This window comes from Saccharospirillum sp. ABV4_185 (assembly GCF_056159245.1).
In genome coordinates, this window is the sequence record NZ_JBSWUW010000001.1 from 574,945 (window position 1) to 690,287 (window position 115,343).

Annotated in this window: 92 protein-coding genes, 1 other RNA gene and 1 riboswitch (2 of these 94 only partly in view); of the genes, 41 read left to right on the forward strand and 52 right to left on the reverse strand. The window is 57.6% G+C overall.

The window, feature by feature from the left end:
* The 5 genes from ACXAE6_RS02520 to smpB all read right to left on the reverse strand — a co-directional run.
* A protein-coding gene (locus tag ACXAE6_RS02520; RefSeq protein ID WP_475144038.1) for a Z1 domain-containing protein crosses the window boundary here: on the reverse strand, nucleotides 1–212 show its 5' end (the start). The gene continues 1,990 nt to the left of window position 1, outside the view; only the first 212 of its 2,202 coding nucleotides appear in the window; the start codon lies at nucleotides 210–212; its stop codon lies off the left edge, out of view.
* The gene (locus tag ACXAE6_RS02525) at nucleotides 205–1,779 is read right to left on the reverse strand and encodes an ATP-binding protein (RefSeq protein WP_475144041.1); all 1,575 of its coding nucleotides are present in this window, start codon (nucleotides 1,777–1,779) and stop codon (nucleotides 205–207) included. The genes ACXAE6_RS02520 and ACXAE6_RS02525 overlap by 8 nt, the downstream gene beginning before the upstream one ends.
* On the reverse strand, nucleotides 1,776–3,077 hold the full coding sequence (locus ACXAE6_RS02530) for a DNA cytosine methyltransferase (protein ID WP_475144043.1): 1,302 nt from the start codon (nucleotides 3,075–3,077) through the stop codon (nucleotides 1,776–1,778). The genes ACXAE6_RS02525 and ACXAE6_RS02530 overlap by 4 nt, the downstream gene beginning before the upstream one ends.
* Before the next feature lie 597 nt (nucleotides 3,078–3,674).
* Nucleotides 3,675–4,060: a transfer-messenger RNA gene (gene ssrA, locus ACXAE6_RS02535) on the reverse strand.
* Nucleotides 4,061–4,254: 194 nt separating this feature from the next.
* On the reverse strand, nucleotides 4,255–4,740 hold the full coding sequence (gene smpB, locus ACXAE6_RS02540; protein ID WP_475144045.1) for an SsrA-binding protein SmpB: 486 nt from the start codon (nucleotides 4,738–4,740) through the stop codon (nucleotides 4,255–4,257).
* 135 nt (nucleotides 4,741–4,875) lie between these two features.
* Between smpB and ACXAE6_RS02545 the strand changes: the two genes are divergently transcribed.
* Nucleotides 4,876–5,217, forward strand: a complete 342-nt coding sequence (locus ACXAE6_RS02545; RefSeq protein WP_475144047.1) for a CidA/LrgA family protein — start codon at nucleotides 4,876–4,878, stop codon at nucleotides 5,215–5,217.
* Nucleotides 5,214–5,909, forward strand: coding sequence for an LrgB family protein (locus tag ACXAE6_RS02550; RefSeq protein WP_475144049.1), 696 nt, complete (start codon nucleotides 5,214–5,216; stop codon nucleotides 5,907–5,909). The genes ACXAE6_RS02545 and ACXAE6_RS02550 overlap by 4 nt, the downstream gene beginning before the upstream one ends.
* Nucleotides 5,910–5,919: 10 nt before the next feature.
* Here ACXAE6_RS02550 and astE read toward each other — a convergent pair whose 3' ends face one another.
* The 5 genes from astE to ACXAE6_RS02575 form a co-directional block, all read right to left on the reverse strand.
* On the reverse strand, nucleotides 5,920–6,924 hold the full coding sequence (gene astE / locus ACXAE6_RS02555) for a succinylglutamate desuccinylase (RefSeq protein ID WP_475144051.1): 1,005 nt from the start codon (nucleotides 6,922–6,924) through the stop codon (nucleotides 5,920–5,922).
* Between the two features lie 50 nt (nucleotides 6,925–6,974).
* Entirely contained in the window at nucleotides 6,975–7,688 is a 714-nt protein-coding gene (locus ACXAE6_RS02560; protein ID WP_475144054.1) for an ABC transporter permease, read from the reverse strand.
* A 3-nt stretch (nucleotides 7,689–7,691) separates the two neighbouring features.
* On the reverse strand, nucleotides 7,692–8,399 hold the full coding sequence (locus ACXAE6_RS02565) for an ABC transporter permease (RefSeq protein WP_475144056.1): 708 nt from the start codon (nucleotides 8,397–8,399) through the stop codon (nucleotides 7,692–7,694).
* 150 nt (nucleotides 8,400–8,549) lie between these two features.
* Nucleotides 8,550–9,308: a transporter substrate-binding domain-containing protein gene (locus ACXAE6_RS02570; protein WP_475144058.1), complete on the reverse strand. Its 759-nt coding sequence runs from the start codon at nucleotides 9,306–9,308 to the stop codon at nucleotides 8,550–8,552.
* Between the two features lie 156 nt (nucleotides 9,309–9,464).
* Entirely contained in the window at nucleotides 9,465–10,238 is a 774-nt protein-coding gene (locus tag ACXAE6_RS02575) for an ABC transporter ATP-binding protein (protein ID WP_475144060.1), read from the reverse strand.
* Nucleotides 10,239–10,814: 576 nt separating this feature from the next.
* On the opposite strand from ACXAE6_RS02575, the gene ACXAE6_RS02580 reads away from it, so the two are divergent.
* The 5 genes from ACXAE6_RS02580 to ACXAE6_RS02600 all read left to right on the forward strand — a co-directional run bounded on the left by ACXAE6_RS02580 (nucleotide 10,815) and on the right by ACXAE6_RS02600 (nucleotide 16,440).
* Nucleotides 10,815–12,446: an ABC transporter substrate-binding protein gene (locus ACXAE6_RS02580; RefSeq protein WP_475144063.1), complete on the forward strand. Its 1,632-nt coding sequence runs from the start codon at nucleotides 10,815–10,817 to the stop codon at nucleotides 12,444–12,446.
* 76 nt (nucleotides 12,447–12,522) lie between these two features.
* The gene (locus ACXAE6_RS02585; protein ID WP_475144066.1) at nucleotides 12,523–13,533 is read left to right on the forward strand and encodes an ABC transporter permease subunit; all 1,011 of its coding nucleotides are present in this window, start codon (nucleotides 12,523–12,525) and stop codon (nucleotides 13,531–13,533) included.
* Between the two features lie 10 nt (nucleotides 13,534–13,543).
* Complete coding sequence (gene dppC, locus ACXAE6_RS02590; RefSeq protein WP_392799198.1) at nucleotides 13,544–14,428, forward strand: dipeptide ABC transporter permease DppC; 885 nt, start codon at nucleotides 13,544–13,546, stop codon at nucleotides 14,426–14,428.
* 9 nt (nucleotides 14,429–14,437) lie between these two features.
* Nucleotides 14,438–15,433, forward strand: a complete 996-nt coding sequence (gene dppD / locus ACXAE6_RS02595; RefSeq protein ID WP_475144072.1) for a dipeptide ABC transporter ATP-binding protein — start codon at nucleotides 14,438–14,440, stop codon at nucleotides 15,431–15,433.
* A complete protein-coding gene (locus tag ACXAE6_RS02600; RefSeq protein ID WP_475144076.1) occupies nucleotides 15,430–16,440 on the forward strand; it encodes a peptide ABC transporter ATP-binding protein in 1,011 nt (336 codons plus the stop codon). Before dppD ends, ACXAE6_RS02600 begins: the two co-directional genes overlap by 4 nt.
* A 137-nt stretch (nucleotides 16,441–16,577) precedes the next feature.
* On the opposite strand, the gene ACXAE6_RS02605 is transcribed toward ACXAE6_RS02600, so the two are convergent.
* Both ACXAE6_RS02605 and mrcB read right to left on the reverse strand, forming a co-directional pair.
* Nucleotides 16,578–17,063 (reverse strand): tetratricopeptide repeat protein, encoded by a 486-nt coding sequence (locus ACXAE6_RS02605; RefSeq protein WP_475144079.1) that lies wholly within the window; start codon nucleotides 17,061–17,063, stop codon nucleotides 16,578–16,580.
* A complete protein-coding gene (mrcB, locus tag ACXAE6_RS02610; protein WP_475144083.1) occupies nucleotides 17,042–19,381 on the reverse strand; it encodes a penicillin-binding protein 1B in 2,340 nt (779 codons plus the stop codon). Before mrcB ends, ACXAE6_RS02605 begins: the two co-directional genes overlap by 22 nt.
* Nucleotides 19,382–19,703: 322 nt before the next feature.
* Between mrcB and ACXAE6_RS02615 the strand changes: the two genes are divergently transcribed.
* From ACXAE6_RS02615 to ACXAE6_RS02640, 6 genes are read left to right on the forward strand one after another with little or no spacing between them, the layout of a single operon-like run.
* A complete protein-coding gene (locus ACXAE6_RS02615) occupies nucleotides 19,704–20,525 on the forward strand; it encodes an ABC transporter permease (RefSeq protein WP_475144087.1) in 822 nt (273 codons plus the stop codon).
* Between the two features lie 8 nt (nucleotides 20,526–20,533).
* A complete protein-coding gene (locus ACXAE6_RS02620) occupies nucleotides 20,534–21,241 on the forward strand; it encodes an ABC transporter ATP-binding protein (protein WP_475144091.1) in 708 nt (235 codons plus the stop codon).
* Nucleotides 21,238–22,977, forward strand: a complete 1,740-nt coding sequence (locus ACXAE6_RS02625; RefSeq protein WP_475144095.1) for a glycosyltransferase — start codon at nucleotides 21,238–21,240, stop codon at nucleotides 22,975–22,977. Before ACXAE6_RS02620 ends, ACXAE6_RS02625 begins: the two co-directional genes overlap by 4 nt.
* A gap of 14 nt (nucleotides 22,978–22,991) precedes the next feature.
* Nucleotides 22,992–24,134 carry a UDP-galactopyranose mutase gene (glf, locus tag ACXAE6_RS02630; RefSeq protein WP_475144098.1) on the forward strand — a complete coding sequence of 381 codons (1,143 nt, stop codon included), beginning with the start codon at nucleotides 22,992–22,994 and terminating at the stop codon, nucleotides 24,132–24,134.
* Nucleotides 24,131–25,048, forward strand: coding sequence for a glycosyltransferase family 2 protein (locus tag ACXAE6_RS02635; protein WP_475144102.1), 918 nt, complete (start codon nucleotides 24,131–24,133; stop codon nucleotides 25,046–25,048). Before glf ends, ACXAE6_RS02635 begins: the two co-directional genes overlap by 4 nt.
* 4 nt (nucleotides 25,049–25,052) lie before the next feature.
* Complete coding sequence (locus ACXAE6_RS02640; RefSeq protein ID WP_475144106.1) at nucleotides 25,053–25,973, forward strand: glycosyltransferase; 921 nt, start codon at nucleotides 25,053–25,055, stop codon at nucleotides 25,971–25,973.
* Here ACXAE6_RS02640 and ACXAE6_RS02645 read toward each other — a convergent pair.
* A complete protein-coding gene (locus ACXAE6_RS02645) occupies nucleotides 25,970–28,291 on the reverse strand; it encodes a DNA polymerase II (protein ID WP_475144109.1) in 2,322 nt (773 codons plus the stop codon). The genes ACXAE6_RS02640 and ACXAE6_RS02645 overlap by 4 nt on opposite strands.
* Nucleotides 28,292–28,671: 380 nt before the next feature.
* Between ACXAE6_RS02645 and ACXAE6_RS02650 the strand changes: the two genes are divergently transcribed.
* Nucleotides 28,672–30,111: a protein adenylyltransferase SelO gene (locus ACXAE6_RS02650; protein WP_475144111.1), complete on the forward strand. Its 1,440-nt coding sequence runs from the start codon at nucleotides 28,672–28,674 to the stop codon at nucleotides 30,109–30,111.
* On the opposite strand, the gene ACXAE6_RS02655 is transcribed toward ACXAE6_RS02650, so the two are convergent.
* From ACXAE6_RS02655 to ACXAE6_RS02690, 8 genes are all read right to left on the reverse strand, one after another.
* Complete coding sequence (locus tag ACXAE6_RS02655) at nucleotides 30,108–31,718, reverse strand: methyl-accepting chemotaxis protein (RefSeq protein WP_475144113.1); 1,611 nt, start codon at nucleotides 31,716–31,718, stop codon at nucleotides 30,108–30,110. The two genes, ACXAE6_RS02650 and ACXAE6_RS02655, sit on opposite strands and share 4 nt — an antisense overlap.
* Before the next feature lie 262 nt (nucleotides 31,719–31,980).
* Nucleotides 31,981–33,744, reverse strand: a complete 1,764-nt coding sequence (locus ACXAE6_RS02660) for an acyl-CoA dehydrogenase C-terminal domain-containing protein (protein WP_475144115.1) — start codon at nucleotides 33,742–33,744, stop codon at nucleotides 31,981–31,983.
* 206 nt (nucleotides 33,745–33,950) lie between these two features.
* A complete protein-coding gene (locus tag ACXAE6_RS02665) occupies nucleotides 33,951–35,732 on the reverse strand; it encodes an acyl-CoA dehydrogenase C-terminal domain-containing protein (RefSeq protein WP_475144118.1) in 1,782 nt (593 codons plus the stop codon).
* A gap of 434 nt (nucleotides 35,733–36,166) precedes the next feature.
* Complete coding sequence (locus ACXAE6_RS02670; protein WP_475144121.1) at nucleotides 36,167–37,090, reverse strand: 2-hydroxyacid dehydrogenase; 924 nt, start codon at nucleotides 37,088–37,090, stop codon at nucleotides 36,167–36,169.
* Between the two features lie 52 nt (nucleotides 37,091–37,142).
* Nucleotides 37,143–37,925 (reverse strand): glucosamine-6-phosphate deaminase, encoded by a 783-nt coding sequence (nagB, locus tag ACXAE6_RS02675; RefSeq protein WP_475144123.1) that lies wholly within the window; start codon nucleotides 37,923–37,925, stop codon nucleotides 37,143–37,145.
* 29 nt (nucleotides 37,926–37,954) lie between these two features.
* On the reverse strand, nucleotides 37,955–39,094 hold the full coding sequence (gene nagA, locus ACXAE6_RS02680) for an N-acetylglucosamine-6-phosphate deacetylase (RefSeq protein ID WP_475144126.1): 1,140 nt from the start codon (nucleotides 39,092–39,094) through the stop codon (nucleotides 37,955–37,957).
* A gap of 26 nt (nucleotides 39,095–39,120) precedes the next feature.
* Complete coding sequence (locus tag ACXAE6_RS02685) at nucleotides 39,121–39,900, reverse strand: GntR family transcriptional regulator (protein ID WP_392799145.1); 780 nt, start codon at nucleotides 39,898–39,900, stop codon at nucleotides 39,121–39,123.
* Complete coding sequence (locus ACXAE6_RS02690) at nucleotides 39,900–40,808, reverse strand: glucosamine kinase nucleotide-binding domain-containing protein (protein WP_475144129.1); 909 nt, start codon at nucleotides 40,806–40,808, stop codon at nucleotides 39,900–39,902. The genes ACXAE6_RS02685 and ACXAE6_RS02690 overlap by 1 nt, the downstream gene beginning before the upstream one ends.
* A gap of 160 nt (nucleotides 40,809–40,968) precedes the next feature.
* Between ACXAE6_RS02690 and ACXAE6_RS02695 the strand changes: the two genes are divergently transcribed.
* The 5 genes from ACXAE6_RS02695 (at nucleotide 40,969) to ACXAE6_RS02715 (ending at nucleotide 49,048) form a co-directional block, all read left to right on the forward strand.
* A complete protein-coding gene (locus ACXAE6_RS02695) occupies nucleotides 40,969–42,834 on the forward strand; it encodes a beta-N-acetylhexosaminidase (RefSeq protein WP_475144131.1) in 1,866 nt (621 codons plus the stop codon).
* Between the two features lie 157 nt (nucleotides 42,835–42,991).
* Nucleotides 42,992–44,266 carry an ABC transporter substrate-binding protein gene (locus ACXAE6_RS02700; protein ID WP_475144135.1) on the forward strand — a complete coding sequence of 425 codons (1,275 nt, stop codon included), beginning with the start codon at nucleotides 42,992–42,994 and terminating at the stop codon, nucleotides 44,264–44,266.
* 101 nt (nucleotides 44,267–44,367) lie between these two features.
* Entirely contained in the window at nucleotides 44,368–45,327 is a 960-nt protein-coding gene (locus ACXAE6_RS02705) for a carbohydrate ABC transporter permease (RefSeq protein ID WP_475144137.1), read from the forward strand.
* A 9-nt stretch (nucleotides 45,328–45,336) separates the two neighbouring features.
* Nucleotides 45,337–46,179: a carbohydrate ABC transporter permease gene (locus ACXAE6_RS02710; protein WP_475144139.1), complete on the forward strand. Its 843-nt coding sequence runs from the start codon at nucleotides 45,337–45,339 to the stop codon at nucleotides 46,177–46,179.
* 322 nt (nucleotides 46,180–46,501) lie between these two features.
* Complete coding sequence (locus ACXAE6_RS02715) at nucleotides 46,502–49,048, forward strand: DUF6242 domain-containing protein (RefSeq protein ID WP_475144141.1); 2,547 nt, start codon at nucleotides 46,502–46,504, stop codon at nucleotides 49,046–49,048.
* Nucleotides 49,049–49,274: 226 nt separating this feature from the next.
* Here the strand turns inward: ACXAE6_RS02715 and ACXAE6_RS02720 are convergent, their stop codons facing one another.
* Nucleotides 49,275–49,742 (reverse strand): GNAT family N-acetyltransferase, encoded by a 468-nt coding sequence (locus ACXAE6_RS02720; RefSeq protein ID WP_475144144.1) that lies wholly within the window; start codon nucleotides 49,740–49,742, stop codon nucleotides 49,275–49,277.
* Nucleotides 49,743–49,914: 172 nt separating this feature from the next.
* Here ACXAE6_RS02720 and ACXAE6_RS02725 point away from each other — a divergent pair, with 172 nt between their 5' ends.
* Complete coding sequence (locus tag ACXAE6_RS02725) at nucleotides 49,915–51,063, forward strand: hypothetical protein (protein ID WP_475144148.1); 1,149 nt, start codon at nucleotides 49,915–49,917, stop codon at nucleotides 51,061–51,063.
* Between the two features lie 110 nt (nucleotides 51,064–51,173).
* On the forward strand, nucleotides 51,174–52,064 hold the full coding sequence (locus ACXAE6_RS02730) for a DMT family transporter (RefSeq protein ID WP_475144151.1): 891 nt from the start codon (nucleotides 51,174–51,176) through the stop codon (nucleotides 52,062–52,064).
* 25 nt (nucleotides 52,065–52,089) lie between these two features.
* Here ACXAE6_RS02730 and ACXAE6_RS02735 read toward each other — a convergent pair whose 3' ends face one another.
* From ACXAE6_RS02735 to rraA, 4 genes are all read right to left on the reverse strand, one after another.
* On the reverse strand, nucleotides 52,090–52,353 hold the full coding sequence (locus tag ACXAE6_RS02735) for a type II toxin-antitoxin system RelE family toxin (RefSeq protein WP_475144156.1): 264 nt from the start codon (nucleotides 52,351–52,353) through the stop codon (nucleotides 52,090–52,092).
* Nucleotides 52,340–52,573 carry a hypothetical protein gene (locus ACXAE6_RS02740; RefSeq protein ID WP_475144160.1) on the reverse strand — a complete coding sequence of 78 codons (234 nt, stop codon included), beginning with the start codon at nucleotides 52,571–52,573 and terminating at the stop codon, nucleotides 52,340–52,342. The genes ACXAE6_RS02735 and ACXAE6_RS02740 overlap by 14 nt, the downstream gene beginning before the upstream one ends.
* 198 nt (nucleotides 52,574–52,771) lie before the next feature.
* Complete coding sequence (locus ACXAE6_RS02745) at nucleotides 52,772–53,287, reverse strand: GNAT family N-acetyltransferase (RefSeq protein ID WP_475144164.1); 516 nt, start codon at nucleotides 53,285–53,287, stop codon at nucleotides 52,772–52,774.
* Nucleotides 53,287–53,763 (reverse strand): ribonuclease E activity regulator RraA, encoded by a 477-nt coding sequence (rraA, locus tag ACXAE6_RS02750; RefSeq protein WP_475144167.1) that lies wholly within the window; start codon nucleotides 53,761–53,763, stop codon nucleotides 53,287–53,289. The genes ACXAE6_RS02745 and rraA overlap by 1 nt, the downstream gene beginning before the upstream one ends.
* A 109-nt stretch (nucleotides 53,764–53,872) precedes the next feature.
* On the opposite strand from rraA, the gene ACXAE6_RS02755 reads away from it, so the two are divergent.
* A complete protein-coding gene (locus tag ACXAE6_RS02755) occupies nucleotides 53,873–54,406 on the forward strand; it encodes a GNAT family N-acetyltransferase (protein WP_475144171.1) in 534 nt (177 codons plus the stop codon).
* Nucleotides 54,407–54,561: 155 nt separating this feature from the next.
* Here the strand turns inward: ACXAE6_RS02755 and glpX are convergent, their stop codons facing one another.
* From glpX to ACXAE6_RS02780, 5 genes are all read right to left on the reverse strand, one after another.
* On the reverse strand, nucleotides 54,562–55,584 hold the full coding sequence (gene glpX, locus ACXAE6_RS02760; RefSeq protein WP_475144173.1) for a class II fructose-bisphosphatase: 1,023 nt from the start codon (nucleotides 55,582–55,584) through the stop codon (nucleotides 54,562–54,564).
* 262 nt (nucleotides 55,585–55,846) lie between these two features.
* Nucleotides 55,847–56,251 carry a cytidine deaminase gene (gene cdd, locus ACXAE6_RS02765; RefSeq protein WP_475144176.1) on the reverse strand — a complete coding sequence of 135 codons (405 nt, stop codon included), beginning with the start codon at nucleotides 56,249–56,251 and terminating at the stop codon, nucleotides 55,847–55,849.
* A 2-nt stretch (nucleotides 56,252–56,253) separates the two neighbouring features.
* Nucleotides 56,254–56,964: a purine-nucleoside phosphorylase gene (deoD, locus tag ACXAE6_RS02770; RefSeq protein ID WP_475144180.1), complete on the reverse strand. Its 711-nt coding sequence runs from the start codon at nucleotides 56,962–56,964 to the stop codon at nucleotides 56,254–56,256.
* A gap of 94 nt (nucleotides 56,965–57,058) precedes the next feature.
* A complete protein-coding gene (locus ACXAE6_RS02775) occupies nucleotides 57,059–58,504 on the reverse strand; it encodes an ATP-binding protein (RefSeq protein ID WP_475144183.1) in 1,446 nt (481 codons plus the stop codon).
* The gene (locus ACXAE6_RS02780; protein ID WP_392799079.1) at nucleotides 58,504–59,229 is read right to left on the reverse strand and encodes a response regulator; all 726 of its coding nucleotides are present in this window, start codon (nucleotides 59,227–59,229) and stop codon (nucleotides 58,504–58,506) included. The genes ACXAE6_RS02775 and ACXAE6_RS02780 overlap by 1 nt, the downstream gene beginning before the upstream one ends.
* Nucleotides 59,230–59,412: 183 nt before the next feature.
* Between ACXAE6_RS02780 and ACXAE6_RS02785 the strand changes: the two genes are divergently transcribed.
* Entirely contained in the window at nucleotides 59,413–62,313 is a 2,901-nt protein-coding gene (locus tag ACXAE6_RS02785; RefSeq protein ID WP_475144189.1) for a class I adenylate cyclase, read from the forward strand.
* Here ACXAE6_RS02785 and ACXAE6_RS02790 read toward each other — a convergent pair.
* From ACXAE6_RS02790 to ACXAE6_RS02815, 6 genes are all read right to left on the reverse strand, one after another.
* Nucleotides 62,290–62,766 carry a chemotaxis protein CheW gene (locus ACXAE6_RS02790; protein WP_475144193.1) on the reverse strand — a complete coding sequence of 159 codons (477 nt, stop codon included), beginning with the start codon at nucleotides 62,764–62,766 and terminating at the stop codon, nucleotides 62,290–62,292. The two genes, ACXAE6_RS02785 and ACXAE6_RS02790, sit on opposite strands and share 24 nt — an antisense overlap.
* Entirely contained in the window at nucleotides 62,756–69,226 is a 6,471-nt protein-coding gene (locus ACXAE6_RS02795; protein WP_475144195.1) for an Hpt domain-containing protein, read from the reverse strand. Before ACXAE6_RS02795 ends, ACXAE6_RS02790 begins: the two co-directional genes overlap by 11 nt.
* 254 nt (nucleotides 69,227–69,480) lie before the next feature.
* Complete coding sequence (locus ACXAE6_RS02800; protein ID WP_475151700.1) at nucleotides 69,481–71,577, reverse strand: methyl-accepting chemotaxis protein; 2,097 nt, start codon at nucleotides 71,575–71,577, stop codon at nucleotides 69,481–69,483.
* Nucleotides 71,578–71,635: 58 nt separating this feature from the next.
* Complete coding sequence (locus tag ACXAE6_RS02805) at nucleotides 71,636–72,178, reverse strand: chemotaxis protein CheW (RefSeq protein WP_475144197.1); 543 nt, start codon at nucleotides 72,176–72,178, stop codon at nucleotides 71,636–71,638.
* 10 nt (nucleotides 72,179–72,188) lie between these two features.
* Nucleotides 72,189–72,566 carry a twitching motility response regulator PilH gene (gene pilH, locus ACXAE6_RS02810; protein ID WP_392799065.1) on the reverse strand — a complete coding sequence of 126 codons (378 nt, stop codon included), beginning with the start codon at nucleotides 72,564–72,566 and terminating at the stop codon, nucleotides 72,189–72,191.
* A gap of 63 nt (nucleotides 72,567–72,629) precedes the next feature.
* Complete coding sequence (locus tag ACXAE6_RS02815) at nucleotides 72,630–73,010, reverse strand: response regulator (protein WP_392800408.1); 381 nt, start codon at nucleotides 73,008–73,010, stop codon at nucleotides 72,630–72,632.
* Between the two features lie 290 nt (nucleotides 73,011–73,300).
* On the opposite strand from ACXAE6_RS02815, the gene gshB reads away from it, so the two are divergent.
* The 5 genes from gshB to ACXAE6_RS02840 all read left to right on the forward strand — a co-directional run bounded on the left by gshB (nucleotide 73,301) and on the right by ACXAE6_RS02840 (nucleotide 79,914).
* Nucleotides 73,301–74,254: a glutathione synthase gene (gshB, locus tag ACXAE6_RS02820; protein WP_475144201.1), complete on the forward strand. Its 954-nt coding sequence runs from the start codon at nucleotides 73,301–73,303 to the stop codon at nucleotides 74,252–74,254.
* Nucleotides 74,254–75,132: an energy transducer TonB gene (locus tag ACXAE6_RS02825; protein ID WP_475144203.1), complete on the forward strand. Its 879-nt coding sequence runs from the start codon at nucleotides 74,254–74,256 to the stop codon at nucleotides 75,130–75,132. The genes gshB and ACXAE6_RS02825 overlap by 1 nt, the downstream gene beginning before the upstream one ends.
* Nucleotides 75,129–75,560: a Holliday junction resolvase RuvX gene (ruvX, locus tag ACXAE6_RS02830; RefSeq protein ID WP_475144205.1), complete on the forward strand. Its 432-nt coding sequence runs from the start codon at nucleotides 75,129–75,131 to the stop codon at nucleotides 75,558–75,560. The genes ACXAE6_RS02825 and ruvX overlap by 4 nt, the downstream gene beginning before the upstream one ends.
* Before the next feature lie 432 nt (nucleotides 75,561–75,992).
* Nucleotides 75,993–77,618, forward strand: a complete 1,626-nt coding sequence (locus ACXAE6_RS02835) for a VRR-NUC domain-containing protein (RefSeq protein ID WP_475144207.1) — start codon at nucleotides 75,993–75,995, stop codon at nucleotides 77,616–77,618.
* The gene (locus ACXAE6_RS02840; protein ID WP_475144209.1) at nucleotides 77,611–79,914 is read left to right on the forward strand and encodes an ATP-dependent DNA helicase; all 2,304 of its coding nucleotides are present in this window, start codon (nucleotides 77,611–77,613) and stop codon (nucleotides 79,912–79,914) included. Before ACXAE6_RS02835 ends, ACXAE6_RS02840 begins: the two co-directional genes overlap by 8 nt.
* Here the strand turns inward: ACXAE6_RS02840 and ACXAE6_RS02845 are convergent.
* The 8 genes from ACXAE6_RS02845 to thiC form a co-directional block, all read right to left on the reverse strand.
* On the reverse strand, nucleotides 79,901–80,857 hold the full coding sequence (locus ACXAE6_RS02845) for a sensor domain-containing diguanylate cyclase (RefSeq protein WP_475144211.1): 957 nt from the start codon (nucleotides 80,855–80,857) through the stop codon (nucleotides 79,901–79,903). The two genes, ACXAE6_RS02840 and ACXAE6_RS02845, sit on opposite strands and share 14 nt — an antisense overlap.
* A 2-nt stretch (nucleotides 80,858–80,859) precedes the next feature.
* Nucleotides 80,860–81,468, reverse strand: a complete 609-nt coding sequence (locus ACXAE6_RS02850; protein WP_475144214.1) for a histidine kinase — start codon at nucleotides 81,466–81,468, stop codon at nucleotides 80,860–80,862.
* 3 nt (nucleotides 81,469–81,471) lie between these two features.
* Nucleotides 81,472–81,843 (reverse strand): response regulator, encoded by a 372-nt coding sequence (locus ACXAE6_RS02855; protein WP_392799041.1) that lies wholly within the window; start codon nucleotides 81,841–81,843, stop codon nucleotides 81,472–81,474.
* 90 nt (nucleotides 81,844–81,933) lie between these two features.
* Nucleotides 81,934–83,046 carry a 2-iminoacetate synthase ThiH gene (thiH, locus tag ACXAE6_RS02860; RefSeq protein ID WP_475144217.1) on the reverse strand — a complete coding sequence of 371 codons (1,113 nt, stop codon included), beginning with the start codon at nucleotides 83,044–83,046 and terminating at the stop codon, nucleotides 81,934–81,936.
* The gene (locus ACXAE6_RS02865) at nucleotides 83,033–83,809 is read right to left on the reverse strand and encodes a thiazole synthase (protein ID WP_475144218.1); all 777 of its coding nucleotides are present in this window, start codon (nucleotides 83,807–83,809) and stop codon (nucleotides 83,033–83,035) included. Before ACXAE6_RS02865 ends, thiH begins: the two co-directional genes overlap by 14 nt.
* 2 nt (nucleotides 83,810–83,811) lie before the next feature.
* On the reverse strand, nucleotides 83,812–84,021 hold the full coding sequence (gene thiS / locus ACXAE6_RS02870; protein WP_475144221.1) for a sulfur carrier protein ThiS: 210 nt from the start codon (nucleotides 84,019–84,021) through the stop codon (nucleotides 83,812–83,814).
* On the reverse strand, nucleotides 84,018–85,502 hold the full coding sequence (gene thiE, locus ACXAE6_RS02875) for a thiamine phosphate synthase (protein WP_475144225.1): 1,485 nt from the start codon (nucleotides 85,500–85,502) through the stop codon (nucleotides 84,018–84,020). Before thiE ends, thiS begins: the two co-directional genes overlap by 4 nt.
* Entirely contained in the window at nucleotides 85,495–87,381 is a 1,887-nt protein-coding gene (gene thiC / locus ACXAE6_RS02880; RefSeq protein WP_475144228.1) for a phosphomethylpyrimidine synthase ThiC, read from the reverse strand. Before thiC ends, thiE begins: the two co-directional genes overlap by 8 nt.
* Nucleotides 87,382–87,548: 167 nt before the next feature.
* A riboswitch (TPP riboswitch) is annotated at nucleotides 87,549–87,656 on the reverse strand.
* Nucleotides 87,657–87,759: 103 nt separating this feature from the next.
* On the opposite strand from thiC, the gene ACXAE6_RS02885 reads away from it, so the two are divergent.
* On the forward strand, nucleotides 87,760–88,263 hold the full coding sequence (locus ACXAE6_RS02885; protein ID WP_475144230.1) for a winged helix DNA-binding protein: 504 nt from the start codon (nucleotides 87,760–87,762) through the stop codon (nucleotides 88,261–88,263).
* A 70-nt stretch (nucleotides 88,264–88,333) separates the two neighbouring features.
* Here the strand turns inward: ACXAE6_RS02885 and ACXAE6_RS02890 are convergent, their stop codons facing one another.
* On the reverse strand, nucleotides 88,334–90,166 hold the full coding sequence (locus tag ACXAE6_RS02890; RefSeq protein ID WP_475144234.1) for a hypothetical protein: 1,833 nt from the start codon (nucleotides 90,164–90,166) through the stop codon (nucleotides 88,334–88,336).
* Between the two features lie 737 nt (nucleotides 90,167–90,903).
* On the opposite strand from ACXAE6_RS02890, the gene ACXAE6_RS02895 reads away from it, so the two are divergent.
* The 5 genes from ACXAE6_RS02895 to ACXAE6_RS02915 all read left to right on the forward strand — a co-directional run bounded on the left by ACXAE6_RS02895 (nucleotide 90,904) and on the right by ACXAE6_RS02915 (nucleotide 98,260).
* Nucleotides 90,904–91,881 carry a TRAP transporter substrate-binding protein gene (locus ACXAE6_RS02895; protein WP_475144238.1) on the forward strand — a complete coding sequence of 326 codons (978 nt, stop codon included), beginning with the start codon at nucleotides 90,904–90,906 and terminating at the stop codon, nucleotides 91,879–91,881.
* Between the two features lie 107 nt (nucleotides 91,882–91,988).
* Nucleotides 91,989–92,504 carry a TRAP transporter small permease gene (locus tag ACXAE6_RS02900; protein WP_475144241.1) on the forward strand — a complete coding sequence of 172 codons (516 nt, stop codon included), beginning with the start codon at nucleotides 91,989–91,991 and terminating at the stop codon, nucleotides 92,502–92,504.
* Nucleotides 92,505–92,514: 10 nt separating this feature from the next.
* Entirely contained in the window at nucleotides 92,515–93,816 is a 1,302-nt protein-coding gene (locus ACXAE6_RS02905; protein ID WP_475144244.1) for a TRAP transporter large permease, read from the forward strand.
* Between the two features lie 34 nt (nucleotides 93,817–93,850).
* Nucleotides 93,851–97,468: a hydantoinase B/oxoprolinase family protein gene (locus tag ACXAE6_RS02910; protein WP_475144247.1), complete on the forward strand. Its 3,618-nt coding sequence runs from the start codon at nucleotides 93,851–93,853 to the stop codon at nucleotides 97,466–97,468.
* 165 nt (nucleotides 97,469–97,633) lie between these two features.
* Complete coding sequence (locus ACXAE6_RS02915) at nucleotides 97,634–98,260, forward strand: LysE family translocator (protein ID WP_475144250.1); 627 nt, start codon at nucleotides 97,634–97,636, stop codon at nucleotides 98,258–98,260.
* A gap of 7 nt (nucleotides 98,261–98,267) precedes the next feature.
* Here ACXAE6_RS02915 and ACXAE6_RS02920 read toward each other — a convergent pair whose 3' ends face one another.
* Nucleotides 98,268–99,200, reverse strand: a complete 933-nt coding sequence (locus ACXAE6_RS02920; protein ID WP_475144254.1) for a LysR substrate-binding domain-containing protein — start codon at nucleotides 99,198–99,200, stop codon at nucleotides 98,268–98,270.
* A gap of 85 nt (nucleotides 99,201–99,285) precedes the next feature.
* Here ACXAE6_RS02920 and ACXAE6_RS02925 point away from each other — a divergent pair, with 85 nt between their 5' ends.
* Nucleotides 99,286–99,933, forward strand: coding sequence for a LysE family translocator (locus ACXAE6_RS02925; protein WP_475144258.1), 648 nt, complete (start codon nucleotides 99,286–99,288; stop codon nucleotides 99,931–99,933).
* Here the strand turns inward: ACXAE6_RS02925 and ACXAE6_RS02930 are convergent.
* Both ACXAE6_RS02930 and polA read right to left on the reverse strand, forming a co-directional pair.
* Nucleotides 99,930–100,643: a ZIP family metal transporter gene (locus ACXAE6_RS02930; protein WP_475144261.1), complete on the reverse strand. Its 714-nt coding sequence runs from the start codon at nucleotides 100,641–100,643 to the stop codon at nucleotides 99,930–99,932. The two genes, ACXAE6_RS02925 and ACXAE6_RS02930, sit on opposite strands and share 4 nt — an antisense overlap.
* A gap of 77 nt (nucleotides 100,644–100,720) precedes the next feature.
* Nucleotides 100,721–103,531 carry a DNA polymerase I gene (polA, locus tag ACXAE6_RS02935; RefSeq protein WP_475144263.1) on the reverse strand — a complete coding sequence of 937 codons (2,811 nt, stop codon included), beginning with the start codon at nucleotides 103,529–103,531 and terminating at the stop codon, nucleotides 100,721–100,723.
* A gap of 148 nt (nucleotides 103,532–103,679) precedes the next feature.
* Here polA and ACXAE6_RS02940 point away from each other — a divergent pair, with 148 nt between their 5' ends.
* Genes ACXAE6_RS02940 through ACXAE6_RS02950 form a run of 3 tightly spaced genes read left to right on the forward strand, consistent with a single transcriptional unit; the run spans nucleotide 103,680 to nucleotide 107,881 of the window.
* Nucleotides 103,680–104,636, forward strand: a complete 957-nt coding sequence (locus tag ACXAE6_RS02940; protein WP_475144266.1) for a homoserine kinase — start codon at nucleotides 103,680–103,682, stop codon at nucleotides 104,634–104,636.
* Nucleotides 104,637–104,691: 55 nt separating this feature from the next.
* A complete protein-coding gene (ppnN, locus tag ACXAE6_RS02945; protein WP_475144268.1) occupies nucleotides 104,692–106,056 on the forward strand; it encodes a nucleotide 5'-monophosphate nucleosidase PpnN in 1,365 nt (454 codons plus the stop codon).
* 22 nt (nucleotides 106,057–106,078) lie between these two features.
* A complete protein-coding gene (locus ACXAE6_RS02950) occupies nucleotides 106,079–107,881 on the forward strand; it encodes a diguanylate cyclase (RefSeq protein ID WP_475144271.1) in 1,803 nt (600 codons plus the stop codon).
* A gap of 18 nt (nucleotides 107,882–107,899) precedes the next feature.
* Here ACXAE6_RS02950 and ACXAE6_RS02955 read toward each other — a convergent pair whose 3' ends face one another.
* Nucleotides 107,900–108,547 (reverse strand): dienelactone hydrolase family protein, encoded by a 648-nt coding sequence (locus tag ACXAE6_RS02955; protein WP_475144274.1) that lies wholly within the window; start codon nucleotides 108,545–108,547, stop codon nucleotides 107,900–107,902.
* 70 nt (nucleotides 108,548–108,617) lie between these two features.
* Nucleotides 108,618–109,427 carry a Rossmann-fold NAD(P)-binding domain-containing protein gene (locus tag ACXAE6_RS02960; RefSeq protein WP_475144279.1) on the reverse strand — a complete coding sequence of 270 codons (810 nt, stop codon included), beginning with the start codon at nucleotides 109,425–109,427 and terminating at the stop codon, nucleotides 108,618–108,620.
* A 146-nt stretch (nucleotides 109,428–109,573) separates the two neighbouring features.
* On the opposite strand from ACXAE6_RS02960, the gene ACXAE6_RS02965 reads away from it, so the two are divergent.
* The 3 genes from ACXAE6_RS02965 (at nucleotide 109,574) to ACXAE6_RS02975 (ending at nucleotide 114,099) form a co-directional block, all read left to right on the forward strand.
* Nucleotides 109,574–110,494: a hydrogen peroxide-inducible genes activator gene (locus tag ACXAE6_RS02965; protein ID WP_475144282.1), complete on the forward strand. Its 921-nt coding sequence runs from the start codon at nucleotides 109,574–109,576 to the stop codon at nucleotides 110,492–110,494.
* 19 nt (nucleotides 110,495–110,513) lie between these two features.
* Nucleotides 110,514–112,583, forward strand: coding sequence for an ATP-dependent DNA helicase RecG (recG, locus tag ACXAE6_RS02970; RefSeq protein WP_475144287.1), 2,070 nt, complete (start codon nucleotides 110,514–110,516; stop codon nucleotides 112,581–112,583).
* 118 nt (nucleotides 112,584–112,701) lie between these two features.
* Nucleotides 112,702–114,099, forward strand: a complete 1,398-nt coding sequence (locus tag ACXAE6_RS02975; RefSeq protein ID WP_475144290.1) for an aminoacyl-tRNA deacylase and HDOD domain-containing protein — start codon at nucleotides 112,702–112,704, stop codon at nucleotides 114,097–114,099.
* Nucleotides 114,100–114,214: 115 nt separating this feature from the next.
* Here ACXAE6_RS02975 and pepD read toward each other — a convergent pair whose 3' ends face one another.
* Nucleotides 114,215–115,343 carry the 3' portion of a beta-Ala-His dipeptidase gene (pepD, locus tag ACXAE6_RS02980; protein WP_475144292.1) on the reverse strand. The gene runs 335 nt beyond the window's last position, so only the last 1,129 of its 1,464 coding nucleotides appear in the window; its start codon lies beyond the right edge, outside the window; its stop codon occupies nucleotides 114,215–114,217.

Genomic DNA, 115,343 nt, shown 5'->3' on the forward strand with positions numbered 1-115,343 from the left:
AGGCCGGTATTAATATCACCGGTTTTCCCTGGCTCGATACATTCACTCAAAATTGAGGTTGTTTCTTCGACGAGCCGCTCTTTTTCTTCATTAGAGAGAGCACTATTAGAATTCAGCATATCGGTGAAAGCACTGCCTTGCACAGGCATCCACCGCCCTTCAACTATCGGTGCGCCTGGAGCAACCCTGATCATGCTATTCGTCTCAGCCACGCATTAACCTCTTTGACATCTGGTTTTTGAGGATTTCGTTGGTATAACGACGGACCGCGGTCGGATTTCTATCAGCAAGTTCTGCAGCTACCACTTCGGCAAGCGCCATAGCCGCAGCAATATTAAGAACAGCCGTAAAGCTATCAGAGTCCATCGTCGGGAACTGCGCCATAAAAGGGTGCAACATTGCAACTCGCACAGTAACCTGACGCGGCTCTGGATCGGTAATCGAAGGACGGTCACTAATGGTCAGCCAATCTGCTGTGTCATCGGCATAAGACAATTCTATAGAAACTAGCCATGTTTCTTTTCGAAAACGCAATTTTAACTCGGCCAGTTCTTTATCTGCGTTATCCAGTTCAGGTAGATCCTTGTCCTGTGGCGCTACACTGTCCAACTGCAATGAGGTATCAGATGTACTATCAGGAGTCCGATCCTCCCCTAGCGTCGAATCTTGGAGATTGGAAACAGTGGTATTAAGCGCGGAAGTAGCATCCTTCCTAGTTGCCTTAGCACCTGCCTTAGTGCGATGCTCACGAGCTTGTTGTAAAAGCGGAAAATCTGCTTCAGACAAGGCCTTACGTAACTTACGTAGAAACTCATCCTCGCTTTCCTCCCACTTGATGCCGTCCTTAGTGTGAGAAACAAAGAAACCTCTTAGATGAATTTCTCCGAATATTCGTTGATAAGGATAGGTGTTTGAGCTTCCGAAGATATCTTCTGGGCGATATGCCTCATCCGCACTACCCATAATAAGGCGCTTACGTCGAAACAGAGCAAGCCCAGCTAAACGCGTACTCGCTGTTTCACGAATCGCAACAAATCCAGATGCTGACTTGCCATCACCAAGGTCGAAGTCTACCGCGAGTTTCCATTCGAGAGGAGGGCCTTCTGGGTCTCGGTAGCTAGGTGCATTTAGTATCGCTGGTTCTTCATAGGTCATTTCCTGGCCATCGACAAAAATAGCAAGAGAGCCCTCTCGAATATAAACCCTGTAGATACTGGACAAGTGCTCCTTGATTTTCTGGACAGTTTTACCGCGCGGAAAACGGTGGATGTCTTCAAGACGAATCTCAGTGTAATGTTTGTCCTCTGAAACGGGCATGGATAGCACGTTAAGTTCTTCGGTGCTGTCATGGACGATCTCGTCAATATTAAATATTACTGTGCGTTCGACATTCTCACCGAGTGCGCTAGACCGTACGCTCCAGTTTGGAGCAAACCAGCATGCCGCGCTCTTCATTCCCATACCGAATTCCGATAGGCCTGAAGCATTAGGTGGAACCTCTGCGGGACGAAACGCACGCTGATAATCACCTGAAGCAATGCCAGCGGCATTGTCTTTTATGGTGATCGTTTTGGCGTGCATGTCGAAATTAATTTCGACATGCAGCTTATAAACGCTCCCGTCTAACGCATTTAACGCCTTCAGATTATCAATACTGCTCTGAATAGAATTATCAACAAATTCCGCGAGCGCAAACCAAGGCTTATAATTCAGGTGAGGAAGAACAGAAAGAACATTTACTCCGGGTCTGATATTTACAGAATTAACTTGCCGCATCATGCTGCCGCGACCGCTATAGTTTCATGTTCTTCGATGTGAGGACGATTAGTAAGTGCATCAAAAATATGAAGAACCACGTCTACATTTACTGCATTGCCAAAGGCTTTGTAGGCTCCGTTCTTGGAATCAGGCAAGTGTTCGAGTCGACCCATGCTCTGCAGCCTACTGCATTCACGTGGAGTCATGTAACGCTGCTGCCAGGCAATAATCGGCACCTGGCTCGTGGTCATAGCTATTAAAGAGGGCGCTGTATCGGCTTTTTTAACACGGATTCCGCTAGCTCTAAATTGTAGTAAATGCTGCCAAATATCTCTCTCACTACCTTTGCAGTTCCACTCTAATTTTTGAAAGCTCGCAGGGAAATTTTTAATCTTAGATAACCAAGGATCAATCATTGATTTATGTCGCGCATAGAAATCGCGATTTTTCTGAATAAAATCGATTTTCCAGTCTGGAAACGTATCAAGCTCAGTTTGGGCATACCCTGGCAGCATCTCTTTAACCACTCCCGCGCGCAACCCTTTTAGAGGCTGGCCAAATGCGCCTTTATAAGCTCCTAGTCTCTTGTATCCAAGTTTATGCGGGGTAGGCCCGTCCAGCGGATAGTCGGCTCCAAACTCCATTGCCCATATCGGAAATGATGGTAGTTCCTCATCTGCAGGGAATGCCTGAACGAATTCCTGCCAAGCCTTCAAATAGGATATGTGGTTCTTATTAAGGGTATGTGCATCAGCAGGGTCATCATCAAGGATCGAACGGATAGATATTTCTGGCAATGATTCTGGCAACTGCCAATCAAACCCATCAAGACCTTTCCTATCTCCAACAATGAACGCACGCTCGCGTTTTTGAGGAACACCAAACATATGCGGCGACAGCCGGGCAAAATCGATGGTGTAGTACTCGCTTAGTTGAGTGCATATCATCTGCCATGTCTCACCACCTTTATGCTTAATCAGGTTGGGGACGTTCTCAATAATAAAATAACGTGGTTGCTTTATTTTTAGAATTTCCACAACGTAATCAAACAAATTCCCCCATTGCGGACACTCAAGTCCTTTTTGATCACCAGCCTTTGAAAACGGCTGACAAGGGAAACCAGCACACAAAATATCGTGATCAGGGATAGAGGACAGATCAACAGCACGGATATCACCATGAGGCTTTATACCAAAGTTCTTTTCATACAAAGCCGACAGGTTGGTATTGAGCTCTGAAGCGAATACGCACTCGGCTCCACGCTGCATTAATGCCTGATGAAAACCGCCCAACCCAGCGAAAAGATCGATGAATTTCATAACTTAGACTGTCCTGAGATTATTTATAAGACTCACTATATAACGGCCTTCTTAAATAGGTGCTGGCTGGCCGCCTGATGCATTAGTATTGTGGGCCCTCAGCAACAAATGGTCTAGCAGACGCGATTATCGTGAACTATCGATTCACGCTCCCACTACTGCATGCTTTGAAACCAGCATACTAACTCCCTAAGCACGCTTACCCAGTCGGAACAAGTACACGTCAGAAAGGTTCAGGTATTGGAGTCCGCCAGTACAGGCTTAGAATGACTCTTTTCTGTGATGGAATTCAAGGCTAATGGGTGCATTTGTGTCCGCTTTTGAGTTGGAGGTTAGGCATGACGAGACTGCGGGGCTTTCTGTGGCTCAGGCCGTACAGTCCCGACTGGTTTATAGCTCCGGGGATGCTAGGAGGTTATGGGCCGGCGGCGGGCAGGATTCGGCCCATTCTGGGCCTCACCCCTTCGGGGCGCCCTTTGGGCGTCCAAATCGGCAGCTCGCCGATTTGTCGAACCCGACGCGGTGAAGCGAACGATTCCCGCGTTTCATGAACACAAAAAAAGGGCCCACCTTTTGGGGTGGGCCCTTTTTTTGTGTTGGTGGAGGCGGCGGGGATCGAACCCGCGTCCGCAAGTCCTCCATTCTCGGTCCTACATGCTTAGTCACTTCTTTAATTTACCCTTGCCGTTACCGAAGGACAGGTGCGACTCGGGGAGCCTGGGATGTTTGTTTAACAGCTCCGGCCCAGACAACCTTCACTGCGATCCTGAATTTTTGACAGTCAGTTGAGCCGTTCAGGCACAGCCCAGTGACTGCCGGACCGGTTAAGGGGTCCAGTTTTGAAGGATTAGGCTGCTAGAGCGTAACCTTCGTAGTTGTCATCGTTTGCAACTATGAGTTTGCAGCTTTGGTTTTACGAGATTCGCTACCATCTCGGCATGCACCTTGAACTTTGTAACCCGCGTCGAAGCCATGTCGCCCCCGAAAACGGTTCACCGAAAGTTCCGGTGGTGTCGGCTTAATGCTGCCGACGGTCGCGGATTTCAAGGGCTTGGTGACCCTGGAAAACGCGAGGTGGCGCAGTCTAGCACGCCACCCTCTGTTAAAACATCTTTCAAAACACCTATCTTTCAACACAACTATCAATACACAGCCAAAGCAGGCCGCGTTCGCGCAATCAGGTGTTATAGGCTTTCATCACCCGTTCTTTCTGGCGGTTCCAGTCGCGCTCTTTCATGGTGGCGCGCTTGTCGTGCAGTTTCTTGCCTTTCACCAGGGCGATATCGGCTTTCACTTTGTTGCGTTTCCAGAACAGTGACAGGCACACCACGGTGTATCCCTGCTGTTCGGACTGGCCTTTCAGCTTGTCGATTTCGCGGCGGTGCATCAGCAGTTTGCGGGTGCGCGTTGGATCCGCGATCACGTGGGTGGAGGCGGTGTTCAGCGGCGTGAAGTGTGCACCAATCAGCCAGGCTTCGTCGTCTTTGAAGATGACGTAGCTGTCGACCAATTGCGCTTTGCCTTCGCGCAGGCTTTTGACTTCCCAGCCCATCAACTGCAGGCCCGCATCGACTTTTTCAGCGATCTCGTAGTCGTGGCGTGCCTTCTTGTTCTGGGCAATGGTACTGCTGCCGGGTTGCGGCTTTTTCTTGGCTTTACTCATAACCGTCCATTATACAGGCCCTGATGCCGCCAGGGCTATACGGCGCAACACTGTCTTCGCGCATTTGCCAGGCCCAAACGCAGCGATTCAGCCACAACTTGAGGCACAATAGGCGACGACTGCGGGAGGTGCGCTATGTTGTTCGGGTTTCTCATACTGATGGTTTACTGGCTGGCCGGTGAGCTGATTACCGCAGCCATTGGCTGGCCGGTGCCGGGCAATGTGGTTGGGCTGCTGCTGCTGTGGATCAGTCTGACGATCTACCGTCGAGTGCCCGAAGGCCTGGCCGATGCCAGCCGTTCGCTGATCCGTTACCTCACCTTGCTGTTTGTGCCCGCCGGGGTCGGCCTGATTCAACATTGGGACCGGCTGATGAGCAATGGCCTGTGGATGCTTCTGATCATCACCATCAGCACGGTGGCGGCCGCCTTGGTGATGATCGGGCTGTTCAAACTGCTGAAGGCACCCGGCGCATGATTGCTTCTATTCAAACCTTGTTGGCCATCAGTATGACCGTGGGCGTCTATCTGGCGGCTGAGCAGCTGTATATCAAGGCCGGTCGCAATGCTCTGCTGCATCCGGTCATTATCAGTATTTTCAGTTTGATGGGTGCCATCACTCTGCTCGGCTGGGATTACCCCCAGTACCAGCAGGACACCCGCTTTATTCATTTTCTGCTCGGCCCGGCCACGGTTGCACTGGCAGTGCCGTTGCACGAGAACATGGCGCTGATTCGCAAGATGGCAGTGCCGTTATTGCTGGCCTGTTTCAGCGGCGCTTTGGTGGCGTCGGCCAGTGCGGTGATCTTGGCGTGGTGGATAACCGGCGATGAGATACTGGCACTGAGCATGAGCGCTAAGTCGATCACCACACCCATCGCCATCGGCATGGCCGACAGCCTGGGCGGCAGCGGTTCGCTGGCGGCGGGTCTGGTGTTGCTGGCGGGCGCCGTTGGCACCCTGATTCTGCCGGGGCTGATGCGGCTGTGCCGCCTGCACGACCATGCCTTATATGGCTTTGTGCTGGGGGTGACCGCGCACGGTTTCGGTACCGCTCAGGCGTTCGAAAAATCGATTACCTGCGGTGCCTTTGCTGGCCTGGCGATGAGTCTGACCGGGGTCATTACCGCCTTTCTGGTACCGCCGCTGGTGCCGTTCTGGCTACTGTGATTCTGCGTTATTAAGACAGCGCCCGCAGCATTAACCCAGCACGCTGGCCGACCGGTACTTTGGGGTTCGGAAAGACGATGCATTCGGGCTGTTCACCGACGCGATATTCGTGTTCGCCATCGCGCCAGATCAAAGTGCCCGGTTCATATTCGGTGAAGTTCAGCGCATCGTCGGGCACAAAAAATTCCCACTGATCGCTGGTCACTTCAATGCTGTGACACACCTCGAACTGAGTGACCGGTCGCTTGGGTTCTGCTGGCAGTGGTTCGCCGGCAATCAGTTCGCGCAGCGCGTAGTCGATGCCGCTATAACGTTTTAAATCGTTCTCACCAAAGGGCTTCACCTGGCCCAGTTCCAGCGTGAAACTTTCGGCGCTGTATTTCAGTGATGAGAACGACGAAAAGGTATTGCCCTCTTCGTTCTGCAACAACACGGTTTCAATATCCGAACGCGACAAAAATGCCTGCTGATTCGCTGGCAGGGTTCGGCCCGGCACAAATGGATAAACCGCAAAACGTTCGCGCTGGCTGCCACGAATGGCGGTGTGCAAATCGTAGTGATAACGCTGCTTTACCGTGACCGGTTCGCTGGCGTAAAAATTAGCAACAAAGGCTTCGAGTTTCGCCGCCCGTTTTACTTCTTTTAAGCCGGTATCGTACTGCTGCCAGTCACCGGCAAAAAGCCGGTTCATATTCACATCGGTAAAACGTTTGGCCGCCTGCATCGCCCAGGGGTTGCCGAGAATAAAGAGCACCCGCTGGCCGACTTTCTGTTCTTCGTCCAGCACGTCACGGACGATGTCGCGGACTATTTCAATCGGCGCGGTTTCATTGCCATGTACACCGCAGGAAATCACCAGGGAGGTATCGCAGGCGGTATTGGGTTCAACGCGCAGTACGCCGCTGTCGAGCAGTGCGACTTCGGTGCCGGCGCTGAGAATTTCGAAATTGGCATTGACCTCGGCATCGGCGGTCGCCAGGCAATGGTCCAGAAAATTTTCGTAGGAACCGAACACAATTGACCTCTATTAAAAAAGGCCGCGATGCGGCCTGTACGTCGTTACCCTTAACGCGGCCGTAAATGACCGAGCATGCGTTTTTCCAACTGCTTGAAGAAATAGAAGATGGTAAACGTCAGGCACAGATAAATCAGCGCAACAAAGATATACGCCTGGAAGGGGGCGTAAAAGCGTGCATAAATATCGCGGGCGGCACCGGTCAGATCGATGATGGTTACCGTCGAGGCGATGGCGCTGGAATGCAGCATAAACACCACCTCATTACTGTAAGCCGGAATGGCACGGCGGAACGCACTGGGCAAAACGATGCGGCGCATGCGCTTGGCCGAACTCATGCCGTAGGCCTTGGCTGCTTCAATTTCACCACGCGGTGTGGCTTCGATGGCACCGCGAAAAATTTCGGTGGTATAGGCGGCGGTGTTGAGCGTGAAGGCGATCAGGCAGGGATAAAAAGCGCGTTCGAAAATCACCCAGAATACCGACTCCTGTATGCCATCGATCAGGGTCACGCCGTAGTAAATCATATAGAGCTGAATCAACAGTGGTGTACCGCGAAACACATAGGTAAAACACCACACCGGCCAGTTGATCCACCATTTTTTCGAGGTGCGCATAATGGCCAGCGGCACCGCCAGACACAAACCAATGACCAGCGAAAGAAACACCAGTTGGACAGTATTAACCAAACCATCCCAATAATGTTCCAGGGTGGTGGGAGTGAATATTTTGAAGTACTCAAGCAAAGCATCCAGAAATTCCATCGATCAGCCCTCCACCACGCCGACGCTGTAGCGGCGTTTTAGTTGAAGGAAGACCCATTCCGATACAGAGGTCAAGGCGAGGTAGACCAGAGCAACCGGAATAAAAAAGATGAAGGGTTCGCGGACTGTTTTGGCTGCTGCGGTGGCCAGGTTCACCATATCCGCCAGGCCGATCACGCTGACCAGGGCGGTGGTTTTTAATAGCACTTGCCAGTTATTGCCCAGGCCCGGCAAAGCGTGGCGCATCATCTGCGGAAACATGATTCGACTGAACACCTGCCAACCGGTCATGCCATAGGCTTTGCCGGCTTCAATCTGACCGTTTTCCACGGCCATAAAAGCACCCCGGAAGGTCTCACTCATATAGGCACCGAAAATAAAGCCAATGGTGGCAACGCCGGCCACGAAGGGATTTACCTGGAAGAAAACATCTAATTTGCCGCCGCTGATTTCATACACCCAATCAGACAGGGCGTTAATGCCGATCTGGCCGCCGAAATAAATCAGCATCATCAACACCAGATCGGGGACACCGCGAATAACGGTGGTATAGAGCGTCGACAACCAACGCAGGGGTCGCTTTGCCGAGAGCTTTCCGCTCGCGCCCAGCAAGCCCAAAATAACGGCGATCAATAAGGATAGAAACGCCAACTCAATGGTCAGAATGGCGCCTTTGAAGATGGACGGGCCATAACCGTGTAGGTCCAGCATAGTGTGTGCTCTGTGGTCTCAGTGTCGGGCTTAATTTTTGTTATTCAGGCCCGATAAAAAACGAGTCGGCTTGCGTTTGGTATTCATCCACGCCAAACGTAAACCGGCTAAGGGTCTGGCATCCGGCCAGACCCTCTTCCAAGCTAGCGCTTAGATTTTGATGTTGGAGTCGAAGTATTTCTCCATGATGGCGTCATAGGTGCCATCGTTTTTGAACTTCTCCAGCGCTTCGCTGACGGCTTCTTCCAGCGCAGTATCACGCTTGCGGAATGCAGCACCAACACCTTCGCCGAGGATGCTGGCCGGCTCGGAGAAGTCTTCGCTGACCTGGCTGATGCCATCGGTACCTTCGATCAAACCGTGACCGGCCAGGACGTCGATGAACATGGCGTCCAGACGGCCACCTTCGAGATCGACCAAAACATCATCAGCAGTGGTATAGCGAACGATTTCAGCGTCGCCGTGCAATTCAGTCAGGAAGGTGTCCTGAATGGTGGCACGCTGTACACCGATGCGGGTGCCGGCGGTGTTTTCAGCATCGAAATCACTGCCATCAACTGCAAAGAAAGCGGACGGAGTGGTGTAGTACGGATCGGAGAACAGAACGCGCTCGGCACGCTCAGGGTTGATCGACATGGACGAGAAGATCATGTCGTATTTACGCGCCAGCAGGCCCGGAATAATACCGTCCCAGGCTTGAATAACCCATTCGCAATCCTGACCGGTGATTTCGTTGCATACGGCGTTGCCCAGTTCGATTTCGAAACCAGTCAGCTCACCGTTGGGATCGCGGTATTCGAACGGCGGATAAGGCGCGTCCACACCCACACGAATCACATCGTAGTCTTCTGCTAATACCGTTGTGCTCAGGGCCAGCATAGCGGCCACTGTCATCAGTGCTTTTTTCATTCTCGTTGACTCCAGTTGTTATCATTCGGTCAGTGATGGCTGACCTTCGTCGTTAAAACAAAACGCCTTGTGGGCGCTTGCGCTCTCTCGGTTTACAGCTGTTACACCCATCCGCACAGGACAAGCTTAGCCTTTCGATTGCTGAGTTGAAGTGGCTCAGTAACTCGGTGATATAAACTGCTTGAAGCGTTCGGATTTGGGGTTCTTGAAGACTTCCTGCGGATCGCCTTCTTCTTCAATCCGGCCCTGATGCAAAAACATCACCTTATTCGAAACATCCCGGGCGAAGGCCATTTCATGGGTCACCACCACCATGGTGCGACCCTCCTCGGCCAGACCACGCATCACCTTGAGCACTTCACCGACCAACTCAGGGTCGAGTGCCGAGGTGGGTTCATCAAACAGCATCACTTCGGGGTTCATCGCCAGCGCCCGGGCGATGGCGGCACGTTGCTGCTGACCGCCAGACATATGGGCTGGATAATAATCGCGACGGTCATAAAGACCGACCCGATTCAGATGTTCTTCGGCGCGCGCCGTGGCTTCAGCGCGGCTGACGCCGAGCACGTGAATCGGCGCTTCAACAATATTCTGCATGACGGTCATATGCGACCAGAGATTAAAACTCTGAAACACCATCGACAGCTGTGAGCGGATGCGTTCAACCTGGCGGATATCCGCCGGTTCACGCAGACCGTGACGATTGGTTTTAAAACGGACGCTGTCACCATGAACCCGCAACTCGCCGGAAGTGGGGATTTCCAGCATGTTCATACAACGTAGAAACGTACTTTTACCGGAACCGGACGAGCCGATAACAGAGATAACGTCGCCCTTGTCCGCTTCCAATGAAATGCCTTTGAGGACTTCGACATCACCAAATTGCTTATGGATGTCGGTGGCCAACAGCGGGGCGATTGCCTGACCCATCTGATTCTCCTGGTCGGTCTCTCATTTGGACTGGCAAGGATCTGCTCGCCAGAAGGTCCTTCGAGAGAGGATGGTTTATTGTTCATTTCTGGCGCAAGGATAGTGCGCAAAGCCCCAGGTCGATGCAAAACACTCTGGGGCCGCCGCTTTTCATCATAGCGACGCCATCAGTTGGCCGCCCCGTTCGCCGGTTGCCCAGGGCGGGCCAAGCAACTCTTAAGCCAGATTCGAATTTCTAGCATAATTAACAGCACCGCTCCATTACTAAGCCACAGACAAGGCGCAGCTTTTACTGACAGAATCCTGTCAGACTCCAAAAGCGCTTCATTATTGCCCTGAACGGGCCTAATAACGGCGACCACTGGCCGCAGCAGTGCGTTTGCCCTATTGTGAGGCTTGTTTTATTCTCACGCACCAATTTGAACCAGTTATAAGCTTATAACACGCTCAAACGGCCCACTCATATGGTGGCCCTGTTTTTGCTGTTGGCTTTGGTTCATGGGCGCCGTCCTCACCGGGGTCCGACTTGCTCAAAGCCCATCGTGGGCTGTTCATCCATCTAGGAGAGTCATAATAATGAAAAAAGGCATACCCATTCTTGTGGTAGTCATCGCTATTCTGGCCGCCGCTGTTTGGTGGTTCAGCAGCTCTGACGACCAACAGGTCGCCGAAGCCACCACCTTTGTTTACTGCTCTGAAGCCAGCCCTGAAGGCTTTAACCCGGCGTTCTACACCTCCGGTACCACCTTCGATGCTGCTGGTCGCACCATGTTCAACCGTCTGGTTGAGTTCGAGCGCGGTGGCACTGCTGTCGTTCCGGGCCTGGCTGAAAGCTGGGAAATTTCCGACGACGGCCTGACTTACACCTTCCATCTGCGTGAAGGCGTTAAGTTCCACACCAACCACGGTTTCGAGCCAAGCCGCGACTTCAACGCTGAAGACGTGCTGTGGAGCTTCAACCGTCAAATGGACGAAAGCCACCCGTACCACGGCGTATCCAACCAGGATTACTCCTACTTCGGTTACATGGGCATGGCGGACGCCATCGAATCGCTGACCGCTCCGGACGACATGACCGTTGTCTTCCAGCTGAGCGCACCGAACGCGCCTTTCCTGGCGAACATGGCGATGGACTTCGCCTCCATCGGTTCGGCTGAATACGCCGATGCCATGATGGAAGCCGGTACTCCAGAACAGGTTGACCAATTGCCGATCGGCACCGGTCCGTTCATGCTGACCGATTACCAGCAAGACGCCGTTATCCGTTACACCGCCAACCCGACTTACTGGGAAGGTGCTGCTGACATCGATCGTCTGGTGTTCTCCATCACTCCGGACGCCAGCGTGCGTTATGCCAAGCTGAAGTCAGGCGAGTGTCACCACATGGTATTCCCGAACCCGGCCGACATCGCTGAAATGCAGGATGACCCGAACATCAACGTCATGTCCGCTCCGGGCCTGAACGTGGGTTACCTGGCGTTCAACACCGAAAAACCGCCGTTCGACAACAAGCTGGTGCGTCAGGCGCTGAACATGGCCACCAACAAAGAGTCCATCCTGGAAGCGGTTTATCAGGGCGCTGGCGAAACCGCCAAGAACCCGATCCCGCCGACCATGTGGTCTTATAACGACGACGTTGTCGACTACGAGTACGATCCGGAGCGCGCCCGTGAGTTGCTGGCTGAAGCCGGTTACCCGAACGGCTTCTCCACCGATATCTGGGCGATGCCGGTACAGCGTCCTTACAACCCCAACGCTCGCCGTATGGCGGAGCTGATCCAGGCTGACTGGGCCGCTGTTGGCGTTGACGCTGAGATCGTTTCTTACGAATGGGGTGAATACCTCGACCGTACTTCCAATGGCGACCACCAAACCGCCATGCTGGGCTGGACTGGCGACAATGGTGATCCGGATAACTTCCTGAACACCCTGCTCGGCTGCCAGGCTGCGGCGACCGGTGGCAACATCGCTTTCTGGTGCAACGAAGAGTTCAACACTCTGGTGAACGACGCTCTGCGTGTTGCTGATCCTGAACAACGCACTGCGCTGTACGAACAAGCTCAGTTGGTGTTCAAAGAAGAAGCGCCGTGGATCACCGTTGCTCACTCTGTTGTATACGAACCGATGAGCCCCGCTGTTCAGGGCTACAAGATGAGCCCGTTTGGCGTACACCGTTTCTATGGTGTGAGCCTGGCCGAGTCTGAATAAGACCGGTCAACAATAATGACAGACCTTCACAGGGCGGCAGTTCTACTGCCGCCCTTTCTCGTTTCAGGTTAGCCACATGCTGCAATTCTTTTTCCGACGCCTGGGGATGGTGATCCCAACCTTTATCGGGGTGTCTTTGTTCGCCTTCGCCCTGATCCACCTGATCCCCGGCGATGTCGTCACCATCATGGGTGGCGAGCGCGGTGTTTCTCCCGAGAAACGCGCCGAACTGGAAGCCATGCTCGGTCTTAACAAGCCGCTCTGGCAACAGTACTTCATCTACATTGGTAACATTCTCCAGGGCGATCTGGGCACGTCCTATGTCACCGGCAAACCGGTGCTGAGTGAATTTATGGCCCGCTTTCCAGCCACATTGGAACTGACTTTCTGCGCTGGCGTCTTCGCTGTCGTCGTCGGCCTGACGCTGGGCATTCTGGCGGCCATCCGTCGCGGCGGCTGGCTCGACCATACGGTGATGACCATTTCTCTGGCCGGCTATTCGATGCCCATCTTCTGGTGGGGTCTGCTGCTGATTCTATTGTTCTCGGTCACCCTCGGCTGGACGCCGGTTTCCGGTCGTATGGACGTGATGTTCTGGGTCGAGGACGTCACCGGCTTTATGTTGATCGACACGCTGTTATCTCCGGCCAAGGGCGCCTTTACCTCGGCGCTGCAACACCTGCTGCTGCCAGCCATTGTGCTGGGTACCATTCCCATGGCGGTCATTGCGCGGATGACGCGTTCGTCCATGCTCGAAGTGCTCGGTGAAGACTACATCCGCACCGCCCGCGCCAAAGGCCTGAGCAAAGGCCGCATCGTCGCCAAACACGCCTTGCGCAATGCGCTGATTCCGGTGATCACGGTGATGGGTTTGCAGGTGGGCATGTTGCTTTCGGGAGCGATTCTGACCGAAACCATTTTCGCCTGGCCGGGCATCGGTAAATGGCTGATCGAAGCCATCAACCGACGCGATTACCCCATCGTTCAGGGCGGCCTGTTGTTGATCGCAACGCTGATCATCCTGATCAACCTGCTGGTTGATCTGATGTACGGCGTGGTCAACCCGCGCGTCCGCCACAGCAAATAAGGAGCCGGTCATGACCCAAACACTTGCTACCAAACCGGTTTCGCCGCTGGCCGAATTCTGGTCTTATTTTTCCAGCAACAGAGGCGCTCTGGCGGGCCTGGGATTTATCCTGGTCATTGTGCTGCTGGCGATCTTTGCCGACTTTGTGGCACCGCATCACCCGCACGAACAGTTCCGCGACTTTATTCTCACGCCCCCGTCCTGGACTGACGGCGGCACCAGCCAGTTTCTGCTCGGCACCGATGGCGTTGGCCGCGATATTCTGTCGCGCCTGATTCACGGCGCCCGGCTGTCGCTGCTGATCGGTCTGGTGATTGTCACCCTGTCGCTGGCCATGGGCATCTGCCTGGGTCTGGCTGCGGGTTTCTTCGGTGGCGCCATCGATAGCGCAGTGATGCGCGTGGCCGATGTGCTGCTGTCCATGCCGCCGCTGCTGTTGGCCATTGCGGTGGTTGCCATCCTTGGGCCCAGCATCGTCAACTCCGGTCTGGCGCTGTCGCTGGTGTATCTGCCGCACTATGTCCGCTTAACGCGGGCGTCGGTGCTCAGTGAAATCAATAAGGATTATGTGGTGTCATCCCGCGTCGCCGGGGCATCGTCGTTGCGACTGATGTTTATCACCATTCTGCCCAACTGCCTGGCGCCCTTGATCGTTCAGGCCACGCTGGGCTTTTCCAACGCCATTCTCGATATGGCGGCACTCGGCTTTCTTGGCCTCGGCGCTCAGCCGCCGCTGCCGGAATGGGGCTCCATGCTGGCCACCGCGCGCGAATTTATCCAGAGCGCCTGGTGGGTGGTCACCTTCCCTGGCCTGGTGATTCTGCTGACGGTACTGGCATTCAATTTGATGGGCGACGGCTTACGCGATGCCCTCGACCCCAAACTCAAACAATAGGAGACCGCAGTGACAGATCACGCTAACAACCTGCTGTCGGTCGATCAGCTCAGCGTTACCTTCGGCACCGGTAAGAAGCCTTTCACGGCGGTCGATCGCATCAGTTATCAGGTCGATGCGGGCGAAGTCGTCGGCATTGTCGGTGAATCCGGCTCGGGCAAGAGTGTGTCTTCATTGGCACTGATGGGCCTGATCGATTTCCCTGGCAAAGTCAGCGCTGAAGGCCTCAGCTTTAAAGGCACCAACCTGCTGACCCTCAGTGAAAAGCAGCGCCGCAAAATCACCGGCGCCGATATTTCGATGATCTTTCAGGACCCGATGACCTCGCTGAACCCGGCGTTCACCGTGGGCAATCAGATTATGGAAGCCATTGAAGTGCACCAGGGTGGCACGCCGGCCGAGCGCCGCGAAAAAGCCATCGACCTGCTGCGCCAAGTCGGCATACCGGCACCGGAAAGCCGCATCAACAACTTCCCGCATCAGCTCTCAGGCGGCATGAGCCAGCGCGTGATGATCGCCATGGCCATCGCCTGCGACCCCAAACTGCTGATCGCCGATGAACCGACCACCGCTTTGGATGTCACCATTCAAGCGCAGATCATCGAACTGTTGCTGAAACTGCAGCGCGAAAAACAGATGGGTCTGATCCTCATCACCCACGACCTGGCGTTGGTGGCCGAAGCCGCCGATCGCGTTGTGGTGATGTACGCCGGCCAGATTGTCGAAACCGGACCTGCCAGCGAAATATTCAAGGCGCCGCGCCATCCATACACCCAGGCGCTGATGCGCTCGCTGCCCGAATCGGCCAGTGGCGCCGACCGCCTGCAAGCGCTGCCCGGTGTGGTACCCGGCGCCAACGACCGCCCCAGCGGCTGTCTGCTGAACCCGCGCTGCCCGTACGCCACCGAGCGTTGCCGCAACGAAGAACCTGGTTATATCGGCCCCGAAGGTCGCCAGGCCAAGTGCTTCTACCCATTGGATGATAACGGGAGGCCCGCCGCATGACGGACACCCAAAACACCCGCCCCATCATGCAGGGGCTGGGTTTGAAACAGCATTACAGCGTCAGCCAGGGCATGATGAAGCCCAAGGGCACCGTCAAGGCGCTCGATGGCGTTAACTTCTCGGTTGAAGCGGGCAAGACACTGGCCGTGGTCGGTGAATCCGGCTGCGGTAAATCGACGCTGGCGCGCCTGCTGACGATGATCGAGGAGCCGACCGAAGGCGCGCTGGAATTCGACGGCCAGGATCTGCTCAAGCTCGATAAAGCCCAACGCAAGGAACTGCGTCAGCGCATCCAGATCATCTTCCAGAACCCCTATGGCTCGCTGAACCCGCGCAAGAAGGTCGGCACCATTCTGGAAGAACCGCTGGTGATCAACACCCGCCTGAGCAAAGCCGAACGCAAGGAAAAGGCCATCGCCTTGTTGCAGAAAGTCGGCCTGCGCCCGGAACATTACGACCGCTATCCGCATATGTTTTCCGGCGGTCAGCGGCAGCGCATCGCCATTGCGCGCGGCTTGATGATGAACCCGAAAGTGGTGGTCGCCGACGAACCGGTATCGGCATTGGATGTGTCGGTGCAGGCGCAGGTGCTGAACCTGATGATGGATCTGCAGGATGAACTGGGCCTGGCCTATGTGTTTATCTCCCACGATCTTTCGGTGGTTGAACACATTGCCGATGAAGTGATGGTGATGTATCTGGGCAAGGTGGTGGAATACGGTTCCACCGAGCAGATTTTCGGTAATCCGCAGCACCCTTATACCCGAGCCTTGCTGTCGTCGACGCCGCGCATCGAACCGGAAAAACGCATCGACAAGATTCGTCTGACCGGCGAATTGCCGTCGCCGCTGAACCCGCCATCGGGCTGTGCTTTCCACGGCCGCTGCCAGTTCGCCAACGAACGCTGCAGCGCAGAAACGCCGGTGCTGAAGGAGCAGAGTGACGCCTCGACGGTGGCCTGTTTTGGCGTGGATGAAGGGCGTTTACCTTATTTGGTGAATGCTTAACGGGAGACGCTTGACGGGAGAAGCTGATTAGCGGCGACGGGTTGGGCCCTTCGCTAACCGGCGTCTCCTGTCCGGGCGTCTCCCGTCTCCCAGGTGCAAAGCACCCAAGCGTCTTCCGAGGGTGCTGCAAAGCACCCTCACTCACATCTCCCAAATTCGCACGCCTGCGCCCTCGCCTGGCGTGCACCTGCCACATTACCCTGCCCTGATCGAGCCTGAGCGATGGCGTGCCACAGTCGGGCGCTGCGTTCTTCGTTACCGGAATTGACGGTTAAACCGCGCAAGGCGATCTGTTCGGCGGCGGCAAAGCGGCCCTGGCCCAAACGCACTTCGGCGATTTCGGCGTACAAATCTGCCTCGCGACTGTCCAAACGCAACGCCCGTTCGAGCAACGCAGCGGCTTTATCCCAATCCCGGTTGGCCTGGGCGGCCTGGGCTTGCAAGCGCAGGTTATCGACCGCCGAGCGTGGTTGCGGTGCTGTGGCTTGTTCATCAAGATCCGGTGTCAGTCGTCGCTCCTGCTGGATCATGCGATCACTCGGACCAGGCTGGCTGACACAGCCGGCCAACACCAGCGCCCATAACAACAACCATGAACGCATTAACTGAACAAACGTTCCCATATTGACGGCTTCTCCTCATCGCTTTCGCTCGGGTCGCTGCCGGGTACATCGGCATTGCAGCGACGCTGGGGTTCAGGCTCGGAGCCTTTAATAAAGGCCAGGGATCGGGCGCCGTCACAGCGTGCCGGTACCACGGCGCCACGCTCATTGACGTGCAGATATTCCACTCGGGCCGGCTGACCCCGCCGCTCTTGCAACGGCGCCAGTTCGGTCATCAGTTCCGCCCAGATCGGCAAGGCGCCGGACGATCCGGTCAGGGCCATCGGCGCGTTGTTATCGCGACCGACCCAGACCACCGCCTGGCGATCGCCACTGTAGCCGGCAAACCAGGCATCGCGGTTGTCGTCGGTGGTGCCGGTCTTGCCGGCCAGCCACCAGTTTTGCGGCAATCGCCATTGCAACGAACGGGCAGTGCCGGTGAGGGTGACCTGATGCAAGGCATCCTGCAACAGGAACACCTGCTCCGGATCGAAACGTTGCTCAACGCTCAAATCAAAGCGCTGCAACACACCCTGTTGCGGATGCACCACGGCGCGAATGGCGTTCAGCGGCGTATAGAAACCGTTGCCGGAAATGGTCTGATAGAACTGCGCCACCTGATAGGGCGACAAACCATGCGCGCCCAGCATCACCGACGGCACCGGCGGCGGGGTTTCATCGATGCCAAGCCGGTCGATCACATCGAACACATTCGCCAAGCCGACTTCCATACCCAATCGCGCCGTTGCCTGGTTGTAGCTGTTCGACAAGGCATCCACCAGCAAGGGGGTGCCATGACTTTCTTTATCGTAGTTACGCGGCTGCCAGAGTTTGCCGTCGGCGCCGGAAACCGTAACCTCAGCATCGCTGACCGGCGTTGCTAGCGTATAACCCTGCTCCAGCGCCGCCAGATAGACCGCTGGTTTCATCAAGGAGCCCACCGAGCGACGCGCATCCAAAGCCCGGTTAAAGCCGGCGACTTCCGGGCGGCGACCGCCGAGCATGGCGAGCACATCACCGGTGGATGGACGCGATACCAGCGCCGCCGTCTCCAGAGCTTCACCCGGACCCGCGGCCGCTTCAATGGCCGGCAAACGCCGCTCGACCGCGCGCTCCAGACCCGATTGCGCCAACGGATTTAAGGTGGTGAACACCGTCAGCCCTTCGGCCAGCAAGTCTTCTTTGCGATAGCCTTCGGCCAGTTGCCGGCGCACCAGATCCATAAAGGCCGGATAGCTGGCCTGGCCGGGCGCGGTGCTGATATCGAGCGGCTGATTGATCGCCTGCTGGTAATCGAGCTGCTCGATGATGCCGCTTTCATACCACAGTCGCAGCACCAGATTACGACGCTCTAAAGCGCGCTCCGGATTGCGTCTTGGGTTGTAATAAGACGGCCCCTTGATCAAGCCAACCAGCATCGCCTGCTGATGCAAATCCAGGGCGGGCAGTGGCGTGCCGAAGAAAAACTGCGCGCCCAGGCCAAAGCCATTGACCGAACGCTGCCCCTGCTGGCCGATATAAACCTCGTTCAAATAGGCCTCAAGGATGGTGGCTTTGTCGTAATGCCACTCCATCAGCAACGCCATCAGCGCTTCGTTGCCTTTGCGCCACAAGGTTTGCTCCGGCGACAGATAGAGATTTTTGACCAGCTGCTGGGTCAGCGTACTGCCGCCCTGTTCGATGGAACCCGAGGTCACATTGGCCCATAACGCACGCGCGATGCCGGTAATGGACACGCCGTGGTGTTCAAAGAAGTGACGATCTTCAACCACGATCAAGCCAGCCACCAAGGTTGGCGGCATCACCTGCAACGGCATCAGCAAACGATCTTCGCGATTGCCCGGATAGACCTGACCGATAAAGAGCGGATCCAATCGCGCCAGCAGGATCGGATCGTTACTGATATCGCGAATGCTCTGCAGTGAATCGCCGCTGAAATCCAGCACCAGAATGCGCGACGGCTCGACCTCATCCCAGAAATTAAACCCCCGGGTATGAACACGTAAGGTCTGGCCGCTGCGCTGATAACGCCCGGGTTGATCGATGCGACTGGAAGTGCGGTAACCCAGTTGCTCGAGCAACGCCTGCGCCTGGTCCGCACTGAGCGGCGCACCGGCGTAGAGCTCCTGAGCTTCACTGTAGACACGCGCCGGAATGGTGAAGCGCTGGCCTTCAAAGCGTTCGCGCACCACGGCGTTGAGATAAAACATCCAGGCAATCAACACCGCCAGGCCGATCAGACAGGCCTGCAATATTCGCCAGCGCCAGCGACGCCAGCGACTGTCGGGTGAAGATGACTTGGAAGATGAAGGACGACGGGGAGAGTTTCGATTCGGCATGGCGCGGCATTATAAGGCCGGCTTTATGACTTGTCTGCGACCTTCATCCAGGTGGCGTGGATCAAACAGCGCTACGGATCACAACTTACTGCGCTGCCGAGCCATCGGTGTGCCGAACCAGCGTTCTCACGGCCCGGCACCGCTCGCTGATCAAGCATCACATCGATTGTATTGGTATTTATTAATAATACCTTTTAGATATTTTTTGAGACAAAAGTCACATTAAACGCCACCAAAGCTGACATAATCGCAAAATCTGATACCTTACCAACCCTCAAAAACAGACAAGTATCTTCATAATAACCTTACCGAGTAGTAACCCTTGTTTTACCCCTATCTGAATTCTCAGGTCGCCGGAACGCTGCGCTTTCCGCTGGACGACTTTGTTAATGCACTGCGTCTGTTCCGCATCTGGATGGCGCTGGGCTGGAACGACATCCTGGCACGCTATCGACGGTCGGTACTCGGCCCGCTGTGGCTGACCATCAGCATGGCGGTGACCATTGCGGCCATGGGTCCGCTGTACGGCAGCATCTTTAACATCGAACTGAAAGATTTCCTGCCGCACCTCAGCCTGGGGTTGATCGCCTGGGGTTTTATCTCGGCGCAACTGATCGAGTTCGGTGAAATCTTCCAGCATTCGGCGCATTACCTGCGCAACATGAAGCTGCCCTTGTCCTTGTTCATCCTCAGAGTTCAATACCGTCAGCTGATCATCCTGGCGCACAACCTGGCCATAATTCCGGTGCTGTTTCTGATCCTCGGCCGGCCCGTCAACCTGAACCTCTTGCTGCTTATTCCCGGCCTGGCTCTGATCACCATCAACTGCTTTTTTTTGGGCCTGATCATCGGTTTTTTCTGTACCCGCTTTCGCGATATGCAACCGGTATTGACCAGCCTGATGAACCTCTTCTTTTTCGTCACGCCCATCGTCTGGCATCCCGATCAATTGTCCGGTCAGCGTCGACTGATCGCCGAACTCAATCCGCTGGCCATCTATGTCGATCTGATTCGCGCACCGCTGATCGGCCAGGCACCGGCGAGTCACGACTGGGGTTTTGCACTGGGTAGCGCGCTGTTGTTGATGTTGCTGGCCGTCTATCTGCTCAAGCGCAGCGGCCATCGACTGGTGTACTGGTTATGAGAAAACGCATGAACATCGCTCTGCGCCAGGCGCATATTCGCTTCCCGATTTACGAGTCCGACGACCGCTCATTCAAGCGAACGCTGCTGTCGGCGGCCGGTGGTCGCATTCTCAAAGGCGACAAACACCGCGTCGAAATTGAAGCCCTGAACAACATCAATCTGAGCATTGATCAGGGTGAAAAAGTTGCGCTGCTCGGCCACAACGGCAGCGGAAAAACCACCTTGCTGCGCGTGCTTGCCGGAGTCTACACACCGGTCTGCGGTGAGGTTGTCATCAACGGGCGGGTCACCAGCCTGCTCGATTCCATGCTCGGTATGGACGCGGAGTTGACCGGTCTGGAAAACATCCAGATGCGCCTGCTCTTTATGGGCAAAAACAAGCAACAGACTGAGGCACTGACCGACAGCATCGTCGATTTCAGTGAACTGGGCGACTTTATCTACATGCCGGTACGCACCTATTCCAGCGGTATGGTGCTGCGTTTGGCCTTCGCTATTTCCACCAGCGTACCCGCGGACATTCTGTTGATGGACGAATGGATGAGTGTGGGTGACGAACAATTTCGCGACAAAGCCGAAGCGCGGCTGAAAAGTTACGTCGATGCCGCCGGCATTCTGGTGATGGCAACACACGACGAACAACTGGCTCTGCGCTCCTGCAATCGAATCATCCGCATGGTACATGGCGCCATCGAAGAGGACCGCGCGGTATGACCCGCCTGCAACATTTTGAGTTCAACGTTGAGCACATCGACAAGCGCATACTCTTTGCCACCGAATCCTTTCGGCCGCTGATTCGTGGCCGTCGTGGTCTGAATATTCCGCCGCAACAGGACATCAGCCTGAATCAATTGGCGCACTGTTTCCCCAATCATCACTTTGCCCGCTTTACCGACATTCAGGCCATCCAATTGCGTATCTCCCGGGTGATCGGTGACGGCCATATTCAGGTCTATTTTGTCGACGCTTTGGGCACCAACACCCTGGTACTGAACTGGGCAGTCAGCCACGGCGAAAATCAAGTATCGCCGGATATTAATTTGCGTCACGAAAGTGGTTACTTTTTTGTTCATATCAGCACCGGTTTAACCCGCCTGGAAATCTGCGATCTGGCCTGGGTGGCCACACAGATTCCCGAACCCAACAGCAAACTGGTGATCGGCGTCACCACCTTTAAACGCGAACAATATTTACTGCCCAACCTGGACAAGTTGGCCGGATGTCCGGAACTGGGTCGGTTAAATCTGGACATTGTGGTGGTCGACAACGGCCGCACGCTCAGCAAAGACGACCTGCCAACGGGCGTGCATCTGATCAGCCAGGATAACCTCGGTGGCACCGGCGGTTTCATGCGCTCACTGAACTATGCCAAAAGTATCGACGCCAGCCGCATTCTGTTTATGGATGACGACGTCGAAATCTATCCGGAACTGCTGTACCGCGCTCTGGTTTTTTCCAGCCTGACTAAAGATCCGGTAGCGCTCGGCGTGATGATGATGAGCGCCAGTAAACCCTGGAGGGTCTGGGAACAAGGCGGCACGCCCGACTACAGCTGGTTCTATCGCATCTATCCGCACAACAGTGGTCTGAATGCCAAACGCCAGCGCTCACTGCAAAAGCTCAACAGCGTTCATCAAGTCGGTTTTACCGGCTGGTGGGGCACGATATTACCCGTCAAGGAAACGCCCTATCTGCCCAATATGTTTATCAAAAGCGACGACATTCTGGTCGGTCGGATGCTCGACTATCAGGGTGTGCCATCGGTGACCTTGCCGCACGCTTTTTTATGGCATGAAGACTTCGATAAAAAACCCTTCAGCTGGCAATTTATCTACGAGATTCGCAACGCCTGTTATATGCGCTTTCTGAGTCAGGAAAAAACTCAGGCGGTGCCAATGCTGCTGTCTATCGCGCGCATGTTTGTGAAATTCCTGATGCTCGGCGATCACTACCGTTCATCGATGGTTTTATGGGGCTTGCAGGAAGTCACCCGCCTGAACGATGACTACTTCCTTGACGCCGACCGCCTGGCAGCAATCCATCAACGCACCATGAGTCATTTTCCGATGCAGGATATTTCCGGTCTGCTGTCCAGCGACAAGGAAGTTATGCGCCAGCGCAATCTGCTCGACAAACTCAAAGTCGTCGTCTGCGGCTTTGGTTATCTGCCGCTGTTGCGTCGTCGCAATCTGGCCGACGGCAAACCTTATCCCGTTGCCATGACCGACTCAACGCTGGCTGGCGCCGGTCGCTTCCGCAACCTGCTGTTTTTTGATCCCAGCACTTTTAAAGGCTATCGCAGCGAACGCCGCTTTTTTGTGCTGTGCAAACAAAGTCTGGTGTTTTTTGCCTACTCAGTGCGTTTTCTCTGGCGCTTCCGCCAGCTGAATAACCTCAAGCTGAATGTCCCTGAGAATTACTGGGACTCTTATTTCAACACCGATCATTGAGTGAGGCTGGATCAATGAAACATTTTCTGATGGTAGGTGCCGGCTTTTCCAATGCGGTCATCGGACGACAACTGGCGCAGGCCGGACATCGCATCAGCATCGTTGAACGACGTGACCATCTGGCCGGTAATTGCCATACCGAACGCGACCAACAAAGCGGCATCATGGTGCATAAATACGGGCCACATATTTTCCATACCGATGATCAACGCACCTGGGATTACGTCAACCGCTTTGCGGAATTCAAACCTTATGTAAACCGCGTTAAAGCAGTCAGTAACAACCAGGTTTATTCACTGCCCATTAATCTGCATACCATCAATCAGTTTTTTGGCCAGAGTTTCAATCCGCAACAAGCCAAAGACTTTATTGCCGAGCAGAGCGATCGTCGCATTGATCAGCCTGCCAACTTTGAACAGCAGGCATTGACGTTTATCGGCCGCGATCTGTATCAGGCCTTTTTCTATGGCTACACCAAGAAACAATGGGGCTGTGAACCCAGCGAACTCCCTGCCAGTATTCTGAAACGTCTGCCGGTTCGCTTTAATTACGATGACAATTATTTCAACCATCGTTATCAGGGCATGCCGGCTGAGGGCTACACCCAACTGGTGGCCAACCTGCTTGATCACGCCAATATCAGCGTCAGCCTTAACACCGATTTCGAACCGGCTATGGCGCAGGATGTCGATCACGTCTTCTGGTCGGGGCCTCTCGACGCCTGGTTTGATCATCGCCTCGGGCGGCTGGGATATCGCACTCTGGATTTCGAAAAAATCACTGCTCAAGGTGACTATCAAGGCAACGCCGTCGTCAATTATTGCGATGCCGAATACCCCTACACCCGCATCACCGAGCACAAACATTTCAGCCCCTGGGAAAACCATGAGGACACCCTTTGCTATCGCGAATACAGCCGCGAGTGCGGGCCTGACGATGTGCCTTATTACCCCAAGCGCATGGCGACCGATAAACAAATGCTCAATGACTATCTGTTGGCGGCCAGTGCCGAAACCGGCGTGACCTTTGTCGGCCGTCTTGGCACCTATCGATACCTTGATATGGACGTAACAGTGCGCGAAGCACTGGAAGTGTCTGACCGGGTTATTGAAGCGCTGGCCAAGCACCAGCCATTGCAAACTTTTTATCACCAATGACGCTGCGTATCTGTGCTGTTGTGGTGACCTTCAACCGCAAGGATGCGTTGTTGAATTGCCTGCGTCATATTCGCCGGCAAAGCCGACCTTTAGACAGCATTGTCATCATCGACAACGCCAGCACGGACGGCACCACCGAGGCATTGCAACAGGCCGGCTGGCTGGATGAGCCAAACAGCCACTACCTTCGCCAGGCCACTAACACCGGCGGCGCCGGCGGATTTTATCGTGGCATTCAGGCCGCCCTGTCTCAGTCAGCTGATGCCATCTGGCTGATGGACGATGATGGCTACCCACCTGAAAACTGCCTTGAACAATTGCTTCGCTACTACCAAGCGTTCGATTTTTATGGCCCCTTGGTTATAGACGAAACACAGCAGCTGAGTTTTCCGATTCGTCTGGCCGGAGAACTTCAATCATTACAGCATTGGAACGAAGCCAGCCAACGCGCCAGCGATGGTGTGCTGCCCGATGTGCTGATTCCTTTTAACGGGGTGTTATTGAAACGCCAGCTGGTGCAGAAAATCGGCCTGCCACGGCGGGAATTTTTTATCTGGGGCGATGACATCGAATACCGCTTGCGCGCTCAGGCGGCCGGCGCCCGAATTGCCACTCTCAGTGAAGTGCCATTTTTTCACCCTTACCAAGGTGGCGTCGGTGAGAAAATGCTGTTCGGAAGACTGCATTTCAACGACGGTCGAAGCCAGATAAAAATCTATTGCCAAAGCCGTAACGGCTTTGCCAACGCCCGTCGTTACCACGGCTGGATGAATGCTTTTTTGTTTGTCGCCAAACAACTCTGGTTCTACAGCCTGACCCGACCCAGCCCCAGAAATCTGGCCTTGGTATTGCGCGGATTATTTGACAGCTGGCGCGGCAATTTCACCCGACATACTCACTATATTGGACGTTAATTCTATGACTGAAGTAGCTGTCGTGCTGGTCACCTTTAATCGCTTGTCGCTGTTACAGGACACGCTGGATGCATTAGCCATGCAAACGCGACACGTCGATGACGTCTATGTCGTCAATAACGCCAGCACCGATGGCACAACGGAATTTCTCGAGAGTTATCGCGGACCATTACGTCTGCATCACCTGTCGATGATCGACAACCTGGGCGGCGCCGGTGGTTTCTCCATTGGCGTTGAGGCGGCCTATCGTGACGGTGCCGATCAGCTGTGGCTGATGGACGATGATGTTGTGCCCAAGGCCGATTGTCTGGCGCAATTGCTGGCACAGAATGACCCGGTCATGGCCTGTCTGCGCGAGGACAGAAACGGCCAACTGGTCGAACGCGCCGGCCTGAATTACGACCTGGAACGTTGGTGGATCGCCAACCCGCGCCGCGACAGCATTGAAGATTTGTACCTCAACTCAGACTCGGTGCCGGAAAGTCTATCGCTCGCCTTCGCCACTTTCGAAGGTTTGTTCATTCATCGTGACGTCGTCAAAGCGGTTGGCTGGCCCGACCCAAGGTATTTTATTTTTCTCGATGACGTCGATTACAGCCTGCGCATTCGCCGTGCCGGCCATCAAATTAAGCTCGCCAATAAAGCCATCTTACGACGTCAACTGGACATGGTGGATGTCACTGAACTGAACTGGAAAAGCGGCTATATCTACCGTAATTTTTTCTATATCCATTTCATTTATGGCAACAACTGGGCGGTACGCAATAAACCCTTATTACTGGTACTGGCCGCGACGTTCGTTAAGCCTTTCACGCTCAATGGTTACCGGGAATTACCGATTATTTGGCGGGCTTTGTTCGACGCCTGCAAGATGAGCTCCCGGCCCAGACAAAGCCGTATCGAAGCGTCGTTCTGTAACGACTAAAACAGACTCAACTGTTCATCGACCAACTCAGTAAAGCTGGTGCCGACAAAGTGTAGAATGCCATCGGCAATGGGTTCCAACTGGCGTTCGATATAGTGCTGGTAATCAATCGCTGAGCGGATAAAAGGATCCGGTTCTACGCCATTGATGGTCATCAGATAACGGATTTCACGACCATGCCAGCTGGGTTGCTCGGCGCGTCGCTTCAAGGCGGCCTGAACGTGCGGTGGTTTTTGTTTTTCATAGCTGTCCAGAGAGCGCCGCAGGCGGCGCCGGTAGATCAGACGATCATCGCGCTCACCGGCCTTGAGCGCTGCGACTTCCTGACGCACAAAGCCGCGATAATCCCGACCCAGAAACACCCGCCGATAGAGTTCTTCCTGAAATTGCTTGGCCAGGGGCGTCCAATCCGAGCGCACCGCTTCCAGCCCTTTAAACACCAGTTTTTGTTCATCCTGTTGTTCGATCAAACCGGCGTAACGTTTTTTGGAACCGGTATCCAGGCCACGAATGGTCGGCATTAAAAAGCGGCGATAATGCGTTTCGAATTCCATTTCCAGATGGCATTCGAGCTGAAAATCAGTACGCAGTTGTTCGCGCCACCAGTCGTTAAGATCGCTGGCCAGTTCGCGGCCCAGAGCTTCCGGGTCGTTATGGCCGGCGGCCCAGACGAAAACCGAATCGGTATCGCCATAGATTACGCTGTAGCCGCGTGCCTCGATAAAGTCGCGGCTGCGATTCAAAATCCAGTGGCCGCGCTTGGTAATGGAGCTTGCCAGGCGCGGATCAAAAAACCGACACTGCGGACTGCCGAGCACGCCGTAAAAGGAGTTCATCAGAATCTTAATGGCTTGCGACATGGAGGCATTATTCGCAGCCTTGGCGACATCCCTGGCCGCCCACAGATGGTCGATAATACCGGGCAACAGATGATCGGTACGGTGATAGCGCGCCTCCAGAAAACCAGCCACGGTGTCGGCTTCGTCACTTTCCAGGCCGCGATGCAGTCCAAGCGGATCAATCAAGAAGGTACGAATAATACTGGGGTACAGACTTTTAAAATCGAGCACCAGAACGTCGTCATAAAGACCGGGCCGACTGTCCATCACAAAGCCACCCGGGCTGGCATCGGTGAGTGACTGTTCACCAACCGAGGGCGCCACGCGACCGGCACGATGCAGCCGAGGTAAATACACATGGCTGAAGGCGGCAGCGCTGCCACCAATTTTATCCAGGGTGAGACCCGTCAGTTCGGCGCGCTCGATTAAGAAATGCCACAGGCCGGCGGTGTCGAAAATATCGAGCACCAGTTGGGCGTCTTCACGGTTATAGGTGTAGAGGTCGATCGGCGCATCGCGATACAGCCGTTCAATTTCACCGACGCGATCGTCGCTGTCTTCAATCGCCTTGCCGCGTCCCAACAGACTTTGCGCCACGAATTCCAGCGAAAAACTTTCCAGATACCAGGCCGCCGAACGCAGCGTGCCGGGGCCATCAACCACCTGCCGGCCTTCAATTTCGATGCGCTGGCGGTTGCCTCCGGTCGAGAACCAATGCACCGGCGTCTGCGCCCGACCCAGGTTCATTTCGATACCCAGCCGATCGGCGTGTTGCTGCAAAACGCTGAGGTCGAAATCGACCACGCTCCAGCCCACCAATACATCCGGATCGTAAGCCTGCATCCAGTCGATAAAGGCACGCAGACAGTCGGCTTCGCTGGCCACCCAATGAAAATCATCGGGCCACGAATCGGTTTTGCCTTGACCGCGATCGACCACCCAGACGGCACTGGCATCGGCCGCAACCACGGCAATGCTGTACAGATCCGGACAGCGACCGGGCACAAACCAGGCGGTTTCGATATCCAACGAGACCACCGATAAATTGGGTTTAAATTCGGCCGGACGGGCACGATCGCCACGACGTTCCAGACCAGCGGTAATCAACCGCTCCATTAAAAACCGATCGGCCGGCTGGATGTCGTCTTCCCAGGCGCGCAATTGCTGATCACGACCGCGCCGCACCCAGCGGCGTTGTTCAGAAAAGGTCTTGGTATAGACAGCCAGCACCGGCTCACCGTCCAATGACTTAAGCCTGCCAGCGTCACCGAGCCGGACCTTGGCATCCAACTGGCTCCACACTCGCTGCCAGGCATCGAGCTGCGCATCGGGGATGAAACAGACCGACTCAAAACCGTCGAGTGTCCAGCATTCAATGCCCGCTTCGGTTTTGAGCCAGTAACGCAGCTGCAATCCCTGGTCGACTTCGCTCCAGTGGCGACTCAACACAAAGGCGGTGGTGGATTCGGCGACAGTCATAGAGTTCGTTCAGGTCGATAGCGAGTGCGCATTGTATCGGTTTTGCTCGGCAAACGGCGGGTTGGCAAGCATGCTTTGTAGGAGATCTCTTACAAAGGTTGTCTGTAAACACGGCTATAGCAAAACCGCCGTGCCGCCGATACTAGCGCCAGGTTTAGGACGAACCGCGAGCGCCGGACTGCGCTCTCTACAGGACGTGATACCACTTATACCCGGTTATCTGGACAACCGACGGAACACTCAGTGGGCAGCTGAGCCGGCCACGGTAGGCCACTCCTTCCTTACCCCTCTTGCTACTTTTCAGCCCTTCTTGCAACAACCATTGAGATCAGCCTCGCCGCCACCCATGTTGGGAGAACATCCTGTTCAGCGACGTCATCATGTCCCGGCCCAACTCCGAATCCGCTCCCGCCTTCGACAGCCGCTATCCACGTGAACTGCCCGGCACCTTTGAACGGGTGATTCCAACGCCGGTCTCGAACCCACATTGGGTGTGTTGGAATGCCGCTTTGGCCGAACAACTGAATCTGCCGATCGAACCGGATGCCGACGCCTTAAAGGCGTTTTCTGGTGCAGGCTTGTTCGCCGGAACCGACCCCCTGGCCGAGAAATACGGCGGTCATCAGTTTGGCGTCTGGAATCCGGATTTGGGCGATGGCCGGGGTTTATTGCTCGGCGAATGGTCCGATGCGGATGGGCGTGCCTGGGAGTTCCATCTTAAAGGCGCTGGCAAAACGCCCTTCAGTCGCTTCGGCGATGGCCGCGCCGTCTTGCGTTCATCCATCCGCGAATTGCTTGCCAGCGAAGCCATGCATGCGCTGGGCATTCCCACCACCCGAGCCCTGGCTTTGATCGGTTCGGACGAGCCCGTGCAGCGCGAGCAGCGGGAAACCGCCGCCATGCTGACCCGGGTATCACCCAGCCATATTCGTTTCGGACACTTCGAGTGGTTTGCCTACAGCAATCAGCCGGAGCAGGTTGCCAAGCTGGTCGAGCACTGCCTGACTCATCATTTCCCGCAGTGCAGTAACGCCGCTGAGTTTTTTAATGAAGTGGTTGAACGAACCGCCCGACTGATCGCTCATTGGATGGCCTACGGTTTTTGCCATGGAGTGATGAACACCGACAACATGAGCATCCTTGGCGAAACCTTCGACTACGGCCCTTACGCTTTTCTCGATGCCACCATCCCGGACTTTATCTGCAATCACACCGACGCTCAGGGCCGCTATGCGTTTCATCGTCAGCCGGAAGTCGCCTTCTGGAATCTGCAATGTCTGGCGCAGGCGTTGTCATCACAAGTCAGTTCGAACGACTTGAAAGCGGGATTGAATCGCTATGCCAATACTTACAACGACCACTTTCTAAAGTTGATGGGCGAACGACTCGGCCTCGCACAAGTGACAGACAATGACCAAAAGCTGATCAGCGATTGGATGCATATTCTGGCCAGCGAAGGTCGCGACTATCATCACAGCTTCAGAGCGCTCGCTGATTACCAACCGGATGATTGGGCACAGCTGGATAATGACTTTATCGACCGACCGGGCTTTCAGCGTTGGCGCAGCGCTTTGGCCGAACGACGGCGTCAGGAAGACAATCAGGGCATGACGCTGGCCCAGGCCCGCAATCCGGTTTCGGTGTTACGCACTCACCTGGCGCAGACGGTTATCGAAGACGCAAAAAAGGGAAGCTATGCTTCCCTGAACGACTATCTGGCGGCATTGCAATCGCCATTTGAGCGACGTGAGCAATGGACTCGCTGGAGCGAAACGCCGCCTGTGGATTATCAGGCAGCGCCGCTCAGTTGCAGCAGTTAAACCCGGAAACTGCCGACGACCGAGGTCAGTTCATCGGTATGGCCTTTGAGTTTTTCGGCCAGATCGCTCAGGCCGCGTGACTGCTCGGTACCTTCGCTGGAGAACTCCGAGATCAACTGCAGGTTCTTGTTGATCTCTTCGACGACGTGAGTCTGCTCTTCAGTCGCCGTAGCAATCTGCATCGACATATCAGTGATGCGAGTGATAGCACCCTGAATGGTCTCGAAGGATTCAGCGGCGCTGGCCACGTCACCGACGGTTGCATCCAGCATTTCAATACCGCTCTTCATTGCGTTAACCGCTTCATCGACACCGCCTTGCAAGGTTTCGATACGGCCCTGAATGTCTTCGGTCGATTGCTGAGTTTTACTCGCCAGGGCGCGCACTTCGTCGGCCACCACCGCAAAGCCACGGCCCTGTTCACCGGCACGCGCCGCTTCGATGGCCGCGTTCAATGCCAGCAGGTTGGTCTGCTCGGCGATGCCGCGAATCACATCCAGCACCGTACCAATGTTCACGGCTTCGTCGGCCAAACGACCAACGGCCTCGGACGAACGATTGAGGCGTTCAGACAATTGCGCTACGCGCTTGTTCGACTCACGCGATACCCGCACACCGGTTTCCACAGATTGGTTGGCTTCGGTGGCAGCATCGGCACCGTTGTTGGAGTTGGAGGCAATTTCACGCGCTGCGCCGTGCATTTCTTCAACAGCGGTTACCACCTGATCGACCGTTTCGTGTTGTTGATCGGCCATGCGGATGTTGTTGCCGGCCGCTTCACGCAATGATTCAGTACTTTGTTCCAGATGGAAATTTACCTGCTTCACAACCGTGATCGACTTCTGCAATTTTTCAATAACGCCGTTAAAGGCACCGGCAACCTGGCCCAGTTCATCTTTGCTTTCCACCGCCAGGCGCGCGGTTAGATCGCCTTCGCCCTGACCAATATCGCGCATGCGATCGCGCAGTACTTCGATCGGTTTAACCAGGAAGTAAGGAGCAAGAAAACCCGCAGCGGCGAAGATGACAACCAGAATCGCCAGCTGCACCAACTGGGCAATGATTTGACGGTTAACAATGGAACTGGCCAGGGTTGATGATTCGCCGGCTAATTCGTCCACCCGCGCACCGAGGTTGTCGAGCAGAGTTCGAGGGGATTCGAACAGCTCCATATTTTCAACCTGAACCTGACCGGCCACCAGTGCATTGGAATGCTGCAACCAAGCGTCCATTTTCTGCACAAAATCTTCGGCGTGGCCCGCAGCAATATTAGTGCCCATACGCTCGATCGCTTCCAAACCACGATCCAATGTCTGTTGGTGGTTTTCCAAGCGTTCCTGATTCAGCTCTTCAAGGCGTGAGGCACTTAACGTCTGACGTCGATCCAAAATTTCGCGCAGTGCAAGCAGGCTTTGATAGAGGTCCCTATCAGCGTTCAGCACCAGCGAAATGGATGGCAGATACTCAACATCAAAGTCGTGAACCTGCTCGCCAACCGATGATGTGGCCTCATAGGACGACCAGGACATCCACAATAAAAAGGCACCGACCATAACCAGGGGCACACGAATCTTATTCTTGATCGACCAATTTTTAACAAACTTCATATTCCGTTCCTCACACTGAAGTCACACATGCTGGTATCGCCATGACTTGATTCCTTTCTTTGTTTAAGTCGAAACGTCTTTCCCTTGCGGTTATGCGCTATCACGTGGTCGGCTGACCACGGAATTACATTAGCGATTGCCTATATTCAATGAAGTTTAGCCAAGCTTTGAAAAAGCGTCGGAGAAAATGCAAAAAAAACTGACACCCTGTCACAGAGTGTCGGTTTTTATTGATCAGCGATCAGTGGATGAGAATCGTTACTTAAAACAACTCAGCCGAAGGCGACATCAGCGTCTCACTGCCGGCGATGACCTTGGCATAGTAAGCATCAGTTTCGGGCAGCAGTCGCTGCATAAAAAACGCCGCCGTGGCACGCTTGGCACGGTGGAAGTCGTCGTCCTTGCCAGCTGCGGCCTGAGCCATCTTCGACCACATCAGAGCGTAAGCAGTGAGGCCAAAGAGGTTCAGATAATCGCAACTGGCAGCGCCGACGGCGTTGGCATCTTTAGCTGCAGCATCCAGTAAAAAGACAGTGGCAGCACTGAGTTTTTGCAGTGCCTTTGCCAGTGCTTCGGCCAGGCTGGCGTCATCCAAATCGTCGATCACTGTTTGGATTTCGGCGCGGAATAATTCAAACCAGTGCCCACCATTTACGGCGACTTTTCGTCCGGCTAAATCGAGCGCCTGAATGCCATTGGTACCTTCGTAAATCTGCGCGATACGCGCGTCGCGCACGAATTGCTCCATGCCCCATTCGCGAATATAACCGTGACCACCGAACACCTGCTGACCGAGAATCGTCGCGTCCAAACCGCGATCGGTGAAGTAGGCTTTGGCAACAGGCGTCAGCAAAGCGACCAGGCCTTCGGCCTTTTTACGTTCGGCTTCATCCGGATGTCCCTTGGCGATATCGAGCCACATGCCAACATAGGCCGCAAACGCACGACCGCCTTCGTTATAAGCACGTTGGGTGAGCAACATGCGACGCACATCCGGATGCACGATGATCGGATCGGCCGCTGCATCTGGCTGCACAGCACCGGCAGGCGCGCGACTTTGAATACGGTCTTTGGCGTAAGCCACGGCGGATTGATATGACACTTCACCGAGGCCGACGCCCTGCAAGCCGATCGACAGTCGCTCGTAGTTCATCATGGTGAACATGGCCGCCAGGCCTTTGTTGGCTTCGCCGACCAGCCAGCCCTGAGCGCCATCGAAATTCATCACGCAGGTGGCAGACCCTTTAATGCCCATCTTGTGCTCGATGGAACCACAGGCCAGAGCGTTACGTTCACCGACAGAGCCATCGTCATTAACCAGAAACTTGGGCACCACAAAGAGTGAAATGCCTTTGGATCCGGCTGGTGCATCGGGCAGTTTGGCAAGCACCAGGTGAATGATGTTCTCGGTCAAATCGTGCTCACCACCGGTGATAAAAATCTTGGTGCCGGTGATGTTGTAGCTGCCATCGTCGTTGGGCACGGCTTTGCTTTTCATGATGCCCAGGTCGGTGCCGCAATGCGGTTCGGTCAGGCACATGGAACCGCTCCAACGACCTTCGTACAGCGGTGGCAAATAGGTTTGTTTCAGTTCATCGCTGGCGTGGCGCAGCAGACACAGACTCGCACCAGCACTCAACACCGGGTAAAGCGCGAAGGAGGTGTTGGCGGCATAGACCATCTCTTCGAACATCACCGTTAACATCTTGGGCATGCCCTGACCGCCGAATTCCGGATCGCCACCCAGGCCCACCCAGCCACTTTCGGCGTAGGTTTGGTAGGCGTCTTTGAAACCGGTCGGCGTAGTCACTTCGCCATCGTTCCAGGTGCAGCCTTCTTCATCGCCGCTGCGGTTGATCGGGAACAGCTCGTTCTCGCACAGCCTGGCGCCTTCTTCGAGAATGGCCGACACCAGATCGGGCGTGACTTCAGCGGTATGCGGCATGCTGGCCCAAAGTTCGTCGGCCTTGAAGACATCATTCAACACGAACTGCATGTCTTGAATGGGTGCTTTGTATTCCGCCATGGTGATGAACCTTTGTTATTTGGATTTTGGTTAACAGCGCAGAGCACAACAGGAGGTCCGGGACGGCGGGTTGCCTTATCCAGGGGAGTCGGCGGCCATGGACGGCCGCCGCCTAGCGTACAGGGACGTATTCACAGCGACCCCGGATAAGGCGGCCCGCTGGCACGGACCGGCCCTTTACCACGATTTACCAGAACAGCAGACAATCAGAACGCGAAATGCGCCTCGTCCAGATCCATCATGCTATCAACACCGGCCAGCATCGCCTGCTTGTGGCTTTCGATGCGCGGCAGGATGCGCTCGAAGTAGAAGGTCGCGGTCTTGATCTTGGCGTTGTAGAAATCCACTTCGCTGCTGCCGGCATCAATTGCCTGCTGAGCTTTTTCCGCCATCAGCGCCCAGTAGTAACCGAGGGTGATATAGCCGGAATACATCAGGTAATCGACCGCTGCACCGCCGACTTCTTCGCGGTTCTTCATCGCCTTCATGCCCAGTTTCATGGTCATGTCGCCCCACTCTTTATTGGCTTCCGCCAAGCGAGCAACGATGGGTTTCAGCGCGCCTTTAGCGGAGCTTGCTTTGCAGAACTTGTGCACGATCTTGGTGAATCTCTTCAGCATCTCGCCCTGGCTCATCAACACTTTACGACCCAGCAGGTCGAGCGCCTGAATGCCGGTGGTGCCTTCATAGAGCTGGGCAATGCGGTTATCGCGCACGATCTGCTCCATGCCCCATTCCTGAATATAGCCATGACCACCGAATACCTGCACACCATGGTTGGCGGCTTCGGTGCCGACTTCGGTCAGGAAGGCTTTGGCGATTGGTGTTAAGAAGCTGAGCAAATCGTCGGCGTCTTTGCGGGCGTCTTCATCCTGGCTGCGCTTAACGGTGTCGACCAGTTGGCTGGCGTGCATCAGCATGGCACGGCCGCCTTCGGCGAAGGCTTTCTGGGTCAGCAGCATACGACGCACATCCGGATGCACGATGATTGGATCAGCCGCTTTTTCCGGCGCTTTCGGGCCAGACAGACTGCGCATCGCCAGACGATCTTTGGCGTATGCCAGTGCGCCCTGGAACGACAATTCAGCCGAAGCCACGCCCTGCATGGCGGTGCCCAGACGAGCAAAGTTCATAAAGGTGAACATGCACTTCAGGCCCTGGTTCGGCGGGCCGATCAAAAAGCCTTTGGCGGCATCGAAGTTCATCACACAGGTGGCGTTACCGTGAATGCCCATCTTGTGCTCGATGGAGCCACACTGAACTTCGTTGCGAGTACCGTCCGGCAGAACCTTAGGGACGATGAACAGCGAAATGCCTTTGGTGCCTTCCGGCGCATCGGGCAGGCGGGCCAGGACGATATGGACGATGTTATCGACCATGTCGTGCTCACCGGCGGAGATGAAAATCTTGGTACCGGAAATCGCGTAGCTGCCGTCGGCTTGGGGTTCGGCTTTGGATTTCAGCGTACCCAGGTCGGAGCCGCAATGCGGTTCGGTCAGACACATGGTGCCGGTCCATTCGCCGGACACCAGCTTGGTCAAATAGGTGTCTTTCTGCTCATCCGTGCCGTGCAGTTCCAAGGTGTTCATCGCACCGTGCGACAAACCCGGATACATGCCCCAGGCCCAGTTCGCAGTGGAGACCATCTCGGAAACCATATTGCCGATGGAATCCGGCATACCCTGACCGCCATATTCCACCGGGTTCGACAGTGACGGCCAGCCGTTTTCAGTCCACTGTTGATAGGCTTCTTTAAAGCCGGTCGGCGTAGTCACCACACCATCCTTCCAGGTGCAGCCTTCTTTATCGCCAACCTGATTCAACGGCGCCAGCACTTCTTCACAGAATTTGGCGGCTTCGCCCATGATGGCGTCGACCATATCGCGACTGGCGTCTTCAGCACCGATGGCCTCGTAATGAGCTTCACTGTCGAGCACTTCGTGCAGCACGAATTGCATATCACGCAAGGGCGCTTTGTATTCTGGCATGGTGTCACCTCTAATCGATAACAGGGCCGGTATCGGCCAGACCGACTGCGGCAGCAGCAGGTCGGAAAGGGGTTCAAACGAGCGTTTGAAACATACGTTCGGCTTAACACGGTGTCAAGCGCTGGCTCACCAGATTCACAGGTAGCCTAGACCAAGTTGGGATTGGTGCCTGGTGGGAAAGATTAGAAGGCGGAATGACGGAGTAAATGAGCAAAGTCAGCTGCTGGGGTGAAGGCCCCGTGATTCATTGGGAAAGTAATGGATGATGACATTCACGCTCAGCACGAACGGAGCCAGGGCCCAAACTGGGCTTCAAACCGGCCGTCGGTCGCCATGGAGGGCGACCGTCGAGCGTACAGGGATGTACTTGCAGCGTGCCGGTTTGAAGCCCAGTTTGGGCCCTGGCGGCACTGAAACGACCAACCTCTTCGGTGTCAGTACTCTCTAGACAAATCCACCGGAAACAACGGCGTTTCGCCGGCGCGATGCCTTTTCAGGTTCTCAGTGGCGAGCGCTATCACTTCAGAAGGCTCACTGGTCGAGGCGATATGAGGCGTGACCCGCACCAGCGGATGCGACCAGAAGTCGTGGTCGGCCGGTAAGGGTTCGGTGTTAAAGACATCAAGGATGGCACCACTGAGCTGGCCGTTATCAATCGCCGTTAGCAAGTCGGCATCGACCAGACTGCCGCCACGGCCGACGTTCATCACCACCGGTTTTTGCTGACAACGCCGAAACAGGTCGGCGTTTAAAAAGCCGCGGGTGGCTTCGGTTAAAGGCAGCAGATTAATCAGATAATCACAACGCGCCAGCCCCTCGCTTAAACCGGCGTCCCCAGTCAGCGCTTGCACACCCTCTATGGTACGGCCGGAGCGACTCCAGCCATCGACCGCATAACCCTGAGCCAATAACGCCCGAGCCACGGTCTGACCGAGTTCGCCCATACCCAGCACCAGCACGCGCTCGCCATAGGTGCCGTCGTGCCAGGCCCACTGGCGCGCATCTTCGGCGCGAAGCAGGCGCGGCATATCGAGCTGCCAGTTATTGAGTTGCGCGCCGACGTAACGCGCCATCCGGTCCTTCAGGCTCTGGCTCATAAAACGCGCCACCGGCCAGTCGGTCGGCAAACCCGCGCTGAGCAGATGATCAACGCCGGCGCCAAAGCTTTGCACCAACGGCTTATTAAAGGTCGACCAATCGAGCATGTCGGGCTTCCAGGCGACGATCATTTCCACCGCTGCCGAATCAAACGCATCGGCTGCGGTCCAGACCGGTTCATTAAACCCCTGGTCAGCGAAATCCTGGGCGATGGCATCGAGACGGCTTTCGGAGCCGCTCATCAGAACAAGAACAGACATGGACAAACCAAGGTACGAAGTGAAGCCTCACTTTATCACAGCGAAGCGGTGCTCAGCCGCCCAGCAAACGCTGGTTTTCACGTTCGATATATTCGTAGAAATCGACGTCTTTCAGGCCTTTAGCCGCAGCGCGATCGAGCACCAGCGTTGCGCGTGGATGCATCTGCAAAATGGAGGCTGGGCAGCGTGCCGCCACCGGGCCTTCGACGGCTTCGCGAATGGCATCTGCCTTGGCTTCACCGGTTGCCAGCAACAAGATATGCCGTGCTTCCATGATGGTGCCGATGCCCATGGTGATGGCGAGGTTGGGTTGGAATTCATCCGCTTTAAAAAAGCGTTTATTGGCTTCGACGGTATCCGGCGTCAGGGTTTTTACGCGAGTGCGTGAGGCCAGGCTGGAGCTGGGTTCGTTAAACCCGATATGGCCGTTACGGCCAATGCCGAGCAGTTGCAGGTCGATGCCGCCAGCGTCTTTGATCGCTTTTTCGTATGCTTCGCAGGCGGCCAGCGGATCTTTGGCAGCACCATCGGGTACCTGGGTATTGGCCGGGTCGATGTCGATCTGGCTGAACAATTCACGGTTCATAAAGTGGCGATAACTTTGCGGATGCTCGCCACTCAAACCCAGATATTCGTCGAGATTAAACGAACGCGCCTGAGCAAAACTGACCTCGCCATTCTGGTAACGGCGAATCAGTTCGCGGTACAGCGCAATCGGTGTAGAACCGGTTGCCAAGCCCAGGACGGACTGCGGTTTTTTCTGCAAACGGGCAACGAATTGATCGGCGCCATACTGGGCGACCGCTTCGGGCGTATCGAGGATAACAATCTGCATAAGAGCGTCGAATTCCGTGCGCTATTGAATCAGTACAGCCGTTTACCGGCGCGCCAAAGTCCCTGGACCTTGAGATCGTCATCGAACCAGCTGACGTCGGCGACCCGGCCTTCGCGCAAGCTGCCAAAGCGCTCATCGATGCCCAGGTATTCGGCCGGATAACGACTCGCCATGGCGACCGCTTCGTCGAGCGATAGTTTCAGGGTGCGCACGCAATAACGCACCGCATCGACCAGCGAAATGGCGCTGCCCGCCAAACGACCGGCGGCATTAACCAGACGGCCGTTTTCTTCATGAATCTGTTCGCCGTAAAGCTCGAAGGTCTTGCTTTGCGCACCGAGCGTCGCCATCGCATCGGACACCAGATAGAGCTTGCCGCGCGGTTTGGCGTGCAGAGCCAGTTGCACCGAAGTCGGGTGGACATGAATGCCATCGGCGATGATGCCGCACCAGCTGTGTTGATCCGCCAGCGCCGTGCCGACCACGCCCGGTTCGCGGCCGGTCATCGGTCGCATGGCGTTATACAGATGCGTAAAACCCGACAGCCCGGCATCGAGGGCGCGGCGCACTTCATCGTGCAGCGCATTGGTATGACCAGCGCTGACGCGCAAACCGAGCGCCACCATGCGTTGAATATCGATCGGGTCGATTTGCTCGGGCGCTACAGTGATGATGGCCGGCACCTTGGCAGCCTGTTCCAGCCAGGCCCAGTCGGCGTCATCGAGTCGGCGCAGCCAGTTGGGATGGTGCACGCCATTGCGTTCCTGGCTGAAAAAAGGGCCTTCAACGTGCACGCCGAGAATGCCCGAATGCGGATCCTTGGCGGCCTCGACCGCCGCGGCAACGCCGGCTTCAGTCACCGCCAGGCGGTCACTGATCAGCGTTGCCAGAATGCGTGCGACACCGGCACTGGCATGACCTTCCGCCATGGCTGCCAGGGCTTCGGCATCGGGCTGATTATTAAACAGCACACCGCCACCGCCATTGACCTGCAAATCGAGCAGGCCTGGCGTCACAACGCCATGGCTCAGTTCTTCACGCTGATAGTGCGAAGGAACCTCAGACACCGCCACGCGCCCGCGCACTGTCTCACCCTCAATCAGCAGCGCCGACGGGCCGTGGCGCGTGACGCCATCGAAGAGACTGGGGGCAATCAAGGCAGTGTGCATAAGGATGTCCTTCCGCCGGCTGGCGTTTAATCAGTACTGACCGACAGTTCGGTCACAAAGTCATAGATGTCGCCGCGATACCAGGACCGGGTAAATTCCACCGGCCGGTTGTTGGCATCAAAGCCCTGGCGCTCGATGTACAGCACCGCGTCACCCGGAGCGATTTTCAGATAGCGCGCCACCTCGGCGTCGGCGTTGTGCGCGGTCATGGTTTGCAGGGCGCGCACCGGCCGGGCGCGGACCCTATCGAGTGCCTGATACAGCGAATCGCCGACTTTTTCGGCGTCGCCGATGATGCTGGTCGGCACCGTTGCAATCTCATAGGCCATCGGCGTTTCGCTGGCAAAACGCACGCGGGTAAAACGACCGATGCGCGCACCGGGTGACAGATTCAACGCCATCGCCTCACGCGGTGACGACTGCAACGTCTGCCGGCTGACCCAGCGCGACGAGGGCCGCATACCACGCATGGCCATGTCTTCGGTAAAGCTGTTGAGCACCGACAGGTTCTTGTGAATCGATTGCTTACCACCGGAAGTGACCACGGTGCCGGCGCCCTGGCGCTGGCGCAGCAGACCTTCGCTGACCAATGTTTCAATTGCCTTGCGCACAGTTACGCGCGACACGCCAAGCGCTTCGGCCAGTTCGCGTTGCGGCAACAAATAATCACCGTCCTTGAGCAGACCTTCATGAATGGCCTGACTCAAGGAGCGCGCTAACTGGGTATAGAGCGAGCCGGCCTGATTCGGATCCGGAGTCAGAAAGGCGATCAGTTCCCGATCGCCACGTACCGGTATGGATGACATCAGCGAGCACTCCCTTGTCGTTGCGAAAACGGGTTCGAACGTCGAGCCAGGCGCAAAGCACCATCAAGCGCATCACCCTGGGGTTCACGCAAACGCTCGCGATGCCGCGCCGCCAGACGCGCCGATACAAAGTCAGCTAAACCACCCTGCACAACCAAAGGTTGCGGTGGCTGCTGCAAGGCATCCAGTAACTGATCGAGCACCTGGCTTTGCTCGTCGACAATGGCCTGGGCATGAGCATCGCCTTGTTCAAAGCAACGCACGACTAAGGGCGCCAACTCACCATAATCGACCGAGCGGGCTTTTTGGGCCCAGCCAATAAGACCACTGTCAGAACCCTCAAAACGCGCCCAGACGGCCTCGGTCAATGCAGAGGCTGGCGCCAGACCATCGCGCTGCGCCAAGGCCCGGCGCACCGCCTGCAAACCGAGCCAGGCGCCACTGGCGGCATCATCGAGCGGAAAACCCCAGCCCGAGACACGGCGCCAGTCACCGCCACTGTAATTAAAACCGATGATACCGGTACCGACGATCAGCAAGGTGCCATCGGCACCACCATGGGCGCCGACGCAGGCAATCTGACCATCGTTGAATAAGTCGAAGTGGGCAAAGCCATGATCACGCTGCAGAAATTGCTCGGCGGCGGAGGCGAATTCAGACCCGGCCAAACCCGCTGCGACCACAATCTGCCGGCGTGCCTCGGCGGACAGCCCGGCCTGGACAAGCACCTCGGTGGTGGCAGCATCGATCGATTGCCAACTCACCTCAGCGCTTTGAAACACATTGGCACTGCCGCTGCGGGCCTGTGCCAGAACCCGGCCGTCGGCGTCCGTCAGGCGCACCCGACAAGCGGTGCCACCACCATCAATGCCCATATAAAAAGTCGGCAACGAGGTTCCCGTGGTCATCGAATCGAAGCTTCCTGTATTCGCGTGTCATTCTTATGCCGACCCCAAAAAATGAAGTCGCTGTTGAATCGGTAGATTACAACCTTTCACTACCCACAACAATACCAATATAATACCTTTAACTTTTGCAATGCCAGCAACCGGACTGAGGACAACACTAATGACGCTCAACGCCACTGCCGACATTCGACCGGTCGCCGAGGGCTACCAAGTCACTCTGTACTGGCCGGCCCAGGCCGCCAAATTCACCGCGACGGAACTCTGTTTCAGCCTGCTGCACCCGCTCGATGCAGCCAGTATCGAAGGCGCTCAGTTGGTCGAGCGCCAGGGCGACTGGCATCGGCTGCAGTTGGACAGCGCCTGGGACGGAACCAAGCCACTGCGCATCCGTTTTGCTGGTGCCGGCAGCCTGCGCAAACTGACCGACCGACCCGATGGGGTTTATCTGCAAGCGGGCAAGCAGCGCGCTGAGGTTATCCTGCCAGGCGAAGCCGAACGCAGCACCTTCCCCGTGCAGCCAATGCCGGAAGGCAAGCTGATGCTGCTGCCACAGCCGGAACATCTCAAGCTTGAGCCAAGCCTACTGCCTTGCCCAGCCGCGTTGAATTTCGCCGGCGAGCGCTGGAACTCTGCCTGGCTGCAACGCCTGTACGGCCGACTTAAGGCAGCGTCAGTGCCGACGCTCTCAGCGACCGGCTTGACGATTGCTGAGCAGCACAAACCCGACCTGGTCAGCGACTTTCATCTGCAAATCACCGGCACCAGCATCGACCTGGCTTATCGCGACGAAACCGGTTTTCAGACCGGTCAGGCCTATCTGATGCAATATCTGCTGCAGTGGCCCCTGGCCGGCTCGCTGCCCGCTGCCGAACTCGCCGGTACGCCGCGATTCAGCTATCGAGGCGTGCATCTGGATGTGGTGCGCCACTTCTTTGAGGCCGAACCGATTCAGCAATGGTTCGATCTGTTCGCGCTGTTCCAAATCAATCACTTTCATTGGCACCTCACCGACGACGACGGCTGGCGCGTGCCCAGCACCGCCTATCCACAGATCGAGCAGATCGCCGCCTGGCGCGGGCCGGACCAGGCCCTGCCACCGCAAATGGGCACCGGCGCCCAGCCTTATGGCGGCTGCTACAGCGCCGACGAGATTCGCGCCACCGTTCAGCGCGCCAAGGAGCTGGGTATCACGGTGATCCCGGAAATGGATGTGCCGGGCCACTGCCGGGCGCTGCTCAAAGCGCTGCCCGAACTGGTTGAAGCCGAGGATCAATCGGTTTATCGCAGCGTCCAACATCATAACGACAACGTCATTAACCCAGCGCTGCAGGCCACCCAGACAGTGATTCGCACGCTGATCGACGAATGGTGCGAACTCTTCGACGGCCCGCTGTTTCACCTGGGTTCAGACGAAGTGCCAGCCGGCGCCTGGCTCGGTTCTCCGGCGGCAAAAAGCTGGGCGCAGCAGCAACAGCGCCAGCCGGAAGATCTGCACGGTGTCTTTATGGCCGAGCTGGAACAGGTGGTACAGGCGCATGGCAAAACCGCTATGGGCTGGGAGGAGATCCGCACCGGCAATGCCGTCAGCGCGAACACCTGGATTCTCTCCTGGCAGGGCGTCGAGGCGGGTCAGGCTGCGGCCGAAGCCGGTCATCCGGTGGTGATGACACCCGCGCAGCACTGCTATTTCGACCTGGCGGTCAGCGATCGGCCGGAAGACCCGGGTTATTACTGGGCTGGCACCGTCGATCTGAGCACCGTCTGGCACTACAACCCCAGCGCCGGACTGTCCGACGCCGCCACCGGGAATATCCAGGGCGTTCAGGCCTGCCTGTGGAGCGAAGTCATCACCAGCCCCGAACAAGCCGAATTTATGTGGTTCCCACGCTTGCTGGGCCTGGCGGAAGTGGCCTGGGGCTCTAACCAGAACGGTGATTTCACCGATTTCGAAGCCCGCGCCCGGCACTGGATGGCATTACTTGCCCAGTTGGGCGTTCAGGGTCGTGACACCGCCCTGGGTTGGTAAAACGACGCAAAAACGACAGAAAAACAACGAGTTAGCTGAGAACGTCGGCAAAAGAAGCCAGTATGCCTGCTTGGTATTGCCTGGTCCTATTATTGGTACTATATTGGGCTTACCATTCCGCATGGCCCATTTTGACATAACAACAAACGAGGTTCGTATGAAACTCTTTAAAAAACCTTTGCCGCTGGTCAAGCACTCCCTGGCACTGGCCACCGCTGCGGCCACCCTGGCGAGCAGCCAGCTGGCATTCGCTGAAGACACAGTGGTGGAACTCTATACCTGGCGTGTTCAGGACGAAGCCCTGTTCGACTACATCAATGAAAAAAATCTGATTCCCGGCGTACAGGTGAACCTGAACGTTTATACCGAGGACATCGAATCCAAACTGCGTATCGACATGCAGACCAATCGCCCAGACCTCTATCACGCCAAAGCCGGTTCGGCCTGGATGCAGCCCTGGATTGATGCCGGCGTTGCCGCTCCGGTGTCCGAGCTGGGTCTCGATATGAGCGCCTTCGGCGAAGCCGCTCTGGCCGGCGCCACCGGCAGTGATGGCGAAGTCTATGGCGTACCTTTCGTGATGCAGATGGAATCCATCCTCTATAACAAAGCCGTTTTCGATGGCGCGCCGACCACCCTGGACGAACTGGAAGCCGCCTTTGCTGAGCTGAAAGATCAGGGCATCGTGCCAATGCACGTTGACGGTCGCGATGGCTGGTACCTGAACCAGGTATTGCACGAAACCATTCTCGCCGGTATGACCAGCGATGACTGGGCACAGCAAGTGGTCGCCGGCGAAGCCTGCTTTACCGATGATGTCTATGTCGATGCCATGGAACGCTTCAAATCCTGGCAGGACGCAGGCTACCTGAACCCCAACCCGCTGGCCGACGACTACGGCGCCATGCGTACCGGCGTTGCGCTGGGCACGTCGGCAATGATGATCGACGGCATCTGGTCAGCCACACCGGCATCACCGATGTACCAGATCGACCCGAGTCTGGAACTGGGCTTTATGGCCATACCAGGTAACGCCAACAAGGTGTACGGCTTCACCGATGCGCACCTGGCCTACAACCCGAATTCGGACGACATCGACGCCGTCAAGAAGGTGATGGAGTTCTACACCACGCCGATGTTCGCCCAGCTGTTCGCCGATATGGTCGAAGCGGTTCCTGCCTCCAACCATCCGGTGGATGTGAACAACGAGCGCGTTCAGGCGGCTGCGGAAATGATTTCCAGCAACTCTTTGGCGGCTCAGCCATTCTTCCACGATGCGCTGATCAGCGTTGATCCGGGTTATCGTCCGCTGGTTTCCGAAGGCATGCAGCAACTGCTGGCGGGTGAAATCACTGCCCGCGAACTGGCCGAGCATATCCAGAGCGGTCTGAACAACGCCGGTTACATCGGTGCTGACCACTGCGCACTGTGATCGTTGCGCTAACCTGACCGGGCTTGCCGGTCATCGAGGCGGGTCGATTATCGACCCGCCCCCTGCTCTTCCCCGACCCTCTGCCCGTGTGACTTTCAATCATGACGCGATACTCTGACTCTGACCCAACAACGGATTTCCAATCCCGCTCCTGGCTCAGCTATACCGCCCTGGAAAAAATTCAGCGCACCCTCTTATTAACACCTGGCGTGCTGCTCTACGGCATTTTTAATTTTATTCCGCTGATGGCGCTGTTCTCACTCAGTCTGGTGAAATGGCCGGGCATTGGCCCGAAAGAATTTGTCGGCTTTGATAATTTTGCCAAGGTGCTGACGCAAGATTATTACCGCGACCAGATGCTCAATGCGCTGGTGCAAAACGTGATTTTTTTCATCGTTATTATCGGCTCGTTTCTGATCATCGGCACTGCCCTGGCGTTGCTGTTGAGCTTCAAAACCTGGGGCCGGAAAACCTATCAGGTTTTGTTCTTTTTGCCCTACCCGATGGCCGGTGCAGCCGTAGCCTATCTGCTTGATTTGTTCGTCCATCCACGCGGTCCGCTCAACGCTTTTCTGGTGCAAACCGGCCTGGTCGACAGCGCTATTCCGTTTTTAGGTGATCAGGATACTGCCCTCATTACCATGGCGATGTTCTACACCTGGCATCGTATGGGTTTTGCCATCATGTTGATTTTGTCCGGCATTCTGGCGGTACGTTCCGACCTGCTCGAAGCCTCGATGCTCGACGGCGCCAACCGCTGGCAATCGATCCGCAATGTGGTGCTGCCAGTGCTCGGTCCGGCCTTTGTGCTGATCACCGTTATCGTTATGGTCGATGTGTTTAACAACGCCGACTACGTACTGCTGATCATGGGACCCGAAGCCGGCCCGCTGCGCTCAACCGACATCATGGGCACCTTCCTGTTCCGCACCGCCTTCGGTGGCAATGCCGATACCACCGACACCAACTTCGGCATGGCAGCAGCCATCGGCCTGATGACGGCGTTGTTAATTTTACCGGCCGCCATCTTCCTGGCGCTGAAGAATCTGCGCAGCAGTTGAGGATGACGCATGGATAAGATTTTCAAACTCAATAAGCGCGAACAGTTAGTGGTTCAGTTAATCATGCTGGCCTGGGTGGTCGTGGTGCTGGTGCCGTTCGGCGCTGCGGTTTTGAATTCACTAAAACCCAACGTCGGCCAGGTATTTCGCGAACCCTTCGGCCTGCCCGATCCGGTCACCTGGAGCAACTTTGCCAAAGCCTGGGTCAATGCCAATTTCGCCCAGTATTTTTTGAACTCGGCAATCATCTCCATCAGCTCGGTGATACTGGTGACCTTCTGCGCCAGCACCACGGCCTTTGTATTGGCGCGCATGCCGTTTCGCGGCAGCACCTTTATTTTTATGCTGTTTCTGGTTGGGGTGATTATTCCGATTCGGCTGGCGTTGGCGCCGCTATTCGACATCGTGCGCGGGCTGGGTTTACTCGATACTTTGCTCGGGGTCATTCTGGTACAAAGCGCCAGCATGATGCCGGTGGCGGTGTTTATTCTGGTCAGCTTTATGAAGAATATTTCCACCGAATTGGAAGAGGCCGCGAAGATGGATGGCGCACTGCCCTTCACCATCTACCGGCGCATTATTTTTCCGCTGGTGCGCCCGGCCATCGCCACCATCGCGCTGCTGACTTTCGTGCAAGCCTGGAACGAATACTTCCTGCCGCTGATCTTTTTGCAAAGCGAAGCCAACTATCCGTTAACGCTCGGTCTGCAACGTTTTAACCAACAGTTCGCCATTCAATGGCACATGATGTTCGCCGGAATTCTGATCATGATGGGGCCGACCATCATCGCCTTTATGCTGGCATCGAAGCAGTTTATTGCCGGCCTGACTCAGGGCGGAGTCAAAGAGTAAGCCATCCTGCATGGCGTTGTTCTGGTGGTCATCGCACAGCGCAACGCCGTCTTCGTTCTTGCCCTCCTTGTGAGGGCTTTTTTATGGGTTTCACGGACTAGAGCGAAGAACCTCTCATACCCCCCACAGCACCCGCTTCACAACACCGACCGCACAACCCAAAACTCTGGCTTCGCTTTTGTGACCCACCACTCAGTTTCCCGCCAATTAATCGACTTATTTTTATAAAATAAGTGTCAATATATTGGCGAATGTCGAGCGCGCTGAATCCCGAAAAACCCACTCGGCTCGGCTGTATCACCCTGTTATGGAGAACAGTGATATGAATAACACCTTATTATGGCAACCCTTGAGACAGGCCCCGCGGGCGGCACCTGGCTTAGCCCTGCTGCTCAGCCTTGGCCTGGCCGCCTGCGATTCCGGCTCGTCTGGTTCGCGCACAACGCCAATCGATACCTTTGACGGCAACCTTGAACTCAGTGGCTGGATAGGCACTGAAGACAGCCAGTTCACCATAAGCGGCGACTTCGATGGCTCGGAAGGTTTGACGTTCTATATCGGTCGAGACCCGGATTGCGATGCGGTCGCCGATGGCGAAAGCTGCGCTCACCAATACCGCCTGACCGAACAGCCCTTTGCCATTGATGCCGACAACGCCTTCACGCTGCTTGAAAAAGATCTTGGCTTCGAATTAAACAATTACGCTTACGCCCGCTTGCGCCAGGGCAAACAGGAAGCCACGACTTTCCTGAGTACGCAGTGGCTTCCAGTCCATAGCAGAATGCGGGCCGCCTATTTTCAGGGGCGTTTTTGGTTGATCGGATACAATGAATCTAGCGAACCGAATGAGGACCTCTGGTCCTCGGCGGATGGCGTTAACTGGCGAAAAGAAACCTCGGTCGACCGCGACCATCCCGGTCAAGAACATCTGTTCCGTAACCGCGAAGGCCATCAACTGGTGGTTTTCGACCCTGCTGGCGATGAACCGGAACAACTGTGGCTGATTGGGGGAGGTTTTTTTGAATCTTACGAACCTTCCGGACCTTCCGGACTTTTAGAACCTGTCTATTCATATAAAAACGACATCTGGTCGTCGAAAGATGGCATTCACTGGAGTTTGCGCCAACCCAACGCCGATTTTTCCGCGCGCATGAACCACCAAGTCACGGTCTTTGATGCCGATGGTAACGGCGAACCCGAGCTGTGGTTGCTGGGCGGTAATGATGGCAGCGCCCAAGGCGATGTCTGGACCTCGACTGATGGTAAGCAGTGGAATCCGGTTACATTGACTAATACCGAGGCAGGCGCCGAGCTGTTTTCAGCGAGGGACAACCATCAGCTCGTGGTGTTCGACGAGGGTAAGGGCGAGGGCGAGCAGTTGTGGTTGATTGGCAGCGATGATGTCTGGTCGTCCAACAACGGCTCGAAGTGGACTCAGGTTCTCGAGGCAACGCCGTTTCCCACCTATGACACTTTCAGGGTAGCGGTGTTCGATGCGCAGGGCGATGACTCAAAAGCACAGCTTTGGTTGGTTGGAGGTGATATTTCCGGCAACGATGTCTGGTCCTCCCCCGACGGCAAGGAATGGACACCGCACACCGAACCGACCGACCCGCCGTTTCCCGGCCGCCGCGAGTTGGTTGTCGTCGACGCCGACCACGATGGCAATGATGAACTCTGGGCATTGGGCGGTTATCCAATAGATGGTAGTGCCAATGGTGCTGCAAAAACGGATGCTTGGTCGACCCTCGATGGCGACCACTGGACCCAACAGACCCCCTTAGGCGGATTCAGTGCACGATTTAATGCACAAACCGTCAGTTTTGATGCCGGCCAGGGCGAACGGCTTTGGATGGTAGCCGGGGTGAATAGCAGCAACGGCGCTACCGTGGAAAACGATGTCTGGTCCTCCGCCGACGGTCTTCATTGGCAACAGATGCAAGCGCGCAACAGCATAGAAGGTGGCCCCCTGTTTGCGCCGCGATCCCAACATCAGCTGGTGGTATTCGACGCCGAGAACGACGAAAAAGGCCCACAACTGTGGCTGATTGGTGGTAAGGATGCCGGCGAAGACGATGTCTGGTCCTCACCGGATGGTGTGCTTTGGACCCAGCACACACTTAAGTGTGGGGATGATAAAGACACGTGTTTTGGCATTCGGCAAGGCCATCAGGTGGTGGTCTACGACGACGACCCCAACGACACTGAGGGTGAAAAGCTCTGGCTGATCGGCGGCACCTCGGGTAGCGATAAAAACGACGTCTGGTCGTCGGAAGATGGTGAAAACTGGGTCGAGGAAACCGCCAGCGCCGACTTCGGACCGCGCAGGGATCACCAGGTCGTGGTGTTCGATGCCGACCCTACTGACTCAACGCCGGCGGCCTTGTGGCTGGTGGGTGGAGAGGGGTTGCCTCTCCCTGACTCAGAGACAACCGAATACCTTAACGATGTCTGGACATCCACGGATGGCAAAAAATGGGACCTCGCCGACTGCGACCCCTGCTTCAGTGGCCGCAGTAGCCATCAATTGGTCGCCTATACACCACCCAACCAAACCCAACAGCAGCTTTGGTTGATTGGTGGCGCCAACGCTACTTCTATCTTCGGCGACATCTGGACCTCCGCTAATGGCACCAAGTGGAAGGAGATCAGCAAGGAACACCCTGCGCCATTTACGGGACGTTACAGCCAGAACCTGGTGGTCTTTGGTGACAATCCTGATCAGCCCGAACAGAAGGCGCTTTTGCTGATCGGCGGTCGGTCAGTGACTACTGGCCTCAGCAACGAAGTCTGGCGCTCAACCAATGGCACAGACTGGCGCTTAGGCTTTAAATCGCCGTTGCAAACGTCGGCTCTGGCGGGTCAGTAGTAGGAAACAAACGCACCCAACGCACAAAAGGCACCCCAGGGTGCCTTTTCTTTTTTTCAATCAGTGCCCACCGCATGGTTTTCCACCTTGCCTCTGGCAAGATGGCTAGCGCCGCTGCGTTCCGGGCTGACCCATACCACAATAAAAGGTTCGTCGCGGGCTAGCGGGACAACAGAGTAACGCCGGGTGCCAAGGTTTATGCCCGGTTTGCGCCAACCCTTCTTACTCAGCCCGAAGGCGGCTGCAACGGCTCGCTATAGCCGCCGGCCAATCCCTCCGGCACTGGCACCGCGCCCACCGCTTTGCGGTAGAAATCCACCGGCCCGGCATCGCCGATAAAGCCGTACACATAGCCGCGCTGCTTTAGACGGTGCAGCGCTTCTACCAATAAGGCTTTGCCCAGACCCAAACCACGCGCTGCTTCACTGACGCCAGTCGGGCCAAAAAAGCCGGGAAAGGTGACATCGAAACAGGCAAAGCCGAGCAGTTGCGTGCCACGGCGCGCAATCAATACCCGGCTGGGATGACCGCCTAATCCATTGGCCACTTCACTGGCCCAGCCAGCGCCGAATTCACGGCGCACCCAATCGACAATCAGCTCCCGATCCCAGGCCTGGGCGGACTGTATTTGATAACCCTCCGGCAAGGCAGGAGTGGCCGGTAGTTGCTGCAGTGACACGATCAGATCAGACATTTTGAGTTCCTGGGACCAGAGCGAGGCTACTTTAACAGCAGCCTTAACGGCTTGGAAAAGCAGACCATTGGTTGCCATCGCCGCGCCAAAGATGACCACCAGCACTGTTACTCACCGATCCGCTGTTATTATGGTGCTCACCTTGAGCATCCGAACCCGAAGAGGATAGAACATGCGCCCGCTGTTGATTGCGCTTTCAGCCCTGGTTATCAGTCCATGGTTGATGGCTGAAGAAGGCCACTTTAATGCCAGTGCCACAGCGCGCGCAGCGACCGTTGCAGAGGCGTGTGAAATCGCCTTTAACCAGGCGGAAGCCGACGCACTGGCCGATTTTGAAGCGGCCTTTCTGGCCGAAAACCGGCCCCAGGCAAGACGCATCGAATTGCGCTCGCGCACCGACGAACGGCTGCCGGCCGATGCGCTGAATGCCCAACCGGGTTGCCGTGTCGAAGCTCGCTGGGCGGCCATCGCGGTGGCATCGGACGACGGTGCTGCTGAACCCGAACCACTCGATGGACGCATCGAAACCATTGACGGTGAATACAGCGCAGAATGCAGCAACGCCGATGAAGCCGCTGCCTGCAAACGTCGTATTGAAACCCAGGCCGCCAGTGATTTACGCAGCCAGTTGCAGGCTGATAATCCGCAACGACTGAACGGCTATCGGCTGAGCTTCGATGGCTTCGAAGGCGACCAGTCATTCACCTACAAAGACGACCGCGTCAGCCTGACCATGAATGGCCAGTTCTATTTCCGCCTCGATCAGAGCGATTTCGGTCCGGTCAAACCCGCGCCCGGAACCCACGGCGATTTGCGCATTGAGCGCAAAGAAAAAGACAGTCCTTACGACAACCTGGACTTCACCCTGTTCTACACCTGGGACGGCAATAACTCGGCCGACCCGGGCGATCTGGCGCTGAGCACCAACCGCTGGGGGCTGGGTTTGTGGGTCGATAACCGCATCGGCGTATCGACCTTCTGGGGCGAAGAACGCGCCGGCATTGCCAACAACAACCACTACGTCCACAACGACAACAGTCGCTACGACGTATTCGGTGTCGGCATCGGTTATCGGCTGTTCGATAACCGCGACATCACCGTCGAAACCAGCCTCTATTACGTCGATGCGCAGCCCTTTAGCACGAGGCTCGATAACGACCGGGAGTATGAAGCCAGGGATTACGCCCAGACCAATATCAACATCAAGACCAACTCCGCCTCCGGCCCCAATGTCGGTTGGATGTTCACCTGGAAACTGCGTGAAGACCTGAGCAACTACAACAGCCTGTCCGGCGGCTGGTATGTGGAATGGCAATTCTGATCGACGCACACTGACAACGTTGCAGCCAGCGAGCTTCCCGCTTAGTCTGGCTCGCCGCGTTATTATTTGTCGCTCTTGTTCGTCGCAAAGTCGTCCGCCGAGGTTATTGCATGTCGTCCGAACGCCGCGCTCTGGGTTACGCCCTGATCGCTGTCCTGCTCTGGTCCACCGTCGCCACCGCTTTTAAAGTTGCCTTGCAGCACGTCAGCGTCAGTCAATTAATGGCTGGCGCGGCGCTGTTTTCTGTTGTCGCACTGATGGCGACACTGGCGCTGCGCGGCGAGTTTCAAACAGCTTTACAACGACTCTGGTCCGACCGCTATGCCGCCTTTCGCCTGGGCTTAATCAATCCTGTCTTGTATTACGCGGTGCTGTTCGAAGCCTACGACCGATTGCCGGCACAGGTAGCGCAGCCGGTGAATTACACCTGGGCGATTACGCTCGGTTTGTTGTCGGTGCCCTTTCTCGGTCACAAACTGACGCGCTGGGATTTAATCGGCATGCTGCTCGGTTATTCCGGCGTGGTGTTTATCTCCATTGCCGGGCAAAACGTCAGCGGCTCGCTCGATTATTTCGGTCTGTTTCTGGCGTTGGCGTCGACACTGCTCTGGGCCGGTTACTGGCTGGTCAATACCGGTGATGAGCGTCCGCCGATCATTGGTTTGTTCCAGAACTTTGTTTACGCCTTGCCAATACTGGTGCTGTGGATGCTGTGGCGCGATGGCCTGCCGGCGCTGAATGAATGGCAGGTCTCGGCCAGTCTGGCTTATGTCGGAGTGTTCGAGATGGGCATCACCTTTGTGTTCTGGCAGTTGGCAATGCATCACACCAACAACGCCAGTCGCATCGGCACACTGATATTTCTGTCGCCCTTTATCAGCCTGTTTCTGATTCATTTTGTGCTTGGCGAACCACTGCAATGGCTGACCTTTGGCGGCCTGGGTTTGATCGTTGCGGGGCTGTGGATTCAGCAAAGCAAGGCGAGGCGGCAGGTCTCGTGAGCAATTGAGGCTGCCGATTATCCAATTAGTTGGGCTTATAGACAGGCCGGCCGTGGCCAACTTTCACAACCGTTACCACAAGCAGCTCGTCCGTCACTTCATAGATGATCCGGTAAACACCCTGCCGGATTCGGTAACGTTCTTGTCCTGACAGTTTTTCGCTGCTGATCGGCCGGGGGTTCTCCCTCAACCCCTCAATACATTGCAGAAGGCGGGCGACATCCTTGTTGGGAATGGACCGAAGGTCTTTGGCGACTGACTTCCTGACAACCAGCTTATAGCTTGCCATGTGCCTTCAGGTCATTCAGCAAAGCCTCGTAGCTCATGGTTGGCTCGGCGACTCGGTCCTCGAATGCCGCCAAATCTTCCTGATCCTCAGCCAGAGCCGCACGAACGGCATCGTTGACGAGGTCCGACAAGGAACGGTGCGTATGGGCGGCCTTCAACCGCAAGGCAGCGTGCAGCTGAGGGTCAAAATAAACCGTGGAACGCTTCGATATCTCGCTCATGGCGCTCTCCAGACGATGCAATGAGTTAACATCATGATGTCATAGCGTCAAAGCAAAAAAACGGCTTATGCTGGACGAGCCATTCCTGTTGTGTTCCGCCTCGGCAAAATACGGCACCGCCCTGGCCGGCCAGGTCTTGGGCTGCAAATCCTCCGGTCGATCCAAAGCCAGATACCAGACGATGACCATGCAAGCTGCCTAGGGATCCGGAAATTCTTCGGTCTTGAACAGCTTAAAACCACGCGCTTCGTAGTTGTTGCGCGCACTGGGATGATCGTCGGAACAGGTGTGCAACCAGACCCGCTCGGGGCGTCGGCCCTCGGCATCGGTCCACTCGAAGGCAACCTTCAAAGCTTCGGATAACATCGGCCCGCCCAGGCCCTGACCGATAAATGGCTTGGCCAGACCCACGGAAATAAACTCAACCTGATTACCATCCTGGCGCTCCATTTCCACGTAACCGGCGGGTGTGCCACGCACCGTTAATAGCCAGATACGATGCTCCGGCCGCTCGGTGTGTTGGCGCCACTGCTCCAGCGACCACTCCAGTTTCATAAACCAGTTCCAGTGCTGGCCAATCCACTGATACAAAAAGCGGTTGAATTCGCCCTGTTTCACTTCGACTTCCTCAAAGCGCAACGGCACATCGGCGGGCCAGAGTTTGGCGTTGATGGCCTCGGGCGAAGTCAGTTCATAGGACCACTCAGTCACCATCAGAACAGCTTCTCTTTGCTGACCAGGATGCCGGTTTCGTCGGCGTACAACCACATACCCGGCTCGATGGTAACGCCGGCAAACTCGACCGGCACATCGACATCACCCAGGCCTTTTTTCTCGGTACGTACGGGAATGCTGGCCAGCGCCCGCAGGCCAATCGGCATACGGCGCAGTTCGTGAATATCACGCGCGCAACCGTTGATTACCACGCCCTGCCAGCCATGATTCACCGCATCGAGCGCGATCTGATCGCCGATCAAAGCACGGCGCAAGGACGCGCCGCCATCGACCACCATCACCTTGCCATCGCCGTCGGTGCCGGCCAGTTCTTTGACCCGGGAATTATCTTCGTAACAATGCACCGTCACCACCTGACCAAAGAACGCCGGCTTGCCGCCAAAATCCTGGAACAAAGGTTCGAGTACCTGAACGGCATCGGGATGATCATCACAGAGGTCAGGCGTATTCCACATAGGGTAGACTCGCTTATTCGACTGGGGAGTGAGGTTCAGTGGTCATCATGGATGGCCAACCGAAGGCTGAATTCTGATCGTTGATAAGCTTCGTACAAGGAACGCTTTTATGACTGTCAAACTGCAAACGCCGCGCCTGACAGTGACCGGCCCGGCGGGGATTCGCGGTCGCGAACTGCATCGTTACTACCAACGCAACGCCGATCATTTTGCCCAAGGGGGCGGCGATTTGCCAGCCAGAGTGGGACTGACAAGAGCCCGGCTCAAGGCGCAGAAACGCCTGTGGAAACAAGGCCGCGGCTACCGGTTTTATGGTTTTAAAGACGGCGAGCTGGTGCTGGATCTGGGTCTGACCAATGTGGTGCGCGGCGCTTTTCAGGCGGCCCATCTGGGCTACCGCACCGCCCAGGCGCACCAGGGACAGGGATTGATGACCGAAGCCTTGGTCGCCGTGGTCGGTTACGCCTTCGATACCCTCAACCTGCATCGGCTGATGGCCAACTACCAACCCTGGAATGTCGCCAGCGGTCGGGTGCTGGAAAAACTCGGCTTCGAACGCGAAGGTCTGGCGAAAGATTATTTATTCATCAACGGCCAGTGGCGCGATCATGTATTGACCGCTTTGGTGAATGATCGCTGGTAACCGCACTGTAGCGGCGCGGTTAGCGGCGCCGGGGTTGCTAGCAGGGGTGGTCCGAGGCAAGGATGCCGAGGCCCAAGGCTACAGGGATGTATTTATGCCGTCCCCTGCTGGCTGCCCCGGTGCCGCTAACCCAACCACCTCTAATCAGCAAAAATCTACTTCGCCGCGATATCCACCATCGCCTGGAAGCTTTGCTTCGACGGCCGACCGAATTCGATCGACCGTTTCAAGCGGTGAATACCCTTGATAAAACGCAGCGAACCGGACTCGGCGCGAATCACAATCGAGTGGGTGGTGATACCGCCATCGCGATCGTAATGCACGCCATCCAAAAACGGACCGCCGGTAATGCCGGTGGCCGCAAAGAAAGCATCGTCGGCAGCGATCAGATCATCGAGCCGTACCACCTGGTCCAGATCGATATCCAGTTCCACCAGCTTGCGTCTTTCACTTTCCAGTTGCGGCGCCCGCACGCCTTCCATGCCGCCGTTCAGGGCTTTCACGGCAGCGGCGGAAATCACCCCTTCGGGTGTGCCTCCAATGCCCATCAGCACATCGACGCCGGTGCCAGGAATGGCTGCCATCAGCGCGCCCATCACATCACCATCGGTATGCAGTTGCACCCGCGCACCGGCAGCTCGGATTTCTTCGATCAGGCTTTTGTGGCGCGGCCGATCGAGCACGAAAACGGTGACTTCGTTGACCTTGCGCTGCAATGCTTCGGCGATGGAATACAGGTTACGAGCAACCGATTGGGTGATGTCGATGGCGTCGCGGGCGTCTTCGCCGACGACGATCTTGTTCATATAGAAGGAAGGACCCGGATCCCACATGGCGCCGCGCTCGGTGGCAGCAACCACAGCGATGGAATTGGGACGACCGGTGGCCAGCAGGCGAGTGCCTTCGACCGGATCGACAGCGATGTCGAGTTTGGGTTCGGCGCCGGTACCGACGCTTTCCCCGTTATAGAGCATAGGCGCTTCGTCTTTCTCGCCCTCGCCGATGACTACGACGCCATCCATGCTGACTGTTTGCAGTACAGCACGCATAGCGTCCACGGCAGCGCCGTCGCCGGCCTCCTTATCGCCCGCGCCCATAAAGCGCGATGCGGAAAGAGCCGCCGCCTCAGTCACCCGCACCAACTCCATGCCCAGGTTTCGATCGGGCTGTTGCTTCATGGTGTTACCTGCGGCTTCATGGTGTTACCTGAGAATTGTTAGCTGATAGGCACCGGTCGGGCGCTCCGTGGCCAGTATGCTGGCTCTTCTCAAGGGGGGAATCTGACCGACCGGTAGCAGCGACTATACCGGCGCCAAAGGGTGGTACAAGCACGGAAAACGGTTTCAGGTGGAAAAGAAATTTAATGACGAAAAAGGCCCGGCGATCGACCGGGCCTAAACGTTTAAGTTGTAGTTTTATTTCCGCTTTTTGACCGCTCGGTCAGCCCAGACCGTCGAAACTGAAACCGTCCGGAAGCAGTCCGGTGGCGGTCCATTCGCGCAGACCATCGACGTCGTTGGTCGCCCAGATTTTGCCATCGGCGGGCATAAATTCAGCGATCACCTGACGGCAGCCACCGCAGGGCGAAAACAGATTGGTGCCCGGCATATAAACCACCAGTTCGAGGATTTCGCCGGGCCGCACACCCGCCGACGCCGCCGTACCAATGGCGGTGCGTTCACCACACATGCCCAGCGGATAGGAGCGGTTTTCCACATTGCAGCCGCTGAAGATGCGGCCGTCGGCGGTGCGCAGCGCAGCACCGACCGGAAATTCGCTGTAGGGCACGTAAGCATTGGCCGCCGCCGCTTTGGCCGCCGCTTTCAGATCGCCAGGAGCTGCCATGATTACAGACTCACAGCCGCTTTGAGGGCGATCTGGATCATCTCGTTAAAGGTGGTCTGGCGCTCGTCCGAGCTGGTCGCTTCACCACGCACAATGTGGTCGCTGACGGTCATAATGCCCAGCGCTTTAGCGCCGTATTCAGCAGCCACGCCGTACAGGCCAGCCACTTCCATTTCCACCGCCAGAATGCCCATCTTGCGCAGTGTCGGGATCAGCGCTTCTTCAGGCGAATAAAACAGATCGGAAGTAAACACATTGCCGACCTGGGCTTCGACGCCGGCGTTACGCGCGCTGTTTACCGCCGCTTCAAGCAGCGGATAACTGGCGGTAGCAGCGAAGTCGTAACCGAGCAGACGAGTGCGGTTGACGCCGGTATCGGTACTGGCGCCGCTGGCGATGATGACATCGCGCAGCTTGATGTCATCACCAATACCGCCGCAGGTGCCAACGCGAATCAGGTTTTTCACGCCGTATTCGGTGATCAGTTCTTTGGCGTAGATGGAAATCGATGGCACGCCCATACCCGAACCCATCACCGACACCGGCTTGCCATCAAAGCTGCCGGTATAGCCAAACATGGAACGCACATCGGTGACGCGCTTGGCGTCCTGCAGGAAGTTTTCAGCGATGTATTGGGCGCGCAGCGGATCGCCCGGCATCAGCACGGTTTCGGCGAAATCGCCGGCCTTGGCATTGATATGGGGAGTAGGCATAGAGTCCTCGTGAATTTTCTGACCAAATGTTCAACTTGCAGCACTATAACGGCTTGCCGCGAGCGCGACCAGCCACTCAGCATCAGGCGACCATTCACCGTCTTGGCAACAACACCGCCGCTTCCAGACCCGAACTGATGCGGTTGCGCAGTTTCAACTGACCGCCGTGAGCGTGGGCAATATTGCGCGCGATGCTCAAGCCCAGACCGGCGCCGCCGGTGTTGCGGTTGCGCGAAGTTTCCAGACGCACATAGGGTTCGAACACCTTGTCGATCTCGCTTTCAGGAATCCCCGGGCCGTTATCGACCACATAGATTTTCAGCTCCTGTCGGCTGTCGACAATCTCCAGCTTTACCTGGGTGCCATAAAAAGCGGCGTTGTGGACCAGGTTCGACAGACAGCGTTTCAGCGCCAGCGGTTTGCCGTAAAACGGCCAGCGCGCCATGCCGCGAATCTCCAGCGGATAACCGAGCAAGGCCAGGTCATCCTTGAGCGTATTGACCATCTGGTTGATGTCGATCGGATGGGTATTTTCGTGCACATCGGTGCTGCGCCCCAAATCCAACGCGCCCTTGACCATGGCCTCCAGTTCTTCCAGATCCTTGATCATGCTGGGTTTGACGCTGTTTTCGTCATCCATCATTTCGGCGCGCAAGCGCAACCGGGTGATGGGGGTTTTCAGATCGTGTGAGATGGCCGAAAACAGCCGTTCGCGATCGTCGACGAAACGCAGCACGCGCTCCTGCATCAGGTTGAAGGCGCGCGCGGTCTCCTTCACTTCACGAGTGCCCTTTTCATCCAGCGGCGCCAGATGGATATCGGTCCCGAGTTGGCGCGCCGCCGTGGCCAGATCCGACAAGGGCCGGGTCATCCAGCGCACCACAAACCAGGCGATAGTCACCAGCACGACCAACAGAATGATCAGAAAAAACAACTGCCCCTGATCGAGGTATTCGTTTTCAGACAGGAAGTAGGGATCGGGCAACAAACCCGCCAGATACAGCCATTCGCCTTCTCCGACCGGCACTTGCGCCACCAGCACCGGTGGCGGATCGGGCTCCAGAATCAGGGTGTTCTGCGCCCAGCGCGGTGGCAGGTCGACCAGACGGATGTCGGCTTCATAGACGTGCAGCAACCGTGGATCGGCAAATTCGACGTTCAGGTCGGCCAGGCGCTGACCAAGTTTTTCTTCAATGGAGCGCTGAAACTGATCGAGAAACTGCTGCTTGGCCAGGCTGTCGCGAATCGGTTCGACCGGAATAAAGTTGTCGTTCACCGACACCAGAAAGCGGGAGCCGCCCATATCGCGCAACTGGTTGATGATCAGGTGCCGATAGTCGCGTGGATAGGCGCGGATAAATTCCATGGTCGAACCCACCGAAAACGCCATATCGCGCGCCATCGATTCGCCCTGCTGCTGGCGCTGACCTTCGAGAAAATACAGCCAGACGTAGTTACTGAAACTGAAGGCGCTGATCAAACCCAGCACCATCAGCGCCAGCAGGCGGCTGTATAAAGAAGTGAAGCTGAAGCGCGGCATTATTCAGGCGAGACCGGCACCGTCAGGATATAGCCGGCACCGCGCACGGTTTTGATCAACTGCGGTGACTTGCCATCATCGTGCAGGCGCGAACGCAGGCGACTGACCTGAACGTCAATGGAGCGATCGAAGGGTGACGAATCGCGGCCGCGCAGTTCGTTGCTCAAATCATCGCGACTGAGCACCTCGCCCGGCCGGCTGACAAAGAGCCGCAATAAATTGAAGTCGGCACCATTGAGCGAATGGGCGGTGCCGTCCGGGTCGGTGAGTTCGCGGTTGGTCAGATCGAGCAGCCACCGACCAAAGCGCAGCCGCTGACGGGCATCGAGCGGCGAACTGTCCGGGGTTTCGTCATAGCGCCGCAACACCGCCTTGATGCGCGCCAGCAATTCACGCGGATTAAAGGGTTTGCCGACGTAATCATCGGCGCCCAGTTCCAGACCGATAATGCGATCGGTTTCATCGGAGCCGGCGGTCAACATGATGATGGGAACGCGCGAACGTGCCCGCACTTCCTTGCACAGGGTGAAGCCATCGTCACCCGGCATCATGATATCGAGAACGATCAGATCCAGTCGTTCATGCGGCCAGTACTGGCGCATTTGCTGCCCATCGGCGGCGGTGACGACCACAAAGCCATTCTTCTCAAGATACTCCTTGAGCAGATTGCGGATATCTTCGTCGTCGTCCACCACCAGGATGCGCTTTTGTTGTTCTGCGTGCATCTTGGTCCCACTGCTTGCCGTTCACAAAGCCAGACTTGGCCCGGCGCGAAAGTCTAACGGTGCTCGCCGGCCATTTGGACCGCAAAGTATATCATTGCGACCACGAATGAGACGACGGCCTCGGTTCAAACGCAAAAAATGAATTACACTGGAGGACTGTCTGCCGCGTATTCGAGCTCAGTTGTGGTCAAAAAAGCTCAGGCCGCCCCGGCGCCCGCCCAACAATCTTTGCGCACCTATCGCGATCGCTTTCTGGCCATCAACGAGGGCCGTTTGACGCGCCTGCGCGAAAGCCTGCAGACCAAACAGAAACAATGCCTGGAACTGCTGCCGCTGCTGTTCCACACCCATTTGCGCGGTTCACCGGGCTATTTTGTCGAACCGGACGTGCCTACCGGCGTAATTCAATACCAGCCCACCCAGGGCACACTGAATCTGCTGCAGGCGATCAACTTCTCCGCCCGGCCTGGCACCGCCCGCGCCCTGAACCCGCAAATTTCCGGCCTCTATCTGATGGGCTCGTCTGGCTCAGTGGCGCAATCGACCAGTTCCGACCTGGATATCTGGCTGTGCTACCGGCCCGATTTGACGCCGCGCCAGATCGATCTGCTGGAAACCAAAGCCGAGATGATCAGCCTCTGGGCCGAAGGCTTTAATCTGGAAGTGCACTTCTTTTTGATGAACTCCCAGCAGTTTGAAGCCGGTGATCAGCGCTCGCTGACCGGCGAAAACTGCGGCTCCACCCAGCATTTTTTGTTGCTCGATGAATTCTATCGTACTGGCCAATTGCTGGCTGGCGCGCCACCGGCCTGGTGGTTTGTGCCGTCCGATCAGGAGGATCGTTACGAAACCCTGGTCCGGGAATTTCGCGGTCGTGGCGTCGCCCGGCTGGAAGAGTCGATCGATTTTGGCGCGCTGCCATCGCTGCCGGCTGGCGAATTTATCGGCGCCGGCATGTGGCAGCTGTACAAAGGCATCGATTCACCGCACAAGTCGGTGCTCAAATTGCTGTTGCTGGAAGTCTACGCGCGCGAATTTCCCCAGGTCACCAGCCTGGCGCACCAGTATAAAAGCGCCATTCATCATGGCTCCGTCGAACTCAACGAACTCGATCCCTACGTCATGCTGTACCGGCGCATCGAACGCTATTTAAGCGAGCAAAATGAAACCAGTCGGCTGGAACTGATCCGCCGTTGTTTCTATTTCAAAGCCGGCATACCGCTGTCGAAACCGGCCAAGTCGAGCACCTGGCGCCGCGCCCTGATGGCGGAGCTGACCAAGGAGTGGGGCTGGCAAAGCGATTACCTGGCTTATCTGGACGGCCACACCGGCTGGCCGATTCAGGACATCATGGCCGAACGCAAACTGCTGATTAATGAGCTGACGCGGTCCTATCGTTTCCTGACCAAATTTGCCGCCGAGCATCAAAGCAATCATATGATGAGCCAGCAGGATCTGCTGATTCTCAGCCGCAAACTGCACGCCGCTTTTGATCGCCGGCGCGGCAAAATTGACTTCATCAGCTTCGGTCACGAAGTCGACCTGAGCCACGAAAAAATCCGCATCAAGGAAGTCGGCCCGCGCAAAGGCAAGCCGTCTTACTGGGTGGCGCACAGTCAGTTACCCAACGGCCAGATCGGCAGCACCCTGAAAAAATCCAGTGGTCTGCTGGAGACCATGCTGTGGTGTCACCTGAACGGCCTGCTCGCGGCCCACCTGCACATACCGGTGTTTTCGCAATACAGTTCGGTCACCAACTTTGAAGTGCGCAAGACGCTCGCCGATCTGCGTCAATCGCTGCCGCTGGGCATGCCTCCAGTGCCGCAAGCGAGTTTTTACCGGCCGGCACAGGTGGAACGCGTCCTGCTGTTTTCCAACCTCGGTTGCGATCCGCTGCAGCATCTGACCCGGCGCGGACTGCAGAAAATTTCCGCCCGCTCCAACAGCCTCGATTTCAGTTCCTTGCGCGAAAACCTGGTCGCCAGCATCGATATGGTGGTGATCAATTCCTGGGGCGAGGTGGTGGTGGAACATTTCGATCAGGTCGATGCGCTGCCACAGTCGATTCATTTTTTGCTGTCGCTGCTGGCGCGGCAGAAATACGTGCACCGGCCGTTGCTGGAATCCTTCTGTCATAACCAGACCCGACCTTCGGCCATCGCCAAACGCATCCAGGATCTGTTCGAGGATGCGGTTTCAGCGTTGTATGACGTGGCGCGCCGACAGCCCGTGCGTTTTCTCTACAACCTGGGTGAGCAGTATCAGGCGCTGACCATCAACAAACGTCAGCTCAACAGTCTGAGTTTCGATACCGAGGATGAGTTGATCGACTGGCTCGGTCAGGAGCAACCAAGACGCAGTCGCCTGTTGCCGGACCGCCATTTCGAAACCGATAAAAACCGCCTGCGTGCGGTTATCGATCAGCAGGAAGAGGAAGGCGTTACCCTGGTTTATCAGGTGAGCAAACGCATCGCGACGGTCTATGTCATCGATGAAAACGGCTCACTGTTTTGCTTCCGCCAGGCGGTGCTCAGCAAAACCAGTCTGCTGGCCTCGCTGCTGCGTTTTCTGAAGGTGACTGAGCATCGCTTGCACGCCCACGACAGCGATTTGCCACCGGGCACCACGCCCATTCAATGCTACGAAATGACGCTCTTGCCGAGCGGTATTCCCAGCATGAAACGGATGCGCACCTCGACCCTGCTGGAAGCCAAGTACGACACCCATGTGCCGGCGGTGATGGAACTGGGAGCGGATGGCAGCCCGGAATATCTGCTGTTGTGTAACGATCAGGAATTTTCCAGCCAGGAACTGGGCGATGAATTCTTCACTCAGGTCGCCGATCAGGTGCGGCGTTCACGTGACCCCGGCGCCCCTGGCCCACTGCACATTACCGACTTGACCCTGTCCGATCGGGTTATCGCCAGTCTGCCCAATGGTCAGGCGCAGAGCATTCACTATCTGCGTTACAAGCTGCGGCTGGAACACCGCATCAATGAAGCCATGCAACAGCAGGCATCGCCTGAGCCGACAGACAACAACAGGCCGGTGCCGATCCAATCAGCGGCGCAGCGTCGCCGCTAACTCCGCCAACGCCTGCAGATCAGGAATACTGGCCTTGCCCAGCTGAGTGATCACCGCCATGCGTTGCATCGGTGCCCGATGCGCCAGGCTGTCTTCCCTCACTTCGGCATCACTCAACCGCAGCAGCCGCGGTATGCCCTGAATGCGCAGCCCGAAAAACAGCGCTTCGTTCTGTGCGGATAAAACATTGAATATCGCCAGGCGAGTGCCGGCTGAATCGGCTGCCAGGGTTTGGCCGTTGGCCATTTCATAGCTGATAACCGGTACCGACTGAGCGCGCCAATCGAGCCAGCCCAGCAACCAGTCCGGTGCCTTAGGGTCGGGCGTGAGATCGGCATTGGCGATGACTTCAGCAATGGCCACCTGCGGTACCACCAGACTTTTTTGCTGCATCGGCACCCAGAAAGTCGCCAGCCGTTCATCAGCTGGCGGTGCTGTAAATTCAGTTGTCATCGCGGGTCACCGGCGCGCAAAGGCGCGCAATACAGTCGAGCAGCACATCTTCCTGAAAGGGTTTGCCCAGGTATTCATTGACGCCAATCGACAGGGCACGCTGGCGATGTTTAGCGCCGGTGCGCGAGGTGATCATAATAATCGGCAACCGCTGCAGACGTTCATCGTGACGCACCTGTTGGGCGACTTCGAAGCCATCCATATTGGGCATTTCGATATCCAGCAGCATCACATCGACAGGCTGCTCCTGGAGTAACTGAATCGCTTCCAGACCGTCTTTGGCCAGCCAGACATGCCAGCCCTGACGCTCCAGCAACCGACTGGTGACCTTGCGCACCGTGACCGAATCGTCGACCACCAGAATGTTCAACGTCTGGCTAGCTGATGTCGGCGTGGTGTTTTTGGCGCTGCGGCGCAGCAACGGCGCCAACTGGGATGCATCGACCGGACGATGCCGCAACAGCGCCGCCGGATCGAGAATCACCACCACCGAACCATCGCCGAGAATGGTGGCGCCGGAGACGCCGGCCAGGGCGCTGAATTGCGGGCCCAGAGTTTTTACCACGATCTCGCGTGAGCCCAGCAACTGATCCACATAAAGCGCCACCGGCTGGGTCGAATCGCTGCCGGGCACCAGAATCAAGGGCACCGCTGTGTTGTCGGCGCTGAGCTCAGCGACCTGACCGGCATCGAGCAAAGCGCCGAGATAGAGCGTTTGGTAACGGGTACCGGCGTAATCGAAACCGGGCTGTTCCCCGCGCGCCATGGCATCCAGCTGTTGGGCTGGCACCCGCACGATGCCCTCGATGGTGCTCAGCGGCAGGGCGTAAAAATCGCTGTCGATACGCACCATCAGGGCGCGATTGACCGACACGGTAAAGGGCAGCCGGATGGTGAACTGACTGCCTTCGCCCGGCCGGCCAGAGATGCTCATGCTGCCGCCGAGCTGTTTGACTTCGGCGTGCACCACATCCATGCCAACGCCGCGACCGGACACCTGGGTCAGCGCTTCGGCGGTGGAAAACCCCGGTTCGAGGATCTGCTGGATAATGGCGTGATCATCCAGCGCGGTGTCTTTGTTGATCAGCCCCATTTGCTCGGCACGCTGGCGAATGCGCTCAACATCGAGACCGGCGCCATCGTCGCTCAGCCGCAGCACGATGTCGCCGCCTTCGCGCGCCAGGCTTAATTCAATCTGCCCCTGCGCTGCTTTACCGGCATCGCGGCGCTGTTGCGGTGTTTCGATGCCGTGATCGACAGCGTTGCGCAGCATGTGTTCCAGCGGCGAAATCATCCGCTCCAGCACCGTCCGGTCGACCTCGCCTTCGGCATTGGCAACGCTGAATTCGACTTCCTTCTCCAGCTCGGAAGACAGCTGCCGCACCATGCGCCGCAGCCGCGGCACCAGTCGGCTGAACGGCACCAGCCGCGTTTGCATCAGGCCTTCTTGCAGTTCCGAATGCAGCCGGCCCTGCTGCTGCAATAAGGTTTCGGTATCGCGGCTTTTATCGGCCAGGGTGTCTTTCAAATCGCTGAGGTCAGAACTGGCTTCGAGCAGCGAGCGCGACAACTGCTGAATGTGCGAATAGCGATCCATTTCCAGCGGATCGAAGTCGGCATCGCCTTTGTCGATGGCACGCTCCTGACGGAACAGCACCTGCGCCTCGGTTTCCATATCCAGATGCCGCACCTGCTCACGCAGCCGCTCCAGCGTGGCGTCCATATCGGTCAGGGTGAACTGGAAATCGCTGACTTCCTGTTCCAGCCGCGCCCGCACAATGGAGGACTCTCCAGCCAGATTCACCAGTCGTTCGAGCAGGTCGGCGTTTACCTTGATGCTGTCCTGGCTGGGTGCGCGCGTCACTGGCGCAGCGGCGACGTCGGGAGTGGTGTCCAGGTTGGGCGATGTCTCCGCTGCCTGTGGCATAACGCTGGGGCTGAAATCGTGCGGGCTGTCATCGCGACTGAGCAGGGTGCGCATGCTGTCGACGCCCTGCACCAAGCGGTCCTGGCGCGCCAGCATGGCGGCGAAAAAGGCATCATTGAGCAGGCTTGGGTCGGCTTCGGCCTGTGCCACCTCGGTCTCGAACTCATGGCACAGATCAGCCAGGCGTTTCAGCTTGGACAGGTAGGCGCCGCCTTTGAGGGTGTGCAGCACCCGCATCAGCTCCGCCGGCGGTTCGGCATCGGTGGGATCGGCCTGCCAGGCTTCGAGCAGTTGTTCGATTTCGACCAGTAACTCAGCCGCTTCATCGACGAAGATGTCGAGAATATCCAGGTCGACCTCATCGGCCGAGCCCTTTACCCCAGGCGCAACAGACACAGCGGTGTGCGCACTGACATCAGCTTCGGCCAGTGGCGCCGTCGTCGGCTTCTTCGTCGTCTTCAACGTCGGTTTCGTCCGGCTCGGCGTCGCTTTGCTGTGTTGACGAATCGTCTCCATCAAGCTCTTCGCCGACCGGCAGCTCCGGCTCGTGGTGATCTGCTGGATCATCGTCGCCAGTTGATCCTGGCTGCGTTGCATCAGTCCCAGCAATCTCTTGCTGGGCTGCAACTTTCCCTGACTAAGGCCCTCGTACATCGATTCCATCTCGTGCGCGAGCTCCGACACCGGTTCGATCTCGGCCAGGCTGGCGCCGCCTTTCAGGGTGTGCAGATCGCGCTGCAGGCCTTCCACCGCCAACGTATTGGTGGTGTCGGCTTCCCACTGTTCCAGGGCCGTCTGCATGCTGTCGACCAGATCGCGGGCTTCTTCGAGGAAGATATCCACCAGTTCGCTGTCGCCGCTGACCCGGAAGACTTCTTCGGCCTCGCTGAGGTCGGGCGTTGCTGCACTCGCATCGGCGGGCGGCTGATCGCCGGTTTCGGGAATCAGGTCGTGACGGATCATGGTGTCCATCGGCGTCAATCGCTGTGGCGGTTGATTCAGCGGATCGGCATCAGCCCGGTAGCGGCGCAGCTGGGTCACAAAATCGCTGTCAACCGAGACATCCTGACCGGCGGCCAGCTGATCCAGCTGTTCGATCAGTTTTTCCTGACCACGCTGGGCCAGCGCAAAGAAATCATCATCGGGCTCGACTTCACCGGCCAGCGCCATTTCGATCATCAAGGCCAGGCCGCGACTCATTTCCACCACCGGCGGCAGATTCAGATCGCGCCCCTGTTCCGACAGCCGGTTCAATTCATGGCCCAGCGTTTCCACCGCCTCGCCCGGCTCGCCATCCGTCTGCCATTGCTGAAAGGTGCGCGGCGCTTCGAGCAGCGTATCGACGCCCTTGGACATCAGCAGTGAATTGAGGTCGGTGGTCGGCGGCTCGGCCGGCGTTTCGGCGTCGCCGGCTGCTTCTGCGTCAAACTCTGCTTCCAGCTCGGTTGCCGGACCGCTGGCACGCACCACCCGGTCGATAAAGTCCAGATCGTCCGGTTCACCGCGACCGTCGGCCGCCGCCCGCAGTCGGCGCACGCCTTCATTGAGCAGTTCGATCATCGGTGCATTAAGCGGCTGGCGTTGTTCGTTCAGTTCGCGCACCCGCTGTTCCAGCGGCAGTACCAGATCGGCAACGGCGTCGACACTGGCCATCCGTGCCGACCCTTTGATGGTGTGCAGTGCGCGATGCAAACGCTCCGGCACCGGCTGATCGGTATCGGCTTCTTCCAGGAAGTGCTCGACAAATTCCAGGTGTTCGTCCAGTTCCTGCTGGAACACCGCCAGCAGTTCGTCATCGGATTCGGCGGTTTGAGCGTCTTCGTCAGCGTCGGGCCCGGCAGCATCGGCCTCGCTGCTGGCGTTCCAGTCGACTGGCTGACCGCGCGCCAGCAGATGTGCTTTGTCGGCCAGATCGTCAGCGCGGCGGGCATCGGGCGCCTGGCGTTGTTGATAGGCGGCCACCAGCGCCGGCAATTCGTCGATCACGCCTTCGAGCACCTGCAACAGGTCATCACTGCGCGAAATAGTGCCGTCGATCAAGCGGCTGAGCATGTTTTCCACCGCCCAGGCGGTTTCGCCGATGACTTCAGCACCGGCCAGTTCGCCACTGCTTTTCAGGGTGTAGAAGGCGCCGCGCAGTTCGCCCAGCGCTTCGCTGTCATCCGCCTGATCGCGATAACGCGGGTAATGTTCGGCCAGTGTATCGAGCACTTCGCCGACTTCTTCGATAAAGATGTCGACGATATCGGCGGCAACCAGGTCGGCATCGATGGCGCGTTCCAGCGCCAGTCCATCCAGGTCGCTGGGGTCCAGATCGGTCGGTTCCAGATCGCGGGGATCGAGGTCAGTCAGGCCGGAGTCTGGCGTATCGAGTGAGCTTAGGTCGTCATCGCTGTTGCCCAGGTTGGCCAACTCCAGGTCGGTCAGCGGCAGGTCTTCCAGCGCCAGCTCTTCGTCATCGACTTCGAAGGCGTTGTCGATGGCATCGGTTAAGTCGAGTTCCTCGTCCTCGTCGTCATCGTCCAGAGCGGCGGCGGCCAGGGCCGCTATTTCATCGAGTTCGTCGGCGCTGATGGCGTCTTCGTCGTCATCATCGTTTTCCAGCAGTGCGTCAAGATCGGCGAGGTCATCAAGGTCTTCGCCATCATCGTTCAGCAGATTGGCTACGCCGGCTTCGTCGAGTTCGTCAACGCGGTCCAGACTGCTGTCATCGTCGCTGGAATCGTCGCCGTCTTCGCTGAGCAGATTATCGAAATCGGCGGCGTCGTAGTTGCTGCCTTCTGCCTCTGTCTCAGCGGTGGCATCCACCGAGCCGCTACCCATCTGTTCCAGCGCGGCTTCGTCGGCGGCGGTTTCGTCATCGCTGTCATCGCCGTCGATATCATCCAGTTCCGGATCGGTGGCAAAGCTCGATTCCGCTTCGGCCAACCAGCTGTCGATGCCGTCGATATCCAGCGCTTCGACAGCCTCGTCGCTGTCATCCTCCGGGCTGTCTGCGTCGTCAGCCGGGCCGCGCACATCGCCGGCGTCCATTTCCAGGCTGGTGAGCGCATCGGGTTCTTCGTGCGCCGACGCCGCGTTAAAGCCGTCCAGATCATCGAGCACCGAGCTGAAATCGTCGTCCGCTTCCATGGCGCTGAACACGCCATCAAGATCCTCATCCAGATCACTGCCCGTGGCGGCCTGCAAGTCAGCCGGAAAGCCCAGGGAGGTGATGGCTTCGGCGGCGTTTTCCAGCAGACCGACATCGGCCGCGCCTTCACGCGCCAGCTGTTCCAGGTAGTACTGGACGCCGATGATGGCATCGGCCAGGGCGTCCATATCGGTGGCTTCAGGCACCTCGTCGTCGACCATCAGCTGCTGGCTGATATAGCCATCGATGCAGCGCAGCACTTCATCGGCTTCCGGCAGCGGCACTTCGTCGAGGTCAGAACGCAGCGAACCCATCTCGGCCGGAATGGTGGCCAGTGTTGCGGTATCCCAGCGGGATTCGGCAAATTCGGCCAGCGCATCCTTAACGCGTTCCAGACCAGCGCTGGCGTCCTGAATGATGGCGTCCTGGGCCGGGCTCAGCCCGGACGGGCGGTTTTCATTGGCGGCCTGAACAGCGGCCGGGGCTGTTTCGGTCGTCTCTGGGGCAGGCTCTGCTTCGGCTGACGGCTCTGCATCGGCGGACGGCGCTGCGGCCGGGGCTGATTGTTCACTGTCGGCCTGAGCCAGTTGATAGAGCAGTTCTTTGAGCAGGTCATCATCCGGCGGCAGGCTGACCACTTCCACCGGGTTTTCCAGCAGGTGTTTGAGTTCGGTGTCGAGCTGGCGTAATAACTCGACCACCGCCGCGCTGCGCGCCAATCGGCCGGACGCCAGTGCCGAGGTAAAGACATCACTGATGCGCCACAGCGCAGCAACTGGGGTTTTCTCTGTCAGCAGCGCCAACCGCGACACCGCCTTGCCGAGATAATTCAGATTGGCCTCGACATCCAGCTCACGCAGCCAGCCCAGCAGCGCCAGTTCGTACATCTGACGCAGCTTGCGCACCAGTTGCAGCACATTGTTTTGCCGGAACAGTTCGATGCCGGAGTGGTCGCTGGTGACATTGGCCGCATCCAGATCCGGATGAAACAGCGCCGCTTCGCTGAGTTCGTCTTCGCCACGTGCGGCGCGCAGCTGATTAACGGCCGGTAAGATCAATGCCCGGCTGTCGTCCTGGCCTTGCGCCAGACGATCGAGATAAACCGGCAATTGAGCGCTGGCGTCGAGCAGCCTTTGCACCGCGTCCGAGGTTGCCTCAACTTCGTCATCAAGCAAGGCCTGGTTCAGGTGTTCCAGCTCTTCAGCCAGCAGCGAGGCGCTGTGGCATTCCACCATCTGCAGCGAACCGCTGATCTGGTGCAAGGCCTGGGCGCTGCTCTGTAAGGCAGCGGGATCGGGCGTATCGAGATGGCGTTGCAGCGCGTCCGTGGCCGTTCGCAGGGTCTTGTCGATCTCCCCCCGAACCCATTCCAATGCTATGTAATCACGGCGCTCGACCATGCCGTTACCCCTTGTATTGCGTATCGATTATCCGCCCATCGACGCAGGCAGACTTAGCGGTGGTAAAGCCTGTTTCAGCCGCCTGGCGTCCATGCCAGGCGAGCGTCTTGTTCGCACTTAAGCCGGTATTCTGACTCAAGTTCAGCGCTCTGCCCAATTCAACCCGATTGGCTCGGTTCGACACTGGGTTATCGGCGCCAGTTGCGCTGGCTGTAATGCGCGATGGCGTTTTGTGAGCATCGCCGGCAATGCCATCAGCGCACCGTGCCATCATCATCCAGCGCCGGCAGGAAGGGCACCTCGGGGTATTCCTCTGCCGCTGGCAGTTTAAAGCCGGCGACCGAGGAGCGCAGATCGCGCGCCAGCTGCGCCAGATTACCAATGGAACGCGCGGTCGCGTTGGTTCCGGCCGAGGTCTGAGAGGTGATTTCCTGAATTACATTCATGGTATTGGAGATATGCCCGGCCGACGACGCCTGCTGGCGCGCGGCATTGGAGATGGTCTGAATCAGGTCAGCCAGATTGCGCGATACCGTTTCAATTTCCTCCAGTGCAACGCCGGCATCCTGTGCCAGGTTGGCGCCACGCACCACTTCGGCAACGGTCTGTTCCATGGAGATCACCGCCTCATTGGTGTCGTTCTGAATGGTGCTGACCAGCGCTTCAATCTGGCGGGTGGCCGCCGAGGAGCGTTCGGCCAGGCGCTGAACTTCATCGGCGACGATGGCAAAACCACGGCCGGAGTCACCGGCCATAGAGGCCTGAATGGCGGCGTTCAATGCCAGGATGTTGGTCTGGTCGGCGATGTCGTTGATCAGCGAGACGATATCGCCAATCTCCTGCGACGACTCGCCCAGCCGCTTGATGCGCTTGGAGGTGTCCTGTATCTGCTCGCGAATGTTGTCCATGCCGCTGATCGTCGCCTGAACGCCATCGGCACCCTTCTTGGCGATGCCCACCGAACGCTCGGCCACACCCGCCGATTCCAGCGCATTGGCCGATACCTGATCGATCGACGCCGCCATCTCGTTGACCGCCGCCGAGGCGCCGGCAATTTCATGCGCCTGATGATCGGACGCTTCCGCCAGATGCATGGCCGTGGCCTGCGTCTGCTGGGCCGCCGACGACACTTCCACGGCGGTGGAATTAATGGATGAGACCAATTGGCGCATCTGGTCGATGGCGAAGTTGATGGAATCGGCAATGGCGCCGGTAAAGTCTTCGGTCACCGACGCCTGGGTGGTCAGATCGCCATCGGCCAGATCGGTCAACTCATCGAGCAGGCGCAGGATGGCGTTCTGGTTTTGTTCGTTGGCCGCTGCGGTTTCGCGCAAGTCACGCTGGGTGTCGCGCACGATGACAAAGACCGCCAGCATCACCAACATCAGGGCCAGCACGCCCAGGCCGTAAAGCAGCCAGGTGCTGCTGAGCGGACGCTGATTGGCTTCCTGCTGAATGCGCGCCGCCAGTGCCGAGGTTTCTTCCAGCAAACGTTGGGAATCGATAAAGATAGCCGCGGCCGAAGCACGCACCGCAAACAACTCCGGCGAAGTGGCAATGATCTCATTGACCGACAGCGACACCCGATCAAACAAGCGGCCGATTTCATCGAGCGTTTCCCGCGCCGCCGGATCGTCAACCCGGACGATACGCGGCCGGTCACTGCCAACGCGCATGCCGTTCAGCACCTGCTGAAAGCGAGCGGCATCACGTTCGAAGGTATCGGCCGCAACCACCGCACCTTCGCCGCCCACCCGCACGCGGTTGATGGAGCGCATGATGCGTTCGGCCAGCCAGATCTGCCGGGTCGCCAGCGCCACCTGTTCCGGTTCGGCATCGCCGCGCAGCATGATATCGACCACTTCGTCATACTCGACCTGCATTTCCGGCACCCGCGCTGCCAGCACTTCGGCGGTGGCAAGCAGGTTCAGAATGGTCTCGCGCGATTCAATAATGCGGCTGGCGTTGTCGCTGACCGGTCCCCAGACCCGCGCCAGCTGGTCGGTATCGATGTTGGCCGCGTGCTCAATCAGCGCTGGCGTTTCGGTGCTGTCATCGCCGTCGAGCACATAGTCGTAACGCGCCTGGAAGTTATCACGGGCGCGCTGCAGCAAGGCAAAGGCATCGGCCTGGCCGGCCGAGGCTTCGGAGGCGTTCTTGGCAATCTCCTGCGACAGCACGCGCATTTCGCCGACCTGATCAAGCAGATCCTGATCAAAGCGATTGAGCCGGACGTTCTGCACCACCAAAGCCACCAAGCTCAGAATCACCACCAGCAAAGCCACCAGCAGCAGACCCAACTGACGGTTGGTGCTAAGAATGGCCAGAACGTTGCCGGAGTTATGCTTCATCATCGGGCCTCAGAATGGCTAAACGGCTGGCACGAACAGGGCAGATAGCTCATTACCTTCACGACAGCGCCACCGCCTGAAAACGGTGATCGGCATAGAGCGCTGCCAGGCTGATCAGCGCCCAGCTGCGCTGATCACGTCGGTATTGGCCGCGAACAAAAGGTTTTAAGCGCTCATCAACTTCAGGTAACGCAGCGCTGAAATCGGTGTCGTCAAAATGCTGCACGCCATCGAGCGCCTCGACCAGCAGGCCGTCGGTCTGCTCACCCTGCTCCATCACCAGCACCGGCTTGCCGATCCGGCTCGGACCTGCATCACTGAAGCCGAAAAAGCGGTTCAGATCGAGCAGCGGAATCAAGCGGCCGCGCACATTGGCGACACCTAAAACCCAGGGCTGTACATTGGGCAGGCGAGTGGTTGGCGGCGCCTGGAGGATTTCACTGACTTCGGACATGGCCACCACCAGTGACTGCTGCCCGAGGCGAAAACCGATGCCGTGCCAGGCGGCATCCATATCGGTGCCTTCGGGCAGGCCGGCGGCCTGAAGGTGACAGCGCTGCGCCATATCACGCAGCAGTTGCAGGGGCGTCTGGTCCGCCATGGTGGCGCAATCAGTCCTGGGTGTTACCAGTCAGCGCACCGGCAATAACGGCAGCCAACTGATCTTCGGTCACCGGCTTAACCAGATAACCACTGGCGCCCTGGCGTTTGCCCCAGACGCGATCGGTTTCCTGATCTTTGGTGGTGACGATGATGACGGGGATATGGGCAGTGTCGCTGCCCTTGGTAAGCTGGCGCGTGGCCTGGAAACCATTGAGGCCGGGCATGACGATGTCCATCAACACCACATCCGGCAATTCCTGGCGCGCCAGAGCAACGCCGTCGGCGCCATTATCGGCGGTCAGCACCTCATAGCCGTGCTTTTCCAACATGCCCTGGAAGGCATACGTCTCAGTTGGGGAATCGTCTACTATCAGAACACGTGCCATGAGCTTCCTATTGATTCGATCGAAGCGGGCACCGGCCCGCAAGTACAGAGGTTAGTATCTTCGTTATTGAACGTAATCGCGAATGGCCTGCAACAGATCCGCATCGGCACAGGGCTTGGTCAGGTAATGATCACAGCCAACAATCTTGCCCTGCGCCTGATCGTACAAACCGTCTTTGCTCGACAACATAATCACCGGCGTTTCGCGGAACCGGCTGTTGTTCTTGATCAGCGCACAGGTTTGATAACCATCGAGTCGCGGCATCATTACATCCAGAAAAATTATGTCCGGCTTGGAATCGGCAATTTTGGCCAGCGCATCAAAACCATCGGTAGCGGTTACCACCTGGCAGCCAGCATCCAGCAACACCCGGCTGACACTGAAGCGGATGGTTTTGGAGTCATCAATGACCATGACCGTCAGACTCTCGTAGCTGTAATCCATGGCATCATCCCAGGGCGACTGTTGCCTGACGTTGTCGATTCGGCGCATTCAAGCGGGCTCAACACCCCCTTTCTGCCGTCAAAGCGGTGGCAGAAAGTGCTGCTAAAGCGCGTCTAAAACCGTCAATTCTTGTATCACAGATCGCCCGCTTTCGCTATATGAAGGCCGCGCCAGCACGCCCTGACAGCAAAGCAGTGCAGCCTGAGAAAGGCAAAAGCACGCAGTTGTTTTTGCCATCGACGGCATCCATTACCATAGCCCCCACATTAACGCTTAAGGCAAACCTACAGATGAGTCTGAACATCGGCGTCGTCATGGACCCCATCGAAGCCGTGACCTACAAAAAGGACAGCACCCTGGCCATGCTTTGGGCCGCCCAGGACCGAGGCTGGAACATCCACTATATGACGATGACCGATCTCTACCTGGACAACGGTAAACCCATGGCGACGACACAGCCATTACAGGTGCACCGCAATCCTGAGCATTTTTACGACCTCGGTGAGTCGACCACCACAGCCCTGGCCGACCTCGACGTCATCCTGATGCGCAAAGACCCGCCGTTCGACAACGAATACATCTACGCCACCTATATGCTCGAACGCGCTGAGCAGCAAGGCGTGCTGATCGTCAACAAGCCGCAAGCGCTGCGCGACTGCAACGAGAAGTTCTACGCCACCGCCTTTACCGACTTCACCCCGCCGCACCTGATTACCCGCGATGCCGCCCGGCTGAAAGCCTTTCACCAGGAGCACGGCGACGTCATCTTCAAGCCGCTCGACGGCATGGGCGGCAGCTCCATCTTCCGTTTAAAAGCCGACGATCCCAATGTTTCGGTGATCATCGAAACGCTGACCGAGCACGGCCAGCAACAGACGATGGCGCAAAAATACCTGCCGGAAATCAAGGATGGCGACAAACGCATCCTGATGATCGACGGCGAACCCATCGACTACTGCCTGGCGCGCCTGCCCGCCAAGGGCGAAACCCGCGGCAACCTGGCCGCTGGCGGCACCGGCCGCGCCCAGCCGTTGAGCGAGCGTGATCGCGCCATTGCCGAGCACATCGGACCGGAGCTGAAAAAACGCGGGCTGATCTTCGTCGGCCTCGACGTCATCGGCGACTACGTCACCGAAATTAACGTCACCAGTCCGACCTGCATCCGCGAAATCGACAACGCCTTCGACACCGACATCGCCGGCAAGCTGATGGACGTGATCGCCGCCAAGCGAGGCCTGAACTGATGGCAGTCAGCGTCGGCGCGGTCGACCGCCTCAGTTTTACGCTCTTCTTGGCGGTCGGCCTGCATGCGCTGGTGATTTTCGGCATTGGCTTTAGCAATCCCGAACCTCGCCAACTGCCGCCGACGCTGGATGTAACGCTGGCGCAACACGCCAGCGACACCAGCACACCTTTAGATGAAGCCGACTTCCTGGCCGACGCCAATCAGCAAGGCAGCGGCACCCAGGAAGACAAAGCTCAACTGACCTCGACCGAACAGGCCGAGATCGAAGACAACCGGATTTTCCGCACCACGCCGGAAGTCCAGCAAATCAGTTTCGCAGCGCAGGATGCCCAGCGCGCCCTGGTGACTACAACGGGCGACAGCGAACGCAGCATCAACAACCAACCCAGCGAAGAAGCCATCACCGACCCTAGCCAGGCCAGCGACTCCGCCCTGCTGGTCAGCCAGGTCAGCGACATCGCCACGCTGCGCGCCATGCTCGACGAAAGCCGCCAGAACCTCGCCAAGGCACCGCGCACCCGAACGCTGACCGCCGTTTCCGCGCGCCAGTCACTCGATGCCGCTTACGTCTACAGCTGGCTCGAAGAGATTGAACGCATCGGTAACCAGAACTACCCGCAGGCGGCGCGCCAGCAACGCCTGACCGGCAACGTCCGTTTAGCGGTGACCATTCGCGCCGACGGCAGCCTGGCGAATGTCAGTGTGACCCGCAGTTCCGGCCACGCCGTGCTCGACCAGGCCGCGCAGCGCATCGTGCATTTAGCCGCACCGTTCGAGCCATTTACGCTGGAGATGCGCCAGGAATACGACCAGTTGGAAATCATCCGCACCTGGCAGTTCCGCACCGACAACCGCTTCGGCCGGCAGGACTCATGAGTAACGACGGCCGCTGGCTGGGTTTCGACTTCGGCCTCGCCTGGATCGGCGTCGCCGCCGGCCAGCATCTGACCCAAACGGCCAGCCCGCTGCCACCGCTGCGCGCCCGCGATGGCATTCCCAACTGGGACGACATCGATGCTTTGGTCAAAGAATGGAAACCGGCCGGTTTTGTCGTCGGCATTCCCTACAATATGGATGGCAGCGACAGCGAAATGGGCACCCGCGCCAACAAATTCCGCAAGCGCCTGCACGGCCGTTACGGCCTGCCAGCCGAAGCCGTCGACGAACGCTTATCCAGCCGCGAAGCCCGCGCCCAACTGGGCGAACGCGGCAAAAGTTTAAGCAAGGCACGGCAGGCACAGGTGGATAGCATTGCGGCTCAGTTGATTTTGGAAACCTTTTTGCAACGTGCCAAAGTCGACTAACGAGACCGGCACTGTCAGCAGCCATTCCTGCAGGGGGTGTCGGCAGCATGGATGCTGCCGTCTAGCGTACAGGGAGGTATTTACAGCGGCCCCCGGAAGGAATGGTCGCTGGCAGTGCCAGCACCACCGAACGTAGTGGCTGCGCCAAAACCACCAAAGGCTCCGGCTCGGGTAGACCCGGCGCTTGAGGAGGGTGTCGGCAGCATGGATGCTGCCGTCAAGCTTACAGGGATGTATTCACAGCGGCCCTCGTCAGGCGCCGGGTCTGCCCGAGCCAGCACCACCGAACGTACCGGCTTGGATGAGTACGGCGCCTACAGGGGTGTCGGCAGCATGGATGCTGCCGTCTAGCGTACAGGGATGTATTTACAGCGGCCCCGGAAGGCGTCGTACTCATAAAAGCCAAGCACCACTGAACCGAATTTCCGCCCTATGCAACAGCAAACGGTCCCACAACCCGACCTGCCCACCGGCTACTACAAGGACAACTTCGACCGTCTGCTGGCCACCGTTGTCGAGCGCTACGACGACCTGCTGTCGGATGAAGACCGTGCTTTTGTCAGCGCCTACCAAAGCCTGACGCTGCCCAGCGCCCGCTTACTGGTCCGGCTCTATACCCGCAAAGGCCCGACCTTCCGGCAAAGCAAACTCAGCTACGCGGAAATCCCCAACCTCGACCGCGCCATTGATGAACTGGCCGATAGCGTTCTGCTCGACGCCGACCCGCAACTCACTGCCGCAGAAATCGCCCAATTGCTGACCCTTGCCGAACTGCGCAAACTCGATTGGGTTCCCAACCCCAAACGCCCAAAAAACGAATTATTGGCCGAGTTAGCCGACTGGGACGAAGCTCGTTGTGCAAGCAACTGGCAGTTAGATGAACGCCTGATCCAACCCCAACACTGGCTGACACTGCGCCGCCTGCAACTGCTCTACTTCGGCAACGAATACCAAAGCCTGACCGACTTTGTGCTCTCCGATCTGGGCCTGTTTCAGTACGAGAATTATCCGCTCGGCAAAGCCAATCGCTGGTTCGAACACAGCGACGAACTGCACCACCATCTGCTGATCGGCGAACTGAAAAGCGCGGTGTTCGAGGCGCGCGAAGCGGGCGATGTCGAAGCGCTGGCCGAACTCGCCGAACCCATTCTGCAAATCGACTGGCTGGGCAGTGCCCGCGCCCGCGCCGACCGTCTTGCCAACCGGTTGGGTTTTCGACTGGAACAATGGGGCGAACCGCAACTGGCGCTGCAATTATTTCAGACCAACGATCAGCCTCCGGCACGTGAACGACGTTGCCGGATTCACTACAAAGCCGAGCGTTTTGTTGCCGCCCAGGAAGAGCTCGACGCCATTCGCAGCGATCCCAAAGACGCCACCGAAGCGCGTTTTATCACCCGCTTTGCGCCGCGACTGGCGAAAAAACTCAAGCTCAAAATCGAACCGATTCCGGCGCCGGTATTAAGCGAACAAACCCATTCATGGCCACAAGGCGAAGGCAGCGTTGAACAGCAAGTCTGTGCTCGGCTCGACGATGCCTACTGGCTGGAAAATTTATTGCCGTTGGGCGTGTTCGGATTGATTCACTGGCAATGGATTTTCCAACCAATTGCCGGCGCTTTTCACCATCCGTTCCAGCAAGCGCCAGCGGATTTATACGAGCCGGATTTTCTAACCCGGCGCGGCACCAGCACTCAACAACTTTATGGCGAATTGACCGCGGCCCAGGCCCGGCAATTGATCGCCGAAAATTGGGACGCCAAAGTCGGCCGACAGAATCCTTTCGTGCACTGGGGCGCACTCGACAAAGAATTAACACTGCGCGCCTTCGATGCCCTGCCCTGGGCCCAGTGGCTGACCATATTCAAACACCTCTGGCTCGACTTAAAACGCCATCGCGCCGGCTTCCCCGATCTGTTTCAGTTCACCGAAACTGGCGGCCGTTTTATCGAAGTCAAAGGCCCCGGAGATCGCCTGCAGGATAACCAGCGTGACTGGCTGGCGGTGTTCGAACAGGCCGGCATCGCTGCAGAAGTCTGGTATATCCGCTATGAATAAGCAGGCGATTTCCAAAGTTCGGTTTAAAGTATCGGTGCGCGCCCTGGCGGATTTTTGCCTGGCCGAAGGCGATCTGGTTTCGGGTTTCAGAGTCACACCCAGCGCGCTCGAAGGTCGGGAAATTCACGGCCTGGCGCAGAAGCGTCGGCAGCCGGATTATCGTCCCGAACAAAAGGTCGAACTGCTGTGGCAACAGCCGGAGTTTGATCTGGTGGTCGGCGGCCGCATCGACGGCGTCTGGCCCGGCGGCATCGAAGAAATAAAAAGCTGCCGCGTACCGCCGGAAGAACTGCCGGACTCAACCCGCGCCCTGAACCGTTTGCAGGCGCAACTCTATGCGGGTCTGTGGGCGTTGCAGCACACCGATCCCCAGCAGTGGACCGTCCGGCTCAGCTATATCCACAGCCAGACGCAACAGGAATGGCCGCAGGACGAAACCCACTCGCGCCACGATCTGGTGGATCAGTTAATGGCGGCGCTGGCGCGCTACGACGCCTGGCTGCAACGGCTGCTCGAACATCGCCGCGCACGCGATGCAGCGTTAAACAAACTGAGCTTTCCGTTCACCACCATGCGCCCGGTGCAGCGGCAGATGGCCGAAACCGTCTACAAAGCGCAGGCGACACATCGACAAACCTTAATCGAAGCACCCACCGGCACCGGTAAAACTTTGGCCGCCTTATTTCCGGCATTAAAAGCGCTCGGCGAAAGCCATCATCAGGGCGTCTATTACCTGACTATGAAGACCACCGGCCAGCCGCTGGTGCTGGAAACCGTCGAGCAATTAAAGATCGACGAAGGCCGGCTCAACACCGTCAATCTGCACGCCAAGGAACGCCTGTGCCTGAGCCCGGACACGCCCTGCGACGGCGCGCTCTGCCCTTTTGCCCGCGACTATTTCGGCAAACGCCAACGGCTGCGCGAACGACTGTTCGAACGCAACCGCTGGGACCCGACAACATTGAAAGAACTGGGCGAAACCGAGCAGATCTGCCCCTATTACCTCAGTCAGGACTGGGCACTCTGGGCCGATCTGGTGGTGGGCGATATCAACTATTTGTACGACACCACAGCGGTGCAGCCGTACCTGCTAAAGGAAATCGATAATCAGGTCGCCGTGCTGATCGATGAAAGCCACAACCTGATCGACCGTGGCCGCGCCATGTACAGTGCTGAACTGACTGGCGCAATCATCGAAGCGCTGCAGCAAAAAGCACCGGACGGCATCAAGAAATCGCTAAAACCAGTGCGCGATGCGTTACGGCGTTGTCAGCCAGAGGTGCCCGGCCTGTCCGATCAGGCACCGGAGGCTTTGGTGCAAAGTCTGCGCACCTGGCTGCAAGCCAGCGCGCGGCTGTTGCGCGAATCACCCTTCTGGGAACCGCCGCCGGAATGGCAACGGCTGATCTTCGACGCCGGTCGCTTTATCCGCATTCACGAACTGTCCGACCCGCGTGATTTCTGCTGGCGTTATACGCCGGGCAAACCGGCCGAGCGCGGCGTCGAAACGCTGTGCCTGAATCCGTCGCGGTTGCTCGGTGAAAAACATCGGCTGGTGAATTCGGTAGCGGCGTTCAGCGCCACGCTCGCGCCCTGGCATTACAGCCAGGCCATGACCGGTTTGGCCGAGGCAGTGCCACTGGCGCTGGCATCACCGTTCCAGCCGGAACAATTTCAGGTCACGCTGGTAACCGATGTGTCGACCCGTTTTCGCGACCGCCAAACCTTGTCGCAACAGGTCGTGCCGCTGATTCAGGCGTTCCGAAAAAGCACGCCCGGCAATGCGCTGGTGTTCTTTTCCAGCTACCGCCAACTGGCCGATTGCGAAGCGCAACTGGCGAGCGACCCGGGCGTCATCGCCCAGCGCCGCGACACCACCTTATTGGAACGCCTGGCGTTACTCGATCGATTGCGCACCGAACGCGGCTTAATGGTGTTGGCACCGCTCGGTGGCGTGCTCGGCGAAGGCGTGGATTTACCGGGCGATGCGCTGACTGGCGTCTTGGTCATCGGCCCGGGTTTGCCGCAGGTGAACGATCTGAACGATCGCATTCGCGGCGCGCTCGATGCCGACGGCCAGCCCGGTTTCGATTTCGCTTATCGCTTTCCCGGCCTGCACAAAGTCTTACAGGCGGCCGGTCGCTGCGTGCGCAATGAGAGTGATCGTGGGGATATCTGGCTGGTGGATGATCGGTTTCGGCGTTATCAGCAAAGCGGCTGGCTGCCGCCGCACTGGACGATACGTCATGCCCGCCGTGCCGACTTAGTCAGCGGCACTGCAACTACGCCAGAGTAACGCAGTTACGGCCCGCGGCTTTGGAGCGGTACAAGGCCTGATCGGCTTCAATCATCCAGTCTTTATAACGCTCATAGCGGCTGTGCCAGCCGGCCACGCCCAGACTAATAGTCACCTGCAGCGGATCCGACTGCTCATGCTTCACCACCAGCGCTTCAACCTGCTCACGCAGTCGTTCTGCTAAACGCACCGCATCATCCGGTGGTGTGTCCGGCAAGATCAGGGCGAATTCTTCGCCGCCGAAACGGCCGGGAAGATCGCTGGCGCGAATGGTTTTACGCACCACCTCGGCGACCTCCCGCAGCATAAGATCACCGGCCAGATGGCCATTAATATCGTTGAGTTGTTTGAAGTGATCGATGTCGAAAATCACCAGCGAGGTCACCTGCTCCGCCCGCTTTTGCCGCCGAAATTCCTGCTCCAGTTGCGTCTCCCAATAGCGGCGGTTGTACAGACCCGTCAGGCCATCGAGTCGAGATAATTCTTTCAACTGAGCATTGGTGCGTTGTTGCTCGATCTTGTTGACCGCCTCGTCGGTGACGTCATAAATAATGATGCATAGACTTTCGACTTCGCCGCGAATATTGGTCACCGGAATAAAGGTGCAGTTCTGATACATAAACTCGGCCGAGCCGGTTATCGGCCGATTATTTTTGAAGCGCAGCAAATAAGGCCGTTGTTCCCAGGTGGTGAAAGCGCGGTTTTTTAATTGCACCACAGTGCGCGATTTATGTTCGAACCATTCGCGCGGCAGGTCGGGGAAAACCTCGAACAAATCCTGGTCGATGGCGTCATCCGGAGAGATGCCACTGTGGTTCTCCATAAAGCTGTTCCAGGCCAGGATGCGGTTGTCGAGGCGCACCACCAGAATGCCGACGTCGATGGTCTGCAACACATCCATCAGCCAATGAAACTCGGCCAGATTTGAATCTGCGGTCGACATCCTTACTCCATCAAATAATGAATCTTATCTTCGAGCACCTTGATGCTGTCTTCGGTAAACAGCAGCAACAGGTCGCAATCGACACTGTGACCTTCGAGACGATAGGGAATTTCCACAGTCAGCGCACGCTGCCAGCCGGTCGAGGAATTGCGCACCAGATCTTCGATATTCACATGCTGACCAAGCAACACCGGCTGGCCCTGACTGAAGGTTAAATCAAGCTGCTCAGCCAGGCCTTTCAAGCAGGCGCCAATCAAAATATTGGCGATGTCCATGAGCAATTCCAGCTCGATTTCCGGCGTAACATCGCCGCTGTAACTGGTTAATTCTGCGATGTCGGAAAAGCTGGTGTCGTTGAAAATCAGCAAGGCTTCGCCGGAGATGCGCGAACCGACAAAGCCCTGGCAGACGGCGCTGACCGAAGAGACGCTGCGCAACGACGACAGCGCCATATTCAGCTCCGACCGCTCCAGCAGATTCACCACCGGAATGGGCAGCACCACATAAGTATCGAGCAGGCGCGCCAGCAGATCAGCCGCCCGGCCCATGGCGACATTGGTGACTTCGCGCAAGGCGTCGCGCAGTTCGTCATCCAACTGGTAATCGCTCATGCATCACTCCGCATAGAGTCCGAAATCGCTCAGCACCTTGGTTAACTGAGCCTGGTCCACCGGTTTTTTAATAAATTCCAAAGCGCCCATTTTTTTCACGCGGCTGACGGCTTCAGGTTGGATATCGCCGGAAATCACAATCACCACCGAAGGCAGATCTTCGGTTTTAATCACTTCCAGAACCTGGTAGCCATCCATCACCGGCATGGTCAGATCGAGAAAGACCACCTCGCCTTTGCCTTCGCGAATGGCGGCCAAACCTTCCTCACCATTGCCGGCAAATTCGACCGTCACCTCCCAGCCGGGTGGCAAAGCGCGTTGTACCTGCTTGCGGGCAAAACTGGAATCGTCACAAATCAGCACTGGGGTCGACATGCCTACTCCAAAGATCGGCCCGGTCCTAACCGGGCCAATAACGTCAGTAAAGTTGATGGTTAGACAAACAGCAAACCAGAAATCGGCGGGCTAGCCAAGCCGCCGATGCCAGTCGCTCCACACCGGTTGATAGTGCTGATTGCGCAACGACTGCACCACCTCGGCGACCGGACGCTGATCGTCGGTACTGAATTGTTCCAGCGCGGTTCCGGGCTCGACAGCATAGCCACCGGGACGGGTCGATGACGCAGCGCTGAGACTGGTCACGCCCAAGGCAACCAACCGATCGCGCAGCGCCGGTGATTCACGCGTCGACAGCGTCAGCTCCAGATCCGGTGCCAACAACCGCCAGGCGCAGAGTAATTGCACCAGTTGCCGATCACTGACCGGGGCCGGCGCCTTAAAACCACCCTCGGCCGGACGCAGGCGCGGAAAGGACAGCGAAAAACGGCTGCGCCAATGGCGTCGGCTCAGCCAGAGCAAATGGTGGGCGCACTTTAAGGTGTCGAGCCGCCAGCCGGTCAAACCGAGCAACACACCCAGTCCCAGTTTGTGCACGCCAGCTTCGCCTGCGCGGTCGAGCGCATCCAGCCGATAAGCGAAATCCTGCTTTTGGCCACGGGTGTGCAATTGCTGATAGCAGGCGGCGTCGTAGGTTTCCTGATAGACCAGCACGGCGTGCAAACCGACGTCGCGTAAGCGGCGGTAATCATCCATCGCCAGCGGCTGCACTTCCAGGCTCAGTTGGGAAAAATCCGGCTGCAATGCCTGCAAGGCGCGATGGTAATAATCGACCCCCGCCACCTTGGGCGCTTCCCCGGCGACCAGCAGCACATGCTGAAAGCCACGCTCGCGCAGCGCAGCGGCTTCAATGCGAATCTCGTCCACATTCAGCACCTTGCGACGAATCGGGTTGCTCATCGAAAAGCCGCAATAGAGACACTCATTAGCGCAGGCGTTACTCAGATAGAGCGGCGCGAATAACTGCTGCACGCGGCCAAAACGTTGCAGGGTTAATGCTCGGCTGCGTTGCGCCATGGCTTCCAGATAGGCATCGGCCGCCGGGCTAAGCAGCGCTTTGAAACGCGCCAGCGGTTCACCCGCTCCGGCCAGAGCGCGCTCAACATCCGCCGGGCTCTGGCTGTACAGCGATAAGCGTTCGGCGTTCCAGTCGATGCTGTTCAGGTACTCAGCGAAGCCCATCGTCGGTCTCCAGAAAATCGGTCAATGGACTGGACGCCGCGGCGCCAGGAATGGCCCCGGCCAACCCGGCCAGATAGGCCGCGCGCCCCGCTTCGACCGCCTGAGCAAAGGCCGCCGCCATCGCTACCGGATCGGCCGCCGTGGCAATGGCCGTGTTCACCAGCACCGCATCGGCGCCGCGCTCCATGGCTTCGGCGGCTTGCGATGGCCGGCCGATACCGGCATCGACGATCACCGGCACCTGGCTTTGTTCGATGATGATGTCGAGAAAGGCGCGGCTTTCCAGGCCACGATTGGAACCAATGGGCGCACCCAGCGGCATCACCGCCGCGCAGCCAACCTCTTCCAGGCGTTTGCACAGCACCGGGTCGGCGTGCACATAAGGCAGCACCACAAAGCCTTCGCGCACCAGTTGCTCGGCGGCGGCCAGGGTTTCCACCGGGTCGGGCATCAGCCAGCGCGGGTCGGGATGGATTTCCAGTTTCAGCCAGGGCGTGCCCAGCGCTTCGCGCGCCAGCCGCGCCGCCTGCACCGCTTCGGCGGCGCTGCGTGCGCCCGAGGTGTTGGGCAGCAGGCGATAACCGGCCTGGCTCAGCGGCTGGAAAATATGATCGCTGTGCTGCGGCTCCAGCCGGCGCAGCGCCAGCGTGACCAGTTCGGTGCCGCTGGCTTGCAGGGCCTCGATCATGGCCTGCGGATGACTGAATTTGCCGGTGCCGGTCAGCAAGCGGCTGGACAATTGAGTATCGGCGATGGTCAGCATGCTTAACCTCCGGCCACGGCGTGAAACACATCCAGGCGATCGGCCTGATTCAATTCGGTGCTGGCCCAGTCGGCACGTGGCACCACCAGTCGGTTCAGCGCCACGGCTAAGTTATCGCGTTCGCCATAACGTTCCAGCATCAAGGCGGCCAGCGTTGTGCTGCCCTCGAGTTGCACCACCTCGCCGTTCACAAAGAGAGCCATAGGTTTCATCGGCAAACCTCCTGCCAGTGTTGATTCAGTTGTTGCCAGGCCGCGACCGGATCGGCGGCTTCGGTCACGGCAGTGACCAGAGCCACGCCTTCCACGCCGGTCGCAGCAACCTCGGCAAAGTGCTGTTGTTTGATGCCGCCGATGGCGAGCGTCGGGCATTGCTCGCCCACCTGACGTCGATACATCGCCAGCCGTTTCAACCCTTGCGGTTGACTCGGCATCTGCTTGGTCTGGGTGGCAAAGACATGGCCAAGCGCCAGATAGGACGGCCGCAGCCGCTGCGCCCGCGCCAGTTCAGCGTGACCATGAGTCGATAAACCCAGACGCAGACCAGCGCGGGCGATGGCGTGCAGATTTGCCTCGGCAACGTCTTCCTGACCCAGATGCACACCAAAGGCGCCGGCGTCGATGGCCCATTGCCAGTGGTCATTAATGAACACCTGAGCGCCATAACGTTTGCCCGCGGCGACGGCGCGTTCAATGGCGGCTTTAATCGTCGCGGGCTCGCCGCTTTTGAGGCGCAACTGCACCGTGGTCACACCAGCGGCGCACAACGCTTCGAGCAGATCGATATCGGCCACCACCGGATAAACACCGATGGGTGCTTCCAAGGCGGGGAAAACGCCCAAATCCGGCGGATCATCAAACAACCGAACCTGAGCAAAATCGCTGACTTCCGGCCAACCCGGCCGCGCCAGAGTGCCGCTGCCTTTGCCGGTCGGATAAGCCTGCGCCAGCGCCCGACGCAGATAGGCGTTGGCGAGGAAAACGGCGTCTTCAAGCGGCCAGTTCTGCGCGCAGAAAGCGGCGATGGCGCTGCTCAGCGTGCAGCCGGTGCCGTGGCTGTGCGGCGTATTTTGACGCGGCTGCTCAAAACACCAACAGGCCTCAGCGTTGATCAACTGATCCAGGCTGCTATCGGCATTATCCAGATGCCCGCCCTTGGCGAGCACGCGGGTGCCGGTTGCCTGCATCAGTGCTTCGGCCGCGCGGCGGGCGCTGTCGGTTGAGCTGATGCGATGGCCGGTCAGTTGTTCCAGTTCCGGTGTGTTGGGTGTGATCAGATCAACCAATGGCAACAGTTGTTTCAGGCCATCGCGCAATTCAGCGCCGGCCAAGCTGTGGCCGCTCGATGCCATCGTCAGCGGATCGAGCACGACCGTTAAACCGGGCCAACGTGACCGCCAACCGGGCAGGCGCTGCACCAGGATTTCCAGCTGTTGCACCGAGCCCAGCAAACCAATCTTGATCGCCGCTGGCGCCAAATCAGCCTCCAGCGCTTCGAGCTGAGCCGCGAACATCTCCGGCTCAACTGACTGCACGGCTTGCACGCCGAGGCTGTTTTGCGCGGTCAGGCTGGTAACCACGGTGCACGCATGCACACCCAGATCGACCAGCGTTGCCACATCGGCCTGAATGCCCGCGCCACCGCCGCTGTCGCTGCCGGCGATGCTCCAGACGATGGGCCTGGCCTCAGCCATGATCGGCATCCTCGCCCACCGGCTGATAGAGCGCGCCGCCGCTGGCCTGGAATTCGGCGGCTTTGCGCGCCATGCCGTCGGCGGCGTCTTCGGCCAGGGGAATGCGCTCGGCACGGGCAGCGTCGCGCACTTCCTGGCTGATCTTCATCGAGCAGAATTTGGGCCCGCACATGGAACAGAAATGCGCCACCTTGTGGCCTTGCTTGGGCAGCGTCTGGTCGTGGAATTCGCGCGCCCGTTCCGGGTCGAGACCGAGGTTGAACTGGTCTTCCCAGCGGAACTCGAAGCGCGCCCGGCTCAGAGCGTTATCGCGCCGTTGCGCGCCGGGAAAACCCTTGGCGAGATCGGCGGTGTGAGCGGCGATGCGGTAAGCGATCAGCCCTTCTTTAACGTCATCCCGGTCGGGCAAGCCCAAATGCTCTTTGGGCGTGACGTAACACAGCATGGCGCAACCGTGCCAACCGATCTGGGCCGCGCCGATGGCCGACGACAGATGGTCGTAACCCGGGGAAATGTCGGTGACCAGCGGGCCCAAGGTGTAGAAAGGCGCTTCGTCGCAGCTCGCCAATTGGCGCTGCATATTTTCTTCGATCAAATGCAGCGGCACATGGCCCGGACCTTCAACCATCACCTGCACATCGTGCTGCCAGGCGATGCGGGTCAGCTCGCCCAGCGTATCGAGTTCGGCGAACTGGGCGGCGTCGTTGGCATCGGCAATGGAACCCGGGCGCAAGCCATCGCCCAGGCTGAAGGCGATGTCGTAAGCCTGCATGATGGCGCAGATGTCCTCGAAGTGGGTGTAGAGAAAACTCTCGCGGTGATGCGCCAGGCACCACTTCGCCATAATCGAGCCGCCGCGACTGACGATGCCGGTAACGCGATCGACCGTCAGCGGCACATGGTGAAGCCGCAAACCGGCGTGGATGGTGAAGTAATCGACGCCCTGCTCAGCCTGTTCGATCAGCGTATCGCGGTAGACCTCCCAACTGAGGTCTTCAGCCACACCACCCACTTTTTCCAACGCCTGGTAGAGCGGCACCGTACCAATCGGCACCGGTGAGTTGCGCAGTATCCATTCGCGGGTTTCGTGGATGTTATTGCCGGTCGATAAATCCATCACCGTATCGGCGCCCCAGCGCGTCGCCCAGACCAGCTTGTCGACTTCTTCCTCGATGCTTGAGGTCACCGCCGAATTACCGATATTGGCATTCACCTTCACGCGGAAATTACGGCCAATGATCATCGGTTCGCTTTCCGGGTGATTGATGTTGGCCGGAATAATGGCGCGGCCACGAGCGACTTCGTCGCGCACGAATTCCGGGGTAATCCAGTCGCGCAAGCTGGCACCACGAGCATTGCCCGAATGCTGATGCCCCACGTCTTCCTGCGCCGCCCGGCCTTCGTTCTCGCGCAGCGCGATGTATTCCATTTCCGGCGTGATGATGCCCTGGCGGGCGTAATGCAGTTGGGTGACGTTGTGGCCGGCTTTGGCCCGGCGCGGCGGCCGGTTCTGGGCAAAACGCAGAGGGTTTTCAGGTTGATCGCTGGCCGGTTTGACGCTCGGCGCGGTCAAGGCTTCGCTGTCGCCACGCGCTTCAATCCAGCTTAAGCGCATGGGTTCGAGGCCACGGCGCAGGTCGATATCGATGTCCGGGTCGGCGTATGGCCCGGCGCTGTCGTAGACGTAAATCGGTTCGTTGGGCTGGCGGCGGCCATCGCTGAGCAGGCTGTCGCTTAAGTCGATGGCGCGCATGCCGACGCGAATATCGTCGCGGCTGCCGTGCACATAAACCCGGCGCGAACCGGGCAAAGGTTCACGTGAGGCAGCGCTAATGGTTTGGACGCGTTGGCCCAAATCGGTTCTTTGAGAAGAGGTCATTTCGGTCGTTCCTCGCTGGTTGAGCGACGGAGCGACCGCACCGGGGCAAAACAATATGAAAGGTACGCGCCAACAAAAACGACGCAGTTTGGGCGGCGTTTTTGTCGACGCGGACCCAAACAAGCGGTTCACCTGTAGCGAACCGGAGGCGGCACAATAAAGCTGAATGACCACCTCGACTTGTTCCCTTCGCGAGCCTTAACTCGATCAGGTTCCACGGATCCCGCTGATGCGATCTCAGCCAGGTTATCAACCCGGCACTCCGACAAGACCGCGCCAGAGTAACGCCGCCCCCGCACCGGGAGCAAGTTGTACAGCCCAAAAATCGGCGGTTATGATCGCAGCTTTCCGTTTCACCACTGCCGAGTCGAACTTCTCATGCCCAAGGCGTCCATTGTTTCCTCCGCCCACCTGAGCGAACGCAGCAGCGAACTCAGCGAATTCGAATACGCGTTAATCACCGCTGAAAACACCTTTTCGCGCTGGCTGGTGCACTGCATGACCGCCGCCGGCAACGAGGAAATGAGCCCCATCGATATTCTGGTGCTGCACAACGTCTACCACCGCCAGCGGCCCAAACGCATCGCCGATGTGTGCTTCGTGCTCAATGTGGAAGACACCCATACGGTGTCTTATTCGCTGCGCAAACTCGGCAAGATGGGCTTGGTAGAGAGCAAAAAAGTCGGCAAGGAGACCTTCTACACCACCACCGCTGAAGGCGAAGCCCTGTGCCTGCGCTACCGCGATATCCGCAACGACTGCCTGCTCGACTGGCTCGAAAACCTGGGCATCGACGCCACCGAACTGAGCGACATGGCCAAGAAACTGCGCACGATTTCTACCCTCTACGATCAGGCCGCCCGCGCCGCTGCGTCGCTGTAAAAAAACCCGGCGCTGCGAGGCAGGGCCGGGTGGGTTTAGCTAGGGTAGGTTCTGGGGTTAACCACGCAGCTCAGTAGAGGTAGACCGCACCAGATAAAGGCATCGTGTTGTCGGCCAGAGGGTCAAAGCCCTCAGGCAGGTCGTCGCCGTCCAAACCACCCACGCCTTGGCCTTTGCTGTCTTCACCTTCCGCGCCCACCGCCAGGGTTTGGCCGTCACCACTGAGGGACAGGGCCTTGCCGAAATAATCCGCTCCTCCGGTATTGGACGCCTTAAGATAGCTTTCAAACTGCCAGCTTCCGTCGGGCTTGACGACGTAGCTATAGGCGGCACCGGCATAGCCAACCGTATCATCCTCGTCGTTACCATTCAGGCCGGTGGCGTTGCTGCGCTCCCCCTTCGCCCCCACGGCCAGTCGCTGGCCATCGGCGCTAAGGCTGACGGAGGTGCCGAAGCTGTCCCCCTCGCCGGTATTGCTCGCCTTGATATAAGCCTGCTGTTCCCAGGTGTTGTTGCTATCCAGGCCGAACAGATAGACCGCACCTGAATCAGGCGCGTCGCCATCGCCGGTTTCCGGTGGTGAGAGATGGACGCTTTGAGCAGAGTGATCTTCATACTGTGCCCCCACTGCCAACACCCTACCGTCGCCGTTCAGGCTGACGGAAATGCCAAACCAGTCGCCCTCGCCGGTATTGCTGGCCTTGATGTAGGCCTGCTGTGTCCAAGCGCCGTTGTCCGCGCCAAACAGATAGACCGCACCTGAATAAGGCGCATCGTTATTATTGTCGTCGTCTTTCGTTGTTGGTTGATCGTCACCGACCAATACGTCTGTAGCCGAGCTGTCTTCATACGGCGCACCCACCGCCACCAAGGTACCGGCATCGTTCAGACTCACGGAACCACCAAACAGATCATCAGGTTCAGCATTGCTCGCAGAGAGGCTGGCCTGTTGCTTCCAGTCTGTGGTGTCTTCAGGGGTTTCGTCATTGGGTACGAAAATGAAGGCGTAGCCAAGTTTAGTGGCACTTCCAGCTAGACCGTCTGCTCCCACCGCCAGCACCGTTCCGTCTTTATTCAGGCTGACGGAGATGCCGAATCGGCCATAATCGCCATCGTCATCGTCATCGACCGTGATGACGGTCTGTTCCTTCCAAACCCCCTCGCTGTCCGGGCTGAAAAGATAGACGGCACCGTTATTTTTATTTTCTCCAGACGCCCCAACCGCCAACACATCGCCCGCATCGTTCAGACTGACAGAGGCGCCGAAGTTATCGAATGTCGTCGTATCCTTTGCCCGGATAAGCTGCCGCGCTTGCCAGTTGCCCTGGGCGTCCTGGCTAAAAAGATAGACAGCGCCGGAGTACCACGCATTATTGTCAGCGCCTCTTTCATTGACCGCCCCAACCGCCAGCACCGTGCCGTCCTGGTTCAGGCTGACGGTGTTTCCAAATTTGTCTCCCTCCCCTGTATTACTCGCTTTCAGGTAGCCGATGCCTTCGACCAGATGGTTGAGCTCGGGATTGCCATCGATCATCAAAGCCCGGCCTTCGGTGCAGCCATCTTCGTTACAACTGCTCAGCAGATACTGGGCGTGGGCGCGCGCATAGAGCGGGACTTTCAGGCGGTACTCGTGGGTATCGGCGGGAAGTTCGGCCAACATCGTCCAATCTTCGGGGCCGGCTTTGCCATCCGGGTCTTCGTGGAGTTGGTAGTGGGTGGCACCTTCAACCGCCGGCCAACGGAAGTGGAAGGTTTTGATGCCGTCCAACTTAAGACTGAACTCAGTGACCGGCTCTGTTGGGTCTGTTGGATCAATAGGTCCAGTAGAGTCGGAATCGCAGCCACTCAGCACGATGGCGAGCAGCAGGGCGCTGATTATTTTGGGTGGGGTGAGATGCTTCATAACGTGCCTCAAAACAGGGTTGAATGGGCCCGGCCAGTGAGTGACCAGAGGGTTATTCAGAGGCTCTGTTATAAAGCACAGTCGTTGTATTTAGGGTTTGAATAAACGTGTTATTTTTCAGGAAAATCGGCTAAATCGTTTGAAAAATCGCAAATAGTTGGTTTTGGTTGAATCATGACGCAAACGCCGTTTGGGCGGCGGCGTTATCCGCCCAGGCTGGCTTAAAAATGGTGCGATACATAGCGTGCCTCAGAGCAGGGCTGACGTATCCCGAGCCAGGGTGTTATTCAGACCTTCTGCTATAAAGCAGAGTTGTTTTATTCCTCGGTTAGATAATCGCAACGGGTTGCCATTGGCTGGAAGACGAAGCCTCGGGCAATCTTCTCGACGCTGAAAACGACGCCCTTTGCCTCTGCGCGCCATTGAATACAATTTGTATTCAATTTTTATTGACTCTGAATTTTATGACTGTTTATAGTGACCTCACTAGAAAGAAAAACCGCAAATCACGCCTTAAATCACTAAAAAGATTCCCGACGAGGAATCACCAATAACGATAAAAAAGCGATCCGTGAGAGGCGTCAAAACCAATGACCTTGCACCAACTGCCAACCCGCCATGTCCGGCTGACCCTTACTGCGGTTAACCGTCTCAATGTCGTGGTTCGCCGCTGAACGATCGCACCTTGCACCCTTCGTTCGCTGCGGCGGACTCAATTGATGACTGAGGATTCGGACATGAAACAACTGATCAAACCCCTGGCGCTCAGCGCCATCACCGCTCTGGCTGCGGCCACCGCCCAGGCCGACATCAAGTGGGACATGCCAACGCCTTACGCCGACGGCACCCACCACACCCAAAACATTCGCCAGTTCGCTGAAGATGTGGCTGCGGCCACCGACGGCGAGATGGAAATTGTCGTGCACTCCGGTGCCTCCCTGGTAAAACACCCGGAAATTCACCGCGCCGTGCGCTCCGGCCAGGTGCCGATTGGCGAAGTCTTTATGGGCTTGCTGGGTAACGAAAACCCGCTCTACCAGGCCGACAATATTCCCTTTTTGGTCACCAGTTTCGATGGCGCCAAAGCATTATGGGATGCCACTCGCCCAGACGTTGAAGCTGCTCTGGCGGAGCAAGGTCTGCAACTGTTGTACGCTGTGCCGTGGCCACCGCAGGGTTTCTACAGCAAAGAAGAAATCACCAGCGGTGCCGACTTCGAAGGCATGAGAATGCGCGCCTACAGCGCCTCGACGTCGCGTATGGCTGAACTGCTGGGTGCAACCCCGACCACCGTACAGACGCCGGAAATTCCGCAGGCGTTCAGCACCGGCATCATCGAAGCCATGGCCACGTCGCCGACCACCGGCGTTTCCAGCCAGGCCTGGGACTACACCGATTACTACCTGGACGCCCGCGCCTGGATTCCGAAAAACATGGTGTTCGTGAACGCCCGTGCCTTCAGCCGTCTGCCGGCGGAGGTTCAGGAAGCCGTTTTGGAAGCGGCTGCCGCTGCTGAAACCCGCGGCTGGGAAATGGCCATCGCCGAAACCGATGCCAAGACGGCTGAGCTGGCCGAAAACGGCATGACCGTTTACAGCCCCAATGCCGACCTTACCGAAACGCTGGGCAATGTTGGCCAGACCATGACCAATGAATGGTTCGACGAAATGGGTTACGACAGCGATAACCCCATCGCCGATATCGTCGGTCAGTAACGCAACACGCCGGCCGGCCAGAAACCCTTTCGCTGACCGGCCGTTTTCCCTTGGGGTGTGCTCCTTTTGGAGTGTATTGCGCCCCGCTTTTTCTCGGAGCCAACGCCATGATTAATCGTTTGCTCAATGGCCTCTATGCGCTCGGTCTGGTGCTGGCCGCTTCCAGCCTGGCGGGTATCGGCCTGCTGATTCTGGCGCAAATTGTCGGGCGCTGGTTCGGCATCATCGTGCCCTCGGCTGAAGACTTCACCGGCTTTTTATTGGTCTCGGTGTTGTTCTATGGGCTGGCTTACAGCTTTCGTCACAACGCCCATATTCGAGTGGTGTTGTTGCTCGAGCGTCTCGGCAACAAGCGCCGCTTTGCCGAAATTTTCGGTCTGACCTTGCTACTCGGTCTGACGCTCTATCTGACCATCGCCTTCAGCCGTTTTGTGCTGGAAACCCACGCCTTCGGCGACGTCAGCACCGGCATGGTCGCGGTGCCGTTATGGATTCCGCAAAGCTCCATGGTGTTTGGCATGGCGCTGTTCTGCCTGGCCGTTTTCGAAGATTGGCTGCGCGCCATCAGCGGTCGAACACCCAGCTACATCCTCGCCGAAGCTAGCGGCGAGGGCACCGAATAGAGGCCGAAAAATGGACCCCATTGTTATTTCCATCATTCTGGTCGTCGTCCTGTTCACCCTGCTCAGCCTGGGTGTGTGGGTAGCCGGCTCGCTGTTTTTAATCGGCTTGCTGGCGCTGGTACTGAACGACCAATTCGCCATCGGCATGGTGGTCTCGACCTCCACCTGGGGCGGCAGCGCTTCCTGGACTTTAGCAGCCTTACCGCTGTTTATCTGGATGGGCGAGATCCTGTTTCGTACCCGTTTATCGGAAGATTTATTCAACGGCCTGGCGCCCTGGCTCGATAAAATTCCCGGCGGTTTGCTGCACGTCAATGTGCTCGGTTGCAGTCTGTTTGCGGCGGTGTCCGGATCGTCGGCGGCGACGACAGCAACCGTCGGCAAATTCAGTTTGCAGGAACTGAAAAAGCGCGACTATCACGAGTCGATGGCCATCGGCACCCTGGCCGGTTCCGGCACGCTCGGCTTTTTAATTCCGCCGTCGATTATTCTGATCGTCTACGGTGTGTCGGCCGAGGTTTCGGTATCGCGGTTATTTATGGCCGGTGCGTTGCCTGGTTTGATGTTGGCGGCTTTGTTTATTGCTTATGTGGTGCTGTGGTCTTTGTTGAACAAAGCCAAGGCCGCACCACTGGGCGAACCGATGAGTTTTATGGAAAAACTCAAGCAATCACGCCGGCTGTTATCCATCGCCACGCTGATCACTTTTGTTATCGGTTCCATCTATATGGGTTGGGCCACGGCGACTGAAGCGGCCACGCTCGGTGTGCTCGGTTCGCTGATTCTGGCAAAGCTCGGCGGCAACCTGAACTGGACGCTGTTCCGACAATCGCTGATCGGCGCCACCGGCATGTCGTGCATGATTCTGTTGATTCTCGCCGGTGCGCATCTGCTGACCACGGCCATGGGTTTTCTGCGCATCCCCGCCATGCTCGCCGAGTTTGTGGCCAGCATGGATTTGTCGGTCGCCATGTTGCTGATCGCCCTAACGATTCTCTTTGTCATTCTCGGCTGCTTTCTCGACGGCATTTCGGTGGTGGTGCTGACCACCTCGGTGATCCTGCCATTGGTGGATGCTGCCGGCATTAATCTGCTCTGGTTCGGTATTTATTTGGTGCTGGTGGTGGAGATGTCGCAGATCACCCCGCCGGTCGGTTTTAACCTCTTTGTTATTCAGTCGCTGACCGGTAAAGACATCTTCACCGTCGCCCGTTATGCACTGCCGTTTTTCCTGATACTGATTTTGGCCGTGGTGCTGATCACTGTGTTCCCGCAGATCGCCTTGTGGTTACCGACGGTGCTGAACAACTGATCGTGAACAGAATTTTTTCGGAGAATATTTCGCTATGAGTACGCCAAGCCCTGCAACAACACCCTGGTCTTTTTGGGTGGACCGTGGCGGCACCTTCACCGACATAGTGGCGCGCAAACCCGACGGTGAATTAATCAGTCATAAACTTTTGTCCGACAACCCGGCGCAGTATCGCGATGCGGTCATCCAAGGCATTCGCGACCTGATGGGATTGGCAAAAGGCGCGCGCATTCCGGTCGAACAGATCGATGCCATCAAGATGGGCACCACCGTCGCCACCAATGCGTTACTCGAGCATAAAGGCGAGCCAACCTTGCTGTTAACCACGCGCGGTTTTGCTGACGTTTTGCGCATCGGTTATCAATCGCGGCCGGATTTGTTCGCCATTAATATCGAACTGCCGCAGATGATTTATGCCCGGGTCGAAGAGCTCAACGAACGCCTCGATGCGCAAGGTCAGGTGCTGGAAACGCTCGATCTGGAACAGGCGCGCCGCGTGCTGCAAGCCGCATTCGACGACGGCCTGCGCGCCTGCGCCATTGTGCTGATGCATTCCTATCGCAACGGCAGCCACGAACAGCAGGTTGCGGCGCTGGCAAGAGAGATCGGTTTTACGCAGGTGACGGCTTCCAGCGAAGCCAGCCCGCTGATGAAAATTGTCAGCCGTGGCGATACCGCTGTGGTCGATGCTTATTTATCGCCCATTCTAAAAAGCTACGTTAATCAGGTGGCCAGCGAACTCGACGATTTCGTCGACGAACCCGGCCGCCTGATGTTTATGCAATCCAACGGTGGCCTCACCGATGCGCAGTTGTTCAACGGCAAAGACGCTATTTTAAGTGGCCCGGCTGGTGGCGTAGTCGGGATGGTAAAAACCGCTGACCAGGCCGGTTTCGATAAGCTGATCGGTTTCGATATGGGCGGCACCTCGACCGACGTTTGCCACTATCAGGGTGAATACGAACGCGCCTTTGAAACCAAGGTCGCCGGCTTCCGTTTGCAGACACCGATGATGTCGATTCACACCGTCGCCGCCGGTGGTGGTTCCATTCTCAATTTCGACGGCAGCCGCTTCCGCGTCGGCCCGGATTCCGCCGGCGCCTTTCCCGGCCCGGCCTGTTATCGCAATGGCGGCCCGCTCACCGTCACCGACTGCAACGTTATGCTCGGCAAATTACAGCCCGATTATTTTCCCAAGGTATTCGGCCCCAATGCCGACCAGCCATTGGATGTCGACGCTGTACGCCGTGGCTTCACCGAGATGGCCGCGAGCATCGAACAGCAGACCGGCCAGAGCTACACACCCGAACAAGTCGCCGAAGGTTTTCTGACCATCGCCGTCGACAATATGGCCAACGCCATCAAACACATTTCCACCCAGCGCGGTTACGACATTCAGGATTATGTGCTGTGCTGCTTCGGTGGCGCCGGTGGTCAACATGCCTGCCTGGTGGCCGAAGCGCTGGGCATGAAGAAGGTGTTTTTGCACCCCTATTCCGGCGTGCTTTCTGCCTACGGTATGGGGCTCGCCGATGTGCGTGATCTCAGTGAAGTCAGCGTCGAATTGCCGCTCGATGACGACAGCGTTGCCAAGCTGGATAGGCAGCAAATTGAACTGGCCGATAACGGCATCGCCAAGCTGGTCGATCAACGCGTTGCGCCTGATGCCATCGCAACCATCAGCCGGGTGCACGTGAAATACCAGGGTTCGGACACCACCTTGCTGGTGCCCTTCGGCAGCCGCGCCGATATTCAGGCCGCCTTCGAAGCCGAACATCGGCAGCGTTTTGGTTTTATCTCCGAACAAACGCCGCTGATTATCGAAGCGCTGCAAGTGGAAGCGCTCGGCGGTGGCACCGAACTGGGTGCCAGCGCATCGCCAAATCAGGCCGACGCCTCGGAACCGGTCTGCCACAACCTGACCACCGGTGGCGAGCAGTACCAGGCGCCGTTCTATCAACGCGATCAGTTAAAGGTTGGCGCTGCTATTAACGGGCCGGCGGTGATCATCGAAAAGACTGCGACCCTGGTGATTGAACCCGGTTGGCAGGCGGTGCTGACCGCGAACAACGACATCCTGCTCGAGCAGGTTGCCGTCACCCGCAGCACCACGCCCGACACCACTGAAGCCGACCCGATCACGCTGGAAATTTTCAACAATCTCTATATGCACATCGCCGAACAGATGGGCTTGGTACTGCAAAACACCGCCACCTCGGTGAACATCAAAGAGCGACTGGATTTCAGTTGCGCCATCTTCGATGCCGAGGGCGAACTGGTCGCCAACGCGCCGCATATGCCGGTGCATTTAGGGTCGATGAGTCATTCGATCAAAACCGTTATCGCCAAGAACTCCGGCAAGATGCGTGAGGGCGATGCCTACATGCTCAACGACCCTTACAACGGCGGCACCCACCTGCCCGACATCACCGTCATCAAGCCGGTGTTTATGGAGGGCGAAGTGGCGTTTTATGTCGCCTCGCGCGGTCACCACGCCGATGTGGGTGGCACCAGCCCCGGCTCGATGCCGTCTGACTCCAGCCACATCGACCAGGAAGGTGTGCTGCTCGATAACGTCAAGGTGGTCGACAGCGGCACCTTCCAGGAAGCCCTGGTGCGCGAGCTGTTCAGCGGCGCGCGTTATCCGGCGCGCAACATCGACGTCAATATCGCCGATCTGCGCGCCCAATTAGCGGCCTGCGAAGCCGGCATGCAAGCGCTGCATTCTGTGGTGAAACACTATGGCCTGGAGGTGGTGAGCGCTTACATGCGCCACGTTCAGTTCAACGCCGAAGAAAGCGTGCGCCGGGTCATCGACGTGCTCAGCGACGGCTCATTCGAGTATCCACTGGACGATGGTTCCGCCATCGCCGTATCGATCTCGGTCGACAAAACCAAGCGCGAAGCGACCATCGATTTCACCGGCACCAGCGGCCAGCATCCGCACAACTTCAACGCGCCTTTGGCGGTGACACACGCGGCGGTTTTGTACGTGTTCCGCTGCCTGGTCAACGACCAGATTCCGCTTAACGGCGGTTGTTTGCGGCCGCTGAACATCGTCGTGCCGGAAGGCTGTATGTTGAACCCGGTTTACCCGGCGGCCGTGGTGGCGGGCAATGTGGAAGTCTCACAAGTCGCGGTCGATGCTTTGTTCGGCGCGCTCGGTGTCGCGGCCGCGTCGCAAGGCACAATGAACAACCTGACCTGGGGCAACGACCAGTTCCAGTACTACGAAACCCTGTGCGGCGGCAGCGGCGCCACAGCCAAGGCCGATGGGGTCAGCGCGGTGCACACTCATATGACCAACTCGCGCTTAACCGACCCGGAAATTCTGGAGTGGCGTTTCCCGGTACGACTGGAAGAATTCCGCATTCGCGCAGACTCCGGCGGTAAAGGTCAACACAGCGGCGGCAACGGCGTGACCCGACGCATCCGCTTCCTGGAAAAAATGGATGTCAGTATTCTCTCGAACCGTCGTGAAGTTCCGCCTTACGGCATGGACGGCGGCGAGCCGGGACAGCAGGGTCACAATACCGTGATTCGCGCCGATGGCAGCGAAGAAACCCTGGCCGGAAAAGCCAGTACGGTTTTGGATGCGGGTGATCAGTTGCAGGTGGAAACGCCTGGGGGTGGTGGCTTCGGGAAAATTTGAATCGAAATCGCTGCTGGAGCGACGGGGTTGGGCAGCTCTGTCGGTGGGCGTTTGTCGCCATGGATGGCGACAACCGAGCTTACAGGGATGTACTTGCGGCGTCCCACCGGCAGAGCTGCCCGAGCTCGGCGCGGCCCAACAACCTCACAACAAGGAAACCAACCAATGTCACTTCACACCTGGTTCGCCTTCTTAAGCGTCGCTTTGATGGTGACATTTTCACCCGGCCCAGCGGTTGTATTGGCGCTAAGAAACGGCGCTCAGCATTCTTTCGGTTCAGCGCTGATCGCCATCACCGGCAACCTCAGCGCTATGCTGTTTTATGCGTTAATTGCCAGCGTCGGCGTGGTGGTTTTATTTGAAGTCTTTCCAACCGTCGTGCACTGGGTGCAGATATTTGGCGGGCTTTATCTGGTGTGGATCGGCATAAAACTCATTCGTGCCAGTTGGCAGCGCGTGCACCAAAAAGCGTCCTCGGTACAAGCACCCAAAAGCCGACTCAAACTCTATTTGGAAGCACTGTTGGTCGGGCTATCCAATCCCAAAGCCATCCTGTTTTATTCAGCGCTGTTTCCGCAGTTTATTGCGCGCGATGGCAATGTCGTCGGCCAGTCGATGCTGCTGGCATTTACCTTTGCAGCCTGCTCTTTTACGGCGCTCAGTTTTTACGCCTGGAGCGCGCGGACGCTAACTTCAAAATTCAGCAACGCAGGCTACAAAGCAGCCGCCAATGGCGCAACTGGCGCGGCCTTTATCGGCTTCGGCGGTGCGCTGATTTGGAAGTCGGCCTAGCGCAACATCAAAGGCGCTGGCCACTTTGATTCCACCCAGCGGATTCCATGGCGTGAATTTCCGCCATCAACCACCGGTGGAAAGCCTCAACCCGACTGTCTTGTTCAGGGCGCTCCAGACTGATCAGTACATAGTCGTATCCAGTCGGCACCATACCGAAAGGTGCAATCAGCCGACCGGCCATCAGGTCATCGTACACCAGGGGTAAAGGTCCGATCGCTGTGCCCAGACGATTCACCGCCGCCTGCAGCGCAAAGAAAAAATGATCGTAATATTGCTCGCTGGCTGCTGTAAATGAATGGCCGCTGGCGCGCTGCCAGCTATCCCAGGCGTCCGGTCGAGTGCGGCTGTGCAACAGCCGGGCATTGCTCAGATTGCGCTGTAATAGATTTTCCCAGCAATTCGGATCACAAACAGGACCCGCGACTTCCGACCACAGCGGCGTTAGCACAGCGTCATCCGGCAAACCAAAGTCGGTACGTCGAATGGCCAGATCACAGCCTTCCGCCAGTAAGTCGATCGGCCCTCCGGCCATGCGTAAATCAATGTTCAACTCGGGATGAGTGTCTCGGAACCGACCCAGTCGTGGCATCAGCCAACGCATCGCCAGGCTGGGCTCGCAGGAGATGGTTAACAGCGGCGAAGCGCTGTCGTGCAGATGCAAACCCTCGACCGCCTCGCCTAACTGATCCAGCGCGGTAGACGTGGCTCGCAACAGTCGCTCACCGGCCGGTGTCAGCCAGACGCGACGATTGCGGCGTTGAAACAGCGTCACGCCAAGCCGGTCTTCTATCTGCGCCACGGCCCGGCTGATCGCACCGTGTGTCAGGTGCAGCTCTTCAGCCGCTCGACTAAAGCTTTGGTGACGGGCCGCAGCTTCAAAAGCCGGCAAGGCCGACAGCGGAGGAAGCCGTCGCTTATTGTGAGTGTTGCTCACCATTTATCCCATTATTTTTCGTTTTAATCGCGTTAATGGGAATTTTAATATCGATTTACTCACCAATAAGCAAGGTTAATTAAACGTTATGGACATCAGTTTCTGGGAAATCACTGCCGTCGGCGTCATCACCTTATTGGCCGTTATCAGCCCCGGTCCCGACTTCGCCATGATCACCCGGTTGACGCTTGGCGGCGGCCGCCGGGCAGGACTGTTCGGCGCGCTGGGCATCGCTTGCGGCATCTCCGTTCATCTGAGTTACACCCTTATTGGGCTGGGCGTCTTGCTGGCAGAACAGCAGTGGCTGCTGACAACCTTGCGCTATCTGGGCGCGAGCTATCTGATCTGGCTGGGATTGGCCGCGTTTTGGCCGGACATTCGCGCCTGGGTGCGAGGGCAGCCCAGAGCAGCGGAACAGAACATCGACGCTGGCAGCCTGACTATGCGACCGGTAAAAGCATTCTGGCTGGGATTCGGCACCAATGCGCTGAACCCGAAAACCATGCTGTTTATTGTCGCCATCTTCAGCCAAGTGACTTCGCCGCAGACGCCGCTCTCCATCGAGCTGGCTTACGGTCTCTATATCGCCATTTGCCACCTGCTCTGGTTTGCCCTGGTCGCCACAGTACTAAGCTGGGCACCGCTGCGTCACAAAATGACCAGGATCAAAGCGCAGATCGAAAAGGGCGTTGGTCTGTGCTTAACCGCTTTTGGTATTAAATTGCTGGCCGGTTAGAGCAACACCTGATGACACAACATCCCCAATACAAACCCCAACACTGCGCCTAAAGGCGGTGTCCAATGGCGGCGTACCCGGGCTTGTGGAGCGATGTCCTGAAACACCAGATAGAGAATGCCACCGGCGGCAAACATCATAATGCTGGCGGTGATAACGGAACGTTCCTGCAGCAGAAAATAACCCAGACTGGCGGCTATCGGACCGAGAAAACTGAAGCCAAAAAAGATGATCAAAACCGGCCGGGCGCGCAGTCGGTTATGGCGTAATTCGCGATAGGCATTAAAGCCTTCCGGCAGGTTTTGAATACCGATCATCAAGGCCAACAACCAACCCAAATGCGGGTTGTAACCGAAGACAGCACCCAGACTGATGGCCTCGGGAATATAGTCCATCAACATGGCCATTAATTGCGCCATCGAACCACGCCGTTTCGACAGCCAGATGTCCATGCCACAGAACACACAGCCACCGGCGATAAACACCAACGCCAGGTGTAAGGGGCTCAGCTCTTTGATGCCCTCGGGCGTTAGCGCAAAGGCCACCGAGGCGAGCAAGATACCACCACCAAAAGCAATGATGCCGTGGATGACTTCACGCTTAATCGGGGTTTCGCGAAAACGCTCCAGACCGGCGATCATAGCGCCTACAAAGGCGCCCAGGCCCGACAACCAGGCGACCAGCAAAATATTGAACAGCGTAGCGTTCATAACGATTTTCTAGCGAACCTCTGAATCATCGACCCGCTCAACATACGCCATATCACTCATCAACATCTTGCGTTGGATCAGTGCGCCGCTTCCCAGGAATCGCCGATGCCCACATCAACGATCAAGGGCACATCCAGATGGGCACAATGCTGCATGCGGAAGCGAATGCCTGCGCACACTTCATCGAGTTCATCTTCGGGCACTTCAAACACCAGTTCATCGTGCACCTGCATCACCATTTTCGCTTTGTATTTTCCCGAGTGCAGCCAGTTGGCGACATCGACCATGGCCAATTTAATGATGTCGGCAGCGGTACCCTGCATCGGCGCGTTGATGGCGGTGCGTTCGGCGGCGCGACGCAGCATTTGTTTGCCGGCGTTGATGTCGGGCAGATACAGACGACGACCGTAAAGCGTTTCCACATAGCCAGTTTCGGCGGCCTCGGCACGGGTTTCATCCATATAGCGACGCACGCCCGGGTAACGTTCGAAGTAGGTATTCACATAGGTCTGGGCATCGGTGCGGCTGATGTTTAATTGCTTGGCCAGACCAAAGGCCGACATGCCGTAAATCAAACCGAAGTTAATCGCTTTCGCCGAGCGGCGCTGTTCGTTGCTGACCTCGTCTTCGGCGAGACCCATTACTTCGGCGGCAGTGGCGCGGTGAATATCGCGACCTTCGCGGAAGGCGTTGATTAAAGCCTCGTCCTGCGACAGGTGCGTCATGATGCGCAGTTCAATTTGCGAGTAGTCGGCGGCCACCACTTTGCAGCCTTTGGGCGCAACAAAACCACGACGAATCGAACGGCCTTCCTCGGTGCGCACCGGGATGTTTTGCAGGTTTGGATCGGTCGATGACAAACGGCCGGTTTGCGCGCCGGTCTGGTTATAAGAAGTATGCAAACGACCGGTGCCATCTTCGACCGATTCCGGCAGCGGATCGGTGTAGGTACCAACCAGTTTCGACAGATGCCGATACTGCAAAATCAGCGTCGGTAATTCATAACCCTGCTGCGACAGTTCGGTCAGCACTTCTTCGTTGGTCGAGGGCGCGCCGCTGGCGGTTTTTGAGACCACCGGCAGTTCCATTTTCTGGAACAACACCTCGCCCAACTGTTTCGGCGAACCCAGATTAAATTCAGTGCCCGCCAGTTCATGACACTGCTTTTCCAACTCGGCCAGACGCTCTTTAAAATCGTGACTGAGTTTGCGGATATAGCTGGTGTCGAGCAGGGTGCCGTTGTCTTCGACTTCGGCCAGCACTTTCGACAACGGCCGCTCGATGTGTTCATAAACGCCGGTCAAATCACGGCTGTTCAAACCCTGATCGAGCCATTCGCCCAAACGCAACGTCAGGTCAGCGCGTTCGGCAAACCAGGGACCGATTTCCGCCGGGTCGGCACTGGCGATCGGCAGCTGGCGCTTGCCGAATTTGCCGAGAAAATCTTCGATGGTTTTTGGTTCTTCGGCCAGATATTGCAGAAACAAATTATCCAGACTGAGCGGGCTGAAATGATTGCTTAAGCGGTTGTCGCGACGCACCGTGCTGTCGTAAACAAAAGCCATCAATAACGTATCGCGACCCAGATTGCTGGCCTTCAGTTTGCGCGGCGTCAGCACATGCCAGAAGGATTTAAAATCGTAGCCGGTTTTGCGCACCGAAAAACTGCCCAGGCGCGGCGCCAGTTTATCCCACAGATCGCTTTCACTGAGGGTCTCGCCCTGCTCGGCTTTTAACGGCACATAAGCACCGACACCGGCTTTAACGGCCAGCGCCAGGCCGACCAGATCGGACTGGTGATAGTGGCCAATTTCACGCACCGCCAGTACCGATAAATGACCGCTGTCATCGGCCAGTTTGAGGAATTTTTCCAAATCGTCAGCGTTGCTCAGTACGCTGTAGTTGGTCTCTTTGGGCGCTTCCAGACTGGGCCGGGTATCGGTTTTTTTCGTGCTATTGCCCGATGACGATTGTTGCGCGGCTTTGGCGGCCGCCGGGTCCTCGCTTTCGCCGGTCAGCTCGCGAATCCAGGTTTTGAATTCGAACTGACGATAGAGCGCCAGCAGCGCTTCGTTATCCGGGTCGGCCGGCGCCAGTGCATCGAGCGTGATATCGAGCTCAACGTCCAGTTTGATGGTCGCCAGATCGTAGCTGAGGTACGCCATCTCGCGGTGTTCTTCGAGCTTTTTCGCCATCGTTTTGGCACCGCGAAAATCAAGCTCAGCGATTTTGTCGAGATTGGCGTAAATATCGTCCAGGCCACCCAGGCCTTGAATCAACGCCAAGGCCGTTTTCTGACCGACGCCGGGCACGCCGGGAATGTTGTCGACCTTGTCGCCCATCAGCGCCAGATAATCGATCATCAAATCAGGCGGGAAGCCGTATTTGTTTTCCACGCCGGGAATGTCCAGCGTTTCGTTTTTCATGGTGTCGATCAGGGTGACGTGCTCGCTGACCAACTGCGCCATGTCTTTATCACCGGTGCTGACAATGCACTCCAGGCGTTTTTCGGTGGCTTCGCGCGCTAAGGTGCCGATGACATCGTCGGCCTCCACACCGCTGATCGACAACAGCGGCAAACCCAGCGCCCGCACCAGGGTATGAATGGGTTCAATCTGCTCCCTCAGCTCTTCCGGCATCGGCGGCCGGTTGGCCTTGTACTGCTCGTACATCTCGTTGCGGAAGGTGGGGCCTTTGGCGTCGAAAACGACGGCGATACAGCTGTCCGGATATTGATCGACCAGGCGCCGCAACATAGAGATCACGCCTTTGATGGCGCCAGTCTGGCGACCTTCAGAGTTGGTCAACGGTGGCAGCGCATGGAAGGCGCGGAACAAATAAGAAGAGCCATCCACCAGCACCACGGGCCCGGTTTTGTTGTCAGCCATAGCAGCAAATTCCTTGATGAGACCGGCGGGCATGTTAACACGCACGGCCGGACCTGACGCCCTCGATAAAGCAGATGACGCTTTCAAGTCTGGGCCGCACGCGCCCGGCCGTTTATACTCGCGGTCCCATTCCAGCCGACGGTACGGTATGTCCGTTTTTACCGAGCTGACACGCTCCGATGTTGAAACCCTGCTCGACCAATACACTCTGGGTCGCTACAGCGATCATCAGGGCATTTCGGCGGGCACGGAAAACACCAATTACTTTATCGATACCAACCTGTCGCGCTTCGTGCTGACCATTTTCGAGACGCTGCAGGCCGATGAACTGCCGTTTTTTCTGTCGCTCGGTGAACACCTGCACGACGATAACTGCGCCGTGCCGCAACCTTTTCGCACCGCCGAAGGCGAGTTGCTGACGCTGTTGAAAGGCAAGCCGGCGGTGATGTTCGAACGCGTCATTGGCGAGCATCATCGCGCCAGCCCGAAGCACGCTCAAACACTGGCGCGCGCTCTGGCCAATATTCACGTCAGCACGGCTAAATTCAGTGGTCAACGTATTCACAGCCACAACGCTGACTGGATTCATCACCAGGCCAGCCAGTTGGCGGCAGGCTTCGACAGCACCGACCAGGCGCTGCTGAATGACGCCTTGCGCACTATTGATCAGCTGCCGCGCAATCTGCCACGTGGCGTGATTCATGCCGATTTATTCCACGACAACGCCCTGTTCGACGGCGATGAACTGGCCGGCATTATCGATTGGTATTTCGCCGGTATCGATCATTACGCGCTCGACATCGCCGTCTGTCTGATCGACTGGTGCCTCGATGCCGATGGCCAGTTGGACTGGCAACAAAGCCTCGCCTTTGTGCAGGCTTACCATCAGCAACGACCGCTGCAGCGCGACGAAATAGCGGCCCTGCCCAGCTTGGTGGTGCAAGCCGCGACTCGCTTCTGGCTGAGTCGCGCGCTGGCCTTTGATGAGCACGCCGACCCCAGCCAGATCACCATCAAAGACCCGCACGCCATGAAAATTCTCGCCCGCCAGGCGCTGGCACAAAACGCGAAATTCGGCGAGATGCTGCTGCAGGCGCTAAACTAAAGGACCGGGCGATCAAACCTTCGCCATCCATGCAGTACGCTCACAGGAAGACTGAATGCAACGTGCCACACTAAACGCCTCTGTTACTCCCAAAGGCAGCCTGGAAGTGCTGTCGCAACGTGAAGTCCACAAGCTTAAATCGGTCGAATTCGGCCACTACGAATTGTTCCGTCGCTGTGCGCTGGCCATTTTGAATACCGGCTCAGACAGCGATAACGCCAAAACCATTCTGGAAACCTACCCGGATTTTTCCATCGAGATCGTGCAGCAGGACAGAGGCATTCGCCTGAACCTGAATAACGCACCGGCCGATGCTTTTGTCGATGGCGAAATGATCGCCTCGACCCGCGAAATGCTGTTTTCGGCGCTGCGCGATATCGTCTACACCCAGAGTGAAATCGAAAGCAAACGCCTCGATCACGACAGCGGCGAAGGCGTCACCGATTACGTCTTCCATCTGCTGCGCAACGCCCGCGTGCTGGTGCCGGCGCAAGAGCCACGCATGGTGGTGTGCTGGGGTGGTCACTCGATCGGCCATGAAGAATACGAATACACCAAGGATGTCGGTCACGAGTTGGGGCTGCGCGGCATGGACATCTGCACCGGGTGCGGACCGGGTGCGATGAAAGGCCCGATGAAAGGCGCCACCATTGCCCACGCCAAACAGCGCATTCGTCATGCCCGTTATCTCGGCCTGACCGAACCGGGCATCATTGCCGCCGAAGCGCCCAATCCCATCGTTAATGAACTGGTGATTCTGCCGGACATCGAAAAACGCCTGGAAGCCTTCGTGCGCGTCGGTCACGGCATCGTGATCTTTCCCGGCGGCGCCGGCACGGCCGAAGAACTGCTCTATCTGCTCGGTATTCTGCTGCACCCGCAAAACGCCGACTTGCCGTTTCCGCTGGTGCTCAGCGGGCCAAAATCGGCGGAACCTTATTTCCAGCAACTTAACGACTTTATTGGCCGCACCCTGGGCGATGCCGCTCAGCGGCGCTACAAGATCATCATCGGTGATCCATCTGAGGCAGCGCGTGAAATGGCGCAAGGCATTGCCCAGGTGCAGGCGTTCCGACGCTCCCACACTGACGCCTATCACTTCAACTGGCAGCTGCACATCGATCTGGAATATCAGCGTCCGTTCGAGCCGACGCACGCCAATATGGCCAAACTGGATTTGCGCAAAGACATAGCCGTGCATCTGCTGGCCGCTAATTTGCGCCGGGCCTTCAGTGGCATCGTCGCTGGCAACGTCAAAGAACAGGGCATTCGACTGATTGAAGAACAGGGCCCTTATGATTTGCACGGCGATGCCGACATTCTGGAACCCTTGGATGATTTGCTCGAAGCCTTTGTCCGCCAGCAACGCATGAAACTGCCGGGCAGCGAATACGTACCCTGCTATCGGGTGCGTCGCTAAGAGCGCAACTCTGGTGACCCCAGTGCGACCGCTTGATTGTATTGCCAACCACCGCCTGCTCTACGGTGCTGCCCTCTGTCTGGTTCTGTTAATCGACCAGACAGAGGCACACGAGCACGCCCCGCCGCTGTCGTGGCAGGGCGAGGATCGGTTATGGCTGGACGGTCATCTGGAGGTCGCGGTGCAGCCGCCGGGTCAGCTGCCTCTGGCCGGTGACTGGCTGGCGCACCAGGACCTGGAAGCGTCGCGTTTTACCGGCCAGGATGTGCGCCTGCACTTTCGCGCCCAGTTGCACAACGCCACCAGTGAGGCCACAACGCTGTGGCTGCATATCGATGAGTCGACGCTCGATACCATCAGCTTGAATATCGGTGGCAACCAGCACTGGCACACCGGTGATCACCAGTCCTTTGACTCCCGCCCCATCGCCCACACCAGTTATTTGTTTCCTCTCCTGTTGCAGGCGGGCGAAACCAAGACCCTGAGCGGTTGGATTGAAAGCCGGCAGATTCGTTTGCCGGTCTCGGTCTGGCGCCCCGATGCCTATTTGCACTGGGCGGAAAAACGCACCATTCGCAATGGTTTGTTTTTCGCCACCGTCATCGTCCTGGCCAGCCTGTGTCTGGTGACCTACGGCGCCACCCGGCTGCCCGCTTATCTGGCCTTCGGCCTGTTCAATATCGCGGCGATGTTGTTTTTCCTGCAGGTGTTTGGTTACGGCTTTCAGTATCTGTGGCCCAACACCATGGCCATTAATCGCTTTGCCGGACCCGTGACGACCTACCTGCTGGCGCTCAGTTTCGGCTGGATGGCGCCCACCATGCTCAGCGGACGCCATCATCGGCCACGCTTGTCGGGCGTTATTAAAGGCTTGCTGGCGTTGTTAGTGGCCGGTGGCCTGGTGTTGGCCTTGATCGGCCAGCGCACCTGGCTGATGCAGTTCGCCATCTATTGGCTGTTCGTCATCCTGGCGCTGATTGTCGCCATGCTGATCTTTGAAGTGCGTGGCGGTTCACGCCGGGCGCGGCTGTTCGCGCTGATCTGGTCGCCCATGCTGGTCTCAGCCTTGTTGCTGTTGCTCGCCTGGCTCGATTGGATTGACTATACCGACGCGCTGATCACCCTCTGTCTGGCTGGCCTGGGCCTGACCTGTCTGGGCTTCTTCGTACTGCTCGGTTTTCAATTACGCTATTCCATACTGCGGCGCCAGCGCCTGGAGCAGGAATCGCTGGAGCTGAAAACGGCCCAGGCGGATCGGCTGGCACAGGAGGTGGAAGAGCGCACTCAGCAGCTGGCCGAGAGCAATCGCCGGCTGCGCCAGATGGCCTTGACGGACCCGCTGACCGGCCTGCCCAATCGCCGCCAGCTGGACGATTTCGGCGAACTGCATCATCGCCTGGCACGGCTGACTCAGGCGCAATTGCATGCTGCTATTTTCGATCTGGATCACTTTAAACAGGTCAACGACACCCACGGCCATCCGATCGGTGATCTGTTTTTGCAGGCAGTGGCGCGCTGTCTGGAAGCGCAGTTGCTGAGTAAGGATCACGATCAACGGCTGGTTGCCAGGCTCGGCGGGGAAGAGTTCGCTTTGCTTTGCTACGGCCTCGACGACGAGCAACTGCCGCCCATGCTCGAAGCGGTGCGCGAAGCGGTCAGTCAGTTATGCCTGGAAGAAGCGCCGCAGGTGCAATTGACGCTCAGCATCGGTTGGGCCAGCGGTCAGGCCGATCAGTCATTAACGCAGATTTTCCGGCGCGCCGACCAAGCGCTGTATCGCGCCAAAGACGCCGGTCGTAACCGGGTGGAAGCCGGCGATGCCTAGCACCCAGCGATGGTATTTTCAGTCCCGTTGTGGGTTGCGCAAAAACGCCAGAGTACGCTGCCAAGCCAAGTCTGCTGCGGCTGGCTGATAGGCCTCCGGGCGCGACGGTTCGGCGAACCAGTGGCCGGTTTGCGGATAACGATGCAGCAGCAAAGGCCGCTCTGCAGCTGCCAACGCGGCTTGCCAGGCATCGATTTCAGCCTCGCTGGCAAAGGGATCGGATTGCGCCATATGCGCCAGATATCGAGCCCGCGCCGAGCCGTAATCGTCCGGCCGGGCGGCGTAATAACTGACCACCGAATGCAGCCGCTCGGGATGGTTGATCGACAGTCCCAAGGCCAGATAAGCCCCCAACGAAAAACCCACAGCGGCGACACCGCTGTGCTGCTCGCCGGTCTGCTCGGCCAGCCAGTCGACAGCGGTAACCAGAGTCTGGCTGGCCTGAGCATGGTCCAGCGCATCACTGGTGGCCTCGGCCGCTTCGATACTGGTCACCACCTGCCCCTGATACAGATCGGGCGCAAAGGCGCTAAAGCCGGCCTGCGCCAGGGCGTTGCAGTAGCTACGGACATCGTCGTTCAAGCCCCACCAGGCGTGTAATACCAACACGCCGGGCGCGTCACCCGAGGCGCTAAAGGCGGTGTAACCATCCGGTTGTGAACTCATGTTAAAAGCCTCCTGCGGCTGACTCGGTGTTCCAGGGTCACCCTATAGCAAACAGCTTCCGACGCCATCTTCAGGCATAGCCACCGGCGCGATAGTCCGGATATTGCCAGTGAAAACCGCTGTCCACCAGGCGGTCCGGACGCAATTGTTTGCCACCACCGACCGGTGGCACCTCGGTTAGCGGCGGCAAGCCTTCCGATTCACGCAGGTAATTGAGCACCTCGAACAGCGGCGTCGGCTGGCGATCGCTGACCAGATAGCAGTCTTGCGGCTGCTCAACATCCAGGGCCAGATGCACCAGTGCCGCTGCGGCATCTTCGATATGAATGCGATTGGTCCAGTGATTGCGCGCCGGTGGCTGGCTATCAGCCTGGCGCGCCTGGCGTCGTAACCAATCGCGCCCCGGACCATAGATGCCACTGAGGCGTGCAACGATGGTCGGCACCGGTAAGTCGGCCAGCCGTTGTTCCATTTCCAGCAAGGTTTCACCGGCCCAATCCGAGGGATCCGGCGGGCTGTTTTCATCCAGAACCTCGCCATTATCGACGCCATACACCCGGCTCGAGCTGACCACCAGAACCCGCTGCGGCGGTTGCTGCCAGCTTTCCAGACTCTGCGCCAGGCGCTTGATCGGCTCGACATAGGCACGTTGGTATCCCGCCGGGGTGCGTTCACCGGCCGACAGCGCGACGATGACGGTAGCGGCCGAGACATCCGGCCAGTCATTTTGCGCCAGATCGACAGAACGTTGTTCAAAGCCCAGTTGCGGCTCTGCAACGCGTCGGCGCAGACCGATGACGCCCTGGTTACGTTCGAGCAAACGTCGGGCGACGCGGCGGTTCAGATCGCCCACACCGGCCAACAGATGAACAGCTGTCATATCATTATCCACTTGTATTAAAAACCGTTTTTCGATAGCTTACGCCTTAATAGCCTGAGCGCTATTTAAACGGCATTCAAGCCTATTCAATTCTAATTTCGCTAAACCCGCCGACCCTCGGCCGGCCCGCATCGGACAACCCTGCCATGACATTGACCGAACTGCGTTACATCGTTGCCCTGGCCCAGGAACGGCATTTTGGCAAAGCGGCCGAGCGCTGCTTCGTCGCCCAACCGACTTTGAGCGTCGCCATCAAAAAGCTCGAAGACCGACTTGGCGTCGCCATCTTTGAACGCGGCAAGAGCGGCGTTCAGGTCACGCCCATCGGCCAGCGCATCGTCGAACAGGCGCAGCGCGTACTCGAAGAAAGCCACAAGATTGAAGACCTGGCACACGCTGGCAAAAACCAGCTGTCCAGCCCGCTGAAACTGGGCGTTATCTACACCGTCGGTCCTTATCTGCTGCCGCATATTATCCCGCAACTGCGTCAGTTGGCGCCGGATATGCCGCTGGAAATCGAAGAAAACTTCACCGGCACCTTACGGCAGCGGCTGCGCGATGGTTTGCTCGACGCCATCATCATCGCCCTGCCGTTCAAAGAACCGGATGTGCTGACCAAGCCGATGTTCGATGAAGACTTCGAAGTGCTGCTGCCGGCCGATCATCCGCTGACCAAAGAAAAAGCCATTCCTGCCGAGCGATTGATCACCGAACCGCTGTTACTGCTCGGCGAGGGCCACTGCTTCCGCGACAATATTTTCACCGCCTGCCCGAACATCGCCTCGGCCTCGCGCGACCCCAAAGGCCACGTCCGCACCATGGCCGATGGCAGCTCGCTGGAAACGCTGCGTCATATGGTGGCGTCCAATCTGGGACTGACCATTTTGCCGCAATCGGCCACCGGTTCAGCCTTGTACAACGACAAGCAGGTTGCGGTACGGCCCTTCGCCGGCAAAGCACCACGACGCACCATCGCTTTGGCCTGGCGCGCCAGCTTCCCGCGGCCGAAGGCGATCGATCTGCTGGAAACCTGCATCCGTCAATGTAAGACACCTGACGCCGCCTGAGCGCGGCCAGGTTCTCCCGATGCAGCTCGACCAACCTCTCGAAAAGCTCAGCGGTATCGGCCCCAAACTGGCGGAAAAATGCCAGAACCTGGGGCTGAACAGCGTCGGCGATCTGCTGTTTCATCTGCCCTACAAATATCAGGACCGCACGCGCATCACGCCCATTGGTCGACTGCGTTTTGGCATGGCCGTGGTGATTGAAGGCGAGGTGCGCGGCACTCAGGTGGTGTTTGGCCGGCGCCGCTCGCTGATCTGTCGGATTCAGGATGGCACTGGCCTGCTCAGCCTGCGGCTGTTTCACTTCAGTAAAGCGCAGCAAAACCGCTTACGCGCCGGCACTCGCATTCGCTGTTACGGCGAAGTGCGCCAGGGTTCCACTGGCATGGAGATGATGCACCCGGAATACGAGGTGCGCGATGAAGGCGATTTTCCACCGCTCGATAACGCCCTGACGCCGCTCTACCCCAGCACCGATGGCCTCAACCAAAACCGCTTACGCGCTCTGGTCGACCAGGCCATCGATGCGCTCAAACAACAGGGCGGTCTGCCCGAATGGCTGCCGCCAGACTGGCTGAGTCACTGGCAATTACCCTCGCTCACCGAAGCCTTGCTGACCTTGCATCATCCCCAGGCCGACAGCGATACCGAAGCGTTGCTCTCCGGCCAGCATCCGGCGCAACAACGCCTGGCGCTGGAGGAACTGCTGGCGCACCACCTCAGCCTGATGCAGATGCGCCAGCGCACTCAGGCCGAAGGCGCAACGCCACTGCCACCCAGCCAGCAACTGGTCAGCGCCTTGCTGAAACAACTGCCGTTCACCTTGACCGGAGCCCAACAACGCGTACTGGGCGACATTCAAACCGATCTGGCCAGCAACAAACCCATGCTGCGGCTGGTGCAGGGCGATGTCGGTTCGGGCAAAACGCTGGTCGCGGTTTTGGCGGCGTTACAGGCGATCGAAGCGGGCCATCAGGTCGCCATGATGGCGCCCACCGAACTGCTCGCCGAACAGCACTTTCGCACCCTGAGTGGCTGGCTCGAGCCTCTGGGTCTGAACTGCGGTTTGCTGACCGGAAAATTGGGCAAACGCCAGCGCGGCGAAGTGCTCGATGATCTGGCCAGCGGTCGGGTGCAGCTGGCCGTCGGTACTCACGCCTTGTTTCAGGAAGCGGTGCAGTATCAACGGCTGGGACTGGTGATCATCGATGAGCAACATCGCTTCGGCGTGCATCAACGGCTGGCGCTGAAAGAAAAAGCGGTGCACGGTCTGCCGCATCAATTAACCATGACCGCCACGCCCATTCCCCGGACCCTGGCGATGACCGCTTACGCCGACCTCGACGTCTCCATCATCGACGAGCTGCCGCCGGGCCGCACGCCGGTCACCACCACGGTGATCAGCCAGGAACGGCGCGACGCGGTGGTACGCCGCGTCGATGCCGCCTGTGGCGACGGCCGTCAGGTGTACTGGGTGTGTACGCTGATTGAAGAGTCGGAAGAGCTGCAGGCCGAAGCCGCCGAAGCCACCGCCGACGCCTTGCAACGCGCTCTGTCCAGTCGGCGCGTCGGCCTCTTGCATGGCCGTATGAAGCCGGCGGAAAAGAACCGCATCATGCAGGCGTTTAAAGATCAGCAGCTGGATATTCTAGTCGCCACCACAGTGATCGAAGTCGGTGTCGATGTGCCCAATGCCTCGGTGATGATCATCGAAAACCCGGAGCGTTTGGGCCTGGCGCAATTGCATCAGCTGCGCGGCCGGGTGGGGCGCGGCACCGTCGACAGTCATTGCCTGCTATTGTTCGGCTCGCCGCTGTCGGCGCAAGGCCAGCAACGCCTGGAAGTGATGCGTTCGACCAGCGACGGCTTCCGCATCGCCGAAGAAGACCTTAAACTGCGCGGCCCCGGTGAGGTGCTCGGCACCCGTCAGACCGGCGCGCTGGAATTTCGCGTCGCCGATCTGGAGCGCGACCGCCATTGGCTCGAGGTTATTCCTGAGCTTGCCAAACGCTTGACGGCAGAATACCCATCCCACGTCGAACCTTTGGTGCAGCGCTGGCTCTGGGGTGCCGACCGCTACGCCCAAGTGTGACCAAATCGGCTTTTTCAGCGCCGCGTCATTTTTTACTCAGCTTCAAGGTTGCGGAACCACCAAACGGCTACCATAGTTTGTGGGCTGTTGATCACGGATGACAAAAAGGAAGCATTCCATGCAGAAAGTCATGGCAGAAGCACAGCTTGCCGACCTGCCCTTTCTGGTAAAACAACACCTTCGCAAACACGGCATTCAGCCTGAAACCGGACCAACTGGCGTCAAAGACATGCGCGCAGAAGTAACCCTTTTGAGAGATACCTTTGGCCTGGTCCAGGTATTTTTCCGCTCCGATACGTTACTGGATTTGGAAAAAATTCAGCGCCAGACCGGTCGCAAACTCGAACCGCTGGCCACCACTGATATCGACCGTATAAAAGCCAAGTTATCGGTGAGCACTCTACCGGCGTTCGATGATCTGGTGGACGCCGAAACGCTGATCGATAAACGCCTGTTTAATGCCGAAAATTTTTTCGTGCACTCAGGCAACAGCGATAAGTTGATTCGGGTCAGCAGCGGCGCCGAACTGAAACACAAAGACAGCACCCGTATTTTTGATCTGTGTGTCGACCTGCCCGGCGCCTTGCCGGACACCGATGATCTGGGCGTGTTCGCGCACGATCAGGTGGAGATCGATCGCGCCGTGACCAGTTTCACTGCACTGCGCATTCGCCAGCGACTGTCTGAAACACTGGAAATTCCGCCGCTGTCAGAAACCGCCCAGTCGATTATTCGCTTACGCGCCGACCCCGATGCCGACATCACCAAACTCAGCCGCATCGTCGAAAAAGACCCCAGCCTGGCGGCTCAGGTGGTCAGTTGGGCGAGTTCTTCCTATTACGCCGCGCCCGGTTCGATCAAGTCGGTGCAGGACGCCATCGTGCGGGTGCTTGGTTACGATCTGGTGATGAACCTGGCGCTCGGTCTGGCGCTGGGTAAAACGCTGGAAATGCCGGACGACCAGCCCGAAGGTTTTTCGTCTTATTGGACGCGGGCGGTGTTTGTAGCCGCCGCCTGTGGTTCGCTGCTGGCAAAAATCCCGCGCGAATTCCGTCCTGGCTTTGGTCTGGTTTACCTCACCGGCCTGCTGCACAACTTCGGTTATCTGATTCTGGCGCACGCCTTCCGGCCGCACTTTTCCGCCACCTGCCGGATGATGGAAAGCAACCGCCATCTGCCGCACCAGCATATTGAACAGCACCTGCTGGGCATCACCGGCGATCAGATTGCCGCCTCCTTATTGCACTACTGGAAAATGCCCAATGAGGTGTGCCTGGGGATTCGTTATCAGATTGAGCCGCACTACCAGGGCGCGCACGCCGATCATGCCCAACTGGTCTATCTGGCCAATCATCTGCTGCAACAGCACGGCCTGCTGCCCGGCGCCGCCCAGGAATTCGACCCGGCGGTCTACGACTACCTGCACCTGACCCCCGAAGACGCCGAAGAGGCGATCCAGGAAATCCGCGATGCGCGCGATCAGTTGGCGATTATTGTGCAGGGATTGGAAAGCTGAGCGGATCGCTCAGCTTTGGGAGACGCTAAACGGGAGACGGGAGACGCCAGCTAGGTTTTCCGCTAACCAGCGTCTCCCGTCAGCGCAGCGTGCGTCCTGCGTCTCCCGATCTGGCTTACGCCAGATCCTCAAGCAACGCCTTCAGCAATTCCCAGAATGGTTCCACGGTAGCGATCTCCAGACGCTCGACCGGGCTGTGGGCGCCCAGGATGGTCGGGCCGAAGGACACCATATCCAACTCCGGTTTTTTACTCTTGAGAATGCCGCATTCCAGACCGGCGTGAATCGCTTTTAACTGCGGTTCGCGGTCCAGCTGTTGGGTTGCCAGAGCGCGGGTGCGCGCCACCAGGTCACTGCCGAAATCCGGGTTCCAGCCGGGGTAATCCAGAATCACCTGCGGCACCATGCCGAAAGTTTCAAACAGCGCTTCCAGATGTTGTTTCAGCGGCCGGGCTTCGTCGGCGTTAAAAAAGCGCAGGCTGGTTTGCACTTTGAATTCATCTTCGCGCAGCGACACCGTGGCCAGGTTAACGCTCAAATCCACCAGATCAGCCGGTTGATTCAGGTTATAACGCTGGGCGCCGTGCGGCATCACGCTGATCAGGTTCAGCAAGGTGCGGGTATCGGCGCTCGAGGCGACCAGAGGTTCATCGACTTCGACCGGCTCCAGGCTCCATTGCAGGCCATGATCGCTTTCCGGCAAAAAGCTCAGCCAGCGTTCGCGGGCGGCATCGGCTAGGCGTTGCCAGTCATCGAGTTGATCGGTATTTAAAAACAGATCCGCCGAGGCTTCGCGGGCGATGACATTATGCGCCACGCCGCCGCGCATCCGGCTCAGTTGCCAGTCCAGCTCAACGGCGTCTTTAAGCAGCTCAGCCAGGAGTTTGTTGGCGTTGCCCAGCTGCTGATGAATCTGGATGCCGGAATGCCCACCGGTCAGCCCTTTCAGATGCAGGCGGTAGCTGACCAGCCCCGGACGCGGCCGTTTCATCATGATCTGCCGACCGGCGGCATAGCCGTAACCACCGGCGCAGCCGATGTAGATTTCCGGCCATTCTTCGGTATCGAGGTTAATCAGGCGGGTGCCTTTCAGTAAGTTGGCATCCAGGCCGAGCGCGCCGTGCAGGCCGGTTTCCTCTTCGGTGGTAAACAGCAGTTCCAGCGCCGGGTGAACTACCGTCGAATCGGTCATCACCGCAAGCGCAGCCGCCGCACCCAGACCGTTGTCGGCGCCCAGCGTGGTA

What these genes read in the sequence shown, in the direction of transcription:
- ACXAE6_RS02525 (WP_475144041.1), bottom strand. Translation starts at nt 1,779, where the DNA reads ATGATGCGGCAAGTTAATTCTGTAAATATCAGACCCGGAGTAAATGTT.
- ACXAE6_RS02530 (WP_475144043.1), bottom strand. Translation starts at nt 3,077, where the DNA reads ATGAAATTCATCGATCTTTTCGCTGGGTTGGGCGGTTTTCATCAGGCA.
- smpB (WP_475144045.1), bottom strand. Translation starts at nt 4,740, where the DNA reads ATGAGTAAAGCCAAGAAAAAGCCGCAACCCGGCAGCAGTACCATTGCC.
- ACXAE6_RS02545 (WP_475144047.1), top strand. Translation starts at nt 4,876, where the DNA reads ATGTTGTTCGGGTTTCTCATACTGATGGTTTACTGGCTGGCCGGTGAG.
- ACXAE6_RS02550 (WP_475144049.1), top strand. Translation starts at nt 5,214, where the DNA reads ATGATTGCTTCTATTCAAACCTTGTTGGCCATCAGTATGACCGTGGGC.
- ACXAE6_RS02560 (WP_475144054.1), bottom strand. Translation starts at nt 7,688, where the DNA reads ATGGAATTTCTGGATGCTTTGCTTGAGTACTTCAAAATATTCACTCCC.
- ACXAE6_RS02565 (WP_475144056.1), bottom strand. Translation starts at nt 8,399, where the DNA reads ATGCTGGACCTACACGGTTATGGCCCGTCCATCTTCAAAGGCGCCATT.
- ACXAE6_RS02570 (WP_475144058.1), bottom strand. Translation starts at nt 9,308, where the DNA reads ATGAAAAAAGCACTGATGACAGTGGCCGCTATGCTGGCCCTGAGCACA.
- ACXAE6_RS02575 (WP_475144060.1), bottom strand. Translation starts at nt 10,238, where the DNA reads ATGGGTCAGGCAATCGCCCCGCTGTTGGCCACCGACATCCATAAGCAA.
- ACXAE6_RS02580 (WP_475144063.1), top strand. Translation starts at nt 10,815, where the DNA reads ATGAAAAAAGGCATACCCATTCTTGTGGTAGTCATCGCTATTCTGGCC.
- ACXAE6_RS02585 (WP_475144066.1), top strand. Translation starts at nt 12,523, where the DNA reads ATGCTGCAATTCTTTTTCCGACGCCTGGGGATGGTGATCCCAACCTTT.
- dppC (WP_392799198.1), top strand. Translation starts at nt 13,544, where the DNA reads ATGACCCAAACACTTGCTACCAAACCGGTTTCGCCGCTGGCCGAATTC.
- ACXAE6_RS02600 (WP_475144076.1), top strand. Translation starts at nt 15,430, where the DNA reads ATGACGGACACCCAAAACACCCGCCCCATCATGCAGGGGCTGGGTTTG.
- ACXAE6_RS02605 (WP_475144079.1), bottom strand. Translation starts at nt 17,063, where the DNA reads ATGGGAACGTTTGTTCAGTTAATGCGTTCATGGTTGTTGTTATGGGCG.
- mrcB (WP_475144083.1), bottom strand. Translation starts at nt 19,381, where the DNA reads ATGCCGAATCGAAACTCTCCCCGTCGTCCTTCATCTTCCAAGTCATCT.
- ACXAE6_RS02620 (WP_475144091.1), top strand. Translation starts at nt 20,534, where the DNA reads ATGAACATCGCTCTGCGCCAGGCGCATATTCGCTTCCCGATTTACGAG.
- ACXAE6_RS02625 (WP_475144095.1), top strand. Translation starts at nt 21,238, where the DNA reads ATGACCCGCCTGCAACATTTTGAGTTCAACGTTGAGCACATCGACAAG.
- glf (WP_475144098.1), top strand. Translation starts at nt 22,992, where the DNA reads ATGAAACATTTTCTGATGGTAGGTGCCGGCTTTTCCAATGCGGTCATC.
- ACXAE6_RS02635 (WP_475144102.1), top strand. Translation starts at nt 24,131, where the DNA reads ATGACGCTGCGTATCTGTGCTGTTGTGGTGACCTTCAACCGCAAGGAT.
- ACXAE6_RS02640 (WP_475144106.1), top strand. Translation starts at nt 25,053, where the DNA reads ATGACTGAAGTAGCTGTCGTGCTGGTCACCTTTAATCGCTTGTCGCTG.
- ACXAE6_RS02645 (WP_475144109.1), bottom strand. Translation starts at nt 28,291, where the DNA reads ATGACTGTCGCCGAATCCACCACCGCCTTTGTGTTGAGTCGCCACTGG.
- ACXAE6_RS02650 (WP_475144111.1), top strand. Translation starts at nt 28,672, where the DNA reads ATGTCCCGGCCCAACTCCGAATCCGCTCCCGCCTTCGACAGCCGCTAT.
- ACXAE6_RS02655 (WP_475144113.1), bottom strand. Translation starts at nt 31,718, where the DNA reads ATGAAGTTTGTTAAAAATTGGTCGATCAAGAATAAGATTCGTGTGCCC.
- ACXAE6_RS02660 (WP_475144115.1), bottom strand. Translation starts at nt 33,744, where the DNA reads ATGGCGGAATACAAAGCACCCATTCAAGACATGCAGTTCGTGTTGAAT.
- ACXAE6_RS02665 (WP_475144118.1), bottom strand. Translation starts at nt 35,732, where the DNA reads ATGCCAGAATACAAAGCGCCCTTGCGTGATATGCAATTCGTGCTGCAC.
- ACXAE6_RS02670 (WP_475144121.1), bottom strand. Translation starts at nt 37,090, where the DNA reads ATGTCTGTTCTTGTTCTGATGAGCGGCTCCGAAAGCCGTCTCGATGCC.
- nagB (WP_475144123.1), bottom strand. Translation starts at nt 37,925, where the DNA reads ATGCAGATTGTTATCCTCGATACGCCCGAAGCGGTCGCCCAGTATGGC.
- nagA (WP_475144126.1), bottom strand. Translation starts at nt 39,094, where the DNA reads ATGCACACTGCCTTGATTGCCCCCAGTCTCTTCGATGGCGTCACGCGC.
- ACXAE6_RS02685 (WP_392799145.1), bottom strand. Translation starts at nt 39,900, where the DNA reads ATGTCATCCATACCGGTACGTGGCGATCGGGAACTGATCGCCTTTCTG.
- ACXAE6_RS02690 (WP_475144129.1), bottom strand. Translation starts at nt 40,808, where the DNA reads ATGACCACGGGAACCTCGTTGCCGACTTTTTATATGGGCATTGATGGT.
- ACXAE6_RS02695 (WP_475144131.1), top strand. Translation starts at nt 40,969, where the DNA reads ATGACGCTCAACGCCACTGCCGACATTCGACCGGTCGCCGAGGGCTAC.
- ACXAE6_RS02700 (WP_475144135.1), top strand. Translation starts at nt 42,992, where the DNA reads ATGAAACTCTTTAAAAAACCTTTGCCGCTGGTCAAGCACTCCCTGGCA.
- ACXAE6_RS02705 (WP_475144137.1), top strand. Translation starts at nt 44,368, where the DNA reads ATGACGCGATACTCTGACTCTGACCCAACAACGGATTTCCAATCCCGC.
- ACXAE6_RS02710 (WP_475144139.1), top strand. Translation starts at nt 45,337, where the DNA reads ATGGATAAGATTTTCAAACTCAATAAGCGCGAACAGTTAGTGGTTCAG.
- ACXAE6_RS02715 (WP_475144141.1), top strand. Translation starts at nt 46,502, where the DNA reads ATGAATAACACCTTATTATGGCAACCCTTGAGACAGGCCCCGCGGGCG.
- ACXAE6_RS02720 (WP_475144144.1), bottom strand. Translation starts at nt 49,742, where the DNA reads ATGTCTGATCTGATCGTGTCACTGCAGCAACTACCGGCCACTCCTGCC.
- ACXAE6_RS02725 (WP_475144148.1), top strand. Translation starts at nt 49,915, where the DNA reads ATGCGCCCGCTGTTGATTGCGCTTTCAGCCCTGGTTATCAGTCCATGG.
- ACXAE6_RS02730 (WP_475144151.1), top strand. Translation starts at nt 51,174, where the DNA reads ATGTCGTCCGAACGCCGCGCTCTGGGTTACGCCCTGATCGCTGTCCTG.
- ACXAE6_RS02735 (WP_475144156.1), bottom strand. Translation starts at nt 52,353, where the DNA reads ATGGCAAGCTATAAGCTGGTTGTCAGGAAGTCAGTCGCCAAAGACCTT.
- ACXAE6_RS02740 (WP_475144160.1), bottom strand. Translation starts at nt 52,573, where the DNA reads ATGAGCGAGATATCGAAGCGTTCCACGGTTTATTTTGACCCTCAGCTG.
- ACXAE6_RS02745 (WP_475144164.1), bottom strand. Translation starts at nt 53,287, where the DNA reads ATGGTGACTGAGTGGTCCTATGAACTGACTTCGCCCGAGGCCATCAAC.
- rraA (WP_475144167.1), bottom strand. Translation starts at nt 53,763, where the DNA reads ATGTGGAATACGCCTGACCTCTGTGATGATCATCCCGATGCCGTTCAG.
- ACXAE6_RS02755 (WP_475144171.1), top strand. Translation starts at nt 53,873, where the DNA reads ATGACTGTCAAACTGCAAACGCCGCGCCTGACAGTGACCGGCCCGGCG.
- glpX (WP_475144173.1), bottom strand. Translation starts at nt 55,584, where the DNA reads ATGAAGCAACAGCCCGATCGAAACCTGGGCATGGAGTTGGTGCGGGTG.
- cdd (WP_475144176.1), bottom strand. Translation starts at nt 56,251, where the DNA reads ATGGCAGCTCCTGGCGATCTGAAAGCGGCGGCCAAAGCGGCGGCGGCC.
- deoD (WP_475144180.1), bottom strand. Translation starts at nt 56,964, where the DNA reads ATGCCTACTCCCCATATCAATGCCAAGGCCGGCGATTTCGCCGAAACC.
- ACXAE6_RS02775 (WP_475144183.1), bottom strand. Translation starts at nt 58,504, where the DNA reads ATGCCGCGCTTCAGCTTCACTTCTTTATACAGCCGCCTGCTGGCGCTG.
- ACXAE6_RS02780 (WP_392799079.1), bottom strand. Translation starts at nt 59,229, where the DNA reads ATGCACGCAGAACAACAAAAGCGCATCCTGGTGGTGGACGACGACGAA.
- ACXAE6_RS02790 (WP_475144193.1), bottom strand. Translation starts at nt 62,766, where the DNA reads ATGACAACTGAATTTACAGCACCGCCAGCTGATGAACGGCTGGCGACT.
- ACXAE6_RS02795 (WP_475144195.1), bottom strand. Translation starts at nt 69,226, where the DNA reads ATGGTCGAGCGCCGTGATTACATAGCATTGGAATGGGTTCGGGGGGAG.
- ACXAE6_RS02800 (WP_475151700.1), bottom strand. Translation starts at nt 71,577, where the DNA reads ATGAAGCATAACTCCGGCAACGTTCTGGCCATTCTTAGCACCAACCGT.
- ACXAE6_RS02805 (WP_475144197.1), bottom strand. Translation starts at nt 72,178, where the DNA reads ATGGCGGACCAGACGCCCCTGCAACTGCTGCGTGATATGGCGCAGCGC.
- pilH (WP_392799065.1), bottom strand. Translation starts at nt 72,566, where the DNA reads ATGGCACGTGTTCTGATAGTAGACGATTCCCCAACTGAGACGTATGCC.
- ACXAE6_RS02815 (WP_392800408.1), bottom strand. Translation starts at nt 73,010, where the DNA reads ATGGATTACAGCTACGAGAGTCTGACGGTCATGGTCATTGATGACTCC.
- gshB (WP_475144201.1), top strand. Translation starts at nt 73,301, where the DNA reads ATGAGTCTGAACATCGGCGTCGTCATGGACCCCATCGAAGCCGTGACC.
- ACXAE6_RS02825 (WP_475144203.1), top strand. Translation starts at nt 74,254, where the DNA reads ATGGCAGTCAGCGTCGGCGCGGTCGACCGCCTCAGTTTTACGCTCTTC.
- ruvX (WP_475144205.1), top strand. Translation starts at nt 75,129, where the DNA reads ATGAGTAACGACGGCCGCTGGCTGGGTTTCGACTTCGGCCTCGCCTGG.
- ACXAE6_RS02835 (WP_475144207.1), top strand. Translation starts at nt 75,993, where the DNA reads ATGCAACAGCAAACGGTCCCACAACCCGACCTGCCCACCGGCTACTAC.
- ACXAE6_RS02840 (WP_475144209.1), top strand. Translation starts at nt 77,611, where the DNA reads ATGAATAAGCAGGCGATTTCCAAAGTTCGGTTTAAAGTATCGGTGCGC.
- ACXAE6_RS02845 (WP_475144211.1), bottom strand. Translation starts at nt 80,857, where the DNA reads ATGTCGACCGCAGATTCAAATCTGGCCGAGTTTCATTGGCTGATGGAT.
- ACXAE6_RS02850 (WP_475144214.1), bottom strand. Translation starts at nt 81,468, where the DNA reads ATGAGCGATTACCAGTTGGATGACGAACTGCGCGACGCCTTGCGCGAA.
- ACXAE6_RS02855 (WP_392799041.1), bottom strand. Translation starts at nt 81,843, where the DNA reads ATGTCGACCCCAGTGCTGATTTGTGACGATTCCAGTTTTGCCCGCAAG.
- thiH (WP_475144217.1), bottom strand. Translation starts at nt 83,046, where the DNA reads ATGGGCTTCGCTGAGTACCTGAACAGCATCGACTGGAACGCCGAACGC.
- ACXAE6_RS02865 (WP_475144218.1), bottom strand. Translation starts at nt 83,809, where the DNA reads ATGCTGACCATCGCCGATACTCAATTGTCCAGCCGCTTGCTGACCGGC.
- thiS (WP_475144221.1), bottom strand. Translation starts at nt 84,021, where the DNA reads ATGAAACCTATGGCTCTCTTTGTGAACGGCGAGGTGGTGCAACTCGAG.
- thiE (WP_475144225.1), bottom strand. Translation starts at nt 85,502, where the DNA reads ATGGCTGAGGCCAGGCCCATCGTCTGGAGCATCGCCGGCAGCGACAGC.
- thiC (WP_475144228.1), bottom strand. Translation starts at nt 87,381, where the DNA reads ATGACCTCTTCTCAAAGAACCGATTTGGGCCAACGCGTCCAAACCATT.
- ACXAE6_RS02885 (WP_475144230.1), top strand. Translation starts at nt 87,760, where the DNA reads ATGCCCAAGGCGTCCATTGTTTCCTCCGCCCACCTGAGCGAACGCAGC.
- ACXAE6_RS02890 (WP_475144234.1), bottom strand. Translation starts at nt 90,166, where the DNA reads ATGAAGCATCTCACCCCACCCAAAATAATCAGCGCCCTGCTGCTCGCC.
- ACXAE6_RS02895 (WP_475144238.1), top strand. Translation starts at nt 90,904, where the DNA reads ATGAAACAACTGATCAAACCCCTGGCGCTCAGCGCCATCACCGCTCTG.
- ACXAE6_RS02900 (WP_475144241.1), top strand. Translation starts at nt 91,989, where the DNA reads ATGATTAATCGTTTGCTCAATGGCCTCTATGCGCTCGGTCTGGTGCTG.
- ACXAE6_RS02905 (WP_475144244.1), top strand. Translation starts at nt 92,515, where the DNA reads ATGGACCCCATTGTTATTTCCATCATTCTGGTCGTCGTCCTGTTCACC.
- ACXAE6_RS02910 (WP_475144247.1), top strand. Translation starts at nt 93,851, where the DNA reads ATGAGTACGCCAAGCCCTGCAACAACACCCTGGTCTTTTTGGGTGGAC.
- ACXAE6_RS02915 (WP_475144250.1), top strand. Translation starts at nt 97,634, where the DNA reads ATGTCACTTCACACCTGGTTCGCCTTCTTAAGCGTCGCTTTGATGGTG.
- ACXAE6_RS02920 (WP_475144254.1), bottom strand. Translation starts at nt 99,200, where the DNA reads ATGGTGAGCAACACTCACAATAAGCGACGGCTTCCTCCGCTGTCGGCC.
- ACXAE6_RS02925 (WP_475144258.1), top strand. Translation starts at nt 99,286, where the DNA reads ATGGACATCAGTTTCTGGGAAATCACTGCCGTCGGCGTCATCACCTTA.
- ACXAE6_RS02930 (WP_475144261.1), bottom strand. Translation starts at nt 100,643, where the DNA reads ATGAACGCTACGCTGTTCAATATTTTGCTGGTCGCCTGGTTGTCGGGC.
- polA (WP_475144263.1), bottom strand. Translation starts at nt 103,531, where the DNA reads ATGGCTGACAACAAAACCGGGCCCGTGGTGCTGGTGGATGGCTCTTCT.
- ACXAE6_RS02940 (WP_475144266.1), top strand. Translation starts at nt 103,680, where the DNA reads ATGTCCGTTTTTACCGAGCTGACACGCTCCGATGTTGAAACCCTGCTC.
- ppnN (WP_475144268.1), top strand. Translation starts at nt 104,692, where the DNA reads ATGCAACGTGCCACACTAAACGCCTCTGTTACTCCCAAAGGCAGCCTG.
- ACXAE6_RS02955 (WP_475144274.1), bottom strand. Translation starts at nt 108,547, where the DNA reads ATGAGTTCACAACCGGATGGTTACACCGCCTTTAGCGCCTCGGGTGAC.
- ACXAE6_RS02960 (WP_475144279.1), bottom strand. Translation starts at nt 109,427, where the DNA reads ATGACAGCTGTTCATCTGTTGGCCGGTGTGGGCGATCTGAACCGCCGC.
- ACXAE6_RS02965 (WP_475144282.1), top strand. Translation starts at nt 109,574, where the DNA reads ATGACATTGACCGAACTGCGTTACATCGTTGCCCTGGCCCAGGAACGG.
- recG (WP_475144287.1), top strand. Translation starts at nt 110,514, where the DNA reads ATGCAGCTCGACCAACCTCTCGAAAAGCTCAGCGGTATCGGCCCCAAA.
- ACXAE6_RS02975 (WP_475144290.1), top strand. Translation starts at nt 112,702, where the DNA reads ATGCAGAAAGTCATGGCAGAAGCACAGCTTGCCGACCTGCCCTTTCTG.